The organism is Candidatus Dadabacteria bacterium (assembly GCA_026705445.1).
Lineage (GTDB): Bacteria > Desulfobacterota_D > UBA1144 > Nemesobacterales > Nemesobacteraceae > Nemesobacter.
Map to the genome: position 1 here is coordinate 57672 of JAPPAR010000013.1, position 86892 is coordinate 144563.

General features: G+C 50.2%; 84 protein-coding genes, 3 tRNA genes and 2 pseudogenes (1 of these 89 cut by a window edge). 38 read left to right on the forward strand and 51 right to left on the reverse strand.

Annotated elements, in window-relative coordinates:
- A protein-coding gene (locus tag OXG75_02985; protein MCY3624954.1) for a nitroreductase family protein crosses the window boundary here: on the reverse strand, positions 1 to 12 show its beginning. Its footprint begins 501 nt before the window's first position; 12 of the gene's 513 nt are visible here — the first part of the coding sequence; the start codon lies at positions 10 to 12; its stop codon lies beyond the left edge, outside the window.
- Between the two features lie 88 nt (positions 13 to 100).
- On the reverse strand, positions 101 to 772 hold the full coding sequence (locus OXG75_02990) for a YigZ family protein (GenBank protein ID MCY3624955.1): 672 nt from the start codon (positions 770 to 772) through the stop codon (positions 101 to 103).
- Between the two features lie 160 nt (positions 773 to 932).
- On the opposite strand from OXG75_02990, the gene OXG75_02995 reads away from it, so the two are divergent.
- Entirely contained in the window at positions 933 to 2648 is a 1716-nt protein-coding gene (locus OXG75_02995) for an ABC transporter ATP-binding protein (protein MCY3624956.1), read from the forward strand.
- Between the two features lie 9 nt (positions 2649 to 2657).
- Positions 2658 to 4685 (forward strand): ABC transporter ATP-binding protein, encoded by a 2028-nt coding sequence (locus OXG75_03000; GenBank protein MCY3624957.1) that lies wholly within the window; start codon positions 2658 to 2660, stop codon positions 4683 to 4685.
- Between the two features lie 14 nt (positions 4686 to 4699).
- Here the strand turns inward: OXG75_03000 and OXG75_03005 are convergent, their stop codons facing one another.
- Positions 4700 to 5458, reverse strand: a complete 759-nt coding sequence (locus tag OXG75_03005; GenBank protein ID MCY3624958.1) for a sulfite exporter TauE/SafE family protein — start codon at positions 5456 to 5458, stop codon at positions 4700 to 4702.
- 504 nt (positions 5459 to 5962) lie between these two features.
- On the opposite strand from OXG75_03005, the gene OXG75_03010 reads away from it, so the two are divergent.
- From OXG75_03010 to OXG75_03025, 4 genes are all read left to right on the forward strand, one after another.
- Positions 5963 to 7351 (forward strand): hypothetical protein, encoded by a 1389-nt coding sequence (locus tag OXG75_03010; protein MCY3624959.1) that lies wholly within the window; start codon positions 5963 to 5965, stop codon positions 7349 to 7351.
- 185 nt (positions 7352 to 7536) lie between these two features.
- Positions 7537 to 8088, forward strand: a complete 552-nt coding sequence (locus OXG75_03015; GenBank protein MCY3624960.1) for a hypothetical protein — start codon at positions 7537 to 7539, stop codon at positions 8086 to 8088.
- Between the two features lie 10 nt (positions 8089 to 8098).
- Entirely contained in the window at positions 8099 to 9427 is a 1329-nt protein-coding gene (locus OXG75_03020) for an NrfA- nitrite reduction protein (protein ID MCY3624961.1), read from the forward strand.
- A gap of 5 nt (positions 9428 to 9432) precedes the next feature.
- Positions 9433 to 10035 (forward strand): DUF3365 domain-containing protein, encoded by a 603-nt coding sequence (locus OXG75_03025; protein MCY3624962.1) that lies wholly within the window; start codon positions 9433 to 9435, stop codon positions 10033 to 10035.
- A gap of 68 nt (positions 10036 to 10103) precedes the next feature.
- Here the strand turns inward: OXG75_03025 and OXG75_03030 are convergent, their stop codons facing one another.
- Positions 10104 to 11618 (reverse strand): Fic family protein, encoded by a 1515-nt coding sequence (locus OXG75_03030; protein MCY3624963.1) that lies wholly within the window; start codon positions 11616 to 11618, stop codon positions 10104 to 10106.
- Positions 11619 to 11918: 300 nt separating this feature from the next.
- Between OXG75_03030 and OXG75_03035 the strand changes: the two genes are divergently transcribed.
- Both OXG75_03035 and OXG75_03040 read left to right on the forward strand, forming a co-directional pair.
- Positions 11919 to 12815, forward strand: a complete 897-nt coding sequence (locus tag OXG75_03035; protein MCY3624964.1) for a carbon-nitrogen hydrolase — start codon at positions 11919 to 11921, stop codon at positions 12813 to 12815.
- A gap of 2 nt (positions 12816 to 12817) precedes the next feature.
- Entirely contained in the window at positions 12818 to 13873 is a 1056-nt protein-coding gene (locus OXG75_03040; GenBank protein ID MCY3624965.1) for an agmatine deiminase family protein, read from the forward strand.
- Between the two features lie 93 nt (positions 13874 to 13966).
- Here the strand turns inward: OXG75_03040 and OXG75_03045 are convergent, their stop codons facing one another.
- From OXG75_03045 to OXG75_03055, 3 genes are all read right to left on the reverse strand, one after another.
- Positions 13967 to 14695: a hypothetical protein gene (locus OXG75_03045; protein ID MCY3624966.1), complete on the reverse strand. Its 729-nt coding sequence runs from the start codon at positions 14693 to 14695 to the stop codon at positions 13967 to 13969.
- Between the two features lie 27 nt (positions 14696 to 14722).
- Positions 14723 to 15277 carry a methylated-DNA--[protein]-cysteine S-methyltransferase gene (locus OXG75_03050; GenBank protein MCY3624967.1) on the reverse strand — a complete coding sequence of 185 codons (555 nt, stop codon included), beginning with the start codon at positions 15275 to 15277 and terminating at the stop codon, positions 14723 to 14725.
- A gap of 82 nt (positions 15278 to 15359) precedes the next feature.
- Positions 15360 to 16574 carry an acyl-CoA dehydrogenase family protein gene (locus OXG75_03055; GenBank protein MCY3624968.1) on the reverse strand — a complete coding sequence of 405 codons (1215 nt, stop codon included), beginning with the start codon at positions 16572 to 16574 and terminating at the stop codon, positions 15360 to 15362.
- Between the two features lie 220 nt (positions 16575 to 16794).
- On the opposite strand from OXG75_03055, the gene OXG75_03060 reads away from it, so the two are divergent.
- Both OXG75_03060 and OXG75_03065 read left to right on the forward strand, forming a co-directional pair.
- Positions 16795 to 17763 carry an LLM class flavin-dependent oxidoreductase gene (locus tag OXG75_03060; protein ID MCY3624969.1) on the forward strand — a complete coding sequence of 323 codons (969 nt, stop codon included), beginning with the start codon at positions 16795 to 16797 and terminating at the stop codon, positions 17761 to 17763.
- A gap of 65 nt (positions 17764 to 17828) precedes the next feature.
- Positions 17829 to 18674, forward strand: a complete 846-nt coding sequence (locus tag OXG75_03065; protein ID MCY3624970.1) for a transposase — start codon at positions 17829 to 17831, stop codon at positions 18672 to 18674.
- 6 nt (positions 18675 to 18680) lie between these two features.
- Here the strand turns inward: OXG75_03065 and OXG75_03070 are convergent, their stop codons facing one another.
- The 5 genes from OXG75_03070 to OXG75_03090 all read right to left on the reverse strand — a co-directional run bounded on the left by OXG75_03070 (position 18681) and on the right by OXG75_03090 (position 22736).
- Positions 18681 to 20480, reverse strand: coding sequence for a M3 family oligoendopeptidase (locus OXG75_03070; protein MCY3624971.1), 1800 nt, complete (start codon positions 20478 to 20480; stop codon positions 18681 to 18683).
- A gap of 39 nt (positions 20481 to 20519) precedes the next feature.
- Positions 20520 to 20999, reverse strand: coding sequence for a hypoxanthine phosphoribosyltransferase (gene hpt / locus OXG75_03075; protein MCY3624972.1), 480 nt, complete (start codon positions 20997 to 20999; stop codon positions 20520 to 20522).
- Between the two features lie 55 nt (positions 21000 to 21054).
- Positions 21055 to 21465: a 2-amino-4-hydroxy-6-hydroxymethyldihydropteridine diphosphokinase gene (gene folK, locus OXG75_03080; GenBank protein MCY3624973.1), complete on the reverse strand. Its 411-nt coding sequence runs from the start codon at positions 21463 to 21465 to the stop codon at positions 21055 to 21057.
- Between the two features lie 205 nt (positions 21466 to 21670).
- Complete coding sequence (gene folB / locus OXG75_03085) at positions 21671 to 22018, reverse strand: dihydroneopterin aldolase (protein ID MCY3624974.1); 348 nt, start codon at positions 22016 to 22018, stop codon at positions 21671 to 21673.
- 4 nt (positions 22019 to 22022) lie between these two features.
- Positions 22023 to 22736, reverse strand: coding sequence for an SDR family oxidoreductase (locus tag OXG75_03090; protein ID MCY3624975.1), 714 nt, complete (start codon positions 22734 to 22736; stop codon positions 22023 to 22025).
- Positions 22737 to 22909: 173 nt separating this feature from the next.
- Here OXG75_03090 and tkt point away from each other — a divergent pair, with 173 nt between their 5' ends.
- Both tkt and OXG75_03100 read left to right on the forward strand, forming a co-directional pair.
- A complete protein-coding gene (gene tkt / locus OXG75_03095) occupies positions 22910 to 24940 on the forward strand; it encodes a transketolase (protein MCY3624976.1) in 2031 nt (676 codons plus the stop codon).
- 4 nt (positions 24941 to 24944) lie between these two features.
- Complete coding sequence (locus tag OXG75_03100) at positions 24945 to 26660, forward strand: hypothetical protein (protein ID MCY3624977.1); 1716 nt, start codon at positions 24945 to 24947, stop codon at positions 26658 to 26660.
- A 132-nt stretch (positions 26661 to 26792) separates the two neighbouring features.
- Here the strand turns inward: OXG75_03100 and rpiA are convergent, their stop codons facing one another.
- Positions 26793 to 27494, reverse strand: coding sequence for a ribose-5-phosphate isomerase RpiA (rpiA, locus tag OXG75_03105; GenBank protein MCY3624978.1), 702 nt, complete (start codon positions 27492 to 27494; stop codon positions 26793 to 26795).
- Between the two features lie 257 nt (positions 27495 to 27751).
- Between rpiA and OXG75_03110 the strand changes: the two genes are divergently transcribed.
- Complete coding sequence (locus OXG75_03110; protein ID MCY3624979.1) at positions 27752 to 28186, forward strand: CBS domain-containing protein; 435 nt, start codon at positions 27752 to 27754, stop codon at positions 28184 to 28186.
- Positions 28187 to 28204: 18 nt separating this feature from the next.
- Here the strand turns inward: OXG75_03110 and OXG75_03115 are convergent, their stop codons facing one another.
- The 3 genes from OXG75_03115 to OXG75_03125 form a co-directional block, all read right to left on the reverse strand.
- On the reverse strand, positions 28205 to 30331 hold the full coding sequence (locus OXG75_03115; GenBank protein MCY3624980.1) for a nitrite reductase: 2127 nt from the start codon (positions 30329 to 30331) through the stop codon (positions 28205 to 28207).
- Between the two features lie 73 nt (positions 30332 to 30404).
- Positions 30405 to 30791: a DUF4186 domain-containing protein gene (locus tag OXG75_03120; protein MCY3624981.1), complete on the reverse strand. Its 387-nt coding sequence runs from the start codon at positions 30789 to 30791 to the stop codon at positions 30405 to 30407.
- A gap of 9 nt (positions 30792 to 30800) precedes the next feature.
- Positions 30801 to 33305, reverse strand: a complete 2505-nt coding sequence (locus tag OXG75_03125; GenBank protein MCY3624982.1) for a DEAD/DEAH box helicase family protein — start codon at positions 33303 to 33305, stop codon at positions 30801 to 30803.
- A gap of 95 nt (positions 33306 to 33400) precedes the next feature.
- Here OXG75_03125 and OXG75_03130 point away from each other — a divergent pair.
- Both OXG75_03130 and OXG75_03135 read left to right on the forward strand, forming a co-directional pair.
- Positions 33401 to 33491, forward strand: a tRNA-Ser gene (locus OXG75_03130).
- A gap of 274 nt (positions 33492 to 33765) precedes the next feature.
- Complete coding sequence (locus OXG75_03135; protein ID MCY3624983.1) at positions 33766 to 34875, forward strand: Fic family protein; 1110 nt, start codon at positions 33766 to 33768, stop codon at positions 34873 to 34875.
- A 9-nt stretch (positions 34876 to 34884) separates the two neighbouring features.
- Here OXG75_03135 and OXG75_03140 read toward each other — a convergent pair whose 3' ends face one another.
- Positions 34885 to 36837 carry a VacB/RNase II family 3'-5' exoribonuclease gene (locus OXG75_03140; GenBank protein ID MCY3624984.1) on the reverse strand — a complete coding sequence of 651 codons (1953 nt, stop codon included), beginning with the start codon at positions 36835 to 36837 and terminating at the stop codon, positions 34885 to 34887.
- Positions 36838 to 36952: 115 nt separating this feature from the next.
- Here OXG75_03140 and OXG75_03145 point away from each other — a divergent pair, with 115 nt between their 5' ends.
- Positions 36953 to 37135 (forward strand): hypothetical protein, encoded by a 183-nt coding sequence (locus OXG75_03145; protein MCY3624985.1) that lies wholly within the window; start codon positions 36953 to 36955, stop codon positions 37133 to 37135.
- 38 nt (positions 37136 to 37173) lie between these two features.
- On the opposite strand, the gene pilM is transcribed toward OXG75_03145, so the two are convergent.
- From pilM to amt, 8 genes and pseudogenes are all read right to left on the reverse strand, one after another.
- Positions 37174 to 38235 (reverse strand): type IV pilus assembly protein PilM, encoded by a 1062-nt coding sequence (gene pilM / locus OXG75_03150; protein ID MCY3624986.1) that lies wholly within the window; start codon positions 38233 to 38235, stop codon positions 37174 to 37176.
- A 39-nt stretch (positions 38236 to 38274) separates the two neighbouring features.
- On the reverse strand, positions 38275 to 38640 hold the full coding sequence (locus OXG75_03155) for a hypothetical protein (protein MCY3624987.1): 366 nt from the start codon (positions 38638 to 38640) through the stop codon (positions 38275 to 38277).
- A complete protein-coding gene (locus tag OXG75_03160; protein MCY3624988.1) occupies positions 38637 to 39398 on the reverse strand; it encodes a hypothetical protein in 762 nt (253 codons plus the stop codon). Before OXG75_03160 ends, OXG75_03155 begins: the two co-directional genes overlap by 4 nt.
- Positions 39389 to 39802 (reverse strand): helix-turn-helix domain-containing protein, encoded by a 414-nt coding sequence (locus OXG75_03165; protein MCY3624989.1) that lies wholly within the window; start codon positions 39800 to 39802, stop codon positions 39389 to 39391. Before OXG75_03165 ends, OXG75_03160 begins: the two co-directional genes overlap by 10 nt.
- Before the next feature lie 150 nt (positions 39803 to 39952).
- Positions 39953 to 40240: pseudogene (locus OXG75_03170) on the reverse strand (DUF3574 domain-containing protein).
- 224 nt (positions 40241 to 40464) lie between these two features.
- A tRNA-Phe gene (locus tag OXG75_03175) sits at positions 40465 to 40537 on the reverse strand.
- 181 nt (positions 40538 to 40718) lie between these two features.
- Positions 40719 to 41813: an outer membrane beta-barrel protein gene (locus tag OXG75_03180; protein MCY3624990.1), complete on the reverse strand. Its 1095-nt coding sequence runs from the start codon at positions 41811 to 41813 to the stop codon at positions 40719 to 40721.
- Between the two features lie 52 nt (positions 41814 to 41865).
- On the reverse strand, positions 41866 to 43065 hold the full coding sequence (gene amt, locus OXG75_03185; protein ID MCY3624991.1) for an ammonium transporter: 1200 nt from the start codon (positions 43063 to 43065) through the stop codon (positions 41866 to 41868).
- Positions 43066 to 43491: 426 nt separating this feature from the next.
- On the opposite strand from amt, the gene fmt reads away from it, so the two are divergent.
- Positions 43492 to 44418, forward strand: coding sequence for a methionyl-tRNA formyltransferase (gene fmt / locus OXG75_03190; protein ID MCY3624992.1), 927 nt, complete (start codon positions 43492 to 43494; stop codon positions 44416 to 44418).
- Between the two features lie 15 nt (positions 44419 to 44433).
- Here the strand turns inward: fmt and OXG75_03195 are convergent, their stop codons facing one another.
- From OXG75_03195 to prfB, 3 genes are all read right to left on the reverse strand, one after another.
- Complete coding sequence (locus tag OXG75_03195) at positions 44434 to 44802, reverse strand: hypothetical protein (GenBank protein MCY3624993.1); 369 nt, start codon at positions 44800 to 44802, stop codon at positions 44434 to 44436.
- Positions 44786 to 45652 carry an NAD(+)/NADH kinase gene (locus OXG75_03200; GenBank protein ID MCY3624994.1) on the reverse strand — a complete coding sequence of 289 codons (867 nt, stop codon included), beginning with the start codon at positions 45650 to 45652 and terminating at the stop codon, positions 44786 to 44788. The genes OXG75_03195 and OXG75_03200 overlap by 17 nt, the downstream gene beginning before the upstream one ends.
- A protein-coding gene (gene prfB, locus OXG75_03205; GenBank protein MCY3624995.1) for a peptide chain release factor 2 occupies positions 45649 to 46771 on the reverse strand; the annotation gives its coding sequence in 2 pieces (ribosomal slippage) (positions 45649 to 46701 and positions 46703 to 46771; 1122 coding nt in all). Before prfB ends, OXG75_03200 begins: the two co-directional genes overlap by 4 nt.
- Before the next feature lie 77 nt (positions 46772 to 46848).
- Here prfB and OXG75_03210 point away from each other — a divergent pair.
- The 3 genes and pseudogenes from OXG75_03210 (at position 46849) to OXG75_03220 (ending at position 48707) form a co-directional block, all read left to right on the forward strand.
- Positions 46849 to 47105: pseudogene (locus tag OXG75_03210) on the forward strand (type II toxin-antitoxin system RelE/ParE family toxin).
- A 17-nt stretch (positions 47106 to 47122) separates the two neighbouring features.
- Positions 47123 to 47440 carry a transcriptional regulator gene (locus OXG75_03215; GenBank protein ID MCY3624996.1) on the forward strand — a complete coding sequence of 106 codons (318 nt, stop codon included), beginning with the start codon at positions 47123 to 47125 and terminating at the stop codon, positions 47438 to 47440.
- 127 nt (positions 47441 to 47567) lie between these two features.
- A complete protein-coding gene (locus OXG75_03220) occupies positions 47568 to 48707 on the forward strand; it encodes an alanine--glyoxylate aminotransferase family protein (protein MCY3624997.1) in 1140 nt (379 codons plus the stop codon).
- 67 nt (positions 48708 to 48774) lie between these two features.
- Here OXG75_03220 and OXG75_03225 read toward each other — a convergent pair whose 3' ends face one another.
- The 6 genes from OXG75_03225 to OXG75_03250 all read right to left on the reverse strand — a co-directional run bounded on the left by OXG75_03225 (position 48775) and on the right by OXG75_03250 (position 52921).
- A complete protein-coding gene (locus OXG75_03225) occupies positions 48775 to 49056 on the reverse strand; it encodes a helix-turn-helix transcriptional regulator (GenBank protein ID MCY3624998.1) in 282 nt (93 codons plus the stop codon).
- 42 nt (positions 49057 to 49098) lie between these two features.
- Positions 49099 to 49380 carry a hypothetical protein gene (locus OXG75_03230; GenBank protein MCY3624999.1) on the reverse strand — a complete coding sequence of 94 codons (282 nt, stop codon included), beginning with the start codon at positions 49378 to 49380 and terminating at the stop codon, positions 49099 to 49101.
- Between the two features lie 14 nt (positions 49381 to 49394).
- Positions 49395 to 49739, reverse strand: a complete 345-nt coding sequence (locus OXG75_03235) for a hypothetical protein (protein MCY3625000.1) — start codon at positions 49737 to 49739, stop codon at positions 49395 to 49397.
- 10 nt (positions 49740 to 49749) lie between these two features.
- Positions 49750 to 50820, reverse strand: a complete 1071-nt coding sequence (gene aroC, locus OXG75_03240; GenBank protein ID MCY3625001.1) for a chorismate synthase — start codon at positions 50818 to 50820, stop codon at positions 49750 to 49752.
- Positions 50821 to 50833: 13 nt separating this feature from the next.
- The gene (locus tag OXG75_03245) at positions 50834 to 51820 is read right to left on the reverse strand and encodes an SDR family oxidoreductase (GenBank protein MCY3625002.1); all 987 of its coding nucleotides are present in this window, start codon (positions 51818 to 51820) and stop codon (positions 50834 to 50836) included.
- Between the two features lie 135 nt (positions 51821 to 51955).
- Complete coding sequence (locus tag OXG75_03250) at positions 51956 to 52921, reverse strand: site-specific integrase (GenBank protein MCY3625003.1); 966 nt, start codon at positions 52919 to 52921, stop codon at positions 51956 to 51958.
- Positions 52922 to 53313: 392 nt separating this feature from the next.
- On the opposite strand from OXG75_03250, the gene OXG75_03255 reads away from it, so the two are divergent.
- Positions 53314 to 54081, forward strand: a complete 768-nt coding sequence (locus OXG75_03255) for a site-specific DNA-methyltransferase (GenBank protein ID MCY3625004.1) — start codon at positions 53314 to 53316, stop codon at positions 54079 to 54081.
- On the opposite strand, the gene OXG75_03260 is transcribed toward OXG75_03255, so the two are convergent.
- From OXG75_03260 to OXG75_03280, 5 genes are read right to left on the reverse strand one after another with little or no spacing between them, the layout of a single operon-like run.
- The gene (locus OXG75_03260) at positions 54059 to 54700 is read right to left on the reverse strand and encodes an Eco47II family restriction endonuclease (protein ID MCY3625005.1); all 642 of its coding nucleotides are present in this window, start codon (positions 54698 to 54700) and stop codon (positions 54059 to 54061) included. The genes OXG75_03255 and OXG75_03260 overlap by 23 nt on opposite strands.
- Positions 54697 to 54897, reverse strand: a complete 201-nt coding sequence (locus OXG75_03265) for a DNA methyltransferase (GenBank protein MCY3625006.1) — start codon at positions 54895 to 54897, stop codon at positions 54697 to 54699. Before OXG75_03265 ends, OXG75_03260 begins: the two co-directional genes overlap by 4 nt.
- 34 nt (positions 54898 to 54931) lie before the next feature.
- The gene (queA, locus tag OXG75_03270) at positions 54932 to 55942 is read right to left on the reverse strand and encodes a tRNA preQ1(34) S-adenosylmethionine ribosyltransferase-isomerase QueA (GenBank protein MCY3625007.1); all 1011 of its coding nucleotides are present in this window, start codon (positions 55940 to 55942) and stop codon (positions 54932 to 54934) included.
- 11 nt (positions 55943 to 55953) lie between these two features.
- On the reverse strand, positions 55954 to 57156 hold the full coding sequence (locus OXG75_03275; protein ID MCY3625008.1) for an argininosuccinate synthase: 1203 nt from the start codon (positions 57154 to 57156) through the stop codon (positions 55954 to 55956).
- A gap of 42 nt (positions 57157 to 57198) precedes the next feature.
- Positions 57199 to 57627, reverse strand: a complete 429-nt coding sequence (locus OXG75_03280) for a hypothetical protein (GenBank protein MCY3625009.1) — start codon at positions 57625 to 57627, stop codon at positions 57199 to 57201.
- Between the two features lie 352 nt (positions 57628 to 57979).
- Here OXG75_03280 and OXG75_03285 point away from each other — a divergent pair, with 352 nt between their 5' ends.
- The 5 genes from OXG75_03285 to OXG75_03305 all read left to right on the forward strand — a co-directional run bounded on the left by OXG75_03285 (position 57980) and on the right by OXG75_03305 (position 63027).
- Positions 57980 to 59143, forward strand: a complete 1164-nt coding sequence (locus tag OXG75_03285; protein MCY3625010.1) for a DUF1214 domain-containing protein — start codon at positions 57980 to 57982, stop codon at positions 59141 to 59143.
- A gap of 10 nt (positions 59144 to 59153) precedes the next feature.
- On the forward strand, positions 59154 to 60410 hold the full coding sequence (locus OXG75_03290) for a sulfotransferase (GenBank protein ID MCY3625011.1): 1257 nt from the start codon (positions 59154 to 59156) through the stop codon (positions 60408 to 60410).
- 56 nt (positions 60411 to 60466) lie between these two features.
- On the forward strand, positions 60467 to 61468 hold the full coding sequence (locus OXG75_03295) for an SDR family NAD(P)-dependent oxidoreductase (GenBank protein MCY3625012.1): 1002 nt from the start codon (positions 60467 to 60469) through the stop codon (positions 61466 to 61468).
- A gap of 184 nt (positions 61469 to 61652) precedes the next feature.
- On the forward strand, positions 61653 to 62579 hold the full coding sequence (locus tag OXG75_03300; protein ID MCY3625013.1) for an SDR family NAD(P)-dependent oxidoreductase: 927 nt from the start codon (positions 61653 to 61655) through the stop codon (positions 62577 to 62579).
- Positions 62566 to 63027 carry an SRPBCC domain-containing protein gene (locus tag OXG75_03305; protein MCY3625014.1) on the forward strand — a complete coding sequence of 154 codons (462 nt, stop codon included), beginning with the start codon at positions 62566 to 62568 and terminating at the stop codon, positions 63025 to 63027. The genes OXG75_03300 and OXG75_03305 overlap by 14 nt, the downstream gene beginning before the upstream one ends.
- Positions 63028 to 63100: 73 nt before the next feature.
- Here the strand turns inward: OXG75_03305 and pgeF are convergent, their stop codons facing one another.
- From pgeF to OXG75_03320, 3 genes are read right to left on the reverse strand one after another with little or no spacing between them, the layout of a single operon-like run.
- Positions 63101 to 63778 (reverse strand): peptidoglycan editing factor PgeF, encoded by a 678-nt coding sequence (pgeF, locus tag OXG75_03310; protein ID MCY3625015.1) that lies wholly within the window; start codon positions 63776 to 63778, stop codon positions 63101 to 63103.
- Positions 63775 to 64731, reverse strand: a complete 957-nt coding sequence (locus tag OXG75_03315; GenBank protein ID MCY3625016.1) for an RluA family pseudouridine synthase — start codon at positions 64729 to 64731, stop codon at positions 63775 to 63777. The genes pgeF and OXG75_03315 overlap by 4 nt, the downstream gene beginning before the upstream one ends.
- A 9-nt stretch (positions 64732 to 64740) precedes the next feature.
- Positions 64741 to 65523 carry an SAM-dependent chlorinase/fluorinase gene (locus tag OXG75_03320; protein MCY3625017.1) on the reverse strand — a complete coding sequence of 261 codons (783 nt, stop codon included), beginning with the start codon at positions 65521 to 65523 and terminating at the stop codon, positions 64741 to 64743.
- Positions 65524 to 65578: 55 nt separating this feature from the next.
- Here OXG75_03320 and OXG75_03325 point away from each other — a divergent pair, with 55 nt between their 5' ends.
- Positions 65579 to 66337: a ribonuclease Z gene (locus OXG75_03325; protein ID MCY3625018.1), complete on the forward strand. Its 759-nt coding sequence runs from the start codon at positions 65579 to 65581 to the stop codon at positions 66335 to 66337.
- Between the two features lie 17 nt (positions 66338 to 66354).
- Here OXG75_03325 and pyrF read toward each other — a convergent pair whose 3' ends face one another.
- Complete coding sequence (gene pyrF, locus OXG75_03330) at positions 66355 to 67098, reverse strand: orotidine-5'-phosphate decarboxylase (GenBank protein ID MCY3625019.1); 744 nt, start codon at positions 67096 to 67098, stop codon at positions 66355 to 66357.
- 139 nt (positions 67099 to 67237) lie between these two features.
- On the opposite strand from pyrF, the gene ispH reads away from it, so the two are divergent.
- From ispH to OXG75_03345, 3 genes are all read left to right on the forward strand, one after another.
- On the forward strand, positions 67238 to 68221 hold the full coding sequence (ispH, locus tag OXG75_03335; protein MCY3625020.1) for a 4-hydroxy-3-methylbut-2-enyl diphosphate reductase: 984 nt from the start codon (positions 67238 to 67240) through the stop codon (positions 68219 to 68221).
- Positions 68222 to 68561: 340 nt separating this feature from the next.
- A complete protein-coding gene (locus OXG75_03340; GenBank protein MCY3625021.1) occupies positions 68562 to 69743 on the forward strand; it encodes a Fic family protein in 1182 nt (393 codons plus the stop codon).
- 37 nt (positions 69744 to 69780) lie between these two features.
- Entirely contained in the window at positions 69781 to 70077 is a 297-nt protein-coding gene (locus OXG75_03345) for a hypothetical protein (protein MCY3625022.1), read from the forward strand.
- Between the two features lie 25 nt (positions 70078 to 70102).
- Here OXG75_03345 and OXG75_03350 read toward each other — a convergent pair whose 3' ends face one another.
- Together OXG75_03350 and OXG75_03355 are read right to left on the reverse strand one after the other, a co-directional pair.
- Positions 70103 to 70873 carry an SDR family NAD(P)-dependent oxidoreductase gene (locus tag OXG75_03350; GenBank protein ID MCY3625023.1) on the reverse strand — a complete coding sequence of 257 codons (771 nt, stop codon included), beginning with the start codon at positions 70871 to 70873 and terminating at the stop codon, positions 70103 to 70105.
- 161 nt (positions 70874 to 71034) lie between these two features.
- Positions 71035 to 71110, reverse strand: a tRNA-Glu gene (locus OXG75_03355).
- 163 nt (positions 71111 to 71273) lie between these two features.
- On the opposite strand from OXG75_03355, the gene OXG75_03360 reads away from it, so the two are divergent.
- Genes OXG75_03360 through OXG75_03370 form a run of 3 tightly spaced genes read left to right on the forward strand, consistent with a single transcriptional unit; the run spans position 71274 to position 75528 of the window.
- Entirely contained in the window at positions 71274 to 72059 is a 786-nt protein-coding gene (locus tag OXG75_03360; protein MCY3625024.1) for an HAD-IA family hydrolase, read from the forward strand.
- 18 nt (positions 72060 to 72077) lie between these two features.
- Positions 72078 to 74471 (forward strand): glycoside hydrolase family 65 protein, encoded by a 2394-nt coding sequence (locus tag OXG75_03365; GenBank protein MCY3625025.1) that lies wholly within the window; start codon positions 72078 to 72080, stop codon positions 74469 to 74471.
- 43 nt (positions 74472 to 74514) lie between these two features.
- On the forward strand, positions 74515 to 75528 hold the full coding sequence (locus tag OXG75_03370) for a 3'(2'),5'-bisphosphate nucleotidase (protein ID MCY3625026.1): 1014 nt from the start codon (positions 74515 to 74517) through the stop codon (positions 75526 to 75528).
- A 14-nt stretch (positions 75529 to 75542) separates the two neighbouring features.
- Here OXG75_03370 and OXG75_03375 read toward each other — a convergent pair whose 3' ends face one another.
- The 5 genes from OXG75_03375 to OXG75_03395 all read right to left on the reverse strand — a co-directional run bounded on the left by OXG75_03375 (position 75543) and on the right by OXG75_03395 (position 82045).
- Positions 75543 to 76373: an undecaprenyl-diphosphate phosphatase gene (locus OXG75_03375; GenBank protein MCY3625027.1), complete on the reverse strand. Its 831-nt coding sequence runs from the start codon at positions 76371 to 76373 to the stop codon at positions 75543 to 75545.
- A 3-nt stretch (positions 76374 to 76376) separates the two neighbouring features.
- Positions 76377 to 79199 (reverse strand): excinuclease ABC subunit UvrA, encoded by a 2823-nt coding sequence (gene uvrA / locus OXG75_03380; protein MCY3625028.1) that lies wholly within the window; start codon positions 79197 to 79199, stop codon positions 76377 to 76379.
- A gap of 36 nt (positions 79200 to 79235) precedes the next feature.
- Positions 79236 to 79952 (reverse strand): gamma-glutamyl-gamma-aminobutyrate hydrolase family protein, encoded by a 717-nt coding sequence (locus OXG75_03385; GenBank protein MCY3625029.1) that lies wholly within the window; start codon positions 79950 to 79952, stop codon positions 79236 to 79238.
- A gap of 32 nt (positions 79953 to 79984) precedes the next feature.
- On the reverse strand, positions 79985 to 80851 hold the full coding sequence (gene htpX, locus OXG75_03390; GenBank protein ID MCY3625030.1) for a zinc metalloprotease HtpX: 867 nt from the start codon (positions 80849 to 80851) through the stop codon (positions 79985 to 79987).
- 117 nt (positions 80852 to 80968) lie between these two features.
- The gene (locus OXG75_03395; GenBank protein MCY3625031.1) at positions 80969 to 82045 is read right to left on the reverse strand and encodes a hypothetical protein; all 1077 of its coding nucleotides are present in this window, start codon (positions 82043 to 82045) and stop codon (positions 80969 to 80971) included.
- Between the two features lie 171 nt (positions 82046 to 82216).
- Between OXG75_03395 and OXG75_03400 the strand changes: the two genes are divergently transcribed.
- Both OXG75_03400 and mnmG read left to right on the forward strand, forming a co-directional pair.
- On the forward strand, positions 82217 to 82936 hold the full coding sequence (locus tag OXG75_03400; protein ID MCY3625032.1) for a hypothetical protein: 720 nt from the start codon (positions 82217 to 82219) through the stop codon (positions 82934 to 82936).
- Between the two features lie 118 nt (positions 82937 to 83054).
- Entirely contained in the window at positions 83055 to 84971 is a 1917-nt protein-coding gene (gene mnmG, locus OXG75_03405) for a tRNA uridine-5-carboxymethylaminomethyl(34) synthesis enzyme MnmG (GenBank protein ID MCY3625033.1), read from the forward strand.
- Here mnmG and OXG75_03410 read toward each other — a convergent pair.
- Positions 84944 to 85117 carry a hypothetical protein gene (locus tag OXG75_03410; protein ID MCY3625034.1) on the reverse strand — a complete coding sequence of 58 codons (174 nt, stop codon included), beginning with the start codon at positions 85115 to 85117 and terminating at the stop codon, positions 84944 to 84946. The two genes, mnmG and OXG75_03410, sit on opposite strands and share 28 nt — an antisense overlap.
- Before the next feature lie 164 nt (positions 85118 to 85281).
- Between OXG75_03410 and OXG75_03415 the strand changes: the two genes are divergently transcribed.
- The 3 genes from OXG75_03415 (at position 85282) to OXG75_03425 (ending at position 86769) form a co-directional block, all read left to right on the forward strand.
- The gene (locus tag OXG75_03415; GenBank protein ID MCY3625035.1) at positions 85282 to 85665 is read left to right on the forward strand and encodes a hypothetical protein; all 384 of its coding nucleotides are present in this window, start codon (positions 85282 to 85284) and stop codon (positions 85663 to 85665) included.
- 61 nt (positions 85666 to 85726) lie between these two features.
- The gene (locus tag OXG75_03420) at positions 85727 to 86197 is read left to right on the forward strand and encodes an RNA polymerase sigma factor (protein MCY3625036.1); all 471 of its coding nucleotides are present in this window, start codon (positions 85727 to 85729) and stop codon (positions 86195 to 86197) included.
- Between the two features lie 5 nt (positions 86198 to 86202).
- Positions 86203 to 86769 carry a hypothetical protein gene (locus OXG75_03425; GenBank protein ID MCY3625037.1) on the forward strand — a complete coding sequence of 189 codons (567 nt, stop codon included), beginning with the start codon at positions 86203 to 86205 and terminating at the stop codon, positions 86767 to 86769.
- The last annotated feature ends 123 nt before the right edge of the window (positions 86770 to 86892 follow it).

Here is an 86892-nt window from a genome sequence, read left to right on the forward strand (position 1 = left end):
GTAAACGTTCATAACTCCTCCACCTGCGAAATTGGTTGAAGGTTAGTATACCGGCTTTGACCGTACGGCAGAACAGGGAATATCCACCTTCGACGAGCCCTCAGTCTGCCTGTTTCCAGACAAGCCTGGATTTCCCTCTGGTCAAGGAAGCAACCTTCTCTTCAAGGCTCGCAGCGACACCGAGAGGTGCTGTGAGATCGAAGTGAACATTCTCCCCGCGCTTGACGCTCGTTATCGTAACGCCTGACTTCTCAAACAGAATCCGTATGGAATTTTCATGGGCGTAGGAAAAAACAAGGTGCCCCGCCCGCACCGGGACATGGTCTTCAAGCTCAAGCTCCCCCAAGGCCGCCCTCAGGGAATCCGTGTATGCCCTCAGAAGCCCGCCGGGACCGAGCTTTATCCCTCCGAAATACCGGGTTACCACGGCCGCTATCTCCCCTATGCCGCTGTGTTCCAGAAGAGTCATCATGGGCCGCCCGGCGGTTCCCGAGACCTCCCCGTCATCGCCGAAACCGATGTCCGTTCCCCCCGGGGCGCAGGCCAAAAACGCATAGCAGTTATGGCTTGCCGTGGGGTGAAGAGCCCTTACGCTCCCTATGAAATCTTCGGCCTCACCTCTAGTGCCCGCACGCCCGACAGTGGCTATGAATCTGCTTTTCTTTATAATCCGCTGCGCCGTCGAGACTCCCGCAGGAACCTGGTAGAAAACATCCTCCACGCTATCTGCCTCCGGTCGAGAAAAATACCCTATTCTCGACCATCTGGGCAAAAACCGCTCCCACGGATACAGCGGATTACCTTCTGCGGGTTTTTCACTGTATAATGGTTTAGCGGTCGCGCGCCGCCTGAAATTTGCTTTTTATCCGATGGGATCAAGGCTTGGCAGCCGCTTGGTTTTTCGGTCCCGTAAAATATTTGCTCGTATACCATTGGTCAAAAAAACAAGCATTTTCTCCCTTATTTTACGGTACAGATACTCGTTTCTAACCGGTCTTGTCTCTCTTACGCTGGTGGATATGGCGCAGCTATCGGTTCCCATAGTAATCCAGTGGATAATAGATGAGCTAACCTTGGAGAGCGCAGATTTTTCCCTCATAACCAAGTACTCCCTCTACATCCTCGGGCTCGGGCTACTAATGGCGTTTTTCCGCCTCGGCTGGCGGTACTTCATAATGGGCGGGGCGAGAAAAATAGAGTACTCGCTCAGAAACGATTTCTTCGAGCACCTCCAGAAGCTTAACTTCGATTTCTTCTCGGGAAGAAAGGTTGGCGACTTGATGGCGCACACGGTAAACGACATAGAGACTCTCAAGTTCTCCTGCGGCCTGGGCCTGCTCATAGCGTATGACGGAGTATTCCTGTTTTTCTTCATCTTCGCAGCGATGATCTACATTTCTCCCGAGATGGCCTTCTACGCGTTTTTGCCGTTCCCCGCACTCGCCGTCTTCGTATACAAGTTCGGAAACATGATAGAGAAGAGGTTCCAGCGCTCCCAGGATTCCTTCTCAGAGCTCACCGAAAGCGCAAGGAAGCCGGTCTCGGGAATCAAGGTAGTAAAAGCGTTCGGACTTGAGCGGGCCGAGGGGCGGGATTTTGAACGTGCAAGCGAAGACTACCTTGAAAAAAACGTACGCCTAGTGAAAATCCGCGCAGGCTTCCAGCCGTTTATATATTTCGTGCCCTCATTAGCGATGGCCCTGTTTCTTTTCTTCGGCGGAGCGGGCGCAATCGGTACCGAAATAACCCTCGGAGAGTTCTCCGCCATACTCATCTACCTAATGATGCTCGCCTGGCCGATGATGGCCATGGGATGGGCGATCGATCTTCTAAAAAGGGGGAACGCCTCGATAAACAGGCTGAACGACATTTTCGCGGTTGAACAAAAAGACGACACCCGGGCAGGGGAGAAGGACTACGAACTCAAGGGAGACATAAGGTTCTCCGGGGTTTCCTTTTCCTACGGCTCCGCTCCGGCTCTGCGCGAAGTCAACCTCCGCATACCCTGCGGGACGACTCTGGGAATAACGGGGCTCGTGGGCTCCGGGAAGACCACGTTGATGAAGCTGCTCATGAAAATCCACGAGACCGAACCGGGCGCAATAACGGTCGACGGGATCGACATAAGGGAAATATCAAGAAAAAGCCTTCAGGAGACCATCGTCTACGTGCCGCAGGAAATAACCGTGTTCAGCGGAACGGTCTATGACAACATAACCTTCATAAACCCAAGCATAACCCGCGAGCAGGTGGAGAGAGCCGCCAAGACGGCGGGGATATACGAACAGATAATGGAGTTTCAGCAGGGATTCGACACCGTGGTGGGAGAGCGGGGACTCAGCCTCTCGGGAGGACAGCGACAACGCCTGGCCATAGCAAGGGCCCTGGTGCTCAATCCCGAAGTCCTGATACTTGATGACGTGCTTTCGTCCCTTGATCCGCAGACAGAGAACACCGTGATAACAAACGTGATAGAGGCAATGCGCGGGCGCACGGTGGTGATAATCTCAAACAGAATATCCTCCGTAGGCGGGCTCTCGCGGATCGCGGTCATGAAAAACGGAGAGATAATCGAAAGCGGGGAGCGCAGGGAACTGGTGGAGCGACGCGGAGTTTACTACGCGCTTGAAAGACTGCAGTCTGTCTAAGGTGTATAAATGAGCGACTTGGAGAGAAACAGGAAATCAACTTACGATCTTAAGATCATGGGGTGGATTCTGGGCTTTTTGGGAAAGTACAGAGGTTACTTTGCCCTGTCCCTTCTTCTGATGATGGCCACCGCGGCGCTTGAGATCACGGTTCCCTACCTCATCAAAGTCGCGGTCGATGACCATATTTATCCCACATGGAGCAAGGCCGAGGGAGGGGAAGAAGCGGAGCGGGCACTCTCGGGACTCGGGACAGAATCCACGCTTGCCCTTGCGGACGGAGGATTTCTGGTCGATTTCTCAAAGCTCTCCTCCTCGGAGAAAGACAGAATCGAGCGCTCGGGCGCCCTGTTCTCCGAGACAAAATATATCGTGGTCAGCCCCGGGGAATTTGAGGGAGATGAAAAGCAGGAGGTTTTGGGAATAATAGCCAGAAACGCTTCCCTGTTTGAAGAAACCGAAGGGGTCGCGTTTCTGGCTCACTCAGACCTTGGATCACTCGCCAAAGAGGAAGTGTCGCTTCTTCGCTCAAAACAGATAAAAAGGCTCAAAACCCTCGCTTTATACGTGGTTTTATCGGTGGTTGGAATTTTCATCTTCACCTCTTCTTTTACCTACATTCTTCACTACTCGGGCCAGAAAATAATGCACGACATGCGAAACCACACCCTCTCCCATATACTCTCACTTCCCCAGCAGTACTTCGACCGAAATCCCGTGGGCAGGATAACCACACGCGTCACAAACGACGTTAACGCCATAAACGAGATGTACACCTCCGTTCTCATACACTTCATAAAGGACATCATAATCATAATCGGCACTCTGGTGATCATGTTCAAGATGAACGTCGGGCTCACGCTTATAATCGTCGCGCTTACGGCGTTCCTTACTTTCACGGTATCTATCTTCCGAATGAGGCTTCGACTGGTGTACAGGGAAATCCGAAGAACCATAGGCAAGCTTAACGCCTTTGTCGCAGAAAGCATGAGGGGAATAGTGCTCCTTAAGCTTTACGGAAAGGAGAAAACAAACTTCGAGAAATTCTGGGAGGTAAACACGGAAAACTACAGGGCCAATATACAGCAGCTCTGGGTCTACGTGATTTTCCGCCCTTCCATAGAGTACGTAGGCATAGCGGCAACCGGGATAATCCTGTGGTACGGGGCGATCGGGGTCATGAACCTTGACCTGTCCCTAGGAGCCCTGCTCGCGTTTCTTTACTACGTAAGGATGATATTCAAGCCCATCCAAGAACTTTCAGAAAAATTCAATGTCTTCCAGTCCGCCGTTGCAGCCTCCGAGAACCTCTACGACACTCTGGCGGAAAAATCTGAGGTAAGCGGATCTCTGGTGCCCGCGACAACCGAAGGATCTCTTGAGTTCCGGGGCGTGTGGTTTTCGTATAACGAGCGGGAATGGGTGCTCAAGAACGCATCCTTTACAGTAAGACCTGGAGAGAGTGCCGCCCTTGTGGGAATCACGGGAGCGGGGAAGACGACCATCGTGAACCTGCTCCTTAAATTCTATAAACCCCAGAGGGGCCAGATTCTCTTTAACGGCACAGATATCGAGGAACTGTCAAACAGGTACCTGCGCTCTAACATAACCGCCATCTTCCAAGACCTGTTTCTGTTCGAAAAGGACATATCCGACGAAAGGGACGAGCGGGATGGTCCGGCAGCCGAACCCGTAAAGCTTTCTTCGGGAGAAACCCAGGCCCGGTCGATCGAAAAAGCGGTCAGGAAAAATTCGAAACTTCTTATAATGGACGAGGCAACTTCCCATCTGGACGCGGAAACTGAAAAAAGAATACAGGAAGTGATAAGAAGCACCGCCGGCTCTCAGACAAGGTTGGTCATAACCCACAAGCTCTCAACCCTAAAGGACGTTGATAACGTAATAGTGATCCATAAGGGGGAAGTAGTGGAGCAGGGAACTCACGAGAAGCTGATTCAGAACAAAAACATCTACCACACTCTGTACGAATTTCTGAGAAAAACCGCGGCGGATCCCCTCCCGGGCTCCGGCGCATAACACCTGCCCGGCGCCTAAAATACCCGGAGAAGCTTAAGGGCCATAAGCCCGACGGCAACGACAAGAGCCATCCTTATGTATTTTCCGCCGCCCCTTACGGAAAACGTGGCGCCGAACCATCCGCCGACCGAATTTCCCGCGGCGAGACAGATGCCTATGAACCAGCTTATGTTGCCGCTTAGAAAAAATATGAGGATCGCTGGAATCGTGTAGATAAGCACCACAATCACCTTGTGCGCGTTTACCTTGGCTAGGGATGCTCCCATAAGATGATAAAGAGCCGCCATTATGAAAAGTCCCACGCCGACCTGGATAAAACCTCCGTAAAAACCTATAAGCACAAGTGCCGGGTAAAGAACCCACCCCCGCCCTGTTTCGCCGCCGCCGAGCAGCTTGCCGAAAGAATCAACTTTAAGGAAAAAGGATGCGCAGACGAAGATAAGCACGACGGCCAAGATTTTTTCGAAAAGCTCATCTCCCACCCGCACCGCCGCAAAAGCTCCCACCAAAACGCCGGGGAGGGTGAAGGCCGCGAGCCTGACGCTGGTTTTAATGTCGGCAACGCCCTCTTTTCTGAAGGAAAGAGCCGCAAAGAAATTCTGAAACAAAATCGCCACCCTGTTTGTTCCGTTTGCGACTGTGGGATCAATCCCAAGAAATATGAGCACGGGAAGAACGATGCTGCTTCCTCCACCCGCCATCACGTTTATCACTCCCGCCAGAACGCCCGTGAAAAAAAGCAGAACTAAAGAAAAAAGATCGTATTCTTGCATGTTATTCGGACTCCGGCCACGACAGAGGTCAGGAGAAAATTTTTTGCCGCCGCCAACCCGCACCGAACCCCTTTCCGTGAACTGAAAACAAGATTAGAGAGAATCGGCATCCGCCGTGGCCGGTTCTCTTGGTTTTTCCCAATCCCCTCGAATGTCATTTAAATGATAACCGAAACTCATGGCATTAGCCTCCAGTGCCTCTTAATTGGCAGGTGGTATGCCAAAAGGCTGTGGGAAATTCGGGTCTCTTGGCACACCTCGGCAGTTGTTCATCTCCCAAGGGAGTGAACAACAGGGAAGCAAAACAGAGGTGATTACCGGATTCTTGTCCGTGATTCCATAAAAGATTCCAGATGTGTTAGAATTTTAAGGAAGAAAAAAGAATCTGGTTGTCTGGAGGACTGCGAAATTACTGTCCGAACATGCGGCTGTGAAATTATTAAGAGCAGGCAGGGCAAAGCGTAATGTCGGCAAATCAGAAATTGCGGTATCAGGAGGAAGATGATGAAAGTTAAAACACATGGAATGCTTCTGGGCTTGTTTTTCTCGTTAGTGCTTGTTTTTTCGTTCAGCATTGAAGCTTCGGCTCATGAGGGAAGTCAGGGCAACAAGATAGCGGAAGGTGTCAGTATCGCAAGCGAAGCGGAGGTGGGGGAGTTTCTTTCCCACATAATTGAACATTTTAATCCGTTATTAAGAGTCAACAACCCCAACCCCACTCTGGAAGAACAAAAAGAACTGGTAAGCCTCTGGGTGATATTTTTCGAGGAACTAAGAAAGCAAGGAGTTTTTAACGATGGCGACGACATGTACTCCATCATAATAAATTCCGCTAATATCATAGACAATCACCCGGGACATCCCGAATTGTATGGCAAAGTGGTTGACCCGGACGCCCAAGGTTCGCAGATCGGGGATACCTTAAGGAAATTAATCGAAGAAGAGGGTTGCACGGGGTACAGATACGACGGAAAAGACAGACAGGCTTGCGGAGAGAAAGTGGATACCATCTACGGAGAGTTCGTGGTCATAGCCGGTTTTCATCACGACGAAGAAGACCCTGTTATAATCGAACCCGACTGTACGGGTCTCGAACTTGATACCACCGCCGGGGATGTTGAAAACGAAGAGAGTCTGGATACGCAGAAGCTGCTTCTTAAACTGTATGTAAAAAGCGTTATCTCCGTCACTCAGGACATTCTTGTGGACGGCAGAAAAAAAGCGGAGGAGGAATTGAGGAAGGGGAACCCTGACAGGGTTGTAACGTTTGAGGAGATGGCTTCCATAAGGTATACGGAATTTCAGAAGAAAATCGCTTGTTTTTCAGAAGGAGTCTTCAAGGAAGGCAGCATATATGTTTTCATCATGGAATTGGATGAAGATGCCACCGTGGTTCTAAACGGAAACAGTCCTCAACTGAACGGACTGAATCTTAAGCTGAGGGATCCGAATCCAAATCCGGCTGACGGGGAAAGAAACAAGGACATTGCTAACCTGCTCAGGAGTTCGATAACCGAAGACGGGATGGTTAAAGACGGAAAAGGGAGCTTTGTCGAATATCATTGGTTGCGTCCCGGTGATGAACCAACTCCGCAATGGCTGGAAAATAACCTAGTTCCAGGCAATTCGCACAAGATAAGTTACGTTGAGGTAGCAGACGTAGGTCACCATGAAGATCCTATCGGTCGCTTCATGTATATCTTTGGTTCAGGAGTTTATCCCGAATCTGATGAAGGCAACGGAGCGTGTACAGTTGCCGGGAGTGACAATACTCCCAAGGGAGCTTTGCTCAATCTGTTTCTGACAGCTTCTGTTTTGTTCTCGGTAGTTTTTCCCGGAAGACGCGCCCGGAAGGAATTCTTCCGAAAGCTCCGGAATTGGCGTAATGACTGATCATCACGGGCAGAAAAGCGGATTGGTGCATCTGCACACTGAAACTGCAAGCGTCGAGCGGAACTTCATGCCCTTTAAGCTTTCGGGGGAACTAATCACCAGTTAGAAGATGACCAGTTCGAACTGGCTTGGCAAGAGCCCCGAAAAGCATATATTCTGATAGCATGTCCCGCAGCGCACAGAGGATGTCACAGTCCACTAAGCCGTGGCACGGAATGGAAGTCAGAGGGCTCGTCACGGCCGCCGTTTCGGCCGTTATACTGGTTACAGCAATCTCTGTGATGACGATTCCGTACTCACGGACAGTCCGCCAGGACATACCTTTAGATATACTCTGGCGTAGCGGTTTCTGGCAGCAGGTCACGGGATTTTTGCTGCTAGGATTCTCCCTTATAGGCCTATCGCTTTACTTCCGCAAGCACTGGAGACAGCTGCGGTTCGGCTCGTTTTCATCCTGGCGCGTTTTGCACGGAATACTGGGCGTAGCGGGACTCATCGTGCTGGTGGCCCATACGGGAATGCGGTTCGGCTCGAATCTGAACCTGGCGCTGATGATAGTGTTTGTAGCCGCTAATCTCGGCGGCGCACTTGCGGCAGCCGGAATATGGTCGCGGTATCAGTTCACAAGACATCCGAGCCATAGGTGGAGAAGAAGCATGGTCTGGATACACGTGCTGATGCTCTCGCCGCTCCCCGCCCTCATAGCCCTGCACATCCTGTCAGTCTATTACTTCTAAGGATACACTTGTGACACGCGCTCGAATTTTCTGGGGATTTCTGATTTCCCTCAATCTCCTTCTGGCGGGATTCTTCATCTGGCGACTCCAGACTGATAACCAGCAGGCTTTTCTGCCCGGCAAAGCAACCCACGGACACCACCAGATCGAACTTGCGTGTGAGGCGTGTCACATCCCTTTTGAAGGCGTTCCACAGCAAGCCTGTATTGATTGTCACGCCAAGGAACTTGAGATAGCCAATGATTCCCACGCCGAAAGTGTATTTACCGATCCGCGTAGCCTAGCGGAGCTTGAATTGCTAAACGCGCGCCTGTGCGTAAGCTGCCATGTGGAACACCACCCGGAAATGGTAACCACTATGGGAGTCACGGTGCCCGATGATCACTGCTTTCACTGCCACTTTGATATCGCCGAGCAGCGCCCGACCCACACGGAGATGGACTTCAACACCTGTGCCGCGGCTGGTTGTCACAACTACCACGATAACAGGGCTCTCTATGAGGACTTTCTGCTTCAGCACAGCGACGAGCCCGGATTGCTTGCAACGCCGCTTGTGGCTGAAAGAGACGAACCCGAGGCTGTCGGACCCCTTCTTTCTTCTAGGGAGCACGACGCACCGACAGACAGGGAGGTCGACCCGGCTCTGCTTGCCGAATGGGCTGGCACCGTCCACGCACGCGCGGGGGTCAACTGCTCAAACTGCCATGTCGGTGAGAGCCCCGGAGCACGGTGGAGCGATTCGCTGACTCACGAGGCGTGTGAGTCCTGCCATGAAAACGAAGTCTCGGGGTTTCTTGCGGGAAAACACGGCATGCGCCTTGCCTCGGGCCTCTCGCCCATGTCGCCGTCGCTCGCACGTCTGCCCATGGACCCCGAGGCAGCGCAACGCGAACTCGGCTGCACGTCGTGCCACGGTGCCCATGAATTCGATACCGCCCAGGCCGCGGTGGATTCCTGCCTCGGGTGTCACACAGATACCCACAGCAATTCCTACAAGGATTCCCTACACTTCGAACTCTGGCAGGCGGAGGCAAGCGGCCTCGGAGCCCCGGGAAGCGGTGTGAGTTGCGCCACCTGTCACCTGCCCCGGGAGACGCACAAAAAAAGTGATGACAAACGGGTTTTGGTTCAGCATAATCAAAATATGAACCTGCAGCCGAACGAGAAGATGATCCGCGGCGTCTGCATGAAATGTCACGGACTTCCTTTTTCGATCGATGCTCTTGCGGACCCGGTCCTCATCGAGCGGAATTTCAAGGGACAGCCGTCCCGCCATGTCGAAAGCGTCGATATGGCAGTGCAGCGGGCGGTTGAAGACCTGAGGAGAAAAAAGAAATGATGATCATGAACAGAACTGTCCGCACATTAACACTGGGCGGGTTTCTTCTGGCCGCCCTGGCAACAGGATGCGGCGGCAGTGGCGGGGGCAGCGGGAACAACCAGGAATCCGGCACTACCTTCACTCCCAGAACGATGGCCGATGCGCTTTACGCCGTCATAGAATCCGACCGGACCGTCTACACCCGCAAAGTGGTCGATCGTCTGCAGGACGAAGAGAAAGTTATCAAGGCGAGCGAGCACTGGAAAGATGACAAGGCGCTCCCACTGCCGGCCCAGATGTTCCGCATGGGAGCCAATATGGTTTCGGACAAAACCGATGTTTTCACCTATTCCCTTCTTTCGCTCTGGCCGGTTAACAAGCAGAACGCGCCTAAAACCGAAGTGGAAAAGCAAGGGCTTGAAGCGGTAGCAAAGAAACAGAAGCCTTTTTACGCGGAAGAGACGCTGGGCGGAAAAACATTCTTCACGGCGGTCTACCCGGATGTCGCCGTGGCTCCCGCATGCATTAACTGCCATAACAATCACAAAGACAGTCCGCGAAGCGATTTCAAGCTTGGCAAGACCATGGGCGGCGTTGTCATCCGCATACCACTTTCGCAACGTTAACAACCACAGCCCGGGGAACCCGGACGGAATGAGACTTCGAAGGCCGGTACACCCTTAGCGGTCAGAAGCTATTGCGCTAACGCACGGTATTTTTCCCTGACGGCACTTTCCATCAAAAAAAGTTCGCCGTCGCTTAAGAAATCAAAATGCGACTTTCTTTTGTTCGAAGACAGTCTGCCTTTGTTCTCAAGGCATACCCGGATAAACAAATCTATCAGGCGGTCGGGCATATCGATAACGTCCTGAATCGCCTTTTTAGTGCTGTCGTAGCTAGCAAGGAAGTTCAGTTCCTCTACAAGTTCGCTCTCAACGGTCTGAACGACAAAATCATGCAAAGCTTCCGCTTGTGCCGTCATATCAATGTAACGATACCAGTACGCAGTATCGTTGTGGACGGTCATCTGGGCAAGCCCATCCAGACTGTATTCCACAAGTTGGTTCAAGGGAAGTGAAAATGCCTCTAAAGAATCATCGTAGCCTTCCGGATTGTTAAGCATTACAGCAGACACGGGAAACATCAGACCTTCCGGAACCATTCCTCGAATGGAAAAAATATTGTGGATCAAAAACCGGTGGATTCGACCGTTACCATCTTCAAACGGATGAATAAAGACAAACCCGTAGGCTACTACGGCAGCGTGAACAATAGCTGAAACACCGCCGGTCATCATAAGCCGATGAGAAATCAGGAGCCCCCGCATCAAGTCGGGAAGATCTTCCGGCTTGGGACACACATAATGAATTAACTCTTTTTGATAGGAAATCGTCTGACCTACATAATTTTGAACCGTTCGATAATCTTCGTTTATGAAACGTGGATCGACAATTCGATTCTGCAGGGCGATTAACAACTCCTTGTCGCAGAAATCCTGCCGTCGCGCCATCTCCAAGGACGCTATGAATTTTTCGGTCCGCGACGCGCCGGGTTTAATGTTTTCTATTTCAAAAGAAGATTTGGTTTCTTTGCTGTAAAGATAACTTAATACTCTCCTAAGTAGTTGCGGAGGATACGATTCGACTATCTTCTCGCATCTGTCTCGAAAATCAGTCTGATCCATTTCTCCAAGCTTCTCCGTTTTCCTGACAATAGGACAAAATTCCCTTGGTCCAAGCAAATTATTGATAACACGGTGTCTTTGAGATTTTTCACCCTGGGAGAGAGTGTAATAGATGTCCGGTTCAAGCGCTTCCAGATAGTTCCCCTTGGACAAATCATCAATGGGTAACCTGCGACCAGTTAAAAACTCGAAAAAAAACCAGATGCGACGAGCATACTTTCCCGTTGGCTTGGATTTGATGTAATCGACAAGCTCAGTTTCCGCAACGGCATCAAAAACAACCTTTAAGGAGCTAAGGCTTACGCCATCATATTTCAAGGCAAATTCCAGATGGTCTCCTATTTTTTCACCAGGCCAGTATTGAAGAGAATAAATATCTTCAACTCTACCACCTTGTACTTTCTGCTGCCGACCACCGGTTGCCGCAACAAAGGAACTGTGCCAGTTGGGCAGTGCGGTCAATCCAAATCTGCTCAGCAGCCAAGCGTAGCCTGCGGTCCGTATTCTTGAAACGCTTGTTTTCATGGACTTATCCAATAAAATCGTTATTTTCCTCATAATATAATTAAAAATTTGGCTTTTGCAAAATAAATGATTTAAAATTGTCTATTTTCAAAAAATTTTTATTAAAAACCATAAGTTTTGATAAAACTTTTAATTTTTCCAGTATTTCTAAAAAAATGATTATTAAACCAAAAAAACAATTAAAAGACACTGCCTTTCGAATAAAACAGTTATTAAATCCGAGTTTCCTAATCAAAAAGTCATATACAGAAGCCGTTCCATCTTCTTTTATTCTCCGCCTTTGGGAGTTATCGTATTCGCATGAACAGCTTTAAAATCGCCCTTGTTCAGAACCGGGTGCACAAAGACAAAGAGGAAAACCTGAAAAAAGCCATATTAAACGTAGAGAAAGCTTCTGCGCTCGGAGCGAACATAGTCTGTCTTCCCGAGCTTTTTCTCACCAGGTACTTCTGCCAATCTGAGGACACAGGCTGTTTTGATCTCGCCGAACCCATCCCCGGACCCACAACGGACAGATTCTGCGGGGAAGCGGAAAAAAGAGGAGTTTTCATCGTGTGCCCGCTTTTTGAGAAAAGGGCCTCCGGCGTGTATCACAACTCCCTTGTCCTTATCGATCCCTCGGGAGAGATTTCCGGCATTTACAGAAAGATGCACATACCGGATGACCCGGGCTATTTCGAGAAGTTCTACTTTGCTCCCGGAGACACGGGGTTTTCCTGTTTTGAAACCGGTTTTGCGAAGATAGGCACACTTATTTGCTGGGACCAGTGGTATCCCGAAGCGGCACGCATAGTATCGCTCAAGGGGGCGGACATTATCTTCTACCCGACCGCCATAGGGTGGCGTATGGACGAGGATGAACACTCGAAAAATACCCAGCTTGGGGCATGGAAGACTGTTCAGCGCGCCCACGCGGTCTCAAATGGAATCTATGTCGCAGCCGTGAACAGGGTAGGCTTCGAGGAATCGGGAGAGACCGGTGAAGGAATAAATTTCTGGGGAAATTCCTTTGTGTGTGACCCCCAGGGAACGGTGATTTGCGAAGCTTCCGGCGAGAGAGACGAGATCATACTGGCCGACATCGATCTTAGGAAGCTTGAGGAGACCAGGAGGAACTGGCCCTTTCTTCGGGACCGAAGAATTGACTCCTACTCCGAGCTTCGGCAAAGATTTATCGACAATGATTCCGGTACCTGAAATTGAGTGATTCTTCAGCGGTTCGTTACAGACTTCCGGCTGAATGGGAACCTCACGACGCCACCTGGCTTGTGTGGCCGCAGAACGTAAGCGATTGGCCGGGAAAATTCTCGGGGATCAAGAAGGTTTACCGCGAAATCGTAAGCCACCTATCAGAGTCAGAGAAGGTGAGAATAATAGTTGACCCCGGAGGAACACAGAAGCGGGCCGAGGGAGTTCTCAGGGAAGAATTAACTGATCTTGGCAACGTGGAGTTCTACGAGTGCCCCACAGACAGATCCTGGATACGGGATTCCGGCCCCTTCTTCGTAAGAGATGGTTCCGGGGGGCTGAGCGTGCTTGATTTCGGATTTAACGGATGGGCTAAGTACCCAGATTGGGAAAACGACGACATGATTCCGGGGTTTGTGGCCGAGTCTCTTCGTCTTGACTCAGAAACCCCCGCATGTGTTGGAAAGAAAATCATTCTTGAGGGCGGAAGCATTGACGTAAACGGAGAGGGTTCCCTAATAACAACTAAGCAGTGTCTTCTAAGTACGGACAAACAGGCAAGGAATCCTTCTTTCGGGAAAAACGACTACAAGGCGGTGTTCTCTGAGTATTTCGGCGCAACGAACGTTCTCTGGCTTAACGGAGGCATAGAGGGAGATGATACAAACGGCCATGTTGACGATATATGCAGGTTTACGGGTCCCAGCACGGTTGTCTTATGCCTTGAGAACAGCGCTCGAGACCCGAATTACCGCCCGCTTCGCGAAAACCTTGAGATACTCCAAGACCTAGAGCTTGAGGACGGAGGAAAAATTGAAATCGTCCCCCTCCCGATGCCATCACCGCTTTTTTTCGACGGCGAGAGACTTCCGGCAACTTACGCCAATTTCTACGTCTCAAACGAAAAAGTTCTCGTCCCCATCTATAACGATCCGAAAGACTGCGAGGCGCTTGGCGTACTGTCGGAACTTTTCCCCAAAAGATATGTCGTTGGAATTGACTGCATCGACCTTGTGTGGGGATTTGGAGCTATCCACTGCATGACAAAAGAAGAGCCTCTTGGTTAGCTCACGAATTCAAATCAAATTCGTTGTCGCAAAATTTCGGATTTATAATCTCCTATTGATATTTAACGCTGAACAGCATGCGATGCGATTCCCTCACTCATAAGTATAGAAAATCGGGTTTGCAGCTCCTTTTCGAGTCATTTCATCAGGTAGACGTTTGTTTAAGTACTTGTCGGCAATGTTTTCCGGCGCCTCGGTCCCGTCAAACTCGTACCTAGGTGGCGGACCGGGATACTCCTTGGACTCACGCCACTTACATTCGACGTAAACACCCCTGCATATCCCGTTCACTGTAGCGAGGATGATCTCGGCCCGTTGAGCCCTACTCAAGTTCACTTTCCAAGAAGCCCTGACAGCCGAGTAGGTTCCGAGTCGACACTGCGTCTCCGACCTGATCTTGATCACTATTATCTTGTCTTTCCGTTTGAACTCGATGGCCTCAGCGCCATAGTCCTCGACCAGTTGTTGGACGTGTGCCGGCCCCCTGTCGTGAGATCCGTGACCAGTGGCGACGTTCGTGAGTTGTCCATCGAACACATCGATCAGGGCTGCTTCGACCTCAAATGCTTCCCTTTCCGACATGCCGTGTCGGTGAATGATATGGGTCGGTTCGAGATTGACGCTTTTGATCTCCCTGATCCGGTCCGCACACGGAATCTCCCCATCCTTGAAATCGGGGGAGTTGTCGGCAAGTGTGGCGTGATAGAAGACGCGGTTACCCTTACCCTTGCCGATGTAGAAGGTGGAACCGTTCCTCGGGTCGATTAGACGATAGACATAGTATTTTAGTTTTTCTTGTACGTGAGTTGGAAAGCTTCTCATTACAACACTCTCCAGTTCCACAGAAGATTATAATCCGTTAAATTTAAACCCTTCGTACTCAAGAATCGCCCTTTTTACGTCAAGCCCCCAGCGGTAGCCGTGAAGATCCCCCGTCTTTCCTATAATACGGTGGCAAGGCACCAAATAAGCAATCGGATTTCCCGCCACGGCATTTGAGACGGCCCTTACTGCAGTGGGCACTCCTGCCGACTCCGCAAGTTCTGAATAGGACAAGGTCTCACCCTCTCGGACCTCCATCAGCTTTTCCCATACCTTCAGCTGAAACCGTGTTCCTAGGAGCAGTATCTCCGGAGGCCGTCTTCCCGGGGAAAACAGCAAGTTCCGCAATACTTCGGCCGTTTTTTCGTCATCCCTTCGGTTCTTCGGGTTCGGCCATGCCTTCCTGAATTCTTTCAAGTGGCTTTCAGGATCAGTGCGGAAAAAACTCATATGGCATATAGCTTCTTCGCATATCCCGATAAGACATTTTCCAAACGGAGTGCCGTGGATCCCGTAGATAATGCGCATCCCGGACCTGGTTTTTTTCTTTTTCCCGGAAGAAATCTCTTTCGTGTTAACCACAATACCCCGCCATAAGTGGTCCGGAAAGCTTTTCAAGACTCCATTATCGTGGGTTTTCCCATTTATCGACTGCAAAGCAAAACTACCTCCTTCCGAAAATTGATCTCGCTATTATCATCTTGTGTATCTCGTTTGTGCCTTCGTATATCTCCCCGACCTTGGAATCTCTGTAGATCTCCTCAACCTTGTAGGTGGAAGAATCGTGGGCAAGTTCCACCATAAGCCCGAGACCTCCGAATATCTGAACGGCGTCGCGGGCCATGGTAACACTTATCTCCGAGCCGTAGTACTTGGCGGCGGATGTCTCGAAAGTCGGGAAAGGGTCCCCATTGTCAAGGCAGAGCGCGGCCTTCAGATACAGGTTCCTAGCGTTTTCTATTTCAACAGCCCTCTGCGCCAGCAAAAACTGCCAGTACTGAAAATCGGCTATCTTTTTTCCGAAAGCCTCCCTCTCGTTCATGAACTCCACGCATTCATCGAACGCCGACTGCGCCATCCCCACCCCGCTTGCCCCGATTCCCGTCCTTCCGTAAAGAAGGGAATTAACGGCGACCCGAAGGCCATCTCCTTCCTTCCCTATTAGGTTTTCCCGGGGCACCTCCACATCTTCAAGGTATATGTCGTAGGTAAGTTCTCCCCTGTTTCCGAGTTTCTTATCCGGGGGACTCACGGAACAACCCGGCGAATCAAGATCAACCACTATCATTACGGACTTGTCCCCCGCTGAGGCTAGCAGAGTAACGAAATCAGCTACCCCGGCGTTGGTTATGTAGCGCTTGCGGCCGTTTACAATGTATTTTTTGCCCTTCCTGCGGGCTTTCGTTACAAGAGACTCGGTCCTTACGTCAGAACCCGACTGGGGCTCCGTCATCGCAAATGACGCCACCGAGGTTCCATCAAGAGCCGCAGCGAGATATTTTTCCTTTATGTGGGGGGACCCCATAGCCAAAGTTTTTCCGGAAAGCAAAAAGTGGGCATTTATCGTTCCCGCGACGCTCGCGCTTATGTAGGCAAGTTCCTCCGCCATAACCGCTGCCGCGCATGCGGGGTGGGAAAGACCCAGTCCCCCGTCCTTTTTTGAATACGGGATCCGGAAAAGCCCCTCTGCGGCCATTTTCCTGAAAAGATCACGGGGAAAATTCTCATTTCTCTCGCTTTTCTCTCCTATGTCCCTAGCAATCGGAAGAACCTCTTTTTCGGCAAAATCCCTCACTTTCTTCCTGATTTCTCTCGTTTCTTCGGGAAAAAGATGCTCTTTGTAGAGCTTTGTCTGCATTCTCTGGGGTAATTTGCGCATTCTGCTAACTCCCGTAGTAAAGAATTGTATTTCTGCGAGGACAGACGGGCAGATGTTGTTTAAATAGTTTAACCAACTTATCGGATGAACGTTAAAAGCGTCTCAGGAGAACCGGTACCCGGAAGCAAAAATAAGAACCCTAGATGCTCCGCGCTTCTCACGGTCTTCGCTCTCAAGTAGAATGAATCTGAGCAAATCCGCAGCACTTGGGAGGAACCAGTTGTCTATTACCGGAATTGTCGTACCGTACTGGGCCGACGTAAAAAAAGATGATCTCACCTATTTTTCGAAACTGGCAGAAGACTTGGGCTATCACTCCATCTGGGTTCCCGAAATGTGGGGACGGGACGCATTTTCCTTAATATCCCACATGGCGGCGGTCACAGAAAGGATAAATCTGGCCACCGGTATCATCTCCGTTTACAGCAGGTCTCCGGCACTCATAGCGCAGACGGCGGCCACCGTGGATGAGTACTGCGGGGAAAGATTCATCCTCGGACTCGGGATAAGCAGCGTTTACCTCAACGAATACTGGCACGGCACGAAATTCGAGCGGCCCCTGAGACGGACGCTTGAGTGCGTCGAGATAATAAGGACGGTCCTCGCGGGAAAGAGGGTCGACTATGAGGGGGAGATTTTCAGGCTTAAAAACTTCAGGCTTCTTTTTAAGCCCCGGCGAAGCGAGATTCCCATATATATTGCTTCCATGGGACCGAGAAACATCGAGCTTACCTCCCGGGTCGCTGACGGCTGGATTCCCTATCTCTGCCCCGTGAGCCTTATTAACGAAAGAAAAAAGGTGCTCGCTTCCGGCGGAAGAAAAATAACCGTGGCCCCGTTTATTCCGGCGATGGTTTCCGAGGACCGAAGCGAATCAAGAGAAATCGTAAGGGAGTTCGTGGCCCTTTATGTATGCTCCATGGGAGATTATTACCACAAGCTCGTAAGCAGTTACGGATTCGGGGAGGAAGCGGACAGGGCGAAAAACCTCTGGCGGGAAAACAGAGCGGAAGCCATAAAAAGCATAAGTGACGAACTGCTTGATCTTGTTTCCGTGAGCGGTTCCCCGGAGGAGGGAAGAGCAAAGCTCGGGGAGTTCGCCGAGAGCTCTGATCTTCCCATTCTCATGTTTCCCTACAACGCTTCGAGAGAGCAGACAGCTTTTGCAATGAAAGCGCTTGCCCCTTGAGAGAACAATCCGGGCTTAAGGGTCAGGTCTTGACATAATTTCCTGTCTTCATTATAATTCCTTCCATGGCAAGACCGCTAAGACCGGAATACGCAGGGGCCGTCTATTACGTCTCCTCGGTCGGGAACAGAGGGCAGAGCGTCTTTCAGAACTCAGCCGACGGCAACGCCTGGATAGAAATCCTCGAGGGGGTATGCGGAAGGTTCGGATGCCTTTGCTTTGGCTACTGCCTCATGTCCGACGGGTATCATCTGGTCATTGAGACCCCGAAACCCAACCTCTCAAAAGCCATAAGACAGCTAAACGGCGTTTATACCCAGCGTTCAAACAGGCTGCACGATACAGACGGTCACGTTTTCCGGGGAAGATATAAATCCATAGCTGTCCAGAGGGAGAAATATCTTCTACCCCTTATGGCCCATATCTTTCTTCTACCCCTTCGAGCCGGCTTCGTAAAACATTCCAACCAGTTCAAATGGAGCAGCTGCAGGTACCTTTATGGAAAGGATGAAGCGCCAGGATACATAGACCTCGAGTGGTTCTCAGAAGGATTCTCTTCGGATATAAGCGCCTTTGATGAGTTTCTCGAAGAGAATAGTTCGCGCGACGTGATCTCGGAAGCCCGAAAGCAGATATATCTCGGCGATGATGGATTCATAGAGCTTGTGCAGGAAAAAACGAAGAGGGACTCGCGGTCAAAGGATATTCCCAAGTATCAGCTCACAAAACCCGTACCGGGCATGATAGACGGTTTCATGCGAAGCGGACACTCAAGAGAGGAAGCGATAGCTAAAACCTACCTTACGGGGGACTACACGCTGAGAGAGGTTGCCGACGCGGTCTCAGTTCACTACTCGGTTGTGAGCAAGATCGTAAGCGAATACGAGAAAATCTCTTCTCTCTCCCGGTAAAAACCCTCAGTCGAGTCCGGACTGCTCTGCGAGTTCCTCAACCTCGTCCACCATCGCACCTATCACGTCAAGTCCCGTCTGCCAGAAACCGGGGTTGTTTATATCCACCCCCACTCCAGAGAGAAGCTCTGCGGGCGAGGCGCTTCCCCCGGACCGAAGAAGCTCCATGTAACCGGGTACAAAAGACTTTCCCCGCTCCAAGAACATTCCGTAAAGAGCCAGGGTGAGCAACTCGCCGAAGGAATATGCGTAGCAGTAAAAGGGAGAGTGTATGAAATGAGGAATGTAAAGCCACCAGTAAGCGTAGTTCTCAGTCAGGGTAACGGAATCTCCGAACATCTCGCGGTTAGCCTCGATCCAGAGTTCGCTTATTCTTGCGGTCGTAAGCTCCCCTTGATCTCTTCTTTCGCTGTGCAGGCTCTGCTCAAACCTTGTAAGCACCGCCTGTCTGAAGACCGTGGCCATTATGTCCTCGAGTTTTTCCGCTACCAGAACCATCCTGCCTTCCCTTCGCGTCTCTTCCTCCTTGAGGCGGTGAAACACGAGCATTTCCGCAAAGACGCTTGCGGTCTCAGCCGTGGTAAGGGGCGTGTGGGCTTGGAAATAACCCTGTCGTCTCGAAAGATACTGGTGCACGCCGTGGCCTAGCTCGTGAGCCAGAATCATCACGTCTCTCGGTTTCCCAGTGTAGTTCATAAAAACATAGGGGTGAACGCCGGGAACCGTACCGTGGCTGAAAGCGCCTCCTCTTTTCCCGTCCCGAAGCTCGGCGTCTATCCAGTTTTTCTCGAAAAACAAAGACGCGGTCTTTTTCATCTCGGATGAGAATTCACCGAACGAAGAAAGCACGATTTCCTCTGCCCTGTCCCATGGGACCTGCTCCCTCTCCGAACCCAGGGGAGCATAGCGGTCGTAGTCGTAGAATCTTCGGTACCCGAGAAGCTTTCCCTTGAGTCCGTAGTAGCGCTTTACGAATCCGAAACTTCGCTCGCACGATTCAAGCAGGGCTTCCACGGCACTGTGGGATATCTCGTTGCTAAGGTGACGCGCCGACATAGGATCCTCGTAGCTTCTAAGCCTGTCATTTATTGAGTGGTCGTTTACAAGCGTGTTGAATATGTAGGTAAGCACATGGGAGTTCTCTTTAAGCCCCCTTGTGAGACCGGACCAGGCTGCCTTTCTTTTCTTTCTGTCCGGGTCGTAAAGAAGCGAGAGGGTCCGGGACTGGTTCAGCCTTTCGATCTTGCCCGAGAGCCTCACACGAAACTGGATATTGTTCACGACCTCGTCAAAAAGCCTTGAAAACGCCCTCTGCCCGGTGTTTGACTTCTCCTGAAGTATCTTTTCCTCGGCTTCCGAGAGAGTGTGGTCTCTGTACTGTCTTTCCTGCTCGAGAAAATGCCTGTATTCCGAAAGTTTCGGGTTATTAAGAAGTTTCTTCGCTCTTTTCTTCGGAACCGAAACCCATTCAACGTAAAAGAAAATGAGCTTTTTCTGAACTTCCGTCGCCTTCTGCTGCATTGATGAGCGAAAGGCACCGTTTTTGGGGTCCCGGGTGTCGGCCGCGAAAAGAAGGTGAGCGAAGGAAAGTATCTTTCCGATTCCTTCCGACAAGCGCTCAAGCTCCTTCACCGCTCCCGCGAGCTTCCCGGCGGTGAGCGAAGGAGACTTTATTTTCCCCCTGTACTTTTTTTCAAATCTGTCCGCACGCGCCGATATCCTCTCGAAATCCTTCTCCACGCGTGGGTCGGAAATTCCTTCGTAAAGGTCCGAGAGATCCCAACTTATGCCTTCTGCTTTCGCCATGTCCGTCTCCGTAGCTCTTTGTCGGGAGCAAAAATTAAGTTATTCCTGAAGCAGGTATATATCCTCAAGCGATCTTCCCTTTTCCATGTAGTCCATTCCGTAGCCCACGAGAAACCCTTCATCCACCTGGAAACCCGTGTAATCGGGCTCTGAACCCGTCGCGCCCTTTCCTCTTTTGTCTATAAGCGCGCATATCCGAAGCGAATCCGGGTTTTTAGACTCTATGTGCTGCAGGATAAACTTCGCCGTCTCCGAAGTGTCAATTATATCTTCAATTATTATAACGTCCCTGCCCTCCACTTCGCATTCAATATCCCTCAAGAGCTTGAGGCGCCTAGGCCGCGTTCCCTCTCTGTAACTTGAAACCCTGAGAAACTGCCTTTCGACCATCACGGTTATCTGCGCCAGGAGGTCTTCAAAAAAAGGACGCGCCCCTTTAAGAACGCAGACCGCAACGGGAGTTTTTCCCTCGTAGTCCCCCGAAATTTGCTTGGCGAGCCTAGAAACGGCGGTTTTTATGTCGTTTTTTAAGAGAAACTTTTTAAGCGCGACGCCTTCTAGAATTTCAGTTTCTTCAGACAGTACCTCGCCCCTCCTTCAAAGTTTTTTCAAGTTCAGGACAAAGTTCGATCACGGAACGGCGAAGAAATTCCCGCTGGTAAACGTCGGGGTCGACAATCTCTCCGTTCCATACGAGTATATCTAGGTCCATTTTTCTCGGGCCGTAGCGATCCTCCCCGACACCTCTCCCGAGGGAAACCTCTACTCCCTTGAGCAGGGTTTTCAGTTGCTTGCAGCCAAGACGGGTTTTTATCAGCAAGGAACCGTTTAGAAAATCCTGCTGCTCACGGGATCCTATGGGCTTGGTTCTCACGAACTTCGATTCTCCGAGAACCCTGAGTTTCTCCCCGAGCATTCGTTTGGCGACACTTACGTTCCTCTCGGCGTCTATGTTTGAACCGACTCCGATAATAACCGTATTCATGCCCTGATATCTTCTCCTTGCACTCACAAACCGGTCCCCAGACCACAAGACCAAATTTCACTCAGCCACCTAAGCTGGCATACGCGCCTAATCGGAACCGTATTTTACATCTAGCCTGCTGAATGTTAAGTATGGTTTAAAAAACCGCGGAAAAGTCTTCCGCGCTGCGTCTCCGAGAAAACCGGCAAGACGGCACCTGTCCCGCTTACCTTTCCCTCGCCTCGGTCACCGAAACGGAGTCAGCAAAGCGAAGTGCCCCGGGCTTCTCCACCTTCACCGACGCCCACCTCACCGCCGGATCCTCAAAAACTATATCGCATATACCCCCGGCGACTCTCTCAAGCAGGTTAAAATCGTTTGTCTCCACAAAGCTTATGATCTTTTTGTTTATGGCCTTGTAGTCCAAAGTATCATCTATGTCGTCGCTCTCGACGGCCTTGCGTCCGTCAAAATCGATGGTGACGTTTATGATCAGGTCCTGGCGGTTCTCCTTCTCCCAGTCATAAACCCCTATTATAGTGCGAAGTCTCAGGTTTTCGATCTTTATTATCATCTTATCAGGTAAGGCTCATGCCTCCGTCAACGAAAAGACACTCTCCGGTGACGTAATTATTCTCCAAAAGATAGTTAAACGCGCTAATTATATCCTCAACAGAGCCCGGACGCTTCATCGGAGCTCCCCGCGCCATCTTGTGAAGATAGTCATCCCCGAACCCCGGGGGAGCGAGAACGGCCCCTGGGCACACGGCGTTTACCCGAAAATCGGGAGCGAGTTCTCTTGCGAGCATTTTCGTCAAGTGATAAAGGCATTTCTTGCTCAGGTTGTAGCAAAAATGCTCAACGGAATTTTTTCTGACTCTCGTGTCAAGGAAATTAACGATAAGCCCTCCGCTTGTCTCAGTGGAAAAAGACTGGGAGAGGAAAAAAGGTGCCTTGAAGTTTGTAGCCATATCGGTTTCAAGAAATTCGGGGGTCACGTCACGGAATCCGACATTCTCGAAAATTGAGGCGTTGTTAACAAGAACACATAGCCCCCCGAAGCTTTCCGTGACTTTCGGGACAAGCTCTTTTGCGTCATCAGGTGATGAAAGGTCGCACCTGAAAAGCTCGCATTCAACACCGGTCCTGAGAATAAGCTCCCTTGTAGCCAGGGCCTCTTTTTCGGAGGAATTGTAGTGAAGGGCGATATAGTAGCCCTTCCGGGCGAGATTCAGGGATATCTCCTTTCCTATTCTCACCGCCCCGCCTGTAACCAAAGCTGTCTTTTTCATTTCACACGGGAAACAACGGTTTTCATATAGCACACGCTGCAAAAACCGCCTCTGAGTATATGTTGATATATTATTCCCATTGTTTATTATAAGTAAATTTAAAAACGGCCCGCGAAAGCGAAACCCCGGCCGTCGTTTCATATGAATCCGACGCGCGCTGCCGCGGATCTTTAATGTTTGCGTACGGATTTCTCCCCGAGGATGAAGAATTGGAGAACCTTGTAATCAACTGTATAAGAACGCTTGCGATGGACGCCGTGGAAAAAGCGAAGTCCGGCCATCCGGGAACCCCGATGGCTCTGGCTCCCACGGCTTTCGTACTTTTCGACAAGTTCTTAAGGCACAATCCAGAGAACCCGAGTTGGCCCAACCGCGACCGCTTCATCCTTTCCGCCGGTCACGCTTCCATGCTTCTCTACGCCGCCCTTTACGTAAACGGATACGACATCCCGATTGACGATATAAAGAAATTCCGAAGCCTCCACAGCCGCTGTCCCGGTCATCCCGAAGTGGGAATCACGGCTGGAGTCGAGACTACTACAGGGCCTCTGGGGCAGGGAGTATCGAATTCGGTTGGAATGGCCATAGCAAGCAAATGGCTTTCGGAGCACTTTAACCGTCCCGGCTACGACATAATAAATCATCATGTGTATTCAATCTGCAGCGACGGGGACATGATGGAAGGAATTTCCTCAGAAGCCGCATCCATAGCAGGACATCTGGGGCTTGGAAATCTGATCTGGATATACGACAGCAACAGTATAACTATCGAGGGCAGCACCTCGCTTGCGTATTCCGAGGACACGGAAATGCGGTTTGGTTCCTACAACTGGCACGTGGAGAAAGTCTCGGATGCAAACAATCTTGAGGAAATTGAAAAAGCCCTAGATCGTGCACGATCCGAAACCAAAAGGCCTTCCATTGTAATATTGAAAAGCCAGATAGCCTACGGAAGCCCCAACAAGCAGAACACGTGCGAGGCCCACGGATCGCCGCTTGGAGAGGAGGAAGTCAGGCTGGCGAAGGAATTTTACGGATGGGACGCCCCGGGGAACTTTCACGTCCCCGAAGAGATTCTCTCCTACATGAAAGAAGCAGTCGCCAGAGGAAACGATGCCGAAGCGGCCTGGAAGGAGAATTTCAGTAAGTATTCAAACGAATATCCGGAACTTGCTCACGACTTTGAGATGCTTGATAAAAAGAAGCTGCCTGAGGGGTGGGACAGCGATATCCCGTCTTTTCCCTATCCCGCAGATCCGGTTGCTACCCGTTCCGCGAACTCAAGCATAATTAACGCCATAGGAAAAAAAGTGCCGTGGTTCATGGGCGGTGCCGCGGATGTAGGCTCCTCAACTAAAACCTATATTAAGTGTACGACGAGCTTTTCCGCCGAGGACCGCGAGGGAAGAAACTTTCATTTCGGAGTCAGGGAACATTCAATGGCCGCGATAGCAAGCGGCATGTGTCTCAGCGGACTCAGAGCATACGCCTCGACCTACTTTGTGTTTGCCGACTACATGAAACCCTCGATAAGACTTGCGGCGCTGATGAAACTTCCCGTAATCTACATTTTCACTCATGACAGCATAGGAGTTGGCGAGGACGGACCCACTCATCAACCCATAGAGCATCTGGCGGCCCTCAGAGTCACACCCAATATCGATGTCATCCGTCCCTGCGACGCGAACGAGCTTGCGATTCTTTGGAAACACGTGATGGGGCTTTCTGATCGTCCCGCCGCGTTCGTTCTCACAAGACAGAACGTTCCGATAATAGACAGGGACCGCTACGCCGCGGCCGATGGAGCGCTCGCGGGGGGTTATGTACTTGCGGACTCAAAGGGCACACCTGACATCATTCTGATATCCACGGGTTCTGAGGTTCACATCTGTCTCGAAGTTTATGAAAAACTGCGCGAGATGGAGAAAAATCCGAGAGTCGTGAGCCTCCCGTGCTGGAGTCTTTTCGAAGCTCAGCCCCAGAAGTACAAAGACAGCATCCTGCCGCCTTCTGTCGAAACAAGGCTAAGTGTCGAGGCCGGAGCAACGTTCGGATGGGAAAAATTCACGGGATCGGGTCCCGATGCCAAGGTCTACGGAATAGACTGCTTCGGAGAGTCCGCGCCATACCAAGACGTGATGAACAACTTCGGCTTTAACGCGGACACCATCCTAAAGGAATGCCTCAAGCTGCTTGGTAACTAGTGCCGTGTCCACTGAAAACAAAGCCGGTTCGGAGTCACCAAACTACACCGAATACGCGGGCGATTACGGAAGCATAATCCAATCCCAACTCCTCGAACTTGAGAAAAACCGCTTTGCCGAAAGATTCTTCGAATACGATCACCTGCTCTGGGCAGATAATCCTTCCGAGATCACGAATCGCCTCGGCTGGGTCCATCTTCCGAAGCAGATGCTCGCGGTAATAAATGAAATAGACGACTTCTCAGAATCGATAAGGAAAAAAGGGTTCACCGAAGTTGTTGTTTTAGGCATGGGGGGCTCAAGTCTCTCTTCCGAGGTGTTCAGAAACATATTCACCCTCCGCGACGGCTTTTTGCGCCTCACTCTTCTTGACACTACGGATCCCGACTTCATTCTTAAGACCCGGGAAAGCATAGACCTTCTTAGAACTCTCTTCGTAGTCTCCTCAAAATCAGGTTCGACCGTGGAAACCGTTTCCCTCATGAAATACTTTTACGGCGAACTCGAGAGAAAAACCGGGGCCCCGGGAGAACATTTCATCTGCATAACGGATCCTGGCTCAGGACTGATCAAAACAGCCGACAAACATGGTTTTAGCAGGGTGTTTATCAACGATCCGAATGTCGGCGGGAGGTTCAGCGCGCTTTCCTACTTCGGCCTCGTTCCCGCATCCCTTGCGGGAGTCAATATACGCAAGATACTTCAATCGGCCTTTTCCGTGCTGCTTGAACTCGAAAACTCAGTCGGAGGAAAATACCATGAGAGTCCATCCTTTCGCCTGGGGACATTTCTCGGGGTCATGGCCGAACAAGGAAGAGACAAGCTGGGTTTTGTTTTTTCCGAAAAACTTTTTCCTTTCGGCTACTGGGTGGAGCAACTGATCGCCGAAAGTACCGGAAAAAACGGCGTCGGCATCCTTCCGCTGCTTGACGAAGAGGTCTCGGATTGTCCACAGCCCGGAGATGACAGGGCATACATTCTTCTTTCCCTGAGGGAAGACAGAACTGTGCATATGGTCGCCTCGCGCATCAAGAACTCCAAGATTCCCTTCGTGAAGATAGTAGTTGACAGTCCCGACCAGATAGCCGCAGAGCTCTTCCGTTTTGAGTTTGCCGTCGCACTTGCCGGAAGCATAATGGGAATAAATCCCTTTGACCAGCCCGATGTCGAATCCGCAAAAACCTTTGCAAGAAGTTTTCTCAGGCTCTACAGGGAAACGGGGAAACTTGAATCCAAAGAACCCGATTTTTCCAAGAACGGGCTTGTTTTCTCAAGTAACAGAAAAATAGAATCCCCAGAGCAACTAAGAGATATCATCTCTTCAAAAAAAAGAGGTTACATATCGATTCAGGCCTACGTAGACCCTGCAGAAAAAAACTCAAAAGAGCTTCTTTCCCTCCGCGCACAGATCGAAAGTATATCATCCGTGCCCGTAACTCTGGGTTTCGGCCCGAGATTTCTCCACTCAACAGGCCAACTTCACAAAGGAGACTCGGGAGAAGGATTTTTCATTCAGATCGTAAGCGAGAACGAAAACGACCTGTGCATACCTGATGATGTCGGTTCCGCAGAATCAGTATTCTCCTTCCAAGTACTCAAAACGGCTCAGGCCACGGGAGACTTCAAGTCTCTTGACGAGATGGGAAGGGGCATTGTAAGAATCGGCATTACGTCTGATGTCTCAGAGAGCATACAGAGAATCGCCCGGTTTTTTGTCTGATCCTCTCCACCGCAAACGCAACTAAAAAGATTGACCATCCGCGGCAAAAACCAAAAATAAATTAAGTAATTCACTTAAATTTGCGAGTTCGGTTGCCGCCATGGTCATATTCGTCACGATCCTCAGGAAACCTTAAGCCTCCGAGATTGTCACAAAGTGCTTCACTTCTTGGGAGAAAGCTACTATGACATCGCTTGCGGTACCTATGAAAAGACCGTGCTCGACTATCCCGGCCCTTGCAGACAACCGGTCGGCGAAAAAAGAGGGGTCGTCCATCTCTCCAAAGCTCCAGTCGACAATAAGATTGCCCTGATCTGTCAAAAACGGGGAACCGTCGCGAGCGAGTCGCAAGCGGACCTCTCCTCCAAGACTCTCGAGGTAGTCCTTTTCAGCTTCAAGGGCAAACTGAAGCACCTCGACGGGAACGGGAAAACGCTCTCCAAGCCGCCGCGAGAGCTTCGATTCGTCAGCGACGATTATGTTTCTTTTGCTGTTCTGGGCGAGAACCTTCTCCCTTAAAAGGGCTCCTCCACCCCCTTTTATCAGGTTAAAATCGGAATCGATTTCATCCGCTCCGTCAATAGTAATGTCAATCCTTCTTGCCGAATCGAGATCAACGAGGTCGAGGTCCATGGCCTCGGCGAAATTTTTCGTTCTCTCGGAACTTGGAACGCAGGATATGTCCGAAATCCGGCCGTCTCTTATCCGCTTTGAGAGCTCTTCGATAGCAAACTCCGCAGTCGACCCGGTGCCGAGTCCGACAAGCATTCCCGCACGCACGAAATCGACGGCTCTTACGCCCGCGGCCTTTTTAAGTTCTTCAGTCTTACCCATTTCGAAAAAGAGTCAGCAAAGTCATCCCGCATACCCTGACAATTAACACAGACATAATACTATACGAATAATTGCCGGATACTGTAAAAAAGAGACGAAATATCCTGAAGGCAACTACGAAAAGCAAGTGTCGGTTCCCGATACCCCCAGCTCGCTTCGGCCACTCCCGCCTTCCGGGCATATACCGTTTGTTTTGCCGCAAAGAAACTTATATACTTGATAACATAGGTTGTGAAACGTAAAAGACAGAGTACATCATGGAGAATCTAAGACACATACTTACACACAAGGGCAGCAGCGTATGGTCGATAGGACCGGATGAAACCGTGTATAAAGCCCTTCAGATGATGGCGGAAAAGGAAATAGGTGCTCTGCTCGTGCTTGACGGAGAAAAGGTCGTCGGAATATTCTCCGAGCGCGACTACGCGAGGAAGGTTATCCTTCAGGGAAGGTCATCGGCGAACACGAAAATAAGCGAACTCATGATCAGGGATGTGATCTACGGTTCGCCAGACGACCCGATTCAGGAAAGCATGGCTATCATGACGGCAAACAAGATAAGGCACCTTCCGGTAATAGAAGATGGGAAGCTTTGCGGGATGGTGACAAGCGGCGACATCATAAACCACATTATCTCCCGTCAGAAATTCGAGATCGAGGCGCTTAAGAAGTATATAACCGGAGGCTACTAAGCCACACCTGAACCAGCTTTACGCAGTCAACTGCTCCTGAACCTTCTCGCAGTCAGAGTGGAAACTCTTGGCGATTTCAAGGAATTCTATAGCTTTTGATGCCGAGGTCTCTCCGTCCCTGTATTCGCTGAACTTGCGCGAGACATCAAGCCATTTCTCATCGGTCTCCCCGGTTCTCACGATAAGGTTTTCAAACTCCCATATCGTCTGCTCCGGAGTGAACGGATCGATAAGCTTGGTGTAGAGAGGAACGTGGGCACTGTCGGAGCATGCCAGATAAAGCTCGTTTATGCATGCCTCGTAGTCGCCGTGGAGAAAAAGAGCCTGGGCCTGCTCAAGACGCCTTTCTGCGTCTGAGAAGACCGGGATTTTCTCCTCGACTGTAACCCCCGCGCACTCTCCTCTTACTCCCTGCTGAACGGCGAATTTTTTCTCTTCGTGTCCCCAGTCGGTGTAAAAATCAGGATCATCCTCGTACTTGGGAATCTCGTTGAACTCGGAGACCGCTTCCTTGATGTACTTGGCGCCGAGCCTTTTCATCGTGAGGTCGAAATGCTCGCCATCTTCTTTTTCCCTCTCGTATATCTCAAGCAGTCTCTGGACAACCTTGGGAGCGTTTCTGGTCGGAATCTTGGTGACTGGCATAGCAAGGCGCGAGTCGTCTCCGTATAATCCTCCGCCGAGGAAAAGCATCTCGGCAGGAACGCTTCTACCTTCTCTGGTGATGGACGCTCCCTGGAACCCTATGCTGGCCGAAACATGCTGAGCGCAAGCGTTGGGGCAGCCGGATATCTTGATCCTGAGATCCCCAAGAGTCTCCTTGTATTTTCCAAGACCGTTATCCATCATGCTGGTAAGCTTCGTCGCAAGGCCCTTGGCCGAAGTGATGCCCAAACGGCAGGTATCGGCGCCCGGGCAGGCGGTTACATCTTCGAAAGTGTCCGCGCCCGAATCAGAAATGCCCGCATCTTTAAGGTCGGCGTAAAGCGAGGGAATGGATTGATCGGGAACCCACCTAATCACGAAATTCTGCTGGATAGTTATCCGTATGGAACCGTCTGCATGGGTGTCTATCATGTCCGCAAGCGCTCTTGCGGTATCGGCCGGAACGTCTCCCAGAAGCACTCTCACGTTAACGATTGAATATCCCTCGACCCCCGCCGGGGAAACATTCTTTTGGCGCCACTCCGCAAAATCCGGGTCATCCTCTACCCAGCCAGGAGCGTCCGGAAGATCGTGTCCGTTCGGCTTGGGAGTTTCGTGCTCCCAGTCGATTGCCTCAAGATAGTCGTTCCACGAAGGATCGACCTCAAGCGAAGCCCTTTCCTGCTCGACTACCTCTCTGAACTTCTCAAAGCCAAGTTTCCTCACAAGAAACTTCATTCTGGCCTTCATCCTAACCTTTCTCTCGCCGTACCTGTCAAAGATCCTGACTACCGAAGCCGAAAAAGGTATCATCTCCTCAACCGGCATGAACTCCGTCCAGAGATGTCCGAGCGAAGGCGAAGCGCCGAGCCCCCCACCGACGTAGACCTGAAAGCCGTGCTTTCCATCCTCTTCCCTTACTCTGGCGCGAAAGCCCAGATCATGGATGCGGATTCCCGCGTTGTCGACATCCGGATTGCTCTCAAAGCAGACCTTGAATTTCCTTCCCATGTTCTGGCATATGGGGTTTCGGAGCATAAACTGCTTAAACGCCTCGGCGTAAGGAGTCACGTCAAAGGTTTCCGTAGGCGAAGCCCCGGTTATCGGGGAAGCCGTGACGTTCCTTATTGTGTTGCCGCAGGCCTCACGAGTTGTGATCCCCGCACTTGCAAGATCCCTCATCATGTCGGGAACTGTTTCAAGGTTGACGTAGTAAAGCTGAGCGTCCTGGCGGGTCGTAAGGTGAAAGAAGCCACTTGCGTACTTGTCCGAAACGTCCGCGAGTTTTCTCAGTTGAGCGGAACTCAGTTTCCCGTAGGGAATCTTTATCCTCTGCATCTGGACTCCTTCCTGGCGCTGTGCGTACACCCCCAGCTGGAGTCTTATCTTCTGGAATTTAACCTCGCTTATCTTCCCGTTCATGTAGTCGGAGACCTGCTGTTCGAATTCGTCGATCTCATCCGCTACAAGTTTGGGCAGAGTTTGCGTTTCTTCATCCATGTTTTCTAGCTCCGTAACATAAAATCTTTTATATCTCCCGATATTCTAACATAAAACAATTTTTTTTTGGAAATCACTCCTGCGGACCGCTCTGAGCCGAAAGCCACATCTCAATTACCAGAAGAATATAATCAATTTCCTGTTCCGTAAGCTTTCTTTTCTTAGGGATGCCGTGCCACTTTACTAGGCAGCTCCGACAACATGTGGCCGTGGCGTGCTGGGCGCGAAACACGGGATGTCCGCCCCATGGAGTCTGCTTCCCGTCGTTAGGGGGCAAAGCGGGGGCAAGCCTTTTTTCAAGAAAATCCCTTCCGTGCGAAAGCACTTCGGGGAGCCCTTTTTGCCTGAGATAAAACGTCTCCTTGGCATTCAGCCTGAACCCAGAACGGAACCGGGATCTGCTTAGTCTTCTGAAAACATTTTCCAGCCGTTCCTTTTCGCCGTTTTCCGCTCTATACATGTAAGAAATTCAGTGCTCTCGCTCCTCAGAGAAAAAATCCCGCATCCGTCCGAGTATCTGTTCCGTCTTCGCGCAGAAAAAGCCGCTCCCCGCAACGGAGTTGATAAAGAATTTCCCGTAGTATTTCGACACGATGCGCCTGTCAAGAACCATAACAACACCACGGTCCGTCTTGGTGCGTATGAGTCTCCCGAAGCCCTGTTTGAACCTGAGTACCGCATGGGGAAGTATGTATTCGCGAAACGAATCTATATCCTGTTTTTCCATGTACTCGATTTTCGCCTCCGTAACCGGGTCCGTGGGAACCTTGAAAGGAAGTCTGCATATAACGACCATCTTCAGAGAATCCCCGGGAATGTCTACTCCTTCCCAGAAGCTGTCGGTTGCGAAAAGCACCGAGTTCCCAAGCGTTTTGAATTTTTCAAGCAGCAGGCCCCTAGGCATTTCCCCCTGCTTGAAAAGACTGACCGGAACGGTCCCGATGCTCTCAAGAATTTTTCCCGTCTTTTCATAAACCCTGTTAAGCGAGGAATAAGAGGTGAAAAGTACCAGGGCGTTTCCGTTCGTTACAGAGATCGAGTCTGAGAGTATCTGCGCAAGGGAATCTTCGTAGTCCTCGCGCCCGGGCTCGGGCATATCCGACGGGACCAGCAGCAGGGACTGCGTTCGGAAATCAAACGGTGAATCAACAATAAGCCCCCTGAATCTTTCATTATCCGAAAGTCCGATGTTTTTCCTCTGAAAATCGAAATTCTTATCCACGGCAAGCGACGCAGAAGTCATAACGACGGTTTTGGTCTTCGAGTAGAGCTTTTCCGAAAGCTCCTTGGATACATCGAGCGGAGAGAGGTTGATGGAGCAGAAAATCGCCGCCCTTCTGCGGTTCCCCTCAAACCACCTTATATAGCTCTCGTCCTGCTCGCCAAAAAACCTTCCTATGGCTTCGCGGAAAGCAAGGGATCTCTTAGCGATGCCTCCAAGTTCAGCGGTGAGTTTTATGTGGGAATCCGCGTGCGGTGAGCCCTCGACTACTCCCAGCAGGTGGGCAATCTCGTTTTCAAGCGAAAAGAGGGATTTTTCAAGCCCCCCGAAGCGTTCCTCAACGGCAGGCCATTTCTCGTGCCGCACAACCTCTTCTGTCAGCCTCAGGCTTATCGCTGTCTCACCCGAGAGTTCCACCCCAAAACCGTAAAGCGAATTAAAGACCTCTTCGCTTACGACCTCTATACGCTCCACGGCCCTCGCAAGCCCGCCGCCCGAGCGCTCGAAAACCTCCCTGAGGGTGGAATCTTTTTCTTTCTGTGCAAGGTGCGAGATGTAGGATACAAGCCCCTTGTCCCTGTTTTTCCGGGAACGAAGCTTTGAAAGCGTCTTCGCAATCCCGTGCTTGCTAAGTTTCAGACTGAAATGCGAAGTGGCCGCCTCGGCGATATTGTGCGCCTCATCAAAAACGACCTTCGCGTAGCGGGGAATTATCCCGAAATCCGAATCGGGTCCCGCAGTCCCCTTTATCGCAATATCGGAGAAAAGCATGTGGTGGTTGGCAACCAGCACCGACGCCCTCGAGAGCTCCCTCCGCGACTTGAAGAAAAAGCAGCTCGAATAATGGGGGCACTTGCTCCCCGGGCAGCTTTCGCTTTCCGCAGACACCCTGTCCCACACATCGTCAGGGGGTGTAAACGCAAGATCGGAAAGTGAGCCGTCCGAAGTGGTCTCGGCCCACTCAAGCACATCCTTCATGGAGCCTCTTTCCCCGTCGTCTATAAAATCGAAAAGATCCTGCCCAACGGCTTCGCCGCGGAGAAGACAGAAGTAGTTTCTCATTCCCTTAACGAGAGAGTAATCAAATTTCTTCGGGAAAAGATCCCGAAGAAGGGGAAGATCTTTGTTTATCAGCTGTTCCTGAAGATTGATGGTGTTTGTTGAGACCAGAACCCTCTCACTGTTGCTAATTGACCAGAGAATGGAAGGTATGAGGTAGGAAAGAGTTTTTCCGGTGCCCGTACCGGCCTCTATCATTGAGAGGTGCTCGTCATTGAATGCGTCAATTACGTTTGAGAGAACTTCCAGCTGCTCATCCCTGTGCTCGTATTTCTCTCCCAAGACACGGGCCACGGGACCCGCAGGCAGAAGATATTCCCTCGCGGATTCATTGTCAACACGTACCGCTTCCCCCGGAACAAAAGGCTCAACAACTACGTACACCTTCTCGACCTCGCTGTCCACTATGTAGAAACCGACGCCCTTGTTTCCGAAAGCCGAAGCGACTGCCACGTCCTGAGGTGAAGGTTCGAGATTGCCCGAGGGATGATTATGCACGACGACATTCCCCGTTTTCGCCGCGTCAAGGATGGCCGGAACCGCCTGGCGGTTGCCGCGTGCAAGGACTTTTACATCGCAGACCAGAGAGCTTTCGTTTACCTTGCCGACGAAAAAGACCTCGTTTCCATAGGCCTCAGTTATTGCCTCCCTGATGAACTCTGCAGCCTCAGGGGTAAAGTAGCTTTCAATCATATCCGCTTAATTTTACACAGAGGCGTTAATAACAAAACTTTCCGGGGGATGTTGCCTTGCTCTTCGGGCTTCGGTAGCCTGTTTTGCGTGTCGGGGGAGGGATGGCCGAGCGGTTTAAGGCGCTGGTCTCGAAAACCAGTGGGGTCTTTTTGGCCCTCGTGGGTTCGAATCCCACTCCCTCCGCCATCAGTTCACCCCGAGTTATTCTATCCAGATATAGCAAACTCCGTCGGAAGCCAAGTATTGCCGGCCAAACCTTAATTCTTGGAAAAAGCAAACCGTATCGAAACATATCCGCCTAATCCAAGCTTAGGTAATCGTCATATACGAAGAGCTGAAAAAAACCATCCATGCTATTATGCGGTGAATAGCAATCTTATTCACCGCATATTTTACGGCGATTTTCTTGCTTATGCGATAAATAAAAGGTACAATCACTGTAAACAATGCGGTGAATGATATGTGGATACATGAGCATCATAACTGGCCAAACTTCACTTGGGATGTCAAAAAACTCGCTTCCAAGCTTGCCAATATTCGACACCGTCAGGGTCGTCTGTTAGGCAGAATGGAAGGATTAGGTTTCGAACTCAAGCAAGAAGCAAGTCTCGGAACACTGACAAGTGATGTTGTTAAATCATCAGCCATCGAGGGAGAAAATCTGAACCCACAAGAGGTTCGCTCATCAATCGCTCACCGACTAGGGATTGATATCGCCGGCATTACGTCAGTGAACCAAGATATTGAGGGTATTGTTGAAATGATGCTGGATGCGACCCAGCAATCTACCAAACCTTTAAAAAAAGACAGATTGTTTGACTGGCATGCGGCACTGTTTCCAACAGGTCGCAGCGGCATGCGTCGCATCACAGTTGGTGGCTGGCGCTCCGTCGAATCCGGTCCCATGCAAGTGGTTTCAGGTCCTATAGGACGTGAAAAAGTTCATTTCGAGGCTCCAAACGCAGAGCACCTTGAACATGAGATGACGGGGTTTCTGGCATGGTTTGAGAGCAAAGATGATACTGACCCCGTGCTCAGAGCCGGTATTGCCCATCTGTGGTTTGTGACAATTCATCCATTTGAAGACGGTAATGGACGTATTGGAAGAGCGATTGCCGATATGGCCCTGGCGCGTGCTGACGGCATGGGAGACCGCTTTTACAGCCTTTCATCGCAATTTGAATCTGAGCGCAAGGATTATTATGACCAGTTGGAAAAACAGCAACGCGGCACGCCGGAGGTAACGGGTTGGCTTGAATGGTTTCTGGATTGCCTTGGTCGCGCAATTGCCAGCGCCGAAGATACGCTGAGCACCGTGTTATTTAAAGCACAACTGTGGGAAAAGATTAACCGGCAATCTGTCAACAAACGTCAGCGTCTGATTATTAATCGTATGCTGGAGCATGATTTTAGAGGGCATATGAACACCTCAAAGTATGCAAAACTGGCCAAGTGCTCCACAGATACAGCGTTACGGGACATTCAGCACTTAAAGTCACGCGGTATTTTTATTCAGAACCCTGGCGGCGGACGAAGTACAAGCTACCGCTTGCCGGATACCATTAACTGAAAAAAACGGTCAGGATGCTAGATTGAAAGTAAGTCTTCTTCTCTCCGTGTCCGCTGATACAAGCTTCACGCGAACTTCCTCTCCGAGTTCGAACCACTTTCTTTTCCTGCCCCTGATCTTGTAAAAGTGCTCGGGGATGAGCCCCTCGACGAAGTGCTCTTCTATTTCTATGAAAACCCCGAAGGGGTGTATGCTCAGTATTTTTCCGTGAAATAGGTCACCCACGCGGCTTTTCATGAAATTCGCCGTCTCAAGGTTCATAAACTGGCGCTCCGCATCCTCGGCCGTTCTCTCCAGAATCGAGCAGCGTTCGGCTATCCGCTTGAGACGGGCGGAATCGTAGGAAGGTGTTCTTTTCTGCAGTATTTCATCGATAATCCTGTGAACGACAAGGTCAGGATACCTTCTTATGGGGGAAGTGAAGTGGGTGTAATCGTCTATAGCAAGACCGAAGTGGGGAACATGCTTTGTTGAGTAAACAGCTTTTTTGAGCGCGCGTAGAATCATAAAGTTTATCTGCTCCCGATCCTTTCTTCCCGAAGCAGCTTTCATTACCGCCTGGATGTCCTGCTGCTTAATCTGTCCTCCGAAGTTTGCCTTGATACCTATTTTGAGAAGGTTTTCACGCAGTTGCTCTATGGAATCCGGGTCCGGGGATTCGTGAATCCTGTAAATCGATTCGAAACCGTTTCTGAAAATAAACTCCGCGACAACGGAGTTGGCCATGATCATGAACTCCTCTATTATCTCATGGGCGACATTCCGCTTAATCCTGTCGACGTCGCTTACCTCTCCTTTGGAATCGCGAAGCAGCACGGCCTCGGGAAAATCAAAGTCAAGGCCTCCTTTGCCGATCCTAAGCTCCCTGAGCTTGCGGTAAAGCTCTTTCATCAAAAGCAGGGAAGAAATGATGTTTTTGCCACGGGAGGATGAAGCAGTGCCGTTCCCTTCCAAAATGGCCGCGGCTTCGGAGTATGTAAGCCTCGCACAGCTTTTTATCACGCTGTTGTATACCCTCGAGTCCCTGATCCTTCCCGAGGAATCGAAATCCATCTCGACCGTCTTGGTAAGCCGTCTTCTTCTGGGACGCAGGCTGCAAAGATCGTTTGAAAGCCTCTTGGGAAGCATGGGAATCACCCTGTCTGAAAGGTAGGTGCTGGTGGCCCTGCGGGCAGCCTCTTCGTCACACGCGCTTCCGCAAGCCACGTAATGAGAAACATCCGCGATGCTTACCCGAAGTCTGTATCCCCTGCGGATTTTTGTTACGCCTACCGCATCGTCAAAATCCTTTGCGTCATCCCCGTCTATGGTGAAAATAGTCTCTTTTTCAAGATTCACTCTCGAAGAAAGGTTGCCGTTTGATAATTCCGCGCTTAGACCCGCGACTTCTTCTGTCACATTGCGCGAAAAACCCTTCGCAAGACCGTACTCGGAGATAATCCCCCTTTTTTCAGTTTCAATTTCTCCAGATATCCCCAAGCGCTCGGTCACTGTTGCCGACTGTTTCCCCGGCTTAATCTCTATGACTACTAGTTCCCCGTCGGAAAAACTCTTTTTCCACCCTCCGGTTTCAACCTCATACTCGAAGAGTTCCGCTTTTCTGGGACAGGCAACAAAACCCCTCGGGGTTTCTCTCAAGTCGGCCAGAACCCTCAGGGAGCTACCGTTTGAGAGGCTGGTTGGAGCGATTTTCTTGCGGTTCCCATTAAGAAGAGATACAGGAGAATCCAAGTGCCGACCGTTTTTCGCAGCACCCTTTTTCCAATGTTTTTGAAGACGATAGCTACCCTTGGAGGTTCTTTTAATCTTTCCCTCGAAGGCCATACTCTTCAGCGTAGCCCGGAGCTTCGCTCTTTTTCTCTCGGGCATATCAAGCCCCCTGAGAATATTGCCCTCGGAGAGACTTTTCCCCTTGTTTTCGCTGAGCAGTTTTAGAATCCGCAATTCCCTTTTGCTTGACATGATATAAACCCGGCTTTTCAGCCGCAGGAACTTCCCTGTTTTAAAAATTGAAATTTACGAGGTCTTGTATACAATTAGTGCCGTTTTTATTAATTCTGCTTTCTGGAGTTTTTTTATGCTTAGAACAAACATTCTCGGAGGGATCCTCATAACTGCGCTTGTCCTTTTTATCGTAGGTTTCGGAATTTCCCTCAAATTCTCACTCGACTGGTCTTTTTACTTTAAGGTTCTCTCGGTAGTCGGCGCGGTTGCGCTTGCGGTTTCTCTGATAGTCCACCTTATACCTTCAAGAAACTAATCCGGTACGCGGAATTTCTTACCAGTTTTTTCTTCTATTCACAAACCCCTCAGCGCAAGTCCCACCGCAACCGCCATCTTCGGGGCCAGATGTTCAATGTATTCAGGATCAAAACGCGAATCCGAAACGGTGATATTCCGAAAAGGATTCGAAATCTCGACCTGAACCCCAGTGGCCTCTCCAAGTGCATCGGCGAGAGTTTCTATTCTTGAAGATCCCCCGGAAAGAATTATTCGGTCGATTACGTCTCCTGCTTCATCAAGAACCGTCTTTATCTCATCAGTGGCAAGAGTAACAAAATCAGTGAAAACACTTTCTATCTCGTCATATCTGCCATAACCTTTAAGGCTGAACTTTATTCTCTCCGCCTCCTCGTAGGTGATTTTGAATTCCTCCATCAAACGAAGCGTAATCCATTGCCCCCCAAGCGAAATATCCTTCAGTACAAAAGGCACTGTACCATCCAAAACGCTCAAGTTAGTCCCTGACGCTCCGATATTCACAAGCGCCACCTTTTGACCGCGACCTCGGCAAAAAACTGTATGGCAGTTTGAAAGGGCCATGGCGTCAACATCAATTACCTGGGCACGGAGTCCCGCCGAGAAAAGCGAACTTTTATACTCCCGCGCCGTTTTTTTCGAAACTGCCGCAACCAGCACCTGGGTCTCTTCGGATTTCCCGTTGCGGCGGAAAAGCGGAGTGTAGCTGTAATTAACCCCGTTAACGTCTTTGCGAAGACTGGTTCTCACAAGGTCCGGAACAAGTTTTTCCATGTCCTCTCTGAGAAAAATTCTGGGAACATTTACGACTTTTAAAGCAACGGCTTCGCCGGAAACTCCTATAACCGCCTTTTTCGTTCTCACGCCGAGTCTAGAAACGAGACTTGATACAACCCCCGAAACTATGTCGCCCCTTGAAATTGACTTGCGGACTATTGCATCTCTAGGAAGCATAGCCTCTCCCATATTCTCAAGCCGATAGTTTCCACCCCCGTAGGAAAGTTCCACAATCTTGACGGAACTTGAACCTATATCTATCCCAACGATGGCATCTTCCCCCTCAAGGAGGGAATCTGGGCGACGAAGTCTACCGAAAGCCAACTTTTTAAAAGGAGAAATCAACGAACCGGGGATTGGAAACTACTCTTCCGCAAGATCGTAATATATTTGCACTTCCTTGGAATGGGCTTCCGGGGGAAGGCTATCGAAACTGGCTGTGAAGAAAAAGCTTTCCGTCGGATCAAGTCTTTCCCCTTCCTCAACAAGCGCGGAGGTCGCGGCAAGGGCGTTTCCATCCGAATCCTTTGCGAATATAACGACGTAAACTGACTGTACCGGGAAATTCGCCGTGTTCACCACGGCGCCGTTAAAATCCACGCTTCCGTCAAAGTTCTCGGTCTGGAGAACCGGCCCGTCGAGTTCAACGGCGGATTCCTCCGCGGTGCAGGCCGTAAGAACAAAGGCCGCGAGGACAAATAATGACGTAATCAGGAAGGTTTTTTTCATTTTTCCGGTTTAGTGCCCACGTTTGAAATCGAAATTACGTTCGCTGGATCCGCAGTTTTCTTTTCCGCGGTCTTTTTATCTTCAGAAGCGTGATCTTCTATTATGTCTCCAAGCACCTTGTGCATCAGCTTAAGTGCGCTTATAGAGTGTTCCTTGAGATAACCCTCGCTGAAGGGAATCTCTTCCTTTCTCCTTCTTAAGAACAGATGAAGAATAAAGGCCTGATTGTTTAGCACCACTAAAATAGCTACGTAAAGCAGAAAGTTGTCGGCGAAAACCTTTTTCATCAATGTTTTCGTGTCGGAATCGATCTTAACTATGCCGAGCGGCCCATCAACCTGCGGGGAGAGAAACGGAACGGAAACGGAAATCTTTCCTGCGTATTTTTCAACCGAGTATCCCTCGGGCGGATAAGTGTTTTCCAGAAAGTGTCCGGAAGCCATCTTGTCTTCCGGCTGTTTCATAAAAGTAACGCTGAAAAATTTGGGAGAGACCCCGAAAGTGTTAAACAGCTTCTCCCTGCCAAGCCTCTGGTCAAGAAAATGATAGAACTCGTCGCTTGTAGACCCCTCTCCGTGATCCTGATAGAAACTGGTCGCCTGGTCTCCTATAGTCTCGGCTATGGCTTTGGTTCTGGTGACAAAGTCTTTTTTTGCGTTATCAAACTGAAAATAGAACACCACACCTATAAGGGCTATGATGCCCAGCTCAACCATTGATATTTTGAACAGCAGTCCAAATTTCTGGTTCAGGCGCATTTTACAAACTCTTCAAGTATCTTGCGTAGATTTTTGTCCTGTGAATGTCGGAGAAGCATGAATACCATTCCGGCAAAATCCTTTTTTATTTCTCCGTCAAGACTTCTGTAAAGCTTAAGGAGCATCTTCTCCTCGTTTGTGAGAACCTCGAGCTCCTGTTCTGATATGGCCTCTTTTTCGATGAATCTTTTGAGTCTTTCCGTCCTTGAGACGCTCCAGATTTCCTCAACCTTGACCCCCAAGATTGAAGATATTTGCTGGCAACGGTCAAAAGAAGGTGCATCGACCTTTCCGGTTTCAAGCTGATGTATGTACACGCTCGAAACCTCAAGAGATCGAGCAAGGTTCTCCTGGGTAATCTTTCTTCTCTTCCTTATCCTCTTTAGATAGTCTCCAAAATTCATTCAAAATCCCTCCGAGAATAAAACAGTCCTATGTGTACTAATTTTAACCTAATGTACATAACAAAACAATCCAGTCAGACCAACCTTAGATACGGAAGTTAAAACATAAGGAAAGAAGATAAGGGATAAGGCCGGAACAAGGCAAAAAGGTCAGAACGATGCACAGGTGGGATTGATTTCGCGCAGGACGCCCTGCTGAGCAAATCTGCTTTTGTATCCTTCAATAATCCTGTCTATTCCGGGAGCAGAATCGGCATTTGGCGGGACAAGGATTATAAGCACCTTGGTATCCTCTTTTATCAGATTTCCAGCGGCATCCGTGTACTGCCCATAGGCATCCAGAATGGTAAGGCCGTCAGGAAACTCAACAGTTATGGTGTCCTCGAGGAACTCATCCCATTGCTGATCACTCACGACTTGACGATTATCCGCATTCCCCCGCCCGAAAAAAGTCTATATTCGGTATAAGACTCGGTACCGCCCGGACACGGGTTTGTCTGTGCCTCGGAAGAACATGAAAGGATAAAAGCACAAGCGGCAAGAGCCACGACAGTGACTAGTGCACCAACTGTTTGATTAAGGGTCTTCAGCATAAACTCTCTCGCTTAAGCGGAGAGATGCAAAAATTCCGTTCTCCCCGCGAGAACACTGCAAAAATTGTGTGCCCGGAGGCGGAATCGAACCACCGACACGAGGATTTTCAGTCCTCTGCTCTACCAACTGAGCTATCCGGGCAGAAATAAACGGGTTTTAATTCTACCCGAAGAAAATATTTTGTTTCAAGGAACGAAACTTCTTCGTTCATAAACAAAGGAGCCCCGGCCCTTTTCTAAAGAACCGAGGCCCCACTGAACACAGAAAAAAGAGGTATGGAGAGATGGTTTTTTTCTTCTGCGTTGTGTTTGGTTTTCCCTATCTATACGTCAAGCCAGTAAAGAAGCTGTACGGCAAATCCGTGCTGATTATCTTCGCCGGCAAAATAAGCGTCGTCGCCGTCCGCCATGTCATACCTGTACTCAAGCCTCGTCTCGAAATTCCCCACGGACTCGAAAGGAGTCAATATGAGAGTCGAGGTGAACTCGGAAAGCTCAAGGCCCGGTGTATCGACTCTTTCCGACTCATCAACGTACTCACCCCTGAGAGCCAGTGACATGGAGTCCGCAAGACTTACTATCGCATAACCTGCAAAACCCCAACGGTCTCCCCCCGCATCATGCGACGTGTACTCGAAATCGGCTATCAAGGTGACCTTCTCCATGAGGGTCACGGTCCCAACAACCGTGACAAGGGTCCTGGTATCGCCATCAGTATCGCCGAAGTACCCGGTAACACCGAGCCAGCCGTCGTTCGCGAAATTAAGCGCAATCTGCGATTCAAATGTCTTGCCGTCATCCACATCATCAACCGCGTCCCAGTCGTTGCTTAAGCCGAGAGCGAAATCAAGTGATCCGGCACTGAAGGTGGCCCGAACACCGCTGTGCGCAAACGGAATCCTGTAAAAAAGCAGGGATCTCGTTATGTTGGTGTTGTCCTTGGCCTCTATAAGTTCCCAGCCCGCAAGCGTGGTGAACTGACCGGCGTAGATGTTAAGACCACCGGCGCCCGATGGAACAAGCACGTTTATGTAAGCCTGATAAGGACTTACCGCGCCGTCGCCGTCGGTGTTAAAACCGAAGCCGAGACGTTCAGCCTGTTCGCCGAAAAGAACATCTGCGCTGAAACCCACCTGATCCATTACTCCATCGCCGACAGTTGGAACCTTTTCAAGCGAAAGAGTGAAGGCGTCTATCGAAAAATCGTTGTGCTCGGGATAAAGACCCCTCTCGACGATACCCTCCCCGACTTCCCCGTTCGAAACATACTGGTAAGTCGTGTCAAGCGAAAAGCCGAGTCCAATCGATTCAAGATTTCCGAGATCGAGGGCGTTTGCCCTCGGGCCCCCGAACTGGGTCCCGAGCAACAAAGCCGCCGCAATCATCATCAATGAAAGTTTAGAAACTATACTTCTCATTTTTCTCCTCCTATAAGAGTTATTACTTTCTTTTTTCCCTGTTCTGATGCCATTAAACCTGCGTTGTGGCCTGAAAATCCGGATAGGACTCCATTCCGTGCTCGGTTATATCCAGTCCTCTTCTCTCCTCTTCCTCGCTCACTCTTATGCCAATAGCCATCTTTATGGCGTAGAAGATGATGAAGGCGCAGACGACTGTGAAGACACCGTATGCCAGAACCCCTATAAGCTGAACCATAAAACTGAAATCGGGTCCTCCGAAAATTCCCACGGCAAGCGTTCCCCATATACCGCAGACCAAGTGAACGGAAATCGCTCCCACCGGATCGTCTATCCTTATCTTGTCGAAGAAACTGACCGCGAAAACCACTATTATTCCGGCCACAAGCCCTATGATGACCGCCTCTCCCGGAGAGACCACGTCGGCCCCGGCCGTGATTCCCACAAGACCCGCAAGCACACCGTTCAGAGCCATGGAGAGGTCAGGGTACTTAAAAGTTCCCCACGACGTGAAGGCCGCTCCTAAAGCGCCCGCAGCAGCCGCAAGCGAAGTCGTGACTATGACCAGTGAAATCAGTTCCGGATCCGCACTCAGCACCGAACCGCCGTTAAAACCGAACCATCCCATCCAGAGCAAGAACACACCGACTGCAAGAAGCGGAAGAGAGTGACCCGGAATCGGTCTCATTGCTCCCGAGGCGAGATATTTCCCTATGCGCGGGCCAAGAAGATAGGCTCCGACAAGTCCTCCCCATCCTCCTACGCTGTGAACGAGCGTAGAACCGGCGAAATCATAAAAACCCATCTGATCAAGCCATCCGCCGCCCCACTTCCAAGATCCAGCTATGGGATACACTATGGCGACGAATATGGTTGCGAAGATAAGAAAGCTTGAGAGCTTTATACGTTCGGCAACAGCTCCAGAAACAATCGTGGCCGCTGTTGCGGCAAACATTGCCTGGAATATGAAATCGGTGTAGTAGGTGTAGCCACCGTCCGCATACTCTATGAGCCCCTCAGCCCCGGCCGGTGCTGAAATACCGAAACCGGCAAACCCGAAGATGCCACCACCTATGAAATCCCCTGGGTACATAAGGTTAAAACCCATAAGGGCGTAAGTGAGAATGCCCGCCGAGATGATAAACGTGTTTTTAAACAGTATGTTTACCGTGTTTTTCGATCTGGTAAGTCCGGTCTCGAGAGTGGCAAATCCGAGATGCATTATAAAGACAAGAAAAGTCGCAAGCAGCATCCACACGTTGTTCGCCACGAAAACAGAATGGGCCGCACCTTCTGACGCAAAAGCTGAATAGCCCCCCAGAACAACAAAAGCAAAAACCGAAAGAAACAGCACGCGGCTGCATCCGAAGGGTTTTCTTAAAAAATCTGCGATATTCATAACCAACTCCTCCATGTTTGGACAATTTTCTTCCCAATACCTTTTGCAATTAAGGGGCCATAAAACCAAAAGACAGGAGGCGCTCACTCTAACTATCTGAAATAATTGGGAAAAAATAAATCCCCAACGGCTCGGGATTTTCAAGTAGACTTAGAGCCTGCAAATCATGCCTAAAAAATGTGCACAGTGTGCACCGAAAAAAACCGTTTAGAACAAAAATCGCGTGCAGGCGCAAAAAATGGAGACCGAAGCGATCGCTTCCTTTAAAAACACAGAAAAATGAGAATCCTTTTCGCCGGAACACCAGAATTCGCCGTACCATCGCTCGAGGCGCTTTGCGATTCTCCCCACGAGGTAATCGCGCTCCTCTCAAGGCCGGACAGGCCAAGGGGGAGGAGCCGAAAACCCGTATGGCCGGAAACAAAAAAAGTTGCCGCGGAGCGCAGAGTGCCCGTTTTTCAGCCCCAAGACTTAAAAACACCCGAGTTCCAAGAGACGCTGAAGGCCCTTTCACCCGATCTCATAGCGGTCGCGGCCTACGGAAAAATACTTCCCGCCGCCGTCCTTGACGCACCTCCTTTCGGTTGCGTAAACGTTCACGCATCGCTGCTTCCCAGCTATAGGGGAGCAGCCCCAATTAACTGGGCCATAGCAAAGGGAGAGAAAAAAACGGGAGTTACGATCATGCATATTGACGAGGAACTGGACACGGGAGACATTCTCGCTCAAAGGGAGGTACAGATAGGAGATGAGGAAACCGCCGAGGAACTTTCAAAAAGACTTTCGCTTGAAGGAGCAGGGCTTCTTTTACAAACGATCGACCGCATCGCAAAAAATGAAATATCTCCCGTAAAGCAGGACCCGGCTGCGGCCACCTACGCACCTCTTCTCTCGAGAAAAGACGGCCGGGTGGACTGGAGCCGGGAGGCAGAGGAGATAAAAAATTTAGTAAGGGCGATGACTCCGTGGCCGTCCGCCCACACCACGCTCGGGGGGAAAAACCTCAAGATATTAAGGGCGCTTTCGGGCCCGGGGGAAGGAAGACCCGGAGAAATAGTATCTCTCAGGGGAGAAAGCCTGGACGTCGCAACGGGTAATGGGATCCTGCAGATACTCTCTCTTCAGATCGAAGGCGCAAGAAAAATGGACGCCCCTGAATTCAAGCGGGGCAAAAAAGATCTTCGGGAAGGGCAGTTCATGATATGAACGCTCGGGGACTCCCTATATCCTGATTGAGACCTCGAAAGTTCCTATTTTCACTTTGCCGGCAAGCCCACATTTCCAGCAAAGATCTGTAGCGTGAGTCTTTGACTTTGCGGGAACAAGCAGAATGAGTTGGACTGAAAGTTCCGAGAGGGTTTTCCAGTACTCGCTTCTTTTTTCGTCGATAGTGGCTTCGGTCTCAACCTCAATAATCTGCACGACCTGCCCGTATGAACCGAGAATTACATCGGGGAAAAGACCCTCGAACTCACAGAGTTGCTCTTCGCCGGGGTTGGTACGTATCTCATTATAAAGCGAGGAGTACTTCTGCTCCACCTGCCTTATTACCCAGTCATGAATCAACTTCTCCTCACTCGGAATTTTCATATCTCCCGCTCCACATAAGCTTTGTCTTCAAAATGTTGAAATAATCCCTAAAAGGAGATTTTATGATATTCACGTAACTCTCCGAACCTTCAAGAACAACTTCGTCGCCGAGATAAAGAGGCACTCCCACCTGGCCATCAAGCGTAAGATAGGTGTTCTGTATGTCGGTAAGCACCCTCGTCCTTATCTTTTTCGTGTAGGGAACCACGATAGGCCTGTTGGTAAGGATATGCGGACATATTGGAGTGACGGTTATCACGGGCAGCGTCGGATAAATTATCGGCCCGCCCGCAGAAAGAGAATAGGCGGTTGAGCCGGTAGGGGTCGCGAAGATAATTCCGTCAGCCTTAAAGGTCGTAACGTATTTTTCGTTTATATATATGGAGAGGTCCACAACCTTGGAAATTGGACCGTTGTTTATAACTACGTCGTTTAGTACCGTGAATTCTTCCCGCTCTCCATCCTTTCTATCTACGCAGCACGATATCATGTCCCTTTTTTCTATCTCGTAGTCTCCGGCGAGTATTCTCTCCATCATCGGAAAAAACTCATCCACCGTGAACTCAGTGAGAAACCCGAGTCCACCGAGATTGCAGCCCAGTATTGAGACGTCATGTCCCTGCACCATTCGTGAAACCCAGATAAAGGAACCGTCACCCCCGAACACAACTATTATGTCGACGGCCGCAGCCAGGTCACGCTCCGCAAGCACGTTCTCAGCGTCTATGTTGCGTCCAAGGTTCTCCTCAACGAAGAACTCTATGTCTCTTTCACGAAGCCACCCGCACAGCCCCCTGGCAATCTCATAGACTTGCGCGCTGTCCTTCTTGCCCGTTATGCCGAACTTCAAGTCGCTTCCTCCCTTGAGTCTCCAGTTGAGTCATGCAGAAGATACGATTCTATAAAACCATCTATCTCCCCGTCAAGTACCGCGTCAATTCCCGAGGACTCAAAACTGGTGCGGTGATCCTTTACCATGCGGTAGGGATGCAGAACGTAGGATCTTATCTGACTTCCCCAGCCGATTTCCTTTTTCGAGGAATTGAGTTCCTCTTCTTTTTGTTTTTCCTCCATCCTGCGCAGTTCGTAGAGCCTCGCCTTGAGTATCTTCATGGCGCTCTCCCTGTTCTGGCGCTGCGACCTCTCGTTCTGGCAGCTGACCGCGACCCCGGTGGGAAGATGCGTGATGCGGACCGCGGAATCCGTCTTGTTAACATGCTGTCCGCCCGCTCCGCTCGCGCGGTAAGTATCGACCCGCAGATCCTTTTCCTCTATGTTCACCTCTATTGAATCATCTATCTCGGGAGAAACGAAAACCGATGCGAAAGAAGTGTGCCTCCTTTTGTTCGAGTCAAACGGGGATATCCTCACCAGCCTGTGAACCCCTGTCTCCGCCTTCAGGTAACCGAAGGCGAACTTCCCATGAGCAAGAATTGTGGCGCTTTTTATGCCGGCTTCCTCTCCGTCCTGAGTCTCAAGCAGTTTCGCTGAAAATCCCTTCCTCTCCGCGTACCGAAGGTACATGCGAAGAAGCATCGCGGCCCAGTCCTGGGCTTCGGTTCCCCCCGCCCCGGCGTTTACCGATACTATGGCGTTTCGAGCGTCGTCAGGGCCGCCGAGAATCCGGGTGAACTCAAGTTCGTTGACTTTGGCTTCTAAGGACGCAAGCATGGCACCCGCCTCTTCAATCGAATCCTGATCGTCTTCACCGACCGCGAGTTCGAGAAGACACGCCGCGTCCTCCATGTCGGAACGGAGCTTCTCGAATCTCGAAACGGAGTCTTTGATTTCGGACTGTTCCTGAAGCGTTTTGCGGGCTAGCTCGGAATTATCCCAGAAATCCGGAGCCGCTGTAATTTTTTCAAACTCTTTTAATCTTTCAGTCTTGGAAGGCAGGTCAAAGATAGTCTCCCATTTTCTGAATTCTTTCTCCGAGGCTTTCCATCAGGGCAGTGAGTTCCTCTTTCATCCAAGACTCCTCCTTAGAACGCGTTAGAAGATAGTACGCAAATAACCTGTGAATTCAAAAACACGGACGATTCCCAAATAAAAACATTAGAATACGAACGCGAAGATGGGACTAAACCGTTTAAGCAATGGTTCGATTCTCTTAGCTCCGTTATTGGCTGAAAATCAGAACTGCTGTAGCTCGAATGAAAAATGGGAATTTTTCAAAAGACGGTGACAATCTGATCATTCTCTTGGGCGGTGGGACGAAGAAACGTCAGCAAAGCGACATTAACGAGGCGAAGAGATATTGGAAAGACTACAAAGACAGAAAAAATTCGCATGGAATAATATAAAAGACAGGAGGAACATAGTGGCATTAACACGCGACTTTAGAGATACCGTAATGGAACGGGCTAGGAAAGATCCGGAATTCCGCATCGGTCTTCTGACCGAAGCAATTGAGCGTGTTATCAATGATGAAATTAACGTAGCCAAGGAGTTGTTGCGAGACTACGTTAACGCGACTATCGGTTTTCAGGAACTTGGAACCCTTACGAAAAAAGATCCGAAAAGTCTAATGCGCATGCTCGGCCCGAAAGGGAATCCAAGTCTTAAAAACATCTCTTCCCTGCTAGCATCCTTAAAGGAAAGCGAGGGCGTAAAACTTCATGTGCAGACCTTGAGATAACACCTGTTATCAAGTACGAAGACCCTCTTGGCACCAATACCGTCAATTCCCAATTGAAACGGCTTACATTTGTGGGTATTTTACCCGCTTTGATTCAATCCCCTAATAACACGAGGAGAAACACCAAATGAAAAGATTGCTGCTGACCCCCGGCCCCGTGGCGGTCCCAAGCGAAATAATGGTTGAGATGGCGAGACCGCTCATTCATCACAGGACCAAGGAATTTGAAGCCGTGTTCGCTCAGGCAAGAGAAGGCCTGAAACAGATTTTTCAGACAGAAAACGAAGTTTTCATACTTGCGGCTTCGGGAACCGGCGCAATGGAAGGAGCCGTGGTAAACACCCTTCGCGCGGGAGACAAGGTGATCACGGTAAACGGCGGAAAGTTCGGAGAGAGGTGGGGGAAGATAGCGAGAGCCTACGGACTGGAAGTGGATGAAATAGAGGTTACGTGGGGCGAGGCGGTTTCCCCGGCAGTAATAGAGGAAAAACTCGAGAGCGACCCCTCGATAAGAGCGGTTCTGATGCAGGCAAGCGAGACCTCAACCGGAGTCAAGCATCCAACCGACCAGATCGCGGCGATTACATCAAAAAGAGACGACGTGCTGCTCATAGTTGACGGCATAACCGCCGTCGGGGTGTTCCCCCTCCCGTTTGACGAGCTGGGAATAGATGTTCTAGTTGGCGGCTCGCAGAAGGCTTTCATGCTTCCCCCGGGACTCTCATTCGCGACGATGAGCGAGAAGGCCTGGGAATTCAGCAAGACCTCGGATCTCCCGAAGTTCTATCTCAATTTTGCCGACTACCAGAAAAGCGCCCAGAAAAACACGACTCCCTGGACCCCGGCCGTTACGCTGATAATCGGCCTCGGCAAGGTTATAGAGGGATTCATGGAAGAGGGAATGGACAATATTTACAGAAAACGCGAACTGATGTCGCTTGCGACCCGCGAGGCGCTCCGAGCGATCAACATAGATCTTTTCACCAATGACGCGGCAAGCCCGGCTCTTACCGTGGGAGTAGCTCCCGAAGAGATAGGGGCGGGGAAAATCATCTCCGAGCTTCAGGCGAAATTCGGTATGACTGTCGCAGGCGGACAGGATCACGCCAAGGGAAAAATCTTCAGGGTATCCCACATAGGAGATGTCGACCGAAACGACATGGTGGCGTTTGTCTCTGCCCTTGAATCCATTCTGGGATCTTTGGGACACGACTTCTCAAGCGGAGCCGGTGTTGCCAAGGTATCGGAAATGCTGGGGACGGCATAGATACCGTTACCATGCGACGTCCGCTATTCAAGCGGACTGAAGCCGGGCAATACCTCTATGTTGTTTCTCACTTAGTTGCTTCAAAACTGATTTTGAGTTGTGTACCGGTTGCCTGCGCAATTTTCCTTAGCGTACTTGTAGAAGGATTAGTTTTGCCACTCTCGAATCTAGCCACGGCAGATTGTGTCGTTTGAAGTCTTTCAGCTAATTGTGCCTGTGTTAGGCCCGCCTGAGTGCGAGCTTTAATAAACAGACGTGCGATTTCAAACTCCGGTCCAAGTTTGTCATATTCTTCCCTATACTCTGGGTTATTGCTCCATTTTTTATGTAGTTCGCTTGCCTTCCCCATTTTGACACCTGCTGTAATATCCATTTGGTCCGCCATCTAAGGTCAGGAAAAATGCTTTGAAACAAGCGGATCATTGTCTATTTCCGAGATCAGGTAGCCAATCCCGTAATAGTCGCCCGAGTTGTGGTAGAGCTTTACTCCCTGGGGGGTCGTAAGGTAGTTTCCCGTCTTTACGGTCTGCTCAGGAAGATCGACCTCGTACACCGTGTAGCCGACCGTTCCGCTTCCTATGTTAACCTTTTTCCGCTCTTCCCTTAGCCTCTTGACGCTTTTCGCGGTCTCCCAGGCCTTTGGATATATATGTCCTTTAACGAGAAATTTCATGGTAGCCCGAAAAACTAAGAAACCTCCATCTCCACGCGGTCTATCAGACCGATGCACATCATTATCTTGTCTATGCCCGGATCCCTTTTGTGAACGAAAGCTTCCGAGAACTCTCCGCCGCAGTCCCCGCATGCGCCTCCCTCATCGGATTCCTTCTCGCAGTCCCCGCAGTAATATGTCTTCAGGTTATACCAATGTAAAGAGGAATAAAGGAGTTCCCTGAAACCGCTTTTGCTGAGACATTCCCCCCACTCGGAAATCGCTTCAACCAGATTGCTTCGGTAGTAATCGGGTATGTCGGCCAGAGGTCCCGAGTATATCTCCTCTTCTCCCACGTATATTCTGAACAGTTCCGGCATTTAAGGTGAATCAGACAGTAGACAGTTTTGAGATCAGCAGATGATCAACCAGAACGAGATTGACCATGGCCTCCGCTATCGGAACAGCCCTCGGGCAAAGACACGGGTCGTGCCTACCCTTCACCCGCAGCTGGGTTTTTTCTCCCTCTTTATCCACGGTGTCCTGGACCTGGGATATGGAAGAAGTGGGTTTTATGGCGATTCTTACAACCAGATCCGCCCCGCTTGTTATTCCGCCCAGGAGGCCGCCCGAGTTGTTCGTCCTGAATCCGAGGGATCCGTCTTCCTTCTTGTACATAAGATCATTTACCTGCGAACCTTTTTTCTCAATGACCCCGAAGCCCATTCCCACCTCAAACCCCCTTATCCCCCCTATGCTCATAAGGGCCCGTGCCAAATCCGCGTCAAGTTTGTTAAACACGGGTTCGCCGAGACCCGAAGGAAGCCCCCGGGAGACTACCTCAACGGTTCCTCCGACGGAATCTCCTTCCTTTCTGACCGACTCTATAAGTCCAATCATCCTCTCCGCGGCCTGCGGGTCGGGACAGCGGACGGGGTTCTCCTCGATCCGGTCAAAATCAATGTCCTCTGCGACTATGTCTCCCACCTGCTTTACGTATCCGGTCGTGGTCACTCCGTGGGAGGCAAGAATTTTTTTCGCTATCGCGGCGGCAGCCACCCTGCCGACCGTTTCCCTCGCCGAGGAGCGGCCACCTCCACGGTGGTCCCTGCGCCCGTACTTCTCGTCGTAGGTGAAATCGGCGTGACCGGGGCGGTAGACATTCTTTATGTCCTCGTAGGATTTCGATATGGCGTCTGTGTTTCTGACCATCATGGATATGGGGGTTCCGAGGGTCTTGCCCTCGAAAACGCCCGAGAGTATCTCGATTCTGTCGGCTTCCTTTCTCTGGGTCGTGATCCTGCTCTGACCCGGACGCCTTCTGTCAAGCTCGTACTGTATATCCTCGGCACAGATCTCAAGTCCCGCGGGACAGCCGTCAACCACAACTCCCAGAGCGGGGCCGTGGGATTCCCCCCAGGTGGTAATTCTGAAAAATCTTCCGAAACTGTTTCCCGCCACTTTATTCCCTTTCTTACTTCAGATAGCCGTTGTCCCTGAACCACTCAACGGTCTTGCGTATAGTCTGCTCGATCGGAGTCACAGTGAATCCGATTTCGCTTACGGCCTTTGAATTGTCAGCGTGCCAGTTATGCCTCGAAAGCTTTATGGAATCGATGTCAAGCGTGGAATAATTCGGAAATCCGAGTCCCAGAACCCTCTCAAGGAGAAACGCGGTGGTGTAAGCAAATATGTAGGGGATCTTGATTTTGGGAGCGGAGATGCCGGTTATCTCTTCCAGAAGAGCGAAATAACCCTGCACATTGACATTTTCGTTCGCGAGTATGTAGCGCTCTCCGGGCTTTCCGTTCTTCTCGGCAAGCAGGTGTCCGTTCGCAACGTCCTCAACATCGACAAGGTTAAAGGTGCCGTCCATGTAGCCTGGAAACCTTTTCTTGCAGAACCACATAACCGACCCAGAGCTTGAAAGATAGATGTCCCCCGCGCCGAGAACCACTGAAGGATTGGTTATAACCACCGGAAGCCCCTTTTCGCTGAAGCTCACAGCCTCCCTTTCCGCCAGGTACTTGCAGTTCATATACCCTATCCCCTCGGAGTAAAGATCGTACTGGGTGGATTCGGTCACCGGAGAGCCGTCACGCTCAACGCCAATTGCGGCCACGCTGCTTGTGAAAACAACCTTGGATACGCCCACGTCCATGGCGGCGGAGAGAACATTCGCCGCGCCGCGCACGTTTATATCCAGCATTTTCTGGTGATCCGACTTCTTAAACGACACGAACCCGGCCGTATGGAAAAGCGTGTCGCATCCGGAAAAAGCGGCCTTAAGAGAGTCGGGATCTCCAACATCCCCGTAGACCTTCTCAACATCGAGAGAATCTATGTTTTTAGTATTGCTCGTCTTTCTGACGAGAACCTTGACCCTGTCTCCTCTTTCAACCAGCTTTCTGGTTATATGCGACCCTATAAACCCGGTCGCTCCCGTGACTACTGTCGCCATTTGCTATTTTCCTCCGGGAGAATTGAAAAGAATTCTTCCCGAAGAGTATAACAATTCCGCCTGACAATGTACAAACCTGAGGAAACCAGTTCAAAATTCACAAATCGGGTTTCGGGTTCTTAGGAGCCTTCAGTATCACAGGAATTTTTCTCCAGCATGATCCACGAAATAATCGACATCCCTTATATATCTCATCACAGTAGAAGGATTTGAGTGTCTTGTAACTTCCATTATCTTGTCGAGACGCGCACGGTGAACGGCCGCGCTTGTAACAAACCCCGCGCGAAGTGAATGTCCTGACACCTGTTTCGGGTCCAGACCGATGAGTGCAGCGTAATGCTTTACGAGCCTCGGAATATCCGAATGGTGCATCGGAGAACCTCTAATATGACCTCCCCGTTTCATCGTCTGAAAAAGGGGGCCTTCCGTAATTTCTGATGCTTGCAGCCAGTCCTGAAGCCGGTTTATCGGTTTTACATACCTTCCTTCCGGTATCGCGATCTTGTGTCCCCTGCCTTCTTGGTCAGTTTTTGATCTTCGTATATAGATAAACATCTTCCATGAATCTTTCACGTTCTGTGGTTCTATAAACTCAACGTCATTTATGGTCAGTGCGCAGATTTCAGAGCGTCTCAGGGCTCCGGAAAATCCGACAGACAGTATTGCCGCGTCACGTCGGCCAATAGGTGTGTCGGCACACTGATCCAGCATTCTTTTGATGTCGTGTTCCCTGAGCGCGTTTACGCGGCGGGGCGCAGCACCCTTGATTCTTGCCAGCCCTTTGAATGCAGCTACCACCTTCGGATGGTTCATAGGGGAGGTTTTTTCGGCATCGGCGTATTTTTTGTTTATTCCGCTCCTGTAAAGTGAAATCGTTCCCATTGAAAGCATTTTTCCGCTATTCGGACGAGGCTGGGTTGCTAGGTCAATTATGAAATCGGCTGTTTGTTCCGGTGTTATGGAAAACGGATCTATGTTTCGGGAGAGGCAGTAATCTTCAAAACAAAGCCAGCCCTTGTTGTATGCTAAGCGAGTATTCAGTGCCAAGGCGGAAGAAACCACCTCGTTATAGAAAACCTTTTTGTCTGCTGATATCGTCATTTTCTTCTCCTGAATTCTGATCTTGACGGAGAAAATCAGAATTTATTTTCGACAGTTTCTCTATTTGCTTTGTACACATCTGCGGAATGTATACCACAGAAGATGATCCATCACCTGTGAGGAAATCAGAGTTGCTGTATGCATGATATTTGTCTCCTTCTGTTTTGATAGATACAAATATCATTTAATATCAGTTTTTTGAGTTCAAGTCTGTGACACCCTGTTGTTGCTGATTTTCGGTGTGTAACCAGTTAGTTGCGCGCCGCTTGAAGCAAAACTTTGGGGCCAGTAGTCCTAGAAGGTATGATATTCGGGAAAAAGATACGATTGAACAAATAAAGGAAGTAGTGATAGGGATGATGAATAAAAAGCTTCATATAAAGGACTGACAAATGATTGAAGCAGGAAAAATGAAAAATTATTCGGGGCTAATAGATGAATGGTTAAATCAAATACATTATGGAGATTGCTTAAATATCATGCGGGACATGCCATCCGACAGTGTGGACTTAATAGTTACTTCCCCTCCGTATGCTGACGCTCGGAAACGAACTTACGGGGGAATAAAACCCGACGAATATGTAAAATGGTTTTGTACCCGTGCTAATGAAATGTTCCGTATTCTGAAGCCTACTGGATCATTTGTTCTCAATATCAAGGAAAAATGTGTAGATGGCGAAAGACATACATACGTTCTTGATCTTATGCTAGCCATGAAACGGGAAGTGGGATTTAGATGGGTTGAAGAATATATATGGCATAAAACAACATCAGCACCGGGTAAATGGAAATATAGATTTAGGGATTCTTGGGAACGTTTGATTCATTTCTCCAAGACTAAAGATATAAAAATGAATCAGGATGAAGTAAAAGTTCCCATAGGAGACTGGACGGAATCTCGACTAAAAAACATGAGTGATAATGATAAACAAAGGATGGAGTCTGCCACTGATTCTGGTATCGGACGAAAAATAGAAGCGTGGGATGGGAAATCTTTAGTGTACCCTTCAAATGTTCTCTATCGTGCTCCTATTTGTCACAATACTGGACATAGTGCTGCTTTCCCGGAATGGTTACCGGAGTTCTTTATAAAGTTGTTTACCAAGAGCAGTTCTAACTGCCATTTAGTTCCTCAACTCACAGTCTCGGTGGAATACTAGAAGACATAATTCTTTTACAATACGCAACGACATCGCCCGAAGGGGCTACTCTTTCACACAAACAATCAAATAGATCATGGAGAGCATTAGGTTCCCCCGTAACTATATGGTAAAACGAAGCTCCGTCAGTTTCGTAAAAATTTTTGCCTAGTTGTTTTTTAAATCGTAAAGGACGTTTAGGGATAATCTGAACAAGATACGCATTCCATTCTCCTTTCTTTTGTCGGATTGCGGTTTTGAGATCATCCTCAACTTTTTCCCGATTACCTGCATTCATTGTATTCCACTTATTTTTGACTTCCGCTATAACACTCTGAGATTCACATTCTAAGTCATATCCCGAATCATGATTATCCCAACCTTCCACTGAACCTAAAACAGTTTGATGAAATTTTCCTAATGCATTACTCATTCCTCGAACACTGGATTCAGCTTGTTGGACACTCTTAAGTTCATCTGACTGCTGAATCCTGAATGTAGCTGCTATAAGAATAGCTGAGAAAGGGTCAACAACATTCTTTATATGTCTTTTTTCTGCTTCTGTTGATGTCTTCAATGCTTCTGAAGTTAATTGATTTACTGCCTTATTAAAATCTTCTTCAGCAATCCAGTCAATCATAATAAAACCTTTGTTTTAGGGTTAATTTCAATCCCAATAGGAAGCCGATTAAGTTGTTTTGCCACACGAAATGTTGTTCCTGAACCTATAAATGGATCAAGAACAATATCCTTCTCATCAGTAAACAACTTTACTATCCATGGAATACTTATAGCGGGAGGGTGGTATGTATATAGATGATTACAGGTCAGAACTATACAGGAGAATCCAACACGGAAATTTCCGGCACCCTCACACTATCATCATCGAGTCGCCGTAACTCAGGAATCTGTAACCGTGCGATTTCGCCTCCTCATAAGCGGCAAGGGCAAGTTCCCTTGTGCCGCAGAACGCGGAGACAAGCATAAGAAGGGTTGAGCGGGGCATATGGAAATTGGTTATAAGAACATCTACAAACCTGAATTCGTAAGGAGGTCTTATAAAAAGATCTGTCCTTCCGGAAAAAGGCCGCATCTCCCCTGTGGTCCCCTCTGCCGACTCAAGGGCTCTTGTAACCGTGGTCCCGACGGAAATAATCCTTCTTCCCTGCGCCCTGGCTTTGTTTACCGCCTCCGCAGTCTCCAGTGGAACAGAGACGCGCTCTGAATGCATTGCGTGGTTATCGATAAGCTCATCCTTTACAGGCCTGAAAGTTCCCTCTCCCACATGCAGAGTGACATATTTCATCGTAACGCCCTTTTCGCGAAGGTCCGAGATAAGTTCAGGGTCGAAATGAAGCCCGGCCGTCGGAGCGGCGACCGCTCCTTCCTCGGTTGCGTAAACGGTCTGATAGGTCTTTTTATCAGACGGTTCGGGTTCTCTCGATATGTAGGGCGGAAGCGGCATTCGTCCCGCGCTGCTGATTACCCGCTCGACGGGTTCGCTGAATCTTATCGCCCAGCTTTTGTCGGGTTCCTTCTCAAGGACACCCGACACCCCTCCGTCAAGGAAAACCCTGAGACCCTCGGCCGGATTCCTGAAAAGCACGCCCCACCGGGTCTCATCCTTTTTCTCCGTAAGAAGAAACTCGACGACTCCCCTTCGTTCCACATGTCCCGAAAGCCTCGCGGGAATAACACGGGTGTTGTTAAGAACCATTAGGTCGCCCGGGCGAAGCAAACCCCTAAGATCAGAGAACCTGGCGTGGGAGAAACCCCGGGTTTTCCTGTCAACCACAAGGAGCCTTGAGGAGGTGCGCTCGGAAAGCGGATACTGGGCGATCAGCCGGCTGGGAAGATCGTAGTCGAATTGATCCGTTCTCATCCGCAAAAGGGCTATTTACCCTCAAGAAGTTTTTTCACGGAAAGGCGGAGGGAGTTCAGCCTTATGAACCCGGTAGCGTCTGACTGGTCGTAAATCGAATCCTCCTCGAAGGTCGCCAGGTTCTCGCTGTAAAGCGAATTCGGAGATTTTCTCCCGCATACTGTGACGTTCCCCTTGTAAAGCTTGAGCCTTACCGTGCCGCTTACGTCCTTCTGGCTCTCCCGGATGGCGGCGCTCAGCATTTCCATCTCTGGAGAAAACCAGAAACCGTAGTAGATAATTTCCGATATCTTCGGAATCAGGGAATCCCGAAGACGCATCACTTCCCTGTCCATGGTGATCGACTCAAGAGCCCTGTGCGCCGCGTGAAGAATCGTGCCGCCCGGGGTCTCGTACACTCCCCTTGACTTCATGCCGACGAACCTGTTTTCAACAATGTCTACCCTCCCGACGCCGTTTGCTCCGGCGACATCGTTCAGGCAGGAAAGAAGCGCCGAGGGAGAAAGCTTCTCCCCGTCAACTGAAACAGGAATACCGCTTTCAAACCCGATTTCCACGTAGACCGGTCGGTCGGGAGCAGCCTCTGGAGAAACCGTCATCTCGAACATATCCTCGGGCGCCTCGGCCCACGGGTCTTCCAGAACTCCTCCCTCATAACTTGTATGAAGGAGGTTGCGGTCGCAGCTGTAGGGTTTTTTCTCGGTCACCGTGACGTCTATTCCGTTTTCCCTTGCGTAATTCACAAGGTCGGTTCTTGATTTGAAATCCCACTCGCGCCACGGGGCTATGATCTTTATGTCGGGGTGCAGAGCGTAGAAGGTAAGTTCGAAGCGGACCTGGTCGTTTCCCTTGCCCGTCGCTCCGTGGGAAACCGCGAAGGCCCCCTCGCGCTTTGCTATCTCGATCTGCCTTTTCGCTATAAGGGGACGGGCTATGGAAGTGCCAAGAAGGTAGCTGCCCTCATACACGGCGTTTGCGCTTATCGCGGGGAAAACGTAGTCCCTTACGAACTCGTCTCTTAAGTCTTCAATGAATACCGCGCACGCGCCGGTATCCCAGGCTTTCCGTTCCGCTTCCTGCAGATCTTCTTTCTGTCCTATGTCAGCCACGTAGGCTATAACATCGGAGTCGTACTCGTTTACGAGCCATTTCAGGATTACCGAGGTGTCAAGTCCCCCGGAATAGGCAAGAACTATCTTGTTTTTCTCAGACATATTACTGGTGCTCCGGTATTTCTTAGCGAATGGAAGACTTGATCAAGGCCTGTCCTGATTCTGCTCAGAGATGGAGCGAAGATCCAGAAGGGAAAACTTTATTCCATTGTTCTGGTAGAATTTTTCAAGCGCGAGCCCCGCGTATTCTATTTTCTGGAGATCATCTCCAGTGTAGGAAAGGTTTTTAACTTCCCCGGAGAGTTTGCACGAAAACGGTATGTCCTTCTCCGGCCTTTCCTGGCAGATAAAACCTATGTCTATCTGCCCGCTCAAATCCATACTCAGAGGAACAATGAATCCCACCGTAAGCTTTGCGCTATGCAGTTCGACCACCATGATTTTTGCCTTGCTCGAATCTTCCTCGTCTCCGACCTCCATCACGTAGCCGTAGTAGTTTATTTCCTTGTTCTGCTCGCTCAGCGAATTCATGTACCAGTAATCTTCCGAATCGAGCCAGGACATTATTTTCATTTTTCTTTCCTCCGAGGATTCACATGGATATTCTAGGAGATTATATACTATTATCCCGTCGTTGGGCAAAAGTCAGGGATAAATTCTGAACTGTCTTTTCCGCCATCTTCTTTAGAATTTCGAAAAATCCTTCTTTCAATTCCGTATATATTCATCGGCCCGAGGATCTTTTATTCCGTAGTCTTTATGACAAAACAATTGCCATTTTTCGTACGTCTTATACATTTGCTTACAGGATAGAACGAGCTGTTGTTCTCGGACAGAACCTGTGCGGGAAAACACATCTGCAAGCAATGAGATCAGTTCTGCCTGTAGGTACGCCATGCAAAAATTCGCAATCCGTCTTCTCGGCATGTTTCGACGGATATCTCTTTTCATCTGGAAGCTGCGCGGCAAAACAGAAGCCGACCTGGCCGCCCAGCGGGTAGTCAGCGGAAAGTCCTGGGATGAGTTCTGCGATACCTTAAAGGCCGCGGGAGCTGCCTTGAATTTTCCGAAAGCGCCCAGAGACGCATTCAGCCAGGCGGAAGGGTATCGGTACTTAAGCCGCATCGCCCGGGCCGGACTGATGGCATTTATCGAGCATGCCGACCCGAAAGCGCCCGTGCTTCATCGCGTAGTCAACGAAACAACCAAGCTGGGTGCGGACAATCCCGATAACTTCTACCAGACAGCGGCGCTCAGCGGCGAGTATGAGTACAAAATCACGGGGCGGCGCAATAATATTGCTTACCTGAGCTTCGGCACCCAGTCCGGCAACTACGGGCAGGGACGAGGGCTGCCTCCAACAGGGCATATAGAGTCTGACCAGATAGAAACCGATGAAGACGGGTACTTTGAACTGATACTCAGCTGTGAACCTCAAAGCAAGAACTGGCTACCCATGACACCGGAAACCGGCACATTGCTGGTGCGCCAGACTTTTCTTGATCGCGAAACAGAAACTCCGGCGGACTTGAGAATAGAACGGATCAACTGTTCTGAAGATGAACGTCGCCCTTCTTCATTGACGCCAAAACAGCTCGACGAAGGACTGAAAACCACGGGGACGCTCGTGGCAGGCGCGCCGCTGCTGTTTGCCAAGTGGGCTCGTGATTTCCAAAAGCACACCAACGAACTGCCGATGTTTGATCCGGAAGTATCGCTGGCCGCCGGGGGTGATCCCAATATCGTTTACTACCACAGTCACTGGAAAGTGGCGGAGGACGAAGCGCTGCTGATAGAAGTAACGCCGCCTGAGTGCGAACACTGGAACTTCCAGTTAAACAACTACTGGATGGAATCGCTCGACTACCGCTATCACACGATACACACTAACAAGCACCTTGCCCGCTGCGAAGATGACGGTTCCGTGCGCCTAGTGGTAGCTCACGAGAATCCCGGCCATCCCAACTGGCTCCAGACAGCCGGACATTCTTCCGGCACGATGTGCTTCAGGTGGGTGCGCGCCAGTGAACATCCTCAACCACGGACCAGACTGGTCAAGTTAACTGACCTTAAGCAGCTGCTTAGCTGAACGAATCGCCATGGCCAGAAAGAACCTGGAGACTTCTACAGACTATGAGAATCCCTACCGTCCCCTTCCCGTCAGGATTTTCAATTCCGTCGGGAAGCTAAGTGAAAAGCTCGGATTGTCGAGTTCTTTGAATATTGAAAAGTTCACCTCAGCCGCGATCCGGAAAGCGGGGCTTCGGGATTTTGGCGACGACGGGCACTCCGAGGCGCTTGAAGTTTTAGTAAATTCGATTAATCAAGAGGCCGAGCTTACTCCGACCGGCAGGCTGATACAGAAAATCCGACTCACAGGCGCGCTGGTTCACCGCCTCCGGATTGAGGAACTGCTGAAACAACACCCCGAAATACACGAGATCGATCTGGGGAAGATTATCCTGATCACGGGACTGCAGCGCAGCGGAACGACAATACTGCACAGGCTGCTGAATTCCCATCCGGATATCCGAGGCGTGTCGGGCACAGAAGCGCTCAACCCGCTGCCGGCAAAAAACAGGGCCGGAGGAGCGATCGCCCGAAACGCGCAGGCGGTCATCGCGCAGCAGCTGATTTCGTATCTGTCCCCGCAATTCATGGCGGTTCACCCCATTGACCACAAGGAGCCGGAAGAAGACGTAATGCTCCTTGATCTTAACTTTATGAGTCAGGCGCCGGAAGCCACAATGCGCGTGCCGGGCTACTCCCGATGGCTTGAGGAACAGGACCATACACGGACCTATGAGTATTTCCGCAAGGTGCTGAAGATCCTGTGCTGGCAGCGCCCCGCCAGCACCTGGGTGCTGAAAACTCCGCACCACATGGAATATCTGGATGTGTTTCTCAAGGTTTTCCCCGCGGCGACAGTCGTGCAGACCCACCGCGATCCCCGAAAAACCATGCCCTCTTTCTGCAGCATGGTTGCTCACAACCGCGGGATATTCAGCGACCACGTGGACCCGGGGGAAATCGCGAGACACTGGTCAAGAAAGGCCCGCCGGATGGTCGAGTCAACCATCCGGTTCCGGGACAAAGCGGATGCTGATCGATTCGTTGACGTTTCGTACTACGACCTGATGAAGGATCCGGTTGCCGAGCTTCACCGGATTTACCTGAGGGCCGGGGTGAATTTTGACGCCGAGGCGACGCGGCAAGCCGAGATTTTCATGAAGAGAAATCCGCAAAACCGCTTCGGCAGGCACGTCTACCGTTTAAGTGATTTCGGGTTGAGCGAGGAAATTATTGAAGATCATTTCTCTTTTTATCGCGAAAAGCATAAAATTCCTTTTGAGTAGTCTCTGCGAATTCAGGCAACCTTAAAAAACCGAAAAACAGTACGGAGAAACCCGCCATGGGACGAAAAACAAAACAGATGGGCGACGGTTCCTTTATAGACGCCATAGTCATCGCAATTCGAGATCTGGCGCAACCCAAGGTATCGGAAGTGAACCCAGTTCCGAAGCACGTGCGTATCGACGGCAAAACCTGCCTGATAACCGGAGCGAACAGCGGGCTTGGCAGGGCCGCTGCCGCCGAGCTCGCGAGGCGGGGAGCAAACATGATTCTGGCCTGTCGACCCGGTCATACGAAAACATGTGACGAAATAAAGAAACTGTCCGGTTCCGAGAACGTGGAAATGATGGAAGTGGATCTCTCGGATCTTCGGTCTGTACACCGTCTCTGCGATCAGCTGAGCGACCGCAACATGAAAATTGATATCGCGGTTCTAAACGCAGGCCTGGCGCTCCAGAAGGCAACCAGAACGCCGCAGGGATACGAGACAATGTTCACGGTTCATTTCCTCGCGAATCGCGTCATGATTGACCGGTGGTTAAAAGACGGCGTGATCCGTCCGTCCGGCCAGGCCGGAGAGACCCCGCGAATTATCTTTGTCTCATCCGAAGCTCATCGGTCCTCTCATACCATCGATTTTGACCGCCTCGGGGAATTTACCGACTATAAGCCCGGAGAAGGCTTTAAGTACTACGGTATCAGTAAGCTTGTTATGTGTACGTTTGCGACTGAACTCTCGCGCCGTCTGAACACGGGCGGCAGAACTGAAGTCGCGGTTCACTCAATGTGTCCTGGGGGTGTCGCCACGAACATTTCGCGGGAAACGCCGCTCATTCTGAAACCCATAGTCAACCCGCTGCTGAGATATTTTTTTCAGTCCCCCAAAGAAGCTATCGGGCCGGTAATCTACCTGTGCTGCGCGGGGGAGGCTGGTACCGACACAGGCATCTACCTGCATTTAATGCAGCGAAAGTCCGTGTCTCCCGCGGCGGCTAACGAAGAAAACGGAACCAGGCTGTGGGAAGCAAGCGAACCCCTGGTCGCTGATTCCCGAGAGTGAACCCTGCGGTCGACGTGGCGGCCGGCCGCTCAGGCGCCGGACGCGCATTTGTGTTATATAAAAAGCTGTACGCGAGACCACGCTTTATACATAATATTGTTCCCACATGCCTAAGACGTTCTCAAAATCCGTAACTCATATCCTGCGGCTGTTTATGAGCAAGCCGATGGCGGAAGAAGCTGATATGTCGGGTCGGAACGTTATTGTGACAGGCGCCGCTCCCAATTCAATCGGTTATGAAACGGCCAGGATCCTCGCAAGCTGGGGAGCTGCAGTAGTTGTCACCAGTACTGACGATATTGAACTGATGGAAAACTCCTTGAGGGAAGACTTGAGAACCATCGGCGCCGACGAGAAAAAGATTAAAGCCCGCAGGTTAGACCTCTGCGATGTCGACAGCGTCAATGATTTCACGACGTGGTACCGGAAAAATTACAACGACCGGCTGCACGTACTTGTCAATAACGCGGGGATTCACAAGAATATCCTTAATCCGAGAAAAAAGCCGCCCATGACGAAAGACGGTTTCGAAATTCACTGGCGGACAAACTTCCTCGGAACTTTTCACCTGACGAGCCTGCTGCTTCCGGTTCTCAAGCAGAGCGGTCTTGAAAGCGGAGACGCGCGGATTGTGAACGTGACTTCCCACCTGCACGACAGAGTGAAAAACAAGAGCATGTTTGACGATGACGGGGACTATCACTCCTGGGACGCTTACGGGCTGTCAAAACTGGCGTTAATCCACTTTACTTTCGAGATCCAGAGGCGGTTTGCCGAAAAGTACAACCTCCAGTCGGCAGCAGTGCACCCCGGCTCTGTTATGACTAATCTTATGCAGACCCAGGAATACGAAGGAAAGGTCGGGTATATTCTAAACAGAATCAGTTGCGCGCTCGCGTCTGTTGTCCTGCTGCGCCCGGTATTCGGCGCGCAGACTTCTGTTATGTGCGCCAGCAAGTACCCGTTTCAAGGTGGAAAATATTATGTGCGCTGCGAGGGAGCGGAATCATCCGGCGATACGAAAGACCGGGATGTGTCGAAACTTCTGTGGGACAACTCAGATGCATGGGTTGGAACTTTAGGCGGGAGCAGTGAAGATGGGCATCAATAGGGAAGTACGTACCGACCGTATTCAGATCGACGCACCCATTGACTTTGTTTGGGATGTCCTGACTGACGTCGAGAATTACGGCGAGTGGAATCCGTTCACACCTCGAGCCAGAACCGATTTTAAAATCGGGGCGCCCGTTCATTTACTGGTAAGAATGTGGCCCTCAAAATTCAGAATAACTGAAACTTTATGCGCATTTGAAAAACCACGTCTTCTTTCCTGGAGCAGGAATTTCGGAACTTCCTGGCTCTTGTTTGTGGTGCGAGAACAGCATCTGGAACCTGTAAGCGACACAAGCTGCAGCTACCATAATGTCGACCTGTTAAGCGGCCTACTTTCACCATTCGTCACGCTGTTCTTCGGCGGTTACATGCGTCGCGGGTTTGGCGATGTAGGAACGGGATTAAAACTCCGCGCAGAAACTCTGTATAGGGAGACGAAAAACTGAATATCCGCAGAAGTGCCGTTTCCGTCCTGGTGCTAAGCAGCGCCACTGTTCTGGAAGAAAGAGAAAAACCACTCTAAGAAGATATTCCGACAAAACTAATCATCTTTTCCGTACCAGAGCCGTCTCTTCTGTATGAAGGAAGGCCCTGACAGTAAGTGCATAAATCCATTACCTCGACTTGCTGAACCCCCGCATCGAAAAGTTCGATTCTGTTAATCTCCACAAGATCAAGAAGGAATTTCCCGTCACCTTTTTCAAGAAGCCAGTTCGTTTCGCCGCTGAACCTTCCTACGAACCGTGACGCCACATCGTCTCGAACTTCGTAGCAGCATCTTCGTATGGCCGGACCTATTGCGGCCACGGCGTCCCGCGGTTTCAAGGAGTATTCTTCGCAAACGGCCCCAATAGATTCCCTGACAACCCGCAGAGAGGTTCCGCGCCATCCCGCGTGGACGGCGAAAACGCAACCGGAATCGGGAAAGCAAACAAGAACAGGAACGCAGTCGGCCGTGATGACCCCGATGCCTGTACCTTTTTGCCGCGTAACAATCGAATCGGCTTCGGCAGATTTTTTTTCCGCGGCATTGTCGGCGAAAAAGACGGTGCTGCCATGAACCTGGTTCACGGTAATGATATCCTCAAGCCCGTAAGCGGAGGCGATTCTGAGAATATCCAGCCCTCCGGGATCATGAACGAAACCGTGGATAACGCCGTTGCACTTCTCAAGCAGGGCCGAACGAAAAACCTTCATCCGCTCCGCCTCCTTAGAAAATCGATCACTGAAACCATATCCTCGGGGATTTTCGCCGAAAGTTTAATCCACTTTCCGGTCGCCGGATGGGTAAAGCCGAGACTTCTCGCGTGAAGAGCGTGCCTTTTTATTAACGCTCCCAAGACCCTTGAATTTTGCGGGCGGCTTTTTTTGCCTCCGTAAATTTTATCGGCAAACACCGGAAACCCGTTTTCAGAAAAATGAACCCTTATCTGGTGAGTTCTCCCGGTCTTCGGCCAGATGCTCACAAGAGTCGCCCCGTGCAGCCTTTCGATTACCTCCCAGCGGGTCTCGGCATCTCTCCCAACTCTGGAAAAAGAGGTCATTTTTATCCTGTTCGAGGGACTCCTTCCTATTGGGGAGCTGAAAACCCCCGAACCTTTTTTCATTTCCCCGGAAACAACAGCCACGTATTCCTTTTCCGTCTCTCTGGCTTTGAACTGCTCGGAAAGACTTTTGTGCGCCCGATCGTTTTTAGCAACAACCATGACCCCGGAGGTTTCCTTGTCGAGGCGATGCACTATCCCCGGGCGCATCTCGCCTCCTATTCCCAAAAGGTCCTCGCACATATAAACAAGAGCGTTCACAAGCGTGCCGCTCGTCACTCCCGCCCCCGGGTGAACCACCATACCGGCGGGTTTGTTAACGACGATTACGTCACGGTCCTCGTAAACAATCTCGACATCGATCTCCTCTCCCTTGATGCCGCAGGGCTCAGGAGGCGGAATGTTAACGCTCAGGCTCTCCCCGCCGTTTATTATCCGAGAAGGCTTAAACGTTTTGCGGTCAATAAGTATGTTTCCGAGCTCTATGTGCTTTTTTATGCTCGAGCGGCTAAGCTCCCCAAGAAAGCCAGAGAGAAACACGTCGGCCCTTTGCCCGGCAAATTCCCGAGGGATTTCTGTTACGGTTTTTTCTTCCGCAGGTTCCATGAACTTCTCTCAGCTGCTCTCCTCAACGATGATGACTTCCGGCGGAACTTCGCCGAAAACATCGCTCGCCCGCCCCTGGTTAACCGATATTTCTATATACCCCCCGCTTCCCCCGACAACAACGATTTCACCGGGTTCCACAGAAGAATACGATTGCGAGATTCCCGTAACCTGCTTCTTTCCAACTGTTACCGCGGCCCGGGCCCCGTCACTGACAGCCTCCGTCGGTATGCTGGTTACAAGATTTCCGAACTTGTCAGTGTAAACAACGGTTCCGCGGATCTCGGTCCCGTTTACCGAGTACCCGTCGCTGGGAAGAATTTCGGGATCATGGATTTGCGGCCCGATCTCCGAGAACGAAACTCCAAGTGAAAGATGCGCAGCGACAGGGGAAAATATATCCCTTCCGTGAAAAGTAGAGCTTGTCTCTTTTAGAAAATAGTCCCGGTTTTTTATTTCGCGGGCACTGAAATCCCCGCAGCAACGAATGACCGAACTGAAAACGCCGTTATCAGGCCCCACGAAAAAATGACCGTCAGCGAAAAGCGCCACAGGTCTTCGTCTGCTTCCGACTCCCGGATCTACCACGACCAGATGCACGGTGTTTTTCGGAAAGTAGCGGTATGAATTTCCTATGACAAAAGACGCGGCGCGGATGTTATGAGACTCAATGCAGTGGGTTATGTCGACCGGGTAGACATTTTCGTTTATGGAGAGCATAACCCCTTTCATCGCCCCCACGTAATGATCGCTTGACCCGAAATCCGTTGTCAGTGTTATAATGCTTCTCATCCAGACTGCTCCGCGAGTAAGATTATGGAACGGAGACGGGATTATATCAAGTCACATGGTGGAACTTACCGTTTTGGGTTCGGGCACCTGCGTGCCTAATGAGAAAAGAGGTTCCTCAGGATATCTCCTGAGCACCGATGCCGGCTCTTCCCTCTTTGACTGCGGAAACGGCGTGGTATGGAAACTCGAGAAAACAGGGGTCGATTATCTTGGGATTGACAATGTTTTCATAACGCATTTTCACCCCGACCACACCTCCGACCTGATTCCTCTTCTTTTCGCCACGAGGCATCCTTACGGGAAAAAAAGAGAAAAGACGCTTCGGATATGGGGGCCGGACGGGTTCTTGGGATTCCTCGAAAAGCTGCGGGCTCCTTACAGGGATTGGGTAAGACCCGATCTCGTGGAAATCCATGAGATCGGAAGAAAGAAACAGAAAATTGGCGACCTTGAAATAAAGACATTCAAAACCGTTCATACTGAAAACAGCATCGGATACGTGATACGAGCCCTGGGAAAGAAAATCATCTACACTGGAGACACAGGTTATTTCCCCGGACTTCGCAAGGTGGCATCGGATGCGGACATATTCATTACGGAATGCGCGCTTCCGGACTCAGAGAAAATGGCCGTTCACATGACCCCTTCAGACATAGCGGAGATTCTTCGGGAAAGCAGTCCCAAGAAAATTGTGCTCTCGCACCTTTACCCTTCAATGGACGATAGAAATCTTCGGGAAGAAATAAAAGCGCTTTCGGGAAACAGAGAAACGGAGATAATAGTCGCCGAAGATCTTATGGAAATCGTCGCATAAGAAGATCAATATTTTGTCTAATCCCTCTTTCCGGCAACCGCGCAGTTTACTTCCTCTATAAGATTCTCCGCAATCTCAAGGCTGTTTTCCGCCTCGGTAACCGGGCGCCCCATAACCAGATAATCGGCTCCGTACTGAATTGCCACGGCTGGCGTAAGCGCCCTTTTGTGATCATTTCTGTTTTTTCCCTCGGGACGTATTCCGGGAGCTACTATTACAAGACGGTTCCCGAATTGCTGTCTGATTTCCCGTATCGACTCTCCCGAAGCCACAACCCCGTCGCAGCCGGCTTCAACTGACCTTCGCGTGAAAACCCTGATGTATTCATCGAGTTCGATATTCTCGTTCATCATAAGCGCTCTCAGATCATCTTGGTTGAGACTTGAGAGAAAAGTGAGGGAAAGAATAAGGGGCCGGTCCCTTTCGCCGCGGCCTTCTTTCGCGGCAGCCACAGTAGCCTTGCCGCCATTTATGGTAACGAACTCCACTCCCTCGGGCACCGCCCGAAGAGCAGCCGTGATCGTACGGTCTATGTCTCCCATCTTAAGATCAAGAAAGACCTTTTTCCCAAGTCCTATAAGCTCATTTACGAAACTCATCCCCTCTCGCATAAAAAGCTGGTAGCCGACCTTGTAGATGCCGATCCTTTCGCCAAGAAGTTCCACAAGGGCAAGAGCTTTCTCCCTTGAGTCAAAGTCAAGCGCTATTATCAATCTCTCGCAACTCTGCGGGGCGTTTTTTTTATTGTTTTCCGGTTCCATGGCTTGAAAATTCCCTTGTTTTGTATGCCACGCCGCTACATCGCTCTGGCGAGAGCAAACAAGGTAAAGCATACCCGGCAAACGCGCGGCGTGCTTGCGGTTACAACCCGATCTCCTTCGTTCCAGCCGCAAAACTGCTTTGCTTGACCTGCGTTGTCACGGCGTTATCATCTACGGTGACATGCGAGTCGTAGTTGCTAAACCCAGAGGATTCTGCGCGGGAGTCGAAAGGGCTATCGAAATAGTTGAAAGAGCCCTTGAGATGTACGGGCCCCCTATATATGTGCGCCACGCCATAGTGCACAACACAAGGGTAGTCGATTCACTGAGAGAAAAAGGCGCCGTATTCGTGGAGGAGCTTGATGAAATCAAAAACCCCGCGGCACGGGTTATTTTCAGCGCCCACGGCGTAAGTCCGGCGGTAATCGAGCAAGCCCGGCAGAGAGGTTTCCAGATAGTGGACGCCGTCTGTCCGCTCGTTACCAAGGTGCACAATGAGGTGAGGCACTACTCCGAGGCGGGATACACGATAATACTCGTGGGACACAGAAACCACGTTGAAGTCATAGGCACCAAGGGCGAGGCCCCTGACAGCGTGGTGGTAGTGGAATCCGTGGAAGAAGCTCTCTCGGTTAACGTCCCGGACCCGGAAAAAACAGCTTACGTGACGCAGACCACACTCAGTGTTGATGACACCAGGGAAATAGTCGCGGCGCTTGAAAGGCGCTTTCCGAAAATCGTAAAGCCATCCAAGCTCGATATCTGCTACGCGACGCAGAACCGCCAGGACGCCGTGAAGAAACTTGCCGAAATCTCAGACGTTATCTTCATAGTGGGATCGCCGGAGAGTTCAAACTCAAACAGGCTGGTCGAAGTGGCCAAGTCCTGTGGGGTGCGGGAAGCCTACCTGATTGAGGACACAAAAGGACTCGGCGGCGTGGGAGACCTGAACAAGGACATTACCGTAGGCATAAGCTCAGGAGCTTCAACCCCGGAAGTGATAATTGAAGAGCTGCTGGCAAAGCTCAGAGACATGGGAGCCGCCACTTTCGAAGAGTTCAGCCTGAAGGAGGAGTCAACAAAGTTTCCCTTTCCCCACTCGCTCGAATTCTCAACGGGGTGAACCGTTGTTAAGGAAAAACACTCGCTGGATAAACCGAGGAAGTCGTCGCCCGCTGGCTCTCAGTTGCTGAAAACTTCATTTTTCCCTGCTTGGCAACGATTTATATTAAACACAGCCTTTAATATAGACGTATAAGTCAGTTATATTAAACACAGCCTTTAATATAGACGTATAAGTCAGTTATATTAAACACAGCCTTTAATATAGACGTATAAGTCAGTTATATTAAACACAGCCTTTAATATAGACGTATAAGTCAGTTATATTAAACACAGCCTTTAATATAGACGTATAAGTCAGTTATATTAAACACAGCCTTTAATATAGACGTATAAGTCACATGCCTATCTCCAGAAACCTGTTAACAAGAGCCGGTCAATACATCTACCAGCCTGAGGGTTACAGGGCATTCATCCCGGCTCCGCTGCCTCCCGATCCGCCGGTCGAGATTGCCGGAGAATTACAAGTATTACTTTCCGAGGCTGACCGGGCGTTGGGATATCTTGATGGGTCTATTCACACACTGCCAAACCCCGACCTGTTCGTCTTTATGTATGTCCGCAAGGAGGCGGTACTCTCAAGCCAGATCGAAGGTACCCAGAGTTCTTTGCAGGATTTGCTTGAGGCCGAAGCAAAAATATTCTCACCGAGCCAGCCCAAAGACGTTGACGAGGTGATTAACTATGTCAGTGCCATGAATCTCGGGCTTGAACTTCTTGACAGATCCTCCGTCCCCGTTTCAATTCATGTAATCCGCAAAATTCATGAAAGACTTCTCCAGGGAGTTCGCGGCTCAAGGCTTTCCCCCGGACAATTGCGAAACACGCAAAACTGGATTGGAAATCCGGGGTGCAACTTGCACGAAGCAATATTCGTTCCTCCACCACACCATGAGGTTCCAAAAAAACTGGTGGAACTGGAGCAATTTTTCCACAATACGCAATTACCGACCTTGATAACGATCGGGATAATCCATTCCCATTTCGAGACAATACATCCTTTTCTCGATGGAAACGGACGCGTCGGTCGGTTGCTTATCTCCTTGCTGCTTGCGGAACGCAGGATTCTTCAGAAGCCTGTACTGTACCTGTCGCACTATTTAAAAAACCACAGGGAGAACTACTACAAGCATCTGCAGAATGTACGCGACCGGGGCGAATGGGAGAGCTGGCTGGGATTTTTTCTGCGGGGTATAAAAGAAGTAAGCAGTGAAGCCAGTGAAACTGCCAGTAAAGTTCTCCTGCTGAGAGAAGAACATCGGGCAACGATTGCTGAAAATCTGGGACACGCCGCCGGAAACGGCCATCTGGTACTGGAGTACCTTTACCAGAAACCTATAGTTTCGGTAAAGCAAGTGCAGGAACTGATCGGAACTACATACGCGGCAGCCAACAATCTGGTCGCGCAGATGGCAAGAAACGGCATTTTACACGAATTCACTGGCCGTGCGCGCAACCGCAGATTCATCTACCGGGACTATATCAGCCTTTTTCGCGGTGATGAGCCAAAAAACCATGCGTAGCTCTCCCTGAACTCAAGTCAGGGCAATTTCCGAGAAAATGCGGGAACAGATCTCAAGATACGTAGCCGACATAGAAATCCCGGAGGGAATAGTTTCAATAGACTGCGAGGTGAGAAGCGGGAATAAAACGGAGATCCTCTTTATTCTCAACAGCTCTACATGCGAGGGAACCGAAACCCCGCCCGCCGGGGATTTTCGTGGCTCTCTTGAGAGCCGCGGAGAAATCCTTGTTGAAGCCGAAACGGACGATCCCGAAGCCTTTATAAGAAAAACCCTCTCCGCCGCGTACGGACCCCTCGCGGATATCACACTTACGGATACAGATACCGACTGATAGCTTCAGAAACGAAAACGGTTTCTTAGTTCGCTATCCAGCCACCGTCAACGGAAAGCTCCGCTCCCGTCATATACGCCACGTTTTCGCTGTCGCAGAGGAAAAGCACCGCGTGCGCCATTTCCTCGGGAGTCGCAAAACGGCCCAAGTGACCGGTTATGGGCTGAAGCCCCTTCAGATACGCATCGAGCTCCGGAGGCGAATCGTCAAGAAAAGCCTGCACCATGGGAGTCAGGGTAGTGCCGGGATTTATGGCGTTTACCCTTATGCCGTTTGCCCCGTACTCAAGGGCCATGCTTCTTGTGAGCTGCGACACCGCTCCTTTGGTGGAATTATACGCGGCGGTACCCGGTATGGCCTTGATTCCCAGTATGGAGGAATTGTTGATTATCGTGCCTCCACCCTGCTCGATCATGTGAGGAATCGAGAACTTGGACATCATGAAGGTGCCCTTTACGTTAATGTCAAACACCCGGTCCCAGTCCTCAATAGACGTCTCGTGAGTAACCGCCAGAGGAAGCACCCCTGCGTTATTAAACAGTATGTCGATTTTGCCGAAAAGCTTTATTGCGTGCTCCACGGCCTCCTTGCAGTCCTCTTCCTTTGACACGTCGCTTACGAGATATTCTATCTTGCCGGGAGAGTCCTTCGCCAGCTCCGCAGCTTCAATAAGAGTGCTTTCGGTTCTGCCGGTTATAAGAACATCCGCGCCCTCGTTTGCGAAAAGAAGCGCCGTGACCTGCCCTATTCCCAGACTGCCGCCCGTGATTATCGCAGATTTACCCTCAAGTTTCATTTTACTCCTCCTTGATATGTTTATTCATGCAGGCAGAAAGCACCCGCAACCTCAAAGCTAGTTTAAAACATCAGGGGCAGTTGCGTCAATTCCCATCCGGTTTTTTTACCACGCCTGATACAGAACACGGAAGACCCGGTCAGAAGAAAGGTACCGGAATTTGGTAGCCCCAACGGGATTCGAACCCGTGTTTCAGCCTTGAGAGGGCTGCGTCCTAAACCCCTAGACGATGGGGCCATACTCATGAGAGAATACCAAGCTACCATAAAAAAATTCAATTTCAAAAAGTGCGGCATAAAAAAGATCGGTAAGTCCGGCCCGGTCTGGTGTAGTTTTTCGCCGGGAATATGCTGTATAATTAACCCGCAATCGGATAAACCCCCTTTTCGGAGAAACGGATATGAAAGCTCTCGCTCTTGAGACAGAACCTGGAAACGAAGAAAGCGTTTTCTCAAGAAAAACCTACGATGCGGTTCTCTTTGATCTCGACGGAGTGATTACCACAACCGAAAAAATTCACTCTGCCTGCTGGAAAAAAACATTCGACGAATTTCTTCGCTGCCGGGCAGACGAATCCGGGGGCAGTTTTATTCCCTTCAGTGAAACAGATGACTACCTTGAGTATGTAGATGGCAAACCCCGCTACGAAGGCGTACGCAGCTTTCTGCTCTCGCGCTCAATAGATCTTCCCGAGGGCAACAGGAGTTCTCCGCCAGGCGAGCAATCAGTTTTTGGGCTCGGGAACAGGAAAAACCGGTTGTTCACGGAAACCCTTGAAAAAGAGTCTCCCGGAATCTACCAGACATCCGTCGCGCTAGCGCGCCATCTTAAGGAAGCCGGGTTTCGCTTGGCAGTTGTATCTTCAAGCAGGAACTGCCGGGCCGTGATGAAGGCCACCGGAGTAGAGAACCTTTTCGAGGTAACGGTGGACGGGGTAACCGCAACAGAAAAAGGTCTTCGGGGAAAACCGCAACCTGATACGTTTATTGAAGCCGCCTTGGCTCTTGGAACCAAGCCCGCAAGAAGTATCGTTATCGAGGATGCGGCGGCAGGAGTGGCAGCGGGAGCGAGTGGGGGTTTCGGACTGGTAATTGGAGTAGCCAGGAAGCAAAACGAAGAGGAACTTTTTTCAAACGGAGCGGACATGGTCGTAAGCGATCTGGGAGAGTTCGGGCTTGGCGCGTAGCAGGCGAGGAAAACAGGAATGATAAAAAGAGAGAGAAAGGGCATATACACTGCACAGCACATATATCCTCCAGATCCGTGGAGAATAACAGAGAAGCAGTTTTATCCCGAACTAATCGGCCTTGGGGAAACTATCTTCTGCACCTCAAACGGCTACATAGGAATGCGGGGCGCCTTCGAAGAGGGGAACCCGAGCTACCAGAACTTCACCATAGTAAACGGCTTCCACGAAACATGGCCCATCATATACGGAGAGGAAGCCTTCGGGTTCACCAAAATGGGGCAGACCATAGTGAACGTTCCGGACTCAAAGATAATCAAGCTCTATGTAGACGATGAACCCTTTTACCTGCCAACCGCAACCCTCCTCCATTTCGAGCGATTCCTCGACATGAGAAACGGCGTGGTAGAGAGAAATCTTATATGGGAAATGTTCTCGGGAAAACAGATATCTATAAGGTCGAAAAGGCTGGTCTCCATGGAACATCGCCACCTGGCCGCCATATCTTACGAAGTAACGGTTCTCAATGACAAGGCTCCCGTAATCATATCTTCGGAAATAATTGATCACGAAAACTACGCTGAAGGGAATGAGGAACAGCCGGACCGCGGCAATGGAGGAGACCCGCGAAGGGCCAGCAGACTTGAACATCGAGTCCTCGAACCCCGCCTGAACGATGTGCGGGACACGAGCGTGATTCTCTGCCACTCGACCCGAAACAGCAAGATGACGATAACATCGGGAATTGAACACACGCTCGAGACAAACTGCGATTACTCCCATACGAGCAAAGCGGCAGGCGACCGCGGAAAAGTGGTTTTCATGGTTGACGCCCGAAAGGGAGAACCGATAAGTCTTACAAAGTACATGACCTATCACACCACTAGAACCGCGCCGCACACAAACGAGGAACTTCGAGAAAGAGCCAGACGGAGCCTTAAAAGAGCCAAGAAGTTCGGGTTTTCGAATCTGCTTGAGGGACAGCGCAATTATCTTGACAAATTCTGGGAAAGAAGCGACGTATGCGTGGAGATGGACAACGATGAGATGACTGTGTCCTTCCAGCAGGCGGTAAGATTCAGCCTTTTCCAGATGTACCAGTCGTCGGCAAGGGTTGAAGGAGCCGGCGTGCCGTCCAAGGGTCTTACCGGAGCGGGCTACGACGGCCATTACTTCTGGGACATGGAAATATACTTAATGCCTTTTCTTATCTATACTTCGCCCACTATCGCCGAGAACCTTCTCAAGTTTCGCTACAGCATGCTTGACAAGTCTAGGGAATACGCAAGAAGGCTTAACCAGAGAGGAGCGATGTTTCCTTGGAGAACCATAAACGGGGAGGAGGCTTCAGCTTACTACGCTGCGGGAACCGCGCAATACCATATAAACGCCGACATAATCTACGCGCTCAAAAAATACGTTAACGTCACGGGAAATCATGATTTTGTCCCCAAGTACGGGGCGGAGATCCTGATTGAAACGGCGAGGCTCTGGAGCGATATTGGATTCTACTCGAACTCGGGAGAAAAAAAATTCGAAATACACGGCGTTACCGGCCCGGACGAGTACAACACCGTGGTAAACAATAACACCTACACTAATCTCATGGCCCGCGAGAACCTAAGACTCGCCGCAGCCACGGTTGAAAAACTCGAGGAAACCGAACCCGAACTTTTTAAAAGCCTCGCCCACAAAACCAATCTCCAAATCTCGGAAATAGAGGACTGGAAAAATGCCGCCGAGCATATGTACATACCGTATGACGAAAAACTCGGAATACACCCTCAGGACAACTATTTTCTTGAGAAGGAAAAATGGGATTTTGAAAACGTCCCGGAAGACAAGTATCCCATACTGCTCCACTACCATCCATTGGTCATTTACCGCCACAAGGTAGTCAAGCAGTCGGATCTTGTGCTTGCGATGTTTCTTCTTGAAAAGGAGTTCTCGCAGGAAGAAAAAAGACGGAACTTTGATTACTACGACCCTCTTACAACCGGGGACTCTTCACTTTCGGCCTGCATACAGGGAATAGTTGCCGCCAAGGTCGGACATATGGACAAGGCGATGGAATACGCGGAAAACGCAGTTTTCATGGATCTGGGAGACATGGGACGAAACACCGTTGACGGCTGTCACATAGCCTCCATGGGAGGAACGTGGATGATGTTTGTGTTCGGATTCGCCGGGCTCGCCAACAGCGGGCAAAAACCCGAATTCATCCCCAATCTTCCCCAGGAAATGCTTAGGCTCAGCTTTTCCGTCTCAATCTTGGGCAATCTGATAGAGGTGGACATAAACCACTCGGAAACCAGATACACGCTTAAAAATGGAAACGGAATAGCTCTTTCCCATGCGGGAGCCGATTTTGAAATTTCACCGGAGAGCCCAACATTCGTAGCAGATATCTGAAAAACCGCCGCGTTTCCGTCCCAAAACGCGGAATCCGATACAAATGGGCTTTGAATTTGAGAAAAAGGTAGGGCTGGAAGCAGTAACAAAAGCGGCGAAGGTCTGCGTAAGAATGAGCGGGAAACCTGAGTTCCGCGAAGCGCTTTACAAAACGGATGGTTCCCCAGTAACTCTTGCGGATTTTTTTGTGCAGGCGTTAATAAACGAAAAACTCACAGCCGCTTTTCCTGAAACTCCCATAGTCGCCGAGGAAACCTCGTTTTGTCTCGAGGGCAGTTGCGGAGAAAAACTCAGAAAAAATCTTGAGAAACTTCTGCCCGGAAAAAGTCCGGACGAAATATTCCGTGCGATCAACAGGGGAAACTATGGGGGCGGAAACCACGGCAGGTTTTGGACGCTTGATCCGATTGACGGAACAAGAGGGTTTCTCGCGAAACGCCAGTACGCAATCGCGCTCGCGCTTATTGAGGCCGGAGAGGTAGTTCTTGGAATCCTAGGGTGTCCGGAATTGGGACCGGATGCAAGAAACGGTACAGGTCGGGAGAAGGGATTTGTGTTTTTCGCCGAGAAGGGGCAGGGTTCCTATCAGGCGGCACTTTCGAACGGTTTACAGACGAGTATTTCGGTATCGGGAATCGCAAGAACCTCGGAGGCCGTCATGTGCGAATCGGTCGAAGCTCCGGATTCATCCTATGAATTCTCGGGGAAAATCTCCCGCTTTCTCGATATAAGCGCAGGACCTGTAAGAATGGACAGCCAGTGTAAATATGCGATCTTAGCCAGAGGAGATACTTCCATCTATCTTCGCCCGCCGCCGCGAAAAGATTACAAGGAAAATATATGGGACCACGCTGCGGGATACATAATCGTCAAGGAAGCTGGAGGAACAGTCACCGACTCCTCAGGTAAACCGCTGGATTTCTCCGTCGGCAAAAAACTTCTCGAAAACAAAGGAGTCTTAGCAACGAACGGCGCCATCCACGAAGCGGTCCTGCAGGCGGTAAAAAAAACCGTTTCCAAAAGGAATAAGCTAATAGACCAAGTTTCTCGCGAATAAAACCCCGAGTTGCTTTAATCGGGGTTGTTTAAAAAAATTATCGCTGCCCACAAATACACCGTAATTATAACGATGGAAAGAATCACCCTGTAGACTACAAAAAGAGTGAATGATCTCGTCCTCACGTAACCCAGCAGAAATCGGATGGCAAGAAGAGCCGACAGAAAAGAGGTCGCTACACCGAGAACGAAAGACCATCTGAACATCTCCGTGTATCCGATATGCCTTATCTCGAAAACCCCCGCCGCAACTATTACAGGTATGGCAAGGAGAAATGAGAAACGCGCAGCTTCTTCTCTTTTGTAGTTTCTGAAAAGCCCTCCGGTAATCGTAACGCCCGCTCTTGAAGCTCCTGGCAGAATCGCAAATGCCTGCGCCACGCCGAAAAAAAGCGCGTCCGCGAGGTTCATGTCCCGAAGAGTCTTGGTTGCGGTCGTTTTCCTGTCGGAGATGTAGAGAAGTATCCCGAAACCCAGAAGAAATGCGGCTATAAGAACAGGGTCGCGAAGCATCCCTGAGGCGTAGTCCTCGAACAAAAACCCTACCACAACAGCGGGCAGGGTAGCGATCACGAGGTAAACTCCGATTTTTCCATCTTGGCGACCTTCAAAGGAAAAAGATCTCAAGCCGTAGAAAAAATCCCGTATGATAAGCGCAAGCTCTCCCCTGAAGCAGCAAAGGATCGCAAAGAGGCTCCCTACGTGAAGCGCCACCGTGAAAGGAAGGCCTTGGTCCTGCCAGGAAAAAAGCCACGGAACCAGAAACAAGTGGGCTGTGCTACTTACGGGGAAGAATTCGGTTATTCCCTGTATGAGTCCGAGTATTATCGACTGCGCTATCTCCAATTTTTAGCTCCCTGTGACACCGTTTTCTAAAACGCCTCTGAGATAAAAAGCCGTGTGCGAACCGCTTACCCCGCATATCTCCTCCGGAGTGCCGCAGGCAACAAGCTCTCCACCGTCTTCTCCGCCCCCGGGACCGAGATCAATCACGTGGTCCGCACACTTTATGATGTCAAGATTATGCTCTATGACAACCACGGTGTTTCCGAGGTCCACGAGCCTTTGTATTACCGAAACAAGCTTCTGTATATCGTCGAAATGAAGCCCAACCGACGGTTCGTCAAGTATGTAGAGGGTCTTTCCAGAGGCTTTTTTTCCAAGTTCCCTAGCGAGCTTTATGCGTTGCGCCTCCCCTCCGGAGAGAGTGGTTACCCGTTGCCCGAGCCTTACGTAACCGAGCCCGACTTCGTTCAGCAACCTGAGCTTCCCTGAAATCTTCGGTATGTTCTCGAAAAAATCCGCCGCCTCTTCTATGGTCATCTCTAGAACATCAGACATGTTCTTTCCCTTGTACTTGATCGCCAGGGTCTCGTCATTGTACCTCTTTCCTCCGCACACCTCGCACGTAACATAAACATCGGGAAGAAAGTGCATCTCGATCCTGACGGTTCCGCTTCCTCGGCACCCCGGGCAACTTCCCTGAGAGAGGTTAAAGCTGAACCTGCCCGGCCCGTATCCCATCACCTTCGACTCGGGAAGCATTGAGAAGATTTTTCTTATCTCGGTGAGCACGCCGGTGTAGGTTGCGGGATTCGATCTCGGGGTTCTGCCTATCGGGCTCTGATCGACCTTGATGACCTTGTCCAGATTTTCGGTACCGATGATCTCTCCGTGCGGAGCCGCGCGATTTTTGCTCCGGTTAAGTTTTCTTGACAGGCCATGATAGAGGGTGTCAACTACGAGAGTGCTTTTCCCCGAGCCGGAAACTCCCGTGACGCATATGAATGTTCCGAGGGGAAAATCAACGTCAATTTCCCTGAGATTGTTCCCTAAAGCCCCTCGAACCCCGATCCGGGTCCGGGAGGAGCGTCTCGAACCGGGCACCGGGATCCTCTTTTTGCCCGAAAGGTATCTTCCGGTAACCGAACCGGCGCACCGGGAAATTCTCCCGACGCTTCCAGAGCAGACAACCTCGCCTCCGAGTTCTCCTGCTCCCGGACCGACGTCAAGCACGAAATCAGCGCTCTTTATGGTTTCTTCGTCATGCTCGACAACGATCACGGTGTTGCCCATGTCCCTTATGCTCTTTAACGTCTCAACGAGCTTTTTGTTATCCTTCGGGTGAAGTCCTATGGAAGGCTCGTCAAGCACGTACGTTATTCCCGTAAGTTTCGATCCCACCTGGGTTGCGAGCCTCACCCTCTGAGCCTCTCCGCCCGAAAGGGTCGGCGCCGTGCGGTCAAGACTCACGTAGCCAAGTCCTATGTCCCCGAGAAAACCGAGCCGGGAGGATATCTCCTTTATTACCTCCCCGGCGATTTTTCCCTCCCTCACGGAAAGTTCAAGCGACTCGAAGTATGGGGCGAGATCGCAAACCGCCATGCCGGCAAGATCCGATATGTTCTTTCCCCTGAAAAGCACGGAAAGGGCAATCTTGTTGAGCCTGGATCCATCGCACTCTCTGCACGGAACCGTTCTCATGTATTTCGAGAGTTTTTCCCGAAGCTCTTCCGAACTGGTCTGCGAGTACCATTCCGTGAGCATGCCGACGATCCCGGGGAAAGTCGCGGAGTATTCCCTTCGCCTTCCCCTCCTTGCTTTCCTGAAGCTTATTCTCTCCGTCCCCGAACCGTAGAGTATCTTTTGTCTGTGCAGTGCGGAGAGCCGGGAAAACGGAACGTCGAGCGCGAAACCGTAATGTTCGGAGAGTCCCTCTAGTATCCGGGCAACGTATTTTGAATCCTCAAACGGCTTGATCGCTCCTTCGTGAAGAGACTTCCCAGCATCTTCCACTATGAGTTCGGGATCGAAAAACGTTTCGAATCCAAGCCCCTGGCAGTTAACGCATGCGCCGTAGGGACTGTTAAAGGAAAAAAGCCTGGGGGATATCTCCGGGTAGTTTATCGCGCAGCGGGAACAGGAGAAATGTTCGCTGAAAGTGAGAGTCCTCCCACCTTCGATCTCGCATTTCAAGAGCCCGCCCGATCTTTTAAGGGCAAGGGACACCGCTTCTGAGAGCCTTTTCACCGAATTTTCCCCACGCAAGACTATATTGTCCACCAGAAGTTCAATAGTGTGCTTTTTGTTGCGGGAAAGCTCTATGTCGTCTTCAAGGTCATAGGTCTCTCCGTCGATTCTAACCCTGACAAAACCTTCCCTTCTCATGTCTTCAAGCTCTTTTCTGTATATTCCTTTTCTTCCCTGAACTACCGGGGAATATACGGACACGGGTTTTCTGCCCGCTTCCTCGCGGATTCTCTCAATCATGCTAGAAGGGGTCTGTGAAGATATAACGTCACCGCACTCATAGCAGTGCGGCTCTCCGATCACGGAAAAAAGTACGCGCATGTAGTCGTATATCTCCGTTATGGTCCCGACGGTCGAGCGGGGGTTCCTGTGAAAGGTCTTCTGATCTACCGAAACGGACGGAGAAAGGCCCTCGACGAAATCGACATCCGGCTTGTCAAGTTTCTCGACAAACTGCCTGGCATAGGAGGAAAGCGACTCCATGAATCTTCTCTGCGCCTCGGCAAAAAGTATGTCGAAAACCAGAGAAGATTTCCCCGAACCACTCACTCCCGTGACAACCGTGAAGCTGCGCCTCGGTATTTTGACGTCTATGTTCTTAAGATTGTGCTCCCGCGCACCGATTATGCTAATGAACTTCAACCTGAAGGCTCCCCTAGGAAAAATACGCAGATAAAATTACCCGATACCGGGGGAACCGTCCGCCGTCTGTGCGGCTTCGGAGAGGAACCGGGTGAAAATCAGTTCGGAGAGGGGGGTCCGCTCAAGTTCGGGATGCCACTGAAAACCCATGACGCGACCGTCGGCCGACTCAAACCCCTCCACTATTCCGTCCGGGGCCAAGGCGTTTACCCTAAGACCATCTCCAACCCTGTTTATTGCCTGGTGGTGGTAACTTTTTATCTCGAATTCCTTTTCTTCCGTGAAACCGCCGAAGACCGTGTCCGGAAGAACCGTGACGTCGTGAACCTCGCCCCCTTCGTGACAAAGCGCGTCGGGCAAAAGCGCTCTTATGTCCTGGTGTATCGAGCCCCCGTGGAAAACATTTATAAACTGCATGCCTCCGCATATCCCCAAAACCGGCACGTCTTTTTCGAGAGCAAGGCGAAGGACGCTGAATTCCGTTTCCGTTCTCTCGGAACTCATGGGATTTATGGCAGGATGCGGGGATTCGCCGTAGAATTTTGGGTCCATGTCCCTTGAACCCGGTATCAAAAGCCCGTCAATTGCGGAGATTATATTGAGCAGAAAATCCGAGCTTGAAGCTTCGGCAACCGTGGGAATCAGGACCGGGGCACCGCCGTAGAACTCAACCGCCTTCGAGTAAGCGGATTCTATAAGGTTTGATTTGTCCTCAAGATCAGTCGTTATGCCGATAAGCGGTCGTGCCTTCATGTGCTCCTTTTCAAAGAGTTTTCTCTTCCGGTTTAAAGGGAAGCGCCGCCGACCATGGCTTCAAGCCTTGCGACTCTCTCTTCCGTAGGAGGATGGGTGCTGAAAAGCTTTGCGAAACCTCCCCCGATCATCGGGCTCACTATCATCATGTGCGCCGTGCTCTCGGCCGCCTGCTCGCTTACCTGAAGGGGAACTCTCGACGCTCCAGCCTGAAGCTTCCTGAGCGCGTCGGCAAGATAGAGCGGATTTCCGCATATCTCGGCCCCGGTCTTGTCCGCTCCGAACTCCCTGGTTCTTGATATAGCCATTCTCACGATCATTGCCGCCATCGGGGCTATAATGGCCATAGCCAGAAGTCCCAGCATCCCTCCGCCTCTTCTGTCACCGCCTCCCCCTCCTCCGAAAATGGCCGCAAACTGCGCCATGTAGGCGAGGTAGCTGATAGCGCCGGCGATTGTCGCCGCCACGGAACCGATCAGGATGTCTCTGTTTCTTATATGGGCAAGCTCATGGGCGATTACGCCCTTAAGTTCGTTTCTGTTCAAAAGACGCATGATTCCCTGAGTGACCGCTACAGCCGAGTGGTGGGGATCCCGACCCGTGGCAAAGGCGTTCGGGGCCTGTTCGGGGATTATGTAGACCCGGGGCATTGGAAGTCCCGCTATCTGGGCAAGTTCCTCGACATCGGAGTAAAGGTCAGGCGCGTTGTCCCTTCCGACCTCGCTTGCTTTGTACATCTTGAGAACGATCTTGTCGCTCCACCAGTAGCTCACGAAATTCATAACTCCCGCGAGAACAAGTGCCACTAAGGCACCATTTTTGCCCCCTATCATGCCCCCTACCCAAACCAGAATGGCAGAGAGAAAAGCAAGCAGAAAAAGACTTTTAAGAGTATTCATCTTCTAAAAATGCCTCCGAAATATTTTCCAAACCCAAAGAAAAACGATGGGCTCCTCTTACAAAAAATATAATAATACTGGTGATAGTAAATTCAATGGAAAGAAGTATTTCCCAAGTCAAAACGTGATTTTTAGTCCTCCCGGTTTTCCGAAAGGAATCCCTGCAACTTCACAAGCTATCCGCAGTCTCTTGAGCTTGTCTCGATTTGCCACATTAGTACACAACCACCAGCCTGGGAGGATTTCTTCAGCTCTGTCAAACTTAATCATATCCTTACGGTCCTGAGACAACCATTTCTTCTTTCTGCCCGCAGTCTGCGGAGCTAAGCGCATAATGAAACCCTTGTCCTTAGCGACGAGAATTTTCATAATCCTCACATATGCTCTTATAGGCTTGGTCTCCGTGTATCTTTCGTTCAACAAAAAATACTGAACCTCTTTCCTAGATACTTTTTTGGGTTTTTCCGGTTTAGGTTTTCGTAGCTTCTTTCGAGAAGCATTTCCTGATTCTGATTCAATGTTTTTGATGTTCTTAAGGAACTCCTTCACATCCGACCTTGCCGGAGCATATCCAGAGGAAATCTGCGATGTTTCCTCGATAAGCAGAGTAACAAGCTTGTCAGAAGAACCGTACAGCAGATTTCCCCAAGCCACGGAAATGTTTTTTTCAGTCTCAATGCTTCTAATCCTTTGATTGTGATCACGCTCCGCATTCTCTTTAGCTTTTCCTGAGCGTGTATTCTCAAAGGATAAATAACGGACCAGGCCATTAATTATTTCTTCGTGCGAATGTTCCCCAAAATCCAAAGTACGGACAAGCCTTTCCTCAAATTTTCCCGGAACCATTGGAAGATAGAACCTCCAATGTCTTCCGTCAGTGAGAACAGCCAGTGGAGCACCCGCAAAAAACGCATATTTAAAAAGCTGGTGGTCAGCATCCAGATTTCCTTCGGCTTTGACTTCAATTATGCATCGCAGACCTTCCCCGCTACCCTTAGAAATTTTGAGGCCGTAATCAACCTTGAGTCTATCAAGCGGATATTGCGGACAAACATAATCCGGGCTGTGTATGTCCCAACCCAGATGTCCAAGAACCGGCAGAACAATCTGCACACTAACGGACTCTTCGCTTGGGTAGGAACCTAGTCTGCCTTTTATTGAAGATACAAATTCTAGAAACTCGGGAGATATCATTTCACGAAATTCTAACAATTGTATGGGGTTCGGTCAATCTTAACATGGGAGAACTGCAACTAGTGAACATTAAGAAAATGGTAAACATTTAAGCTTCAGTTTTAACTTCTTAGTTAAAATATGATGGCTTTTTTCGACATATACCATGGCTGTGTATAGTTTCTGAGCACAATGGCAAATGATATTCTTCAGGACATCACAGATCAAATAGAAGACTTTTCTCAGAAATATGGCTATAAACTCGGCTGGAGATTTTTGACCTGTTCAAAATCCATTTTGGAAACCAACCCTAAAATAGTCTTCATCAATTTGAATCCTCGAGGGCGCAAACAACGCCCTGAGCATCAATTCATCAGTTGTGAGAACGGTTCACCCTATTTATGTGAAAGATGGGGTGACAATAGACCCGGAGAAGACAACTTACAGATACAGATACAAAAGATGTTCGGCAAAATTTGCGAGAAGACAAATTATAGCGGCAGTAATTCCGCCTTTATTGAAGTTGCCTTGTCCGGCTACTTCGTGCCTTTTAGATCGGCAAGCTTGCAAGATCTAGAACATGAGGAAGAAGCATTTGTTTTTGGAGAGAAATTATGGTCAAAGATATTGCGGTCTATTCAGCCGCCAGAGTTGTTTGTGTGCATTGATCGCAAAACGACCAAACACGTCAGAAAAATAATCGCAACCACCTACAATAACCTGCACGAAGGTAAACAGTGCGAATTAGAAACAGGCTGGGGTAACATCTCCGCCGAAATTTTTGAGTTCGGAGAGACTGCCAAGACCAGACTTTTGCGGCTTCCTCACCTCTCCAGATTCAAGTTGTTTACAAGTGAACAGTGCAGAGAAAAAATTGACAATATCTTTACGCGGTTCTGTCGTAAGACTTAACCTCCCGAATAAAAGCTCGAATAAATAACCCTAGAAAACTCCAAAGCTGTCTTTCGTTTATCCGTCAGGCCTTAGCAGTTATAATTGGCGTTGGAAATCACTTGAGTGATTTAGAAAAATGTCTCTTTTAAACTCAAAAAAATACGAAGTGATAGTGATCGGAGCCGGTCACGCCGGGTGTGAGGCGGCACTCGCCGCAGCCAGAATAGGCTGTACGACCCTGGTTCTCACGGCCAATATAGACACAATCGGGCTCATGTCGTGTAACCCCTCCATAGGGGGCGTCGGAAAAGGTCACTTGGTAAAAGAGATAGACGCGCTTGGCGGGGAGATGGGAAAAGCCGCAGACACCGCGGCCATACAGTTCAGAAGACTCAACACCCGAAAGGGCGCGGCGGTGCAGGCAACCAGAATACAGGCCGACCGCCAAAGCTACAGAACCTACATGAAAAAGGCTCTTGAGAGCGAAGACAACATAGAGATAAAGCAGGCCATGGTCGAGGAATTTCTGGTTGACGGTAAAAAAGTCGCAGGGGTTAAAACCGCCCTTGGGGAAAGATTTTTTTCAGATACCGTCGTGGTCACCCCCGGAACTTTTCCTGGTGGACTCATACACATAGGCCTTACGCGGATTTCGTCCGGCCGTGCGGGGGAAGCCGCCGCGGGAGCCATATCGAATTCTTTTGCGGATTTGGGTTTCACGACAGGCAGGCTCAAAACCGGAACTCCTCCGCGCTTTGACGGAAGGACCATCGAGTGGGACAAACTTGAGAGGCAGGACGGGGATCAGGACCCTGTGCCTTTTTCCTTTTCCCCGGGAAAAATCACAACTGAGCAGATGCCATGCTACATCACTTACACTAACGAAGAAACCCACCGCGTTATAAACGAAAACATCGACAAGTCCCCTCTTTACTCCGGCCTCATAAAGGGAATAGGACCAAGGTACTGCCCATCGATAGAAGATAAGGTGGTTAAGTTTCCCGATCGGAACCGTCACCAGATATTTCTCGAACCTGAGGGAAGAAATACTTACGAAATCTATCCCAACGGAATTTCAACCAGCCTTCCCATTGAAGTTCAGCACGAGTTCTCAAGAACCATGGAAGGACTTCGCAACGTGGAGATAATGAGGCCGGGATACGCGGTCGAATACGACTTTCTCGACCCCACGCAGCTTGGTGCTACTCTTGAATCAAAACTCCTCGAAAACATATTTTTCGCAGGACAGGTAAACGGAACCACGGGCTACGAGGAGGCGGCAAGCCAAGGACTAATAGCGGGAATAAACGCAGCGCTTCGGATAAAGGGGAAGGATCCTTTCGTGCTCGGACGCTCGGAGGCCTACATAGGAATTCTGATTGATGATCTGGTCACAAAAGGAGTCGATGAACCTTACAGGATGTTTACCTCAAGGGCGGAATACAGACTTATATTGAGGGAGGACAACGCTGACCTAAGACTCGGGGAGCTTGGACACACAATAGGACTTCTCAGCGACGAGCGGATCGAGGGATTCCGCGCCAGGAAAACCGCGCTTGAAAACGAACTCGCAAGGCTTGAGAGCGAGAAGGTGGTTCCAAACGAGAAAACAAACAGGATTCTTGAAAATCTCGGTTCACAGAGAATCAAAAAGCCCCAAAGCCTAAAAGAGATACTCAGAAGACCCGGGTTCACGTATGAAATGCTGGGCTTTATAGACTCCTCAGCGAATCCGGACATCTCCCCGAAACTCGGGGCGCAGATAGAGATGGAAGTAAAATACGAGGGTTACATAAAAAGACAGAGAGAAGAAGTCGGGAAATTGCAGAAATTCGAGAACATGAAAATCCCGGAAACCTTCGAGTACAAAAACATCCCGGGACTTTCAAACGAAATTGTTCAGAAACTCTCAAGAGTAAAACCCGAATCGGTAGGACAGGCAAGTCGGGTTTCAGGTATAACTCCCGCCGCTATATCAGTACTGCTTGTTCATATCAGGAAAACGCGGGGGCTTGAGCAGGAAGCTCAGTTGAAATCAAGTTCCCCGTCGTAAAAGCCGTCGGCCCCTTCCATCTCCTCAAGCTCCTGCTCGTAAAGTTCCATGGTGTCGCAGTCGCTTCCGATGTAACCGGAACCTTCGGGATCCTGCATCATCTCGACAAGATCTCTCACTTTTTTATCATTCCTTCTATTAGCCATTTGGTCCCCCCTGTAAAAAATTTTACATAGATTATAGGAGCAGTTTTCACAAATGCAACAGTCTCGACAAAAAAAATAGTTGCCGTTGACGGCTCGATGCAATCACGACGGCATCCCGTTCGTCTTTACTAATGTAAGTAGACACTTTAAAGGAGATACTCAATATGAAGAGCATAATGGGAATACTGGTTTTTCTGGCTTTCGCCTTGACCGCCTCTGCCGCCGATGACCCAAGCATAAAAGGAGAGAAACGGCACGCGATCCAGATAGCGATGCAGGAGCATATTGACCACAACACGGTGAACGGACATTATGTCCTGTATGACGCAGTCACGGACGACCTCCTCAAGCTCAAGCTCACAAAGCTGCATGACGGAATCGTGAAAAAGGCCGACTACTACGTCAGTTGCGCGGATTTCCACGACCGCAACGGCGTCTATTTCGACCTTGATTTTCTGGTGATTGAAAAAGACGGCAAGTTCCAGGCCTTACAGGGTATCGTACACAAAGTCGGGAGCGTCAAACGGAAGTATCATTTGGAAAGCTAGACTGGCCACAGGAATATAGGAACTTCCAAGCGGTGGGGGACAGCCCTGCCTGCATGAAGCCATGCCAGCACCGCCATCACTCAATGAAGAAGAGCTGTTACAGAGTGGATTCCGGTATGCCTACGCACTCACTCATCACCATCACGATGCTGAGGACTTGGTGCAGACGGCTTGGCTTAAGTTACATCAGCGGTATAGCGAAGTGAAAACGAAGGCTCTTTTTTTCACAACTATCCGAAATCTGTACATCGACCAGTACCGCAGACGGAAACGCGTCCGGTTTATCACGCTCACAAGCGAACACGAGAGTCTCTCGGCTTCCGCCGCCGCCACTGGGGAAGACACTAAGGTCGCCATAGATCAGATGCTTTCCAAATTGCGGGATATCGAGCGCGAAGCCCTGTTTCTGCATATCGTGGAGGGCTACTCGGCCAATGAAATTGCCACGCTGACCGGCAGGCCTCGGGGAACTGTCCTGAGTCTCATACATAGAAGTAGGAAAAAATTGACTGCCTTAAATACGGTCGACTGAACATCATGAAGAACTTGGAACAAGAACTCAAGAACTACTATCGAAGCAAGCGCCTTGATTCGCACAGGGTCACGGCAATGCAAGCCTCCGTCAATGAGATGGGAAGAACGCGCCACAGTGTCTCTTATCTTATCCCAATTGCCGCGGTAATATTGCTGACAATCGGAATTGGGCTGTGGCTGCACATTAGTACGGACAGCGGCCTTACCCATCAGGTGGTCGCCGAAATCGGACACAATCACCGCCAACACGGCGCACTGGTGGTGAGATCAGACCAGTACGGCGTTGTGCAGAACGCACTCAGCGAGTTGGACTTTCCCCTCCAGCCCCGCCGTGACAATCTGGTTCGGGATTTCCTTCTCATAGGCGGCAAGTACTGCACCATCCAGGGGTTTCAGGCAGCTCAATTGAAATTGAACCACCGCAAAAGCCAGACTATCCACACCTTATATGTTTTGCCGATTACCGATAACATAAAAGATGTCGAATCAGGAATATATAAAACGAACGGTGTGCAAGTAGAATTGTGGACTGACCAGCTGTTGCTCTACGGCCTTGCCCACGGCCAATAATCGAAACTGGGAGTTGGGCAAAATAGTCTTAGTCGGTCTGCATCAAGTTATCTAATTGAAGTATTAGGCCGAACTTCATTTGCCAAAACAGCGTTTTGATCAATAACGACGGGGGGATTGTGC

Coding starts and splice junctions, on each gene's coding strand:
- OXG75_03285 (MCY3625010.1), top strand. CDS start 57,980: ATGTTTCGACGGATATCTCTTTTCATCTGGAAGCTGCGCGGCAAAACA.
- OXG75_03280 (MCY3625009.1), bottom strand. CDS start 57,627: ATGAAAATAATGTCCTGGCTCGATTCGGAAGATTACTGGTACATGAAT.
- OXG75_03165 (MCY3624989.1), bottom strand. CDS start 39,802: ATGAATTTTGGAGACTATCTAAAGAGGATAAGGAAGAGAAGAAAGATT.
- OXG75_03135 (MCY3624983.1), top strand. CDS start 33,766: ATGTGGATACATGAGCATCATAACTGGCCAAACTTCACTTGGGATGTC.
- OXG75_03400 (MCY3625032.1), top strand. CDS start 82,217: ATGGCAAATGATATTCTTCAGGACATCACAGATCAAATAGAAGACTTT.
- OXG75_03420 (MCY3625036.1), top strand. CDS start 85,727: ATGCCAGCACCGCCATCACTCAATGAAGAAGAGCTGTTACAGAGTGGA.
- fmt (MCY3624992.1), top strand. CDS start 43,492: ATGAGAATCCTTTTCGCCGGAACACCAGAATTCGCCGTACCATCGCTC.
- OXG75_03315 (MCY3625016.1), bottom strand. CDS start 64,731: ATGGAACCTGCGGAAGAAAAAACCGTAACAGAAATCCCTCGGGAATTT.
- OXG75_03180 (MCY3624990.1), bottom strand. CDS start 41,813: ATGAGAAGTATAGTTTCTAAACTTTCATTGATGATGATTGCGGCGGCT.
- OXG75_03035 (MCY3624964.1), top strand. CDS start 11,919: ATGAACAGCTTTAAAATCGCCCTTGTTCAGAACCGGGTGCACAAAGAC.
- OXG75_03350 (MCY3625023.1), bottom strand. CDS start 70,873: ATGAAACTTGAGGGTAAATCTGCGATAATCACGGGCGGCAGTCTGGGA.
- amt (MCY3624991.1), bottom strand. CDS start 43,065: ATGCTGCTTGCGACTTTTCTTGTCTTTATAATGCATCTCGGATTTGCC.
- OXG75_03010 (MCY3624959.1), top strand. CDS start 5,963: ATGAAAGTTAAAACACATGGAATGCTTCTGGGCTTGTTTTTCTCGTTA.
- OXG75_03235 (MCY3625000.1), bottom strand. CDS start 49,739: ATGCCGGAACTGTTCAGAATATACGTGGGAGAAGAGGAGATATACTCG.
- OXG75_03340 (MCY3625021.1), top strand. CDS start 68,562: ATGCCTATCTCCAGAAACCTGTTAACAAGAGCCGGTCAATACATCTAC.
- OXG75_03410 (MCY3625034.1), bottom strand. CDS start 85,117: ATGGCTAATAGAAGGAATGATAAAAAAGTGAGAGATCTTGTCGAGATG.
- OXG75_03345 (MCY3625022.1), top strand. CDS start 69,781: ATGCGGGAACAGATCTCAAGATACGTAGCCGACATAGAAATCCCGGAG.
- OXG75_03090 (MCY3624975.1), bottom strand. CDS start 22,736: ATGAAAAAGACAGCTTTGGTTACAGGCGGGGCGGTGAGAATAGGAAAG.
- OXG75_03290 (MCY3625011.1), top strand. CDS start 59,154: ATGGCCAGAAAGAACCTGGAGACTTCTACAGACTATGAGAATCCCTAC.
- OXG75_03325 (MCY3625018.1), top strand. CDS start 65,579: ATGGTGGAACTTACCGTTTTGGGTTCGGGCACCTGCGTGCCTAATGAG.
- OXG75_03395 (MCY3625031.1), bottom strand. CDS start 82,045: ATGATATCTCCCGAGTTTCTAGAATTTGTATCTTCAATAAAAGGCAGA.
- OXG75_03000 (MCY3624957.1), top strand. CDS start 2,658: ATGAGCGACTTGGAGAGAAACAGGAAATCAACTTACGATCTTAAGATC.
- mnmG (MCY3625033.1), top strand. CDS start 83,055: ATGTCTCTTTTAAACTCAAAAAAATACGAAGTGATAGTGATCGGAGCC.
- OXG75_03025 (MCY3624962.1), top strand. CDS start 9,433: ATGAACAGAACTGTCCGCACATTAACACTGGGCGGGTTTCTTCTGGCC.
- OXG75_03110 (MCY3624979.1), top strand. CDS start 27,752: ATGGAGAATCTAAGACACATACTTACACACAAGGGCAGCAGCGTATGG.
- OXG75_03055 (MCY3624968.1), bottom strand. CDS start 16,574: ATGCGCAAATTACCCCAGAGAATGCAGACAAAGCTCTACAAAGAGCAT.
- OXG75_03360 (MCY3625024.1), top strand. CDS start 71,274: ATGAAAGCTCTCGCTCTTGAGACAGAACCTGGAAACGAAGAAAGCGTT.
- queA (MCY3625007.1), bottom strand. CDS start 55,942: ATGAGAACGGATCAATTCGACTACGATCTTCCCAGCCGGCTGATCGCC.
- OXG75_03365 (MCY3625025.1), top strand. CDS start 72,078: ATGATAAAAAGAGAGAGAAAGGGCATATACACTGCACAGCACATATAT.
- OXG75_03155 (MCY3624987.1), bottom strand. CDS start 38,640: ATGAAAAAAACCTTCCTGATTACGTCATTATTTGTCCTCGCGGCCTTT.
- pyrF (MCY3625019.1), bottom strand. CDS start 67,098: ATGGAACCGGAAAACAATAAAAAAAACGCCCCGCAGAGTTGCGAGAGA.
- OXG75_03120 (MCY3624981.1), bottom strand. CDS start 30,791: ATGTATAGAGCGGAAAACGGCGAAAAGGAACGGCTGGAAAATGTTTTC.
- OXG75_03415 (MCY3625035.1), top strand. CDS start 85,282: ATGAAGAGCATAATGGGAATACTGGTTTTTCTGGCTTTCGCCTTGACC.
- OXG75_03140 (MCY3624984.1), bottom strand. CDS start 36,837: ATGTCAAGCAAAAGGGAATTGCGGATTCTAAAACTGCTCAGCGAAAAC.
- tkt (MCY3624976.1), top strand. CDS start 22,910: ATGTTTGCGTACGGATTTCTCCCCGAGGATGAAGAATTGGAGAACCTT.
- OXG75_03425 (MCY3625037.1), top strand. CDS start 86,203: ATGAAGAACTTGGAACAAGAACTCAAGAACTACTATCGAAGCAAGCGC.
- rpiA (MCY3624978.1), bottom strand. CDS start 27,494: ATGGGTAAGACTGAAGAACTTAAAAAGGCCGCGGGCGTAAGAGCCGTC.
- OXG75_03115 (MCY3624980.1), bottom strand. CDS start 30,331: ATGGATGAAGAAACGCAAACTCTGCCCAAACTTGTAGCGGATGAGATC.
- OXG75_03195 (MCY3624993.1), bottom strand. CDS start 44,802: ATGAAAATTCCGAGTGAGGAGAAGTTGATTCATGACTGGGTAATAAGG.
- OXG75_03320 (MCY3625017.1), bottom strand. CDS start 65,523: ATGAGAAGCATTATAACACTGACAACGGATTTCGGGTCAAGCGATCAT.
- pgeF (MCY3625015.1), bottom strand. CDS start 63,778: ATGAAGGTTTTTCGTTCGGCCCTGCTTGAGAAGTGCAACGGCGTTATC.
- OXG75_03230 (MCY3624999.1), bottom strand. CDS start 49,380: ATGAAATTTCTCGTTAAAGGACATATATATCCAAAGGCCTGGGAGACC.
- OXG75_03275 (MCY3625008.1), bottom strand. CDS start 57,156: ATGTCTGAGAAAAACAAGATAGTTCTTGCCTATTCCGGGGGACTTGAC.
- htpX (MCY3625030.1), bottom strand. CDS start 80,851: ATGAATACTCTTAAAAGTCTTTTTCTGCTTGCTTTTCTCTCTGCCATT.
- OXG75_03305 (MCY3625014.1), top strand. CDS start 62,566: ATGGGCATCAATAGGGAAGTACGTACCGACCGTATTCAGATCGACGCA.
- OXG75_03045 (MCY3624966.1), bottom strand. CDS start 14,695: ATGAGAAGCTTTCCAACTCACGTACAAGAAAAACTAAAATACTATGTC.
- OXG75_03300 (MCY3625013.1), top strand. CDS start 61,653: ATGTCGGGTCGGAACGTTATTGTGACAGGCGCCGCTCCCAATTCAATC.
- OXG75_03295 (MCY3625012.1), top strand. CDS start 60,467: ATGGGACGAAAAACAAAACAGATGGGCGACGGTTCCTTTATAGACGCC.
- OXG75_03245 (MCY3625002.1), bottom strand. CDS start 51,820: ATGGCGACAGTAGTCACGGGAGCGACCGGGTTTATAGGGTCGCATATA.
- OXG75_03250 (MCY3625003.1), bottom strand. CDS start 52,921: ATGACGATATCAGCAGACAAAAAGGTTTTCTATAACGAGGTGGTTTCT.
- OXG75_03370 (MCY3625026.1), top strand. CDS start 74,515: ATGGGCTTTGAATTTGAGAAAAAGGTAGGGCTGGAAGCAGTAACAAAA.
- OXG75_03220 (MCY3624997.1), top strand. CDS start 47,568: ATGAAAAGATTGCTGCTGACCCCCGGCCCCGTGGCGGTCCCAAGCGAA.
- OXG75_03225 (MCY3624998.1), bottom strand. CDS start 49,056: ATGGGGAAGGCAAGCGAACTACATAAAAAATGGAGCAATAACCCAGAG.
- OXG75_03070 (MCY3624971.1), bottom strand. CDS start 20,480: ATGGCGAAAGCAGAAGGCATAAGTTGGGATCTCTCGGACCTTTACGAA.
- OXG75_03260 (MCY3625005.1), bottom strand. CDS start 54,700: ATGATTGACTGGATTGCTGAAGAAGATTTTAATAAGGCAGTAAATCAA.
- OXG75_03065 (MCY3624970.1), top strand. CDS start 17,829: ATGGCAAGACCGCTAAGACCGGAATACGCAGGGGCCGTCTATTACGTC.
- OXG75_03015 (MCY3624960.1), top strand. CDS start 7,537: ATGTCACAGTCCACTAAGCCGTGGCACGGAATGGAAGTCAGAGGGCTC.
- OXG75_03030 (MCY3624963.1), bottom strand. CDS start 11,618: ATGAAAACAAGCGTTTCAAGAATACGGACCGCAGGCTACGCTTGGCTG.
- OXG75_03145 (MCY3624985.1), top strand. CDS start 36,953: ATGCTTAGAACAAACATTCTCGGAGGGATCCTCATAACTGCGCTTGTC.
- OXG75_03385 (MCY3625029.1), bottom strand. CDS start 79,952: ATGAAGGCACGACCGCTTATCGGCATAACGACTGATCTTGAGGACAAA.
- folB (MCY3624974.1), bottom strand. CDS start 22,018: ATGATAATAAAGATCGAAAACCTGAGACTTCGCACTATAATAGGGGTT.
- OXG75_03125 (MCY3624982.1), bottom strand. CDS start 33,305: ATGATTGAAAGCTACTTTACCCCTGAGGCTGCAGAGTTCATCAGGGAG.
- OXG75_03160 (MCY3624988.1), bottom strand. CDS start 39,398: ATGCGCCTGAACCAGAAATTTGGACTGCTGTTCAAAATATCAATGGTT.
- folK (MCY3624973.1), bottom strand. CDS start 21,465: ATGAATACGGTTATTATCGGAGTCGGTTCAAACATAGACGCCGAGAGG.
- OXG75_03005 (MCY3624958.1), bottom strand. CDS start 5,458: ATGCAAGAATACGATCTTTTTTCTTTAGTTCTGCTTTTTTTCACGGGC.
- OXG75_03255 (MCY3625004.1), top strand. CDS start 53,314: ATGATTGAAGCAGGAAAAATGAAAAATTATTCGGGGCTAATAGATGAA.